117 protein-coding genes and 1 tRNA gene (2 of these 118 cut by a window edge) are annotated in these 111,138 nt (G+C 59.0%); 74 read left to right on the top strand and 44 right to left on the bottom strand.

Annotated elements, in window-relative coordinates; all coding sequences use genetic code 11:
• The 13 genes from AC5I5B_RS12840 to guaA all read left to right on the top strand — a co-directional run.
• Positions 1–534, top strand: partial view of a glutathione S-transferase family protein gene (locus AC5I5B_RS12840; protein WP_003503856.1) — the 3' portion only. 159 nt of this gene lie to the left of the window's left edge; only the last 534 of its 693 coding nucleotides appear in the window; its start codon lies beyond the left edge, outside the window; the stop codon is at positions 532–534.
• Positions 535–614: 80 nt separating this feature from the next.
• The gene (gene queG, locus AC5I5B_RS12835) at positions 615–1,766 is read left to right on the top strand and encodes a tRNA epoxyqueuosine(34) reductase QueG (RefSeq protein ID WP_026363808.1); all 1,152 of its coding nucleotides are present in this window, start codon (positions 615–617) and stop codon (positions 1,764–1,766) included.
• A gap of 3 nt (positions 1,767–1,769) precedes the next feature.
• The gene (locus AC5I5B_RS12830) at positions 1,770–2,642 is read left to right on the top strand and encodes an SDR family oxidoreductase (protein ID WP_111833757.1); all 873 of its coding nucleotides are present in this window, start codon (positions 1,770–1,772) and stop codon (positions 2,640–2,642) included.
• Between the two features lie 427 nt (positions 2,643–3,069).
• On the top strand, positions 3,070–3,438 hold the full coding sequence (locus AC5I5B_RS12825; protein ID WP_003503862.1) for a septal ring lytic transglycosylase RlpA family protein: 369 nt from the start codon (positions 3,070–3,072) through the stop codon (positions 3,436–3,438).
• 61 nt (positions 3,439–3,499) lie between these two features.
• On the top strand, positions 3,500–4,789 hold the full coding sequence (locus tag AC5I5B_RS12820) for an RsmB/NOP family class I SAM-dependent RNA methyltransferase (protein WP_111833758.1): 1,290 nt from the start codon (positions 3,500–3,502) through the stop codon (positions 4,787–4,789).
• A 155-nt stretch (positions 4,790–4,944) separates the two neighbouring features.
• Positions 4,945–6,222 carry an imelysin family protein gene (locus AC5I5B_RS12815; RefSeq protein ID WP_060727075.1) on the top strand — a complete coding sequence of 426 codons (1,278 nt, stop codon included), beginning with the start codon at positions 4,945–4,947 and terminating at the stop codon, positions 6,220–6,222.
• A gap of 126 nt (positions 6,223–6,348) precedes the next feature.
• On the top strand, positions 6,349–7,803 hold the full coding sequence (locus AC5I5B_RS12810; protein ID WP_236775429.1) for a di-heme oxidoreductase family protein: 1,455 nt from the start codon (positions 6,349–6,351) through the stop codon (positions 7,801–7,803).
• Positions 7,803–8,924 carry an imelysin family protein gene (locus AC5I5B_RS12805; RefSeq protein WP_111833760.1) on the top strand — a complete coding sequence of 374 codons (1,122 nt, stop codon included), beginning with the start codon at positions 7,803–7,805 and terminating at the stop codon, positions 8,922–8,924. The genes AC5I5B_RS12810 and AC5I5B_RS12805 overlap by 1 nt, the downstream gene beginning before the upstream one ends.
• Positions 8,925–8,928: 4 nt before the next feature.
• The gene (locus tag AC5I5B_RS12800) at positions 8,929–10,023 is read left to right on the top strand and encodes a DUF1513 domain-containing protein (protein WP_060727077.1); all 1,095 of its coding nucleotides are present in this window, start codon (positions 8,929–8,931) and stop codon (positions 10,021–10,023) included.
• 51 nt (positions 10,024–10,074) lie between these two features.
• Positions 10,075–10,527 (top strand): TspO/MBR family protein, encoded by a 453-nt coding sequence (locus AC5I5B_RS12795; RefSeq protein WP_003503873.1) that lies wholly within the window; start codon positions 10,075–10,077, stop codon positions 10,525–10,527.
• Positions 10,528–10,606: 79 nt separating this feature from the next.
• On the top strand, positions 10,607–11,056 hold the full coding sequence (locus AC5I5B_RS12790; protein ID WP_111833761.1) for a PaaI family thioesterase: 450 nt from the start codon (positions 10,607–10,609) through the stop codon (positions 11,054–11,056).
• Complete coding sequence (locus AC5I5B_RS12785; RefSeq protein WP_080864327.1) at positions 11,053–11,691, top strand: 5'-methylthioadenosine/S-adenosylhomocysteine nucleosidase; 639 nt, start codon at positions 11,053–11,055, stop codon at positions 11,689–11,691. Before AC5I5B_RS12790 ends, AC5I5B_RS12785 begins: the two co-directional genes overlap by 4 nt.
• Positions 11,692–11,774: 83 nt before the next feature.
• Complete coding sequence (gene guaA, locus AC5I5B_RS12780) at positions 11,775–13,352, top strand: glutamine-hydrolyzing GMP synthase (RefSeq protein WP_003503879.1); 1,578 nt, start codon at positions 11,775–11,777, stop codon at positions 13,350–13,352.
• Positions 13,353–13,426: 74 nt separating this feature from the next.
• On the opposite strand, the gene AC5I5B_RS12775 is transcribed toward guaA, so the two are convergent.
• Together AC5I5B_RS12775 and AC5I5B_RS12770 are read right to left on the bottom strand one after the other, a co-directional pair.
• On the bottom strand, positions 13,427–13,915 hold the full coding sequence (locus tag AC5I5B_RS12775) for a hypothetical protein (RefSeq protein WP_111833762.1): 489 nt from the start codon (positions 13,913–13,915) through the stop codon (positions 13,427–13,429).
• Positions 13,916–14,058: 143 nt separating this feature from the next.
• Positions 14,059–14,637 (bottom strand): TetR/AcrR family transcriptional regulator, encoded by a 579-nt coding sequence (locus tag AC5I5B_RS12770; protein WP_111791914.1) that lies wholly within the window; start codon positions 14,635–14,637, stop codon positions 14,059–14,061.
• Positions 14,638–14,999: 362 nt separating this feature from the next.
• On the opposite strand from AC5I5B_RS12770, the gene AC5I5B_RS12765 reads away from it, so the two are divergent.
• Together AC5I5B_RS12765 and AC5I5B_RS12760 are read left to right on the top strand one after the other, a co-directional pair.
• Positions 15,000–15,701: a methyltransferase family protein gene (locus AC5I5B_RS12765; RefSeq protein ID WP_495752738.1), complete on the top strand. Its 702-nt coding sequence runs from the start codon at positions 15,000–15,002 to the stop codon at positions 15,699–15,701.
• Between the two features lie 91 nt (positions 15,702–15,792).
• Positions 15,793–16,509, top strand: a complete 717-nt coding sequence (locus tag AC5I5B_RS12760) for a 2'-5' RNA ligase family protein (protein ID WP_099086164.1) — start codon at positions 15,793–15,795, stop codon at positions 16,507–16,509.
• A gap of 202 nt (positions 16,510–16,711) precedes the next feature.
• Here the strand turns inward: AC5I5B_RS12760 and AC5I5B_RS12755 are convergent, their stop codons facing one another.
• Positions 16,712–16,879 (bottom strand): hypothetical protein, encoded by a 168-nt coding sequence (locus AC5I5B_RS12755; protein ID WP_003503889.1) that lies wholly within the window; start codon positions 16,877–16,879, stop codon positions 16,712–16,714.
• A gap of 234 nt (positions 16,880–17,113) precedes the next feature.
• Here AC5I5B_RS12755 and AC5I5B_RS12750 point away from each other — a divergent pair, with 234 nt between their 5' ends.
• The 3 genes from AC5I5B_RS12750 to AC5I5B_RS12740 all read left to right on the top strand — a co-directional run bounded on the left by AC5I5B_RS12750 (position 17,114) and on the right by AC5I5B_RS12740 (position 19,278).
• A complete protein-coding gene (locus AC5I5B_RS12750; RefSeq protein WP_003503890.1) occupies positions 17,114–17,461 on the top strand; it encodes an ArsC family reductase in 348 nt (115 codons plus the stop codon).
• Positions 17,462–17,473: 12 nt separating this feature from the next.
• Entirely contained in the window at positions 17,474–17,950 is a 477-nt protein-coding gene (gene ybaK, locus AC5I5B_RS12745) for a Cys-tRNA(Pro) deacylase (protein WP_003503892.1), read from the top strand.
• Positions 17,951–18,039: 89 nt separating this feature from the next.
• Positions 18,040–19,278 carry an aminopeptidase gene (locus tag AC5I5B_RS12740; protein ID WP_111833763.1) on the top strand — a complete coding sequence of 413 codons (1,239 nt, stop codon included), beginning with the start codon at positions 18,040–18,042 and terminating at the stop codon, positions 19,276–19,278.
• Positions 19,279–19,284: 6 nt separating this feature from the next.
• Here AC5I5B_RS12740 and pecM read toward each other — a convergent pair whose 3' ends face one another.
• Positions 19,285–20,148: a 4-hydroxybenzaldehyde efflux transporter PecM gene (pecM, locus tag AC5I5B_RS12735; RefSeq protein WP_111833764.1), complete on the bottom strand. Its 864-nt coding sequence runs from the start codon at positions 20,146–20,148 to the stop codon at positions 19,285–19,287.
• An 81-nt stretch (positions 20,149–20,229) separates the two neighbouring features.
• Here pecM and AC5I5B_RS12730 point away from each other — a divergent pair, with 81 nt between their 5' ends.
• The 3 genes from AC5I5B_RS12730 to AC5I5B_RS12720 all read left to right on the top strand — a co-directional run bounded on the left by AC5I5B_RS12730 (position 20,230) and on the right by AC5I5B_RS12720 (position 22,803).
• Positions 20,230–20,730, top strand: a complete 501-nt coding sequence (locus AC5I5B_RS12730; RefSeq protein ID WP_003503904.1) for a MarR family winged helix-turn-helix transcriptional regulator — start codon at positions 20,230–20,232, stop codon at positions 20,728–20,730.
• 108 nt (positions 20,731–20,838) lie between these two features.
• Entirely contained in the window at positions 20,839–21,546 is a 708-nt protein-coding gene (locus AC5I5B_RS12725; RefSeq protein WP_003503906.1) for a FadR/GntR family transcriptional regulator, read from the top strand.
• Positions 21,547–21,600: 54 nt separating this feature from the next.
• Positions 21,601–22,803 carry a mandelate racemase/muconate lactonizing enzyme family protein gene (locus AC5I5B_RS12720; RefSeq protein ID WP_060722801.1) on the top strand — a complete coding sequence of 401 codons (1,203 nt, stop codon included), beginning with the start codon at positions 21,601–21,603 and terminating at the stop codon, positions 22,801–22,803.
• Here the strand turns inward: AC5I5B_RS12720 and xseA are convergent, their stop codons facing one another.
• On the bottom strand, positions 22,804–24,402 hold the full coding sequence (gene xseA / locus AC5I5B_RS12715; protein WP_003507481.1) for an exodeoxyribonuclease VII large subunit: 1,599 nt from the start codon (positions 24,400–24,402) through the stop codon (positions 22,804–22,806).
• Positions 24,403–24,590: 188 nt separating this feature from the next.
• On the opposite strand from xseA, the gene AC5I5B_RS12710 reads away from it, so the two are divergent.
• Positions 24,591–24,833, top strand: coding sequence for a hypothetical protein (locus tag AC5I5B_RS12710; RefSeq protein ID WP_060727088.1), 243 nt, complete (start codon positions 24,591–24,593; stop codon positions 24,831–24,833).
• Positions 24,834–24,845: 12 nt separating this feature from the next.
• Entirely contained in the window at positions 24,846–25,217 is a 372-nt protein-coding gene (locus tag AC5I5B_RS12705; protein ID WP_003507479.1) for a hypothetical protein, read from the top strand.
• Here the strand turns inward: AC5I5B_RS12705 and AC5I5B_RS12700 are convergent.
• A complete protein-coding gene (locus AC5I5B_RS12700; RefSeq protein WP_003507478.1) occupies positions 25,214–26,197 on the bottom strand; it encodes a Gfo/Idh/MocA family protein in 984 nt (327 codons plus the stop codon). The genes AC5I5B_RS12705 and AC5I5B_RS12700 overlap by 4 nt on opposite strands.
• A gap of 180 nt (positions 26,198–26,377) precedes the next feature.
• On the opposite strand from AC5I5B_RS12700, the gene AC5I5B_RS12695 reads away from it, so the two are divergent.
• The 4 genes from AC5I5B_RS12695 to AC5I5B_RS12680 all read left to right on the top strand — a co-directional run bounded on the left by AC5I5B_RS12695 (position 26,378) and on the right by AC5I5B_RS12680 (position 29,425).
• Entirely contained in the window at positions 26,378–26,938 is a 561-nt protein-coding gene (locus AC5I5B_RS12695; protein ID WP_060727090.1) for a cysteine hydrolase family protein, read from the top strand.
• Positions 26,938–27,921, top strand: coding sequence for a GlxA family transcriptional regulator (locus AC5I5B_RS12690; RefSeq protein ID WP_111833824.1), 984 nt, complete (start codon positions 26,938–26,940; stop codon positions 27,919–27,921). The genes AC5I5B_RS12695 and AC5I5B_RS12690 overlap by 1 nt, the downstream gene beginning before the upstream one ends.
• 108 nt (positions 27,922–28,029) lie before the next feature.
• Positions 28,030–28,980, top strand: coding sequence for an aldo/keto reductase (locus AC5I5B_RS12685; protein WP_111794253.1), 951 nt, complete (start codon positions 28,030–28,032; stop codon positions 28,978–28,980).
• 1 nt (position 28,981) lies between these two features.
• The gene (locus AC5I5B_RS12680) at positions 28,982–29,425 is read left to right on the top strand and encodes a GNAT family N-acetyltransferase (protein ID WP_111794254.1); all 444 of its coding nucleotides are present in this window, start codon (positions 28,982–28,984) and stop codon (positions 29,423–29,425) included.
• Here the strand turns inward: AC5I5B_RS12680 and AC5I5B_RS12675 are convergent.
• Positions 29,407–30,315 (bottom strand): LysR family transcriptional regulator, encoded by a 909-nt coding sequence (locus AC5I5B_RS12675; protein WP_111833766.1) that lies wholly within the window; start codon positions 30,313–30,315, stop codon positions 29,407–29,409. The genes AC5I5B_RS12680 and AC5I5B_RS12675 overlap by 19 nt on opposite strands.
• A gap of 175 nt (positions 30,316–30,490) precedes the next feature.
• On the opposite strand from AC5I5B_RS12675, the gene AC5I5B_RS12670 reads away from it, so the two are divergent.
• Positions 30,491–31,489, top strand: coding sequence for an aldo/keto reductase (locus tag AC5I5B_RS12670; RefSeq protein ID WP_111833767.1), 999 nt, complete (start codon positions 30,491–30,493; stop codon positions 31,487–31,489).
• 52 nt (positions 31,490–31,541) lie between these two features.
• Here AC5I5B_RS12670 and pheT read toward each other — a convergent pair whose 3' ends face one another.
• The 6 genes from pheT to infC all read right to left on the bottom strand — a co-directional run bounded on the left by pheT (position 31,542) and on the right by infC (position 37,496).
• Positions 31,542–33,965: a phenylalanine--tRNA ligase subunit beta gene (gene pheT / locus AC5I5B_RS12665; RefSeq protein WP_087743220.1), complete on the bottom strand. Its 2,424-nt coding sequence runs from the start codon at positions 33,963–33,965 to the stop codon at positions 31,542–31,544.
• Between the two features lie 24 nt (positions 33,966–33,989).
• Positions 33,990–35,072 (bottom strand): phenylalanine--tRNA ligase subunit alpha, encoded by a 1,083-nt coding sequence (gene pheS, locus AC5I5B_RS12660; RefSeq protein WP_080833170.1) that lies wholly within the window; start codon positions 35,070–35,072, stop codon positions 33,990–33,992.
• Positions 35,065–35,943 (bottom strand): lipopolysaccharide kinase InaA family protein, encoded by an 879-nt coding sequence (locus AC5I5B_RS12655; RefSeq protein ID WP_107674892.1) that lies wholly within the window; start codon positions 35,941–35,943, stop codon positions 35,065–35,067. Before AC5I5B_RS12655 ends, pheS begins: the two co-directional genes overlap by 8 nt.
• 175 nt (positions 35,944–36,118) lie before the next feature.
• Entirely contained in the window at positions 36,119–36,523 is a 405-nt protein-coding gene (gene rplT, locus AC5I5B_RS12650; RefSeq protein ID WP_003493358.1) for a 50S ribosomal protein L20, read from the bottom strand.
• A gap of 40 nt (positions 36,524–36,563) precedes the next feature.
• Positions 36,564–36,767 (bottom strand): 50S ribosomal protein L35, encoded by a 204-nt coding sequence (rpmI, locus tag AC5I5B_RS12645; RefSeq protein ID WP_003493355.1) that lies wholly within the window; start codon positions 36,765–36,767, stop codon positions 36,564–36,566.
• Between the two features lie 192 nt (positions 36,768–36,959).
• The gene (gene infC, locus AC5I5B_RS12640; protein ID WP_077767695.1) at positions 36,960–37,496 is read right to left on the bottom strand and encodes a translation initiation factor IF-3; all 537 of its coding nucleotides are present in this window, start codon (positions 37,494–37,496) and stop codon (positions 36,960–36,962) included.
• 187 nt (positions 37,497–37,683) lie between these two features.
• Between infC and AC5I5B_RS12635 the strand changes: the two genes are divergently transcribed.
• Both AC5I5B_RS12635 and AC5I5B_RS12630 read left to right on the top strand, forming a co-directional pair.
• On the top strand, positions 37,684–38,472 hold the full coding sequence (locus AC5I5B_RS12635) for an alpha/beta hydrolase (protein WP_003507461.1): 789 nt from the start codon (positions 37,684–37,686) through the stop codon (positions 38,470–38,472).
• A 118-nt stretch (positions 38,473–38,590) separates the two neighbouring features.
• Positions 38,591–39,205: a transglutaminase-like cysteine peptidase gene (locus AC5I5B_RS12630; protein ID WP_111833768.1), complete on the top strand. Its 615-nt coding sequence runs from the start codon at positions 38,591–38,593 to the stop codon at positions 39,203–39,205.
• 54 nt (positions 39,206–39,259) lie between these two features.
• On the opposite strand, the gene mbfA is transcribed toward AC5I5B_RS12630, so the two are convergent.
• Positions 39,260–40,243 carry an iron exporter MbfA gene (gene mbfA, locus AC5I5B_RS12625; protein ID WP_111833769.1) on the bottom strand — a complete coding sequence of 328 codons (984 nt, stop codon included), beginning with the start codon at positions 40,241–40,243 and terminating at the stop codon, positions 39,260–39,262.
• A gap of 139 nt (positions 40,244–40,382) precedes the next feature.
• Between mbfA and AC5I5B_RS12620 the strand changes: the two genes are divergently transcribed.
• A complete protein-coding gene (locus AC5I5B_RS12620; RefSeq protein ID WP_003507455.1) occupies positions 40,383–40,856 on the top strand; it encodes a group III truncated hemoglobin in 474 nt (157 codons plus the stop codon).
• Positions 40,857–41,034: 178 nt separating this feature from the next.
• The gene (locus tag AC5I5B_RS12615; protein WP_003507447.1) at positions 41,035–42,138 is read left to right on the top strand and encodes a TRAP transporter substrate-binding protein; all 1,104 of its coding nucleotides are present in this window, start codon (positions 41,035–41,037) and stop codon (positions 42,136–42,138) included.
• Positions 42,139–42,144: 6 nt separating this feature from the next.
• On the opposite strand, the gene AC5I5B_RS12610 is transcribed toward AC5I5B_RS12615, so the two are convergent.
• Positions 42,145–43,239 carry a helix-turn-helix domain-containing protein gene (locus AC5I5B_RS12610; protein WP_162686220.1) on the bottom strand — a complete coding sequence of 365 codons (1,095 nt, stop codon included), beginning with the start codon at positions 43,237–43,239 and terminating at the stop codon, positions 42,145–42,147.
• Between the two features lie 146 nt (positions 43,240–43,385).
• Here AC5I5B_RS12610 and AC5I5B_RS12605 point away from each other — a divergent pair, with 146 nt between their 5' ends.
• Positions 43,386–44,459 carry an alpha/beta fold hydrolase gene (locus AC5I5B_RS12605; RefSeq protein WP_111833825.1) on the top strand — a complete coding sequence of 358 codons (1,074 nt, stop codon included), beginning with the start codon at positions 43,386–43,388 and terminating at the stop codon, positions 44,457–44,459.
• Between the two features lie 18 nt (positions 44,460–44,477).
• Here the strand turns inward: AC5I5B_RS12605 and AC5I5B_RS12600 are convergent, their stop codons facing one another.
• The 3 genes from AC5I5B_RS12600 to AC5I5B_RS12590 form a co-directional block, all read right to left on the bottom strand.
• Positions 44,478–44,996 (bottom strand): GNAT family N-acetyltransferase, encoded by a 519-nt coding sequence (locus tag AC5I5B_RS12600; protein WP_080865742.1) that lies wholly within the window; start codon positions 44,994–44,996, stop codon positions 44,478–44,480.
• Between the two features lie 19 nt (positions 44,997–45,015).
• Positions 45,016–45,597 carry a helix-turn-helix domain-containing protein gene (locus AC5I5B_RS12595; RefSeq protein WP_003507440.1) on the bottom strand — a complete coding sequence of 194 codons (582 nt, stop codon included), beginning with the start codon at positions 45,595–45,597 and terminating at the stop codon, positions 45,016–45,018.
• 95 nt (positions 45,598–45,692) lie between these two features.
• Positions 45,693–46,094, bottom strand: a complete 402-nt coding sequence (locus tag AC5I5B_RS12590; RefSeq protein WP_060722784.1) for a ketosteroid isomerase-related protein — start codon at positions 46,092–46,094, stop codon at positions 45,693–45,695.
• Positions 46,095–46,166: 72 nt separating this feature from the next.
• Between AC5I5B_RS12590 and AC5I5B_RS12585 the strand changes: the two genes are divergently transcribed.
• The 3 genes from AC5I5B_RS12585 (at position 46,167) to lepA (ending at position 49,541) form a co-directional block, all read left to right on the top strand.
• On the top strand, positions 46,167–46,775 hold the full coding sequence (locus AC5I5B_RS12585; protein ID WP_020812479.1) for a GNAT family N-acetyltransferase: 609 nt from the start codon (positions 46,167–46,169) through the stop codon (positions 46,773–46,775).
• Positions 46,772–47,641 carry a carbon-nitrogen hydrolase family protein gene (locus tag AC5I5B_RS12580; protein WP_020812478.1) on the top strand — a complete coding sequence of 290 codons (870 nt, stop codon included), beginning with the start codon at positions 46,772–46,774 and terminating at the stop codon, positions 47,639–47,641. Before AC5I5B_RS12585 ends, AC5I5B_RS12580 begins: the two co-directional genes overlap by 4 nt.
• A 61-nt stretch (positions 47,642–47,702) precedes the next feature.
• A complete protein-coding gene (gene lepA, locus AC5I5B_RS12575; RefSeq protein WP_035213098.1) occupies positions 47,703–49,541 on the top strand; it encodes a translation elongation factor 4 in 1,839 nt (612 codons plus the stop codon).
• A 67-nt stretch (positions 49,542–49,608) separates the two neighbouring features.
• Here lepA and AC5I5B_RS12570 read toward each other — a convergent pair whose 3' ends face one another.
• Positions 49,609–50,016, bottom strand: a complete 408-nt coding sequence (locus tag AC5I5B_RS12570) for a DUF2000 family protein (RefSeq protein ID WP_003507428.1) — start codon at positions 50,014–50,016, stop codon at positions 49,609–49,611.
• Between the two features lie 94 nt (positions 50,017–50,110).
• Here AC5I5B_RS12570 and AC5I5B_RS12565 point away from each other — a divergent pair, with 94 nt between their 5' ends.
• A complete protein-coding gene (locus AC5I5B_RS12565; protein ID WP_162695467.1) occupies positions 50,111–50,887 on the top strand; it encodes an AraC family ligand binding domain-containing protein in 777 nt (258 codons plus the stop codon).
• Here AC5I5B_RS12565 and AC5I5B_RS12560 read toward each other — a convergent pair.
• Positions 50,884–51,777 carry an NAD(P)/FAD-dependent oxidoreductase gene (locus AC5I5B_RS12560; RefSeq protein WP_111833770.1) on the bottom strand — a complete coding sequence of 298 codons (894 nt, stop codon included), beginning with the start codon at positions 51,775–51,777 and terminating at the stop codon, positions 50,884–50,886. The genes AC5I5B_RS12565 and AC5I5B_RS12560 overlap by 4 nt on opposite strands.
• Positions 51,778–51,930: 153 nt before the next feature.
• On the opposite strand from AC5I5B_RS12560, the gene AC5I5B_RS12555 reads away from it, so the two are divergent.
• Entirely contained in the window at positions 51,931–52,389 is a 459-nt protein-coding gene (locus AC5I5B_RS12555) for an Rrf2 family transcriptional regulator (RefSeq protein ID WP_495752737.1), read from the top strand.
• Between the two features lie 76 nt (positions 52,390–52,465).
• Here AC5I5B_RS12555 and AC5I5B_RS12550 read toward each other — a convergent pair whose 3' ends face one another.
• Both AC5I5B_RS12550 and AC5I5B_RS12545 read right to left on the bottom strand, forming a co-directional pair.
• Complete coding sequence (locus AC5I5B_RS12550) at positions 52,466–52,783, bottom strand: hypothetical protein (RefSeq protein ID WP_003507415.1); 318 nt, start codon at positions 52,781–52,783, stop codon at positions 52,466–52,468.
• Between the two features lie 72 nt (positions 52,784–52,855).
• A complete protein-coding gene (locus AC5I5B_RS12545) occupies positions 52,856–54,268 on the bottom strand; it encodes an aminotransferase-like domain-containing protein (protein ID WP_111833772.1) in 1,413 nt (470 codons plus the stop codon).
• Positions 54,269–54,384: 116 nt separating this feature from the next.
• Between AC5I5B_RS12545 and AC5I5B_RS12540 the strand changes: the two genes are divergently transcribed.
• On the top strand, positions 54,385–55,260 hold the full coding sequence (locus AC5I5B_RS12540; protein WP_111833773.1) for a DMT family transporter: 876 nt from the start codon (positions 54,385–54,387) through the stop codon (positions 55,258–55,260).
• A 3-nt stretch (positions 55,261–55,263) separates the two neighbouring features.
• Here AC5I5B_RS12540 and AC5I5B_RS12535 read toward each other — a convergent pair whose 3' ends face one another.
• The 4 genes from AC5I5B_RS12535 to AC5I5B_RS12520 all read right to left on the bottom strand — a co-directional run bounded on the left by AC5I5B_RS12535 (position 55,264) and on the right by AC5I5B_RS12520 (position 58,114).
• Positions 55,264–56,376 carry a glycoside hydrolase family 25 protein gene (locus tag AC5I5B_RS12535; RefSeq protein WP_111833774.1) on the bottom strand — a complete coding sequence of 371 codons (1,113 nt, stop codon included), beginning with the start codon at positions 56,374–56,376 and terminating at the stop codon, positions 55,264–55,266.
• A gap of 178 nt (positions 56,377–56,554) precedes the next feature.
• Complete coding sequence (locus tag AC5I5B_RS12530) at positions 56,555–56,743, bottom strand: YegP family protein (RefSeq protein ID WP_003507411.1); 189 nt, start codon at positions 56,741–56,743, stop codon at positions 56,555–56,557.
• A 58-nt stretch (positions 56,744–56,801) separates the two neighbouring features.
• Positions 56,802–57,527 (bottom strand): type 1 glutamine amidotransferase, encoded by a 726-nt coding sequence (locus tag AC5I5B_RS12525; RefSeq protein ID WP_162695468.1) that lies wholly within the window; start codon positions 57,525–57,527, stop codon positions 56,802–56,804.
• Between the two features lie 137 nt (positions 57,528–57,664).
• Positions 57,665–58,114: a DoxX family protein gene (locus AC5I5B_RS12520; RefSeq protein ID WP_003524478.1), complete on the bottom strand. Its 450-nt coding sequence runs from the start codon at positions 58,112–58,114 to the stop codon at positions 57,665–57,667.
• Positions 58,115–58,259: 145 nt separating this feature from the next.
• Here AC5I5B_RS12520 and AC5I5B_RS12515 point away from each other — a divergent pair, with 145 nt between their 5' ends.
• Positions 58,260–58,565 carry an Rdx family protein gene (locus tag AC5I5B_RS12515; protein WP_003507408.1) on the top strand — a complete coding sequence of 102 codons (306 nt, stop codon included), beginning with the start codon at positions 58,260–58,262 and terminating at the stop codon, positions 58,563–58,565.
• 119 nt (positions 58,566–58,684) lie between these two features.
• A tRNA-Leu gene (locus tag AC5I5B_RS12510) sits at positions 58,685–58,771 on the top strand.
• A gap of 201 nt (positions 58,772–58,972) precedes the next feature.
• On the opposite strand, the gene AC5I5B_RS12505 is transcribed toward AC5I5B_RS12510, so the two are convergent.
• On the bottom strand, positions 58,973–59,383 hold the full coding sequence (locus tag AC5I5B_RS12505; protein WP_020812471.1) for a pilus assembly protein N-terminal domain-containing protein: 411 nt from the start codon (positions 59,381–59,383) through the stop codon (positions 58,973–58,975).
• Positions 59,384–59,796: 413 nt separating this feature from the next.
• On the opposite strand from AC5I5B_RS12505, the gene AC5I5B_RS12500 reads away from it, so the two are divergent.
• The 9 genes from AC5I5B_RS12500 (at position 59,797) to AC5I5B_RS12460 (ending at position 68,720) form a co-directional block, all read left to right on the top strand.
• Positions 59,797–59,982, top strand: coding sequence for a Flp family type IVb pilin (locus AC5I5B_RS12500; protein WP_003507406.1), 186 nt, complete (start codon positions 59,797–59,799; stop codon positions 59,980–59,982).
• A 123-nt stretch (positions 59,983–60,105) separates the two neighbouring features.
• A complete protein-coding gene (locus tag AC5I5B_RS12495) occupies positions 60,106–60,618 on the top strand; it encodes an A24 family peptidase (protein ID WP_129564650.1) in 513 nt (170 codons plus the stop codon).
• Positions 60,619–60,744: 126 nt separating this feature from the next.
• On the top strand, positions 60,745–61,551 hold the full coding sequence (cpaB, locus tag AC5I5B_RS12490; protein ID WP_003507404.1) for a Flp pilus assembly protein CpaB: 807 nt from the start codon (positions 60,745–60,747) through the stop codon (positions 61,549–61,551).
• Complete coding sequence (locus tag AC5I5B_RS12485) at positions 61,548–63,131, top strand: type II and III secretion system protein family protein (protein WP_131861329.1); 1,584 nt, start codon at positions 61,548–61,550, stop codon at positions 63,129–63,131. Before cpaB ends, AC5I5B_RS12485 begins: the two co-directional genes overlap by 4 nt.
• A gap of 56 nt (positions 63,132–63,187) precedes the next feature.
• A complete protein-coding gene (locus tag AC5I5B_RS12480; protein ID WP_003507402.1) occupies positions 63,188–63,880 on the top strand; it encodes a CpaD family pilus assembly protein in 693 nt (230 codons plus the stop codon).
• 34 nt (positions 63,881–63,914) lie between these two features.
• Entirely contained in the window at positions 63,915–65,198 is a 1,284-nt protein-coding gene (locus AC5I5B_RS12475; protein WP_020812469.1) for a CpaE/TadZ family protein, read from the top strand.
• A gap of 33 nt (positions 65,199–65,231) precedes the next feature.
• Complete coding sequence (locus AC5I5B_RS12470) at positions 65,232–66,704, top strand: TadA family conjugal transfer-associated ATPase (RefSeq protein ID WP_495752736.1); 1,473 nt, start codon at positions 65,232–65,234, stop codon at positions 66,702–66,704.
• A 15-nt stretch (positions 66,705–66,719) separates the two neighbouring features.
• Positions 66,720–67,724, top strand: coding sequence for a type II secretion system F family protein (locus tag AC5I5B_RS12465; RefSeq protein ID WP_003507398.1), 1,005 nt, complete (start codon positions 66,720–66,722; stop codon positions 67,722–67,724).
• Between the two features lie 9 nt (positions 67,725–67,733).
• Positions 67,734–68,720, top strand: coding sequence for a type II secretion system F family protein (locus AC5I5B_RS12460; RefSeq protein ID WP_003507395.1), 987 nt, complete (start codon positions 67,734–67,736; stop codon positions 68,718–68,720).
• Between the two features lie 92 nt (positions 68,721–68,812).
• On the opposite strand, the gene AC5I5B_RS12455 is transcribed toward AC5I5B_RS12460, so the two are convergent.
• Positions 68,813–69,637 (bottom strand): tetratricopeptide repeat protein, encoded by an 825-nt coding sequence (locus tag AC5I5B_RS12455; RefSeq protein WP_087743203.1) that lies wholly within the window; start codon positions 69,635–69,637, stop codon positions 68,813–68,815.
• A gap of 142 nt (positions 69,638–69,779) precedes the next feature.
• Between AC5I5B_RS12455 and AC5I5B_RS12450 the strand changes: the two genes are divergently transcribed.
• Positions 69,780–71,174 carry a leucyl aminopeptidase gene (locus tag AC5I5B_RS12450; protein WP_003507391.1) on the top strand — a complete coding sequence of 465 codons (1,395 nt, stop codon included), beginning with the start codon at positions 69,780–69,782 and terminating at the stop codon, positions 71,172–71,174.
• A 108-nt stretch (positions 71,175–71,282) separates the two neighbouring features.
• Here AC5I5B_RS12450 and pncB read toward each other — a convergent pair whose 3' ends face one another.
• From pncB to AC5I5B_RS12415, 7 genes are all read right to left on the bottom strand, one after another.
• Entirely contained in the window at positions 71,283–72,587 is a 1,305-nt protein-coding gene (pncB, locus tag AC5I5B_RS12445; RefSeq protein WP_003507389.1) for a nicotinate phosphoribosyltransferase, read from the bottom strand.
• A 210-nt stretch (positions 72,588–72,797) separates the two neighbouring features.
• The gene (locus tag AC5I5B_RS12440) at positions 72,798–73,157 is read right to left on the bottom strand and encodes a hypothetical protein (RefSeq protein WP_031233701.1); all 360 of its coding nucleotides are present in this window, start codon (positions 73,155–73,157) and stop codon (positions 72,798–72,800) included.
• 95 nt (positions 73,158–73,252) lie between these two features.
• The gene (locus AC5I5B_RS12435; RefSeq protein WP_495752735.1) at positions 73,253–74,104 is read right to left on the bottom strand and encodes a C40 family peptidase; all 852 of its coding nucleotides are present in this window, start codon (positions 74,102–74,104) and stop codon (positions 73,253–73,255) included.
• An 18-nt stretch (positions 74,105–74,122) separates the two neighbouring features.
• The gene (locus AC5I5B_RS12430) at positions 74,123–74,467 is read right to left on the bottom strand and encodes a MarR family transcriptional regulator (protein WP_003507384.1); all 345 of its coding nucleotides are present in this window, start codon (positions 74,465–74,467) and stop codon (positions 74,123–74,125) included.
• Positions 74,468–74,828: 361 nt separating this feature from the next.
• Positions 74,829–75,935 (bottom strand): DUF475 domain-containing protein, encoded by a 1,107-nt coding sequence (locus AC5I5B_RS12425; protein WP_003507382.1) that lies wholly within the window; start codon positions 75,933–75,935, stop codon positions 74,829–74,831.
• A 280-nt stretch (positions 75,936–76,215) separates the two neighbouring features.
• Positions 76,216–77,142 (bottom strand): DMT family transporter, encoded by a 927-nt coding sequence (locus AC5I5B_RS12420; RefSeq protein WP_174054429.1) that lies wholly within the window; start codon positions 77,140–77,142, stop codon positions 76,216–76,218.
• Positions 77,143–77,255: 113 nt separating this feature from the next.
• Positions 77,256–78,137: a LysR family transcriptional regulator gene (locus tag AC5I5B_RS12415; RefSeq protein ID WP_026363820.1), complete on the bottom strand. Its 882-nt coding sequence runs from the start codon at positions 78,135–78,137 to the stop codon at positions 77,256–77,258.
• Positions 78,138–78,243: 106 nt separating this feature from the next.
• Between AC5I5B_RS12415 and AC5I5B_RS12410 the strand changes: the two genes are divergently transcribed.
• From AC5I5B_RS12410 to AC5I5B_RS12400, 3 genes are all read left to right on the top strand, one after another.
• On the top strand, positions 78,244–79,740 hold the full coding sequence (locus AC5I5B_RS12410) for a CoA-acylating methylmalonate-semialdehyde dehydrogenase (RefSeq protein ID WP_020809675.1): 1,497 nt from the start codon (positions 78,244–78,246) through the stop codon (positions 79,738–79,740).
• A gap of 222 nt (positions 79,741–79,962) precedes the next feature.
• Positions 79,963–81,033, top strand: a complete 1,071-nt coding sequence (locus AC5I5B_RS12405) for a YjgN family protein (RefSeq protein ID WP_003507373.1) — start codon at positions 79,963–79,965, stop codon at positions 81,031–81,033.
• Complete coding sequence (locus AC5I5B_RS12400) at positions 81,023–82,093, top strand: M48 family metallopeptidase (protein ID WP_111833780.1); 1,071 nt, start codon at positions 81,023–81,025, stop codon at positions 82,091–82,093. Before AC5I5B_RS12405 ends, AC5I5B_RS12400 begins: the two co-directional genes overlap by 11 nt.
• Before the next feature lie 24 nt (positions 82,094–82,117).
• Here the strand turns inward: AC5I5B_RS12400 and AC5I5B_RS12395 are convergent, their stop codons facing one another.
• The gene (locus tag AC5I5B_RS12395) at positions 82,118–83,167 is read right to left on the bottom strand and encodes a Fe(3+) ABC transporter substrate-binding protein (protein WP_031233699.1); all 1,050 of its coding nucleotides are present in this window, start codon (positions 83,165–83,167) and stop codon (positions 82,118–82,120) included.
• 173 nt (positions 83,168–83,340) lie between these two features.
• Here AC5I5B_RS12395 and rirA point away from each other — a divergent pair, with 173 nt between their 5' ends.
• From rirA to AC5I5B_RS12360, 7 genes are all read left to right on the top strand, one after another.
• Positions 83,341–83,811: an iron-responsive transcriptional regulator RirA gene (gene rirA, locus AC5I5B_RS12390; RefSeq protein ID WP_003507367.1), complete on the top strand. Its 471-nt coding sequence runs from the start codon at positions 83,341–83,343 to the stop codon at positions 83,809–83,811.
• Between the two features lie 170 nt (positions 83,812–83,981).
• On the top strand, positions 83,982–85,028 hold the full coding sequence (locus AC5I5B_RS12385; RefSeq protein WP_111833828.1) for an AbrB family transcriptional regulator: 1,047 nt from the start codon (positions 83,982–83,984) through the stop codon (positions 85,026–85,028).
• A 149-nt stretch (positions 85,029–85,177) separates the two neighbouring features.
• On the top strand, positions 85,178–86,089 hold the full coding sequence (gene osmF, locus AC5I5B_RS12380; protein ID WP_003507364.1) for a glycine betaine ABC transporter substrate-binding protein OsmF: 912 nt from the start codon (positions 85,178–85,180) through the stop codon (positions 86,087–86,089).
• Between the two features lie 79 nt (positions 86,090–86,168).
• Positions 86,169–87,335 (top strand): ABC transporter permease, encoded by a 1,167-nt coding sequence (locus AC5I5B_RS12375; protein ID WP_162690234.1) that lies wholly within the window; start codon positions 86,169–86,171, stop codon positions 87,333–87,335.
• Complete coding sequence (locus AC5I5B_RS12370) at positions 87,332–88,270, top strand: ABC transporter ATP-binding protein (RefSeq protein WP_111791729.1); 939 nt, start codon at positions 87,332–87,334, stop codon at positions 88,268–88,270. The genes AC5I5B_RS12375 and AC5I5B_RS12370 overlap by 4 nt, the downstream gene beginning before the upstream one ends.
• A complete protein-coding gene (locus tag AC5I5B_RS12365; RefSeq protein ID WP_111833781.1) occupies positions 88,267–89,007 on the top strand; it encodes an ABC transporter permease in 741 nt (246 codons plus the stop codon). The genes AC5I5B_RS12370 and AC5I5B_RS12365 overlap by 4 nt, the downstream gene beginning before the upstream one ends.
• Positions 89,008–89,115: 108 nt before the next feature.
• Entirely contained in the window at positions 89,116–89,604 is a 489-nt protein-coding gene (locus AC5I5B_RS12360; RefSeq protein ID WP_003507357.1) for a gluconokinase, read from the top strand.
• Here the strand turns inward: AC5I5B_RS12360 and AC5I5B_RS12355 are convergent.
• The 7 genes from AC5I5B_RS12355 to AC5I5B_RS12325 all read right to left on the bottom strand — a co-directional run bounded on the left by AC5I5B_RS12355 (position 89,601) and on the right by AC5I5B_RS12325 (position 99,658).
• Positions 89,601–90,902: an NAD(P)/FAD-dependent oxidoreductase gene (locus AC5I5B_RS12355; protein ID WP_003507355.1), complete on the bottom strand. Its 1,302-nt coding sequence runs from the start codon at positions 90,900–90,902 to the stop codon at positions 89,601–89,603. The genes AC5I5B_RS12360 and AC5I5B_RS12355 overlap by 4 nt on opposite strands.
• A gap of 1 nt (position 90,903) precedes the next feature.
• A complete protein-coding gene (locus tag AC5I5B_RS12350) occupies positions 90,904–92,265 on the bottom strand; it encodes a glutamine synthetase family protein (RefSeq protein ID WP_060727103.1) in 1,362 nt (453 codons plus the stop codon).
• A gap of 172 nt (positions 92,266–92,437) precedes the next feature.
• Positions 92,438–93,685: an NAD(P)/FAD-dependent oxidoreductase gene (locus tag AC5I5B_RS12345; RefSeq protein WP_035213090.1), complete on the bottom strand. Its 1,248-nt coding sequence runs from the start codon at positions 93,683–93,685 to the stop codon at positions 92,438–92,440.
• A 101-nt stretch (positions 93,686–93,786) separates the two neighbouring features.
• Positions 93,787–95,427: an ABC transporter ATP-binding protein gene (locus tag AC5I5B_RS12340; protein ID WP_099086170.1), complete on the bottom strand. Its 1,641-nt coding sequence runs from the start codon at positions 95,425–95,427 to the stop codon at positions 93,787–93,789.
• 5 nt (positions 95,428–95,432) lie between these two features.
• The gene (locus tag AC5I5B_RS12335; RefSeq protein ID WP_003507348.1) at positions 95,433–96,578 is read right to left on the bottom strand and encodes an ABC transporter permease; all 1,146 of its coding nucleotides are present in this window, start codon (positions 96,576–96,578) and stop codon (positions 95,433–95,435) included.
• The gene (locus tag AC5I5B_RS12330) at positions 96,578–97,672 is read right to left on the bottom strand and encodes a microcin C ABC transporter permease YejB (protein WP_003507347.1); all 1,095 of its coding nucleotides are present in this window, start codon (positions 97,670–97,672) and stop codon (positions 96,578–96,580) included. Before AC5I5B_RS12330 ends, AC5I5B_RS12335 begins: the two co-directional genes overlap by 1 nt.
• A gap of 141 nt (positions 97,673–97,813) precedes the next feature.
• Positions 97,814–99,658, bottom strand: coding sequence for an extracellular solute-binding protein (locus AC5I5B_RS12325; protein ID WP_060722762.1), 1,845 nt, complete (start codon positions 99,656–99,658; stop codon positions 97,814–97,816).
• Between the two features lie 205 nt (positions 99,659–99,863).
• Here AC5I5B_RS12325 and mepA point away from each other — a divergent pair, with 205 nt between their 5' ends.
• From mepA to dapB, 4 genes are all read left to right on the top strand, one after another.
• On the top strand, positions 99,864–100,925 hold the full coding sequence (mepA, locus tag AC5I5B_RS12320) for a penicillin-insensitive murein endopeptidase (protein WP_060722761.1): 1,062 nt from the start codon (positions 99,864–99,866) through the stop codon (positions 100,923–100,925).
• Positions 100,926–101,024: 99 nt separating this feature from the next.
• On the top strand, positions 101,025–101,408 hold the full coding sequence (locus tag AC5I5B_RS12315) for a methylglyoxal synthase (protein ID WP_003507338.1): 384 nt from the start codon (positions 101,025–101,027) through the stop codon (positions 101,406–101,408).
• Positions 101,409–101,430: 22 nt separating this feature from the next.
• Positions 101,431–102,453, top strand: coding sequence for a glucokinase (locus AC5I5B_RS12310; protein ID WP_003507337.1), 1,023 nt, complete (start codon positions 101,431–101,433; stop codon positions 102,451–102,453).
• Positions 102,454–102,578: 125 nt separating this feature from the next.
• Complete coding sequence (gene dapB, locus AC5I5B_RS12305; RefSeq protein WP_060722760.1) at positions 102,579–103,406, top strand: 4-hydroxy-tetrahydrodipicolinate reductase; 828 nt, start codon at positions 102,579–102,581, stop codon at positions 103,404–103,406.
• A 21-nt stretch (positions 103,407–103,427) separates the two neighbouring features.
• Here the strand turns inward: dapB and phnF are convergent, their stop codons facing one another.
• A complete protein-coding gene (gene phnF, locus AC5I5B_RS12300; protein ID WP_003507334.1) occupies positions 103,428–104,165 on the bottom strand; it encodes a phosphonate metabolism transcriptional regulator PhnF in 738 nt (245 codons plus the stop codon).
• A gap of 82 nt (positions 104,166–104,247) precedes the next feature.
• Between phnF and phnG the strand changes: the two genes are divergently transcribed.
• The 9 genes from phnG to phnD form a co-directional block, all read left to right on the top strand.
• Positions 104,248–104,709 (top strand): phosphonate C-P lyase system protein PhnG, encoded by a 462-nt coding sequence (gene phnG, locus AC5I5B_RS12295; protein WP_035213085.1) that lies wholly within the window; start codon positions 104,248–104,250, stop codon positions 104,707–104,709.
• Complete coding sequence (gene phnH, locus AC5I5B_RS12290; protein ID WP_003507330.1) at positions 104,709–105,317, top strand: phosphonate C-P lyase system protein PhnH; 609 nt, start codon at positions 104,709–104,711, stop codon at positions 105,315–105,317. The genes phnG and phnH overlap by 1 nt, the downstream gene beginning before the upstream one ends.
• A 1-nt stretch (position 105,318) precedes the next feature.
• Positions 105,319–106,428: a carbon-phosphorus lyase complex subunit gene (locus AC5I5B_RS12285; RefSeq protein WP_131861316.1), complete on the top strand. Its 1,110-nt coding sequence runs from the start codon at positions 105,319–105,321 to the stop codon at positions 106,426–106,428.
• Between the two features lie 133 nt (positions 106,429–106,561).
• Positions 106,562–107,464 (top strand): alpha-D-ribose 1-methylphosphonate 5-phosphate C-P-lyase PhnJ, encoded by a 903-nt coding sequence (locus tag AC5I5B_RS12280; protein ID WP_495752734.1) that lies wholly within the window; start codon positions 106,562–106,564, stop codon positions 107,462–107,464.
• A complete protein-coding gene (gene phnK / locus AC5I5B_RS12275) occupies positions 107,461–108,237 on the top strand; it encodes a phosphonate C-P lyase system protein PhnK (RefSeq protein ID WP_003507323.1) in 777 nt (258 codons plus the stop codon). The genes AC5I5B_RS12280 and phnK overlap by 4 nt, the downstream gene beginning before the upstream one ends.
• A 4-nt stretch (positions 108,238–108,241) precedes the next feature.
• Complete coding sequence (gene phnL / locus AC5I5B_RS12270) at positions 108,242–108,949, top strand: phosphonate C-P lyase system protein PhnL (protein ID WP_003507321.1); 708 nt, start codon at positions 108,242–108,244, stop codon at positions 108,947–108,949.
• Positions 108,946–109,563: a transferase hexapeptide repeat family protein gene (locus AC5I5B_RS12265; RefSeq protein WP_003507319.1), complete on the top strand. Its 618-nt coding sequence runs from the start codon at positions 108,946–108,948 to the stop codon at positions 109,561–109,563. Before phnL ends, AC5I5B_RS12265 begins: the two co-directional genes overlap by 4 nt.
• Positions 109,564–109,800: 237 nt before the next feature.
• Positions 109,801–110,661, top strand: coding sequence for a phosphonate ABC transporter ATP-binding protein (gene phnC / locus AC5I5B_RS12260; RefSeq protein ID WP_080865714.1), 861 nt, complete (start codon positions 109,801–109,803; stop codon positions 110,659–110,661).
• Between the two features lie 85 nt (positions 110,662–110,746).
• Positions 110,747–111,138: the start of a phosphonate ABC transporter substrate-binding protein gene (phnD, locus tag AC5I5B_RS12255; RefSeq protein ID WP_003507314.1), read on the top strand. 514 nt of this gene lie beyond the right edge of the window; the window shows 392 of its 906 coding nt (coding positions 1–392); its start codon is at positions 110,747–110,749; its stop codon lies beyond the right edge, outside the window.

The raw sequence follows: 111,138 nt of genomic DNA, 5'->3' as shown, positions 1-111,138 counted from the left end.
CTCGATGACAATATGCGCTCGCTGAGCGGGCCTTATGTGCTTGCCGAATTTCTCGACGAAACGCATGGCGTTCTGAAGCGCGACCGCCGGCTTCTGGCGGAAGACCCGTTTCAGCGCGCGGAAATCCGCCGCCTGACGGAGTGGTTTCTGCAGAAGATGGAAAATGACGTGACCCGGCCGCTGGTGCGGGAACGGGTCTATAAATTGCAGATGACGGCGGCCCAGGGCGGCGGACCGCCGGATTCCAAGCTGCTGCGCACCGCCCGCAACAATATCCGCCAGCATATCAAATATCTGGAATGGCTGGCCGGTTCGCGCACATGGCTCGCCGGCGATCGGTTGAGCTATGCCGACCTTGCCGCAGCCGCCGGCGTTTCGGTGCTGGACTATCTCGGCGAGATCAACTGGCTCGAAGCGCCGATTGCCAAAGAATGGTATCAGCGGCTGAAATCGCGCCCGTCCTTCCGGCCGTTCCTGAGCGAGCGCATTCCGCGCCTTGCCCCCTCCTCCCACTACGCCGATCTGGATTTCTAAGTTCCAGTCCTGCTGGTTGTTTGCTGTGGCCTGCGGCTCAGCCTATATATGCCGCAGAATAGCCCGCAGGAGAAACGACCATCGACGTCGCGAGCGAAAAGCAGCGGATACGCGCGCACAAACTGACGGACTTCGTTCGTCAGGAAGCGCTTTCGCTCGGCTTCGATCTCTGTCGCATCACCGCCCCAGACAGCATTCCGCTCGCGCCGGAACGGCTGAGACAGTTTCTCGACAACGGCTATCACGGCACGATGGCGTGGATGGAGGAAACGGAAGCACGGCGTGCCGAACCGAAAACGCTGTGGGGCGACGTGCGCTCCATCGTCATGTTCGGACTGAACTACGGCCCGGAAGAAGATCCGCGCGACCTGCTTTCCAAACCGGACAAGGCCGCCATTTCGGTCTATGCCCGCAACCGCGATTATCACGACATCATCAAGGGGCGGTTGAAGGAGATCGCAACCCGTTTTGCCGCGCGCGCCGGCGAAGATGTGAAGGTCTTTGTCGATACCGCGCCTGTGATGGAAAAGCCGCTCGCCGCCGCAGCCGGTCTCGGCTGGCAGGGCAAGCACACAAACCTAGTAAGCCGCACCCATGGCTCATGGCTGTTTCTCGGCAGCATGTTCACCACGGCCGAACTCTGTCTCGATGAGGCCGAAAAGGATCATTGCGGTTCCTGCCGCGCCTGTCTCGATGCCTGTCCGACGGCTGCCTTCCCCGCGCCCTATCAATTGGACGCTCGCCGCTGCATCTCCTATCTCACCATCGAGCACAAGGGGCCGATCCCGCACGAGTTCCGCCCGATGATCGGCAACCGCATCTATGGCTGCGACGATTGCCTTGCCGCCTGTCCGTGGAACAAATTCGCGGCCAGCGCCTCCGAGATGAAACTGCAGGCGCGCGAGGATCTGAAGGAACCTTCCATCGCCTTCCTGCTCACGCTCGATGACGCTGCGTTTCGCAGTTTCTTCAGCGGCTCACCGGTCAAGCGCATCGGCCGCAATCGCTTCATCCGCAATGTGCTGATCGCGGCGGGAAACTCCGCAGACCGGCAATTCGTGGAACAATGCAAGGCGCTTGCGGAAACTGACCCTTCGCCCGAGGTGCGCGGCATGGCCGCATGGGCTTTGTCACGGCTTATGGACAGGGACGAATTCCGTACATACTCTGCCGGTCGCGCCCCGGAGCCTGATCCGGAGGCGGAAATGGAATGGCAACTGGCAGAGGCGTGAACCATGCATGTGATGATTTTTGGCGCGGGATATTCGGGCAAGGCCATTGCAAACGCGCTGAAACCCGAGGCCGCAAGCCTTTCCGGCACCACACGCAGCAAAGACAAGTTCGCAAGCCTCGCCACAGCGGGCATGACGCCGTTCCTCTTTGACGGGGTCCATCTCAATGACGAGCTCATCGCCGCCATGGGCAATGTGACGCATCTCGTACAATCCGTCGCGCCGGGCAGGGATGGCGATCCGTTGCTTGCGCTTCTGGGCGGCGATCTGAAAAAGTTCCTGCCCAATCTGACATGGGTCGCTTATCTTTCCACGGTCGGTGTTTATGGCGACCATCACGGCGCCTGGGTGGACGAGACGACACCCTGCCGCCCTGTTTCCGCGCGCTCCGTGGAACGGGTAGCCGCTGAGGCTGCCTGGACTGAAGCAGCCCAAAAGGCGAATGTGCCGCTTTCCATCCTGCGCCTGTCCGGAATTTATGGCCCGGGACGTAATGCCTTCATGAATTTCGAGAAGGGAACTGCGCGGCGGCTTGTGAAGAAGGACCAGGTGTTCAATCGCATCCGCGTCGAGGATATCGGTGCCGCACTTGCCTTTCTGGCACAAAAAAACGAACGCGGTATCTTCAACGTGACAGATGATGAACCCTGCCCGCCGCAGGATGTGGTGAGCTTCGCAGCGACGCTGATGGGCGTGGAACCGCCGCCCGAGCAGGCTTTTGAAACCGCCGATCTGACGCCGATGGCGCGCTCTTTCTATGGCGAGAACAAGCGCGTTTCGAACGCCAGAATACGCGATCTTGGCTTCGATTTCCGCTTTCCGGAGTACAGACTCTCCCTGAAACAATTGTGGGAAAACGGCCTCTGGCGAGGCTGAGAATGGTCCCATCGAAAGCGATGAAAAATCCTTCCAATCCGGCTTTTGCGGATGGTTTTCGTCTTATTTCAGCTAATTAGGACTTTATTAACCATCCAAAAATCACTAAAATCGTAGTCATTAGAAAAATATTTCACTCACATTTCGTGAAGTGGATTCACGAAGCCGTGACTTGCAACAACATTTCCATTGAGCGTTGATTCTGCATTATTTTTTCCGAATTGTGACAGGGATGGCCAGGCGACGCCTTTCCGGCTAACGATCACGAATATTACAGACTGTAACAGTTCGTGATTTGAGATCAGCTTTTTTTCGCCATTTTTCCCTCGCCCTACAATCTCGCATCAAAAGGCGTTCAGGCCAGTTCATGGCCGTTTAGCAAGGGCACAATCAATCGGCGCGGGGCCGATTTTCAGGGAAGCACAGTTTGTTGAATATCCGTCGTATAACTTTCACCGCTGCAACTATCGCCGCCTGTTCCATCATTGCGCCTCTTCAGGCGAATGCGGCAAATGGTTGTGGAGGCGCATCGTGGTATGCGTTGACCTCCAAGACTGCTTCTGGCGAGCGCATGAACGCCGCCAACCTGACCGCCGCCCACCGCTCGCTGCGGTTCGGCACCAAGGTCAAGGTGACCAATGCCCGCAATGGCAAGGCCGTTGTGGTGCGCATCAACGACCGCGGGCCGTTCATCAAGGGTCGCGTTCTCGATCTTTCCAAGGCGGCCGCCAAGAACATCGGCATGATCAACTCCGGCACCGCCAAGGTTTGCTACGAGATCGTCAAGGCCGATTGAGCCTTGCCCTCGCCGCCATTCGCGTCTACCAACCGGGCTTATCAGAAGAACGAGGTAGACAATGCGTTTAGGCGGGCGTTTGGCCGGAGCAATCGAAGTATTGGCGGATATTGAGGGACGCAGGCGTCCCGTCGCCGATGCTCTGAAAGATTGGGGCCTTGCCCATCGTTTCGCCGGTTCCGGCGACAGGGCGGCAATCGGCAACATCGTCTATGACGCGCTGCGCATGAAACTGTCGCACGCCTGGCTGATGGATGACGATAGCGCCACCTCTCTCGGTTATGCGGTTCTGCTGCGCCAATGGGGCAAGAGCTTTTCGGACCTTTCGGCGGAATTCGACGGCGACAAATTCGCCCCCGCCGCACCGGATGAACAAAGGCAGCAGGCCTTTCTCTCCCGTTCTCTCGGTGACGCACCGGCCCATATTCAGGGCGATATTCCAGAATGGGTGCAATCTTCCCTCGAAACGGCCTTCGGAGAGCGCTGGCTCGCCGAGGCGCAGGCGCTGAACGAGCGGCCCACGCTTGATCTGCGCGCCAACACCTTGAAAGCGACACGCGACAAGGTGCTGAAGGCGCTGGAAGAAAGCGGTGCGGAAGCCACACATATCGCCCGCCAGGGCGTGCGCATCCCCGCTGGCGAAGGCCCTTCCCGCCTGCCGAATGTGACGGCCGAACTGTCCTTCCAGAAGGGCTGGTTCGAAGTGCAGGACGAAGGATCGCAGATCGTCGCCGATCTTGCCGGCGCCCATGAGGGCGAACAGATCCTCGATTATTGCGCGGGCGGCGGCGGCAAGACGCTGGCCATGGCTGCCAGCATGAACAATAAGGGCCAGGTCCACGCCTTTGACGCCGACCGCAAGCGCCTTGCGCCCATCATCGAGCGGCTGAAGCGGGCCGGCACGCGCAATGTGCAGGTCCATGACCGCGCATCAGGCCTTACGCCGTTTCAGGGAAAATTTGACCGCGTTCTGGTGGACGCACCCTGCACTGGCACCGGAACCTGGCGCCGACGCCCCGATACCAAATGGCGGCTGACGGCGCGCAATCTGGAAGAGCGCGTGCAGCAGCAGGGCGAGGCGCTTTCGCAGGCCAAGGGTTTCGTTCGCCCGGGCGGAGAGCTGCTTTATGTCACCTGTTCGGTTCTGCCCGAAGAAAACGAGCAGCAGGTCAAGCGCTTCTGCGCGGACAACCCGGAATTTTCCATCGGCTCTGCACTGGAACGCTGGCAGACAACTTTCGGCGGCAATGCGAATAAACCGCATTCTTCCGACGGCAGGACAGTGACGCTGACGCCTGCAACCACAGATACGGATGGCTTCTTCTTCTGCTTGATGAAACGCAAAGCATAGTACCCTCTTTGCAAGCACTGATTTTACTTGAAAAACAGCCCTCGATCTTGTTTCAAAGCATTCTAAACTAGAATGTTTGACACAAGTTTGTGATTGGGTCAGAACTCGCTTGCCGCGGCGCGAAGTCATTTCGCGCCTGCCGAAGGAGAGGGATCATGATCCGCAAAACCATTCTCAGCGCTTCTTTTGCGCTTCTTGCCGCATCTGCGGCTTTTACCGCGCTCCCCGCACAGGCCGCCACTGACGCGGCCGCCGTCGTCAAGCATTATGCTGATGTCGCGCATGCGAAATACGAGGATTCGCTGACCACGGCGAAGGCGCTGGACAAGGCCATCGATGCGCTGATCGCAACGCCGAGCGAAGAAACCCTGAAAGCCGCGCGGGAGGCATGGATCAAGGCCCGTGTTCCCTATCAGCAGTCGGAAGTCTATCGTTTCGGCAACCCGATCGTCGATGATTGGGAAGGCAAGGTGAATGCCTGGCCGCTGGATGAAGGTCTGATCGATTACGTCGACGGTTCCTATGGCACCGAAAGCGACGAGAACGAACTCTACGTTGCCAACATCATCGCCAATCCGAAGATCAAGATCAGCGGTGAAGAGGTCGACGCCTCCAAGATCACCCCCGAGCTGATCGAAAGCCTGCACGAGGCGGGCGACGTCGAAGCCAATGTGACGACCGGTTACCACGCCATCGAGTTCCTGCTCTGGGGTCAGGACCTGAACGGCACCGGACCGGGCGCGGGCAACCGCCCCTATACCGATTATGACAAGGCGAAATGCACGAACGGTAATTGCGACCGCCGGGCCGATTACCTGAAATCCGCCTCGACCCTGCTGATCAAGGATCTTCAGGAGATGGTGGATGCCTGGGCGCCGGAAGGCGAAGCCACGAAGACAGTGGAAGCCGATCCCAAAGCGGGCCTGACCGCCATTCTCACCGGCATGGGCTCACTCTCCTATGGTGAGCTGGCCGGCGAACGCATGAAGCTCGGCCTTTTGCTGCATGATCCGGAAGAGGAGCATGATTGCTTCTCCGACAACACCTATAATTCGCATCTTTACGACGCGATCGGCATCGCGTCGGCCTATACCGGCGACTATACCCGCGTGAACGGGACGAAGATGACGGGCGCCTCGCTGTCTGAACTGGTCGGCGCCAAGGACAAGGCACTGAACGACGAGATGCTGGCGAAGCTGAACAAGACACTCGACGCCATGCACGCGATGGAAAAGCGCGCCCAGACCGTTGAGGCCTATGACCAGATGATCGGCGAAGGCAACAAGGAAGGCAACGCCGTGGTTCAGACGGCCATCGATGGCCTTCTCGACCAGACGAAGACTGTCGAACGCGTCATAGCGGCGCTCGATCTCGGCAAGATCGAGCTTGAAGGCTCCGAGAGCCTCGACAATCCGAACGCCGTCTTCAAATAAGCGGCAAAGCGGGCCGCAGATTGCTGCGGCCCGCTGCTCCCCATCGCCCCTGTTGTCATGCAATTTTTGCTGCCGCTGACCCCTAAGCCGTTCTTCTTAACCGGGGCAGCCTGCCTTGTGGCGTCGATGGCGCTTGCCGAACCGCTGCGTAGCGATCTGACGGAGACAGATCGAGGCCGCGTGCTGGCCGTGACCACCCCAACGACGGATTTTACCAGGCCGGAACCTTTCGAGGCCATGTCCGGCGGAGCAACGACCAGCACCGGCAAACCCGACAGCGGCGCGTTTTCGCATCCTTCCGCCACAATGCCTCTGGCGCGGAAACAGGATTTCAAGCTTGGCAACGCGCTGTTCCAGAAGCTCTGGGTCTCTTCTCCCTCCTCCACACAGGCCTCAGACGGTCTGGGGCCGCTTTTTAATGCCCGTTCCTGCCAGACCTGCCATGTGAAGGACGGCAGGGGTCGACCGCCCCTTGCCGGAGAAGACGCCGTCTCCCTCTTCCTGCGGCTGGCGCGACCGGCCCGCAATGAAGCCGAACGACAGGCCATTGCCAGCCACCAGGTCTTTAATTTTCCCGACGAGACCTATGGCCGGCAGCTTCAGAACCTGGCCATTCCCGGCCTCGCCGCCGAAGGCAAACCGCTCATCACCTATACGGAAAAGCCGGTTCAGCTACCGGGAGGCGAGGTGGTGATGTTGCGCAAGCCCGACTATGCCGTGGCTAATCTGCAATATGGCCCGCTTGGCGCCGACACGACGCTTTCAGCGCGCATTGCCATGCCCACCCTCGGGCTTGGCCTGATCGAGGCCATTGCCGAGGCCGATATTCTGGCCAACGCCGACCCAGACGACAACAATGGCGACGGCATTGCCGGGCGTCCGGCATGGGTCAAGGATCATCGCACTGGCGAGATAAAACTCGGACGGTTTGGCTGGAAAGCGCAGAATGCGAGCGTGCGCGACCAGAGCGCCAGCGCCTTCTCCCATGATATCGGCATTTCCACGCCGGATGCGCCGAACGCCTATGGTGATTGCACTGAAGCCCAGAATGACTGTCTGGCCATGCCGACCGGCGTGCAGCCCAGGCTCGGGCCGGTAGAAACGCCCAACCCGGTTCTCGATCTCGTGACCTTCTACACCGAAAACCTCGCCGTACCGCGCCGCCGCAATGTCGATGATCGGGTGGTTCTGCAGGGGAAGCAGCTTTTCTATGCCTCAGGCTGTACCGCCTGCCATACCCCGAAATTCGTCACCCGACGCGATGCCGCCGACCCCATGCATTCTTTCCAGCTGATCTGGCCCTATTCCGATTTTCTGCTGCATGACATGGGCGAAGAGCTTGCCGACGGCCAGCAGGTGGGTGAAGCAAGCGGGCGGCAGTGGCGTACCCAACCGCTCTGGGGCATCGGCCTGACACAAAAGGTCAATGGCAACGGTTTTTACCTGCACGACGGCCGGGCGCGCAGCCTGTCGGAAGCGATATTGTGGCACGGCGGCGAAGCGCAGAAAGCGCGCGATGCCTTTGCCGCCTTGCAAAAATCCGACCGGCAGGCTTTGCTGGCCTTTCTGGAGTCCCTTTGATGAACAATGCCATGCGAAAAATCTCCGGCCTCTTTTCCGTGCTGCTGCTTCTGGCCAATCAGCCGGCAAAGGCACAGGACGTGGAACTGATGCCGCCACCGCCGCTTGACCCCATGCAGGTGCGGGGTGTCATGGAAAAGGCTGTGAACGGTTTCATCCGTCCCGGCTATGACCACTTCCGGCAATCGGCGGAGACGCTGGAAGGCCGTATGAAAGCGTTTTGCGCCGCTCCGTCCCAAACGACGGAGACGGCAGCGCGGGCGGCTTTTGCCGATACTGTCTCGAGCTGGTCGACCATCGAGATCGTGCGTGTCGGCCCTGTCATCGAGAAGAACCGTTTCGAACGTGTGCTTTATTACCCCGACAAGAAGAGTCTGGGCCTGAAACAGGTGCAGCGTTATCTCGCCGAAAAAGATGAAAGCGTCACCAGTGCCGAAGGCCTGAGCGGCAAGAGCGTTGCGGCGCAGGGGCTCGGCGCTCTCGAATTCGTACTTTACGGAACCGGAGCGGAAGAGCTGCTCGACAGGAAGGGTGATTTCCGCTGCCGTTATGGCGCCGCCATCGCCGGCAATATCGCCAATGTGGCGGCGGAACTTTCCGACAGCTGGAATACGCCTGATGGCGCGCAGAAGAACTGGACTGAGCCCGGTACGGACAACCCCGTCTTTCGTGACGAGCGCGAGGCGCTTGTTGCCCTGCTCGGCATTCTCGTCCACGGCTCCGAGGCTATCCGCGACCAGCGGATCGAAACCTTCTACAAGGGGCCGGACAAGGCAAGATTTCCCCGCACCGCCATTTACTGGCGCTCCGGCCTGACCTGGAAGAGTATTTCAGCCAACATCAAGGCGGTTCAGACCCTGCTGCACACGGCCGATATGGTCGAACTCGTGCCGCCTGACCAACGCTCCATCGTCAACTCCATCGATTTCATCGCCAAATCGATGATCCGCGTTGCCGGAACCATCGATACGGATGTGCAAAAGGCGCTGGATCAGGACGATCAGCGCGCCAAGGTGGATTATCTGCTGCTCAACGGCAAAGACCTGATCTATCGCCTGAACGATCAATATGGCGGCGCGATCGGCCTCAGCTCCGGCTTTTCCTTCGCCGACGGAGACTGAGCCGATGATCTCAGGCAAAAAGCCGATGCTGATGGACCGGCGAAGCTTCATCAAGGCGGCGGGCATTCCCTTCCTCGCCACACTTGCCCCCGGCTCGCTGCATGCGCTGGAACGCGCCGATGCCGTCTTCGCTTCAGCCTTTCGCGCCCGTGACGGCTCCTACGGCATCGCGACCATCAGCGAGCGCGGCGAGATCATCGACCGCGTCGCGCTTCCCGCCCGCGCCCACGGAATGGCGACGAGCCACGCGACCGGCATGACAGTGGCCTTTGCGCGCCGACCCGGCACCTTCTTCATGGCCTTCGACCCCGCGCGGCGTCACGAGCCGATCGTGATGCACACGCCGGAGAACCGCCACTTCTATGGCCACGGGCAATTCTCACCCGATGGCGCAATCCTTTATGCCAGCGAAAACGACTTCGACGGCAATCGTGGCGTCATCGGGCTCTATGACGCCCGCAACGGCTTTGCCCGCATCGGCGAATATGACGCGCATGGCATCGGCACGCATGACATGACAGTGAGCGATGACGGGCGGCTGATGGTGATCGCCAATGGCGGCATCGAGACCCATCCGGATTTCGGCCGAACCAAGCTCAATATCGACAATATGCAGCCCTCTCTTGTGCTTCTCGATACGGCGACCGGCCAGTTGATTCAGAAACACGCAATGCCGGATCGTCTGCGGCAGCTTTCCACCCGCCATGTGGATCTCGGCGATGACGGGCGCATCTGGTTTGCCTGCCAATATGAGGGACCGCGCAACGACCTTCCGCCGCTTGTCGGGCATTTCTCGAAGGGTGAGGATGTGTCCCTCGTGGATTTGCCCCAGGAAACGACGATGCGCCTTGCCAATTACGTCGGGGCCATCGCCGTCAACCGGCGCGATGGGCTGGTGGGCCTGACATCGCCCAACGGCAACGCCGCCGTGACGCTGGATGCAAAAACCGGGCGCGTTTTATCCGAGACGACGGTGCGGGAAGCCGCGGGCGTCGCCCCTGCCGCGAACGGCATTGCTGTTTCTTCCTATGACGGATTTTTCGAGACCGTGCGCAGCGACGTGGCATGGGACCAGCATATCGTGCGTCTCTCCAGCTAAAATACTGAAAAGGCACGGGAACAAAAGCATGGTCGGCGCATTGGATGCGTCATGAAAAACCTTACCGTGTATATTGTTTTCGTAGTTGCAGTTGTTGCCGTTGGAGCGCTGATCGGCGTCAACAATGTGCCGGGCGAATGGTATCAATCGCTGCAGAAACCATTCTTCAATCCACCCAACTGGATTTTCGGGCCGGTCTGGACGGCGCTTTACGTGCTGATCGGCATTGCCGGCGCCCGCACATGGATCAGGAAGCCGATGGGGACGCGTATGCGCCTCTGGTTCACGCAGATGATACTGAATTTCCTGTGGTCGCCGATCTTTTTCGGCATGCAGAGCCCGGCAGGCGCACTCGTCATCATCATCCCCATGCTGATCTGCATCATCGCCTTCATGGCGCTGACCTACCGCCGTGACCGCATATCGATGTGGCTTTTTACGCCCTATGCGCTGTGGGTCGCCTTTGCCACGGTGCTCAACGCAAGCATCAGCATGCTGAACTAATTCGGCTGCAAGCCCTTGCCTTGCCCGCCGCCACGCGCCATGTCAGTCTGCGACAGGGCAGAAGGCAGGCAGGTAAGCCATGGAGATCACGGATCCCGGCGATTTTCGTCAGCGGATAGAAAGCAGCTTTGCGCGCCAGGGCGTGGTGCAGGCGATCGACGCCGAGATCACCCGTATCGAACACCGGCTGGTGGAAATCGAACTGCCTTTTCATGAAAAGCTGACGCAGCAGCACGGCATATTACATGCGGGCGTCATCGCCGCCGGTCTGGATACGGCCTGTACCTATGCGGCCTATACGATCATCGAGCCTGACGCCTCGCTGCTGACCATCGAGTTCAAGGTCAACCTCATGTCGCCCGGACGCGGCGAACGGTTCCTGTTTCGTGGCGAAATCATCAAGCCCGGAAACAACCTGATCGTCGCCGATGGCCGCGCTTATGCGCTTTCGGACGGGCCGGCAAAGCTGATCGCCTCCATGACCGGCACCATGATGGTGGTAAAGGGTCGCGAGGATATTACCGGATGAACTACCGGCTTTTGCATGTTGCGGATAAATCCGTCCTCTTCGTCATGGCGGCTTCCGCCGAATACGGCCCCCATCTACAGGCCCGCATTGCGCCGCTGATGACCGGCGTCGGCCCGGTCGAGGCTGCGATTTCGGTAACGGCCGTTCTTGCCGGTCTCGATGCGGCAGACCATTTGCCCGACCTCGTCGTTTCTCTCGGCTCTGCCGGTTCACGCACTCTGGACCAAACGGGCGTCTATCAGGCGATTTCGGTTTCGTATCGCGATATGGACGCCTCCGCCTTCGGTTTCGAAAAGGGTCGCACGCCCTTTCTTGACCTGCCGGCCGATGTGCCATTGCCTTTCCTCATACCCGGCATTGCCGAGGCACGTCTTTCCACCGGCGCCAACGTGGTTTCCGGTGCGGCCTATGGGGCGATCAACGCCGACATGGTGGAAATGGAAACCTACGCCGTGCTCCGTGCCTGCCAGCGCTTCGGCGTACCGCTCGCCGGTCTGCGTGGTATTTCCGATGGCAAGGCGGATGTGAACCATGTGGATGACTGGACGGAATATCTACACATCATCGACGAAAAGCTGGCGGAGGCCGTCGACGGGCTTTGCCGCGCCATTGAAGACGGTACGATCGCCCTTTGAAACCTTGCGATTTTCGCAAATTTCCGCTGTTTGACACCCGCTTCCGGGTTGCCTAAAGCTGCCATTTTCTTTAAAGGCTCGCCATGACCCAGATAGCCCATCCCGACAGCATTCTCATCATCGATTTCGGCAGCCAGGTGACGCAGCTGATTGCGCGCCGCATCCGCGAAGCCGGGGTCTATTGCGAAATCCATCCGTTTCAGAATGCCGCAGAGGCGTTTGAGAAGCTTCAGCCCAAGGGCGTGATCTTCTCCGGCGGCCCCGCATCCGTGACGGCGGAAGGAAGCCCGCGCGCGCCGCAGGCGGTGTTTGACAGCAAGGTTCCGATCCTCGGCATCTGCTACGGCCAGCAGACGCTCTGCACGCAGCTCGGCGGCGTTGTCGAGGGCGGCCATGCGGCGGAATTCGGCCGGGCCGATATCGACATCAAGAAGGCAAGCCCACTTTTTGAAGGCTTCTGGGAACAGGGCAAGAGCTATCCCGTCTGGATGAGCCATGGCGACCGTGTAACGAAGCTGCCGGAAGGTTTCGAGGTCATCGCGACCTCCGAGAACGCGCCTTTCGCCATCGCCGCGGACGAGACCCGTCACTACTACTCCACCATGTTCCACCCGGAAGTGGTGCATACCCCTGACGGCGGCAAGCTGCTCTCCAACTTCGTGCACAAGATCGTCGGGCTTAAATCCGACTGGACGATGGCGGCTTATCGCGCCGAGATGATCCGCAAGATCCGCGAGCAGGTCGGCACCGGTCGCGTGCTCTGCGCACTCTCTGGCGGCGTCGATTCCTCGGTTGCGGCTATCCTCATCCATGAGGCGATCGGCGACCAGCTCACCTGCGTTTACGTCGACCATGGCCTGATGCGGCTTGGTGAAAGCGAGCAGGTGGTCGGCATGTTCCGCGACCATTACAATATTCCGCTTGTTCATGTTGACGCCGCCGATCTGTTCCTCGGCGAACTCTCGGGCGTTTCCGATCCGGAAGCGAAGCGCAAGACCATCGGCCGCCTGTTTATCGAAGTCTTCGAGGCCGAAGCGGCCAAGATCGCCGCCGACGGCAAGGGTGCTCCGAATTTCCTCGCACAGGGCACGCTTTACCCTGACGTCATCGAGAGCGTCTCCTTTTCCGGCGGCCCCTCTGTCACCATCAAGAGCCACCACAATGTCGGCGGCCTTCCCGAGCGCATGAACATGCAGCTCGTGGAGCCGCTGCGTGAACTTTTCAAGGACGAAGTACGTGCGCTTGGCCGTGAACTCGGCCTGCCGGACAGCTTCATCGGCCGCCACCCCTTCCCAGGTCCTGGTCTGGCGATCCGTTGCCCCGGCGCGATTACCCGCGAGAAGCTCGATATTCTGCGTAAGGCCGATGCGATCTATCTCGATGAAATCCGCAAGGCTGGTCTTTACGACACCATCTGGCAGGCTTTTGCCGTGCTGCTGCCGGTGCAGACCGTCGGCGTCATGGGCGATTACCGCACCTATGACTTCGTCTGCGCGCTGCGCGCCGTGACCTCGGTAGACGGCATGACGGCGGATTTCTATCCCTACGACATGAATTTCCTCGGCCGCGCGGCAACCCGCATCATCAACGAAGTGCGGGGCATCAATCGCGTTGTCTATGACGTGACGAGCAAACCGCCCGGCACGATCGAGTGGGAATAGGACTATAATCGACACAGTGGCGTTGCTACCGCAACGCCGCCATGTCGAAGGCAGTTTAAACGATGACGCCGCGACTAGTTCGCGGCGTTTCTGTTTTGTCGTGTGAGATAGATCATCTGGGCGGCCAGGCCGACCACGAGGATCGCCAGCAACCCTGCCTGAACACCGAGAGGCAGCGGTGATTTCAGGTCCGTAACCAGAGGGTGACCGTCCGGAACACGACGCAGGATTTCGCTGGCCGTCGGGACCATCAAAAGAAACGCAGTGATGCTGAGACAGATGGTTTCAATATATCTGGCCAGGCGCGTTGAACCAAGAACGCGTTCGATGCCGTAACCTGCAAGCAGGAAAAAGATGGTCAGGACGCCAACGCCATAGCTGATCGGCTGATGCGCGACGAGGAAGACCGTCGCAGCTCCAATCAGCATGGAAACAAGATAGAGGGTGCCCGGCGCTGATCGCGGAACGATTCGACCGTAGCGGGCAAACATGTAAATGGCGGCGGGAATGGCCGGCAGGCTTCCAAGTGTATGGATCCAGCCAAGCGGAGAAATTCCGAACATGAGAGATTGCCTTTCTTGTCCAAAAGGACGGGGTGGTCCAGGAAGCAGACTGTCATCGACAAATCTGCCAGCTTAATGCTGTCTGTTGTTTCGGTGGCGTGCCGCCCGGGCCACGCCTTCACGTTCCCCGCGAGGCTCCGATTTTAAGCGGTCATGCGCTCAAGCAGGGGGCGGGTTATTGCACCAAAAGTCGTCGCATCACCGTGAGCACGGGCGGAAAGCATCGCGCCGTGCACGGTGGCCATGAAGATTTCAGCATTGGCTCTGGCAGTTCCGCTCAGCGCGATGCGCCCTTGGGCAACGCCGCGTTCCAGAACTGTGGTGAGCCAGTCCGAGAGACTTCGAAAATGCGCGCGCACTTCAAGAGCGACTGCTTCAGGCAGAACCGGAATTTCACTGGCGAGCAAAGCGCAGACGCAGAAGGGATGAGTGGCCTCGGCGATACAGCCCTCCCAATAGCCGATATAGGCGCGAAGCTGTTCGAGCGGGTCGGAAACGTTTCGTTCCAGTTCGGCGATCCCGGCTTCCGCCTCCTGCCTGTATTGCGCAACCAGTTTTTGGACCAGATCGGTCTTGCTGGGAAAATGGTGGTGAATGCTCGCATTGCGAATACCGACCACAGCGGAAATATCGGCATAGCTGAAACTGTTGTAGCCGCCCTTTATGATCAGGGAGCGTGCGCAACGAAGAATTTCATCCGCTTTGGTTTGTGGATTTTTCATAGTAATTACCTACCAACTAGTAGGTAGAATGTCAACCCGAAGCCGTTTGCCTTATGGCTGCTGACGGAATCCCGCCGGAAACCAGATGTGCGCGGGGCCGATATTACTGGACGTACCGACTGCCGAAAGCGACTAAAAGATGAACCACCAAACAGTGATCGCCCATTCCGGTCCGCAAGCAGCTGTCGCGCGGTCGGCTAGACCCGAGACCGCTTATGCGTTTGACTTTCTGCGCTTTTTTGCCAGTATTCGACCGTCTTTCGCAGAGTACCGCCGGCCCCACACCGCTTTAAGGCGTGTAATCAGTCCACCAGGACAGGCTGCCGTTCGTCCTATCGAGGACAATAGAAGGAAGCCCATCGATGACATCCGATGCCGATCCGAAGCCTATGTCACGCGCCGCCGCGATCCTGTACGCCATCAGTTTGCCGCTGGGCCTGATGGCCTTGGTTTTTCTGCCTGCGGGCAGGATCAACTGGTGCCCGGGCTGGATTTTCGTCGTGGTCGTCGTCGTTTCTTTTGGCCTTTCCGCGCTGGTATTGGCGCGTGTGAACCCGGTCATTTTCCGCGCGCGCAGCCGGTTCCAGCCGGGCAACAAGAAATGGGACCTGATTCTGGTCTCCGTGATCCTTTTGGCTTTTTTTGCTGAAATCCCGGTTGCGGCATTCGATGCCGGCCGGATGGAGTGGTCTGCCGTGCCGTTGTGGGTCGTGCTGCTCGGCTACATCCTGCTTGTCGGCGGTATTGCGGTTACGGCCTGGGCCCAGGCCGTCAATCCGTTCTTCGAGCCCGGGGTCCGCATCCAAAGCGAGCGCGGGCAGCGGGTGGTCACGTCGGGCCCATACCGTATCGTGCGCCACCCCGGTTACACGGCCGCAATCGGCATGTTCACTGGCATACCGCTCGCATTGAGTTCCTGGATAGCCCTGCTCCCCGCGGCTTTGGCCATCGTGCTGCTAATCATCCGTACCGGCTTGGAAGACCGCCTGCTGCAGGCCGAATTGCCCGGTTATTCTGAATATGCCCGTCAAAGGCGCTATCGGCTGTTTCCCGGTATCTGGTAAACGTCACAAAGCTTTTGTTCTCTTTTTGTTCTTTCAATTTTAACCGGTGATGGTAATATCGCGGCCCTGGCAAAGGCCATGGAGCATCGTCATGAGTTTCGAGTTGGCAGAGGAAGGAAGCTCAAAGCAGCTTTGCTTCGAAGGGTGGGAGTCGGAGAAAATACGGCGTTTCAATCCGCGATTAAGCAGCAAGCTCCTGATCATGGTGAAACCGCCGGCAGCCTTGGCGGAACGAATTTTTGCCGATGCGTCGTGCCATGCTGCGGGGCGGACGAAGCGTGAGGCCTATCCGCCGGAGCTTCTGCATATAACCCTGCTCTGTGTCGGATGTTTTGAGACCGTGCCTCACGGGCTGGTACATCGGCTGAAGGCGACGCTCGGGGAAATCAAGGCGCGGCCCGTTCCGATCACATTCTATGGATCGTCGCTCTTCGGCAATCGCAACAGTCTGGTGCTACGCAGTGGCAGCGAGATGCAGGAGCTTAAGGCTCTGGCGAAGATGGTGCAGCGCTCCCTTAGGCGAGCAAACCTGCCCTATGTCGCCGCATCGTCTTTTACACCGCATCTCACCATGATCTACGGCTGCGGGAAAATCGAGCTGATGCAGGTTGAGACACCCTATAGCTGGCTGGCGGGGAACTTCGAACTTGTGTTCAGTCACAATGGCGAAACGCGGCATGAATTGCTCGAGCGCTTCGCACTTTCGCCGAAAGCAGACCGTTATGAGCGGCCTGAAAGCCAGTTACATTTGCCGGGGAAAGTGATCGGACCTTCGAAACGGCCGATGCAAAGGGTGGCGATGCGGTAAGATGCACCCGAAGTGGCATAGCACTTCCCACGCCGATAGTCGTTTCCGCATCCGCTGTTGAAAGCTATACGGAACCTTGTTTTGCGAAGCCGGGGCGCTTTTCGCGCCATCCGCGTATCCACCGCGCCCGTCGAAAACCGATCCGGTTGTCGATCCTGAGCGCAAGCGAGGCGGTATCGCCTCGCAACGGATAATGGCCAGCTTAGAGCTGTACCTTGTCGAAAGCCTTACCGTCGATACCGAGAGCTTCGAGATCGGCACGGGCGGGCTTGCGATGTGCGCGAACAGCGGCCGAAACCGAGAGCGCTGCACCGAGAACGGCGAAAGTTTCACCGAAGAAGTTACGCGATGTCTTTGCAACCTGACGCATTTTTCTCTCCATCTTTGATGCCCAGATAATGGGCATTTCGGCCCCGTTCTACAACTCATGATGTAGCAGGGAAGCCATGCAGCTTTGCTCGCGCTCGTTCGGATATCAGCCATTGCGATTTTGCATGACTTAGCATCAAGACGGGGCAAATGCGCAGGGGCAATTCAGCGGGCGGGTTGAATAAGGCGGATATTTTGTTATGCCGGAGAGCTTGAAGACAAAGAGGCTGGCAGCATGACGATCACCATTTACGGCATCAAGAACTGCGACACGATGAAGAAGGCCAGAAGCTGGCTGGAGACCCATGGCGTCGACTATTCTTTCCATGACTACAAGGCGTCGGGCATCGACCGCGCCCATCTGGAAACATGGTGCGATGCCGCGGGCTGGGAAACGGTTCTCAACCGCGCCGGTACGACCTTCAAAAAACTCGACGACGGCCAGAAGACCGATCTGAACCGTGAGAAGGCTATCGCGCTGATGCTGGAGCAGCCCTCCATGATCAAGCGTCCGGTGCTGGAGGCGAAGGGCAAGATAACTGTCGGTTTCAAGCCTGAAACCTACCAGACCCTTTTTGCGTGACTGCAACCTGTCATGTCCAAAACAACACGCGCCACCCAGATGCTGACCAAGGCAGGCGTTGCCTTCACCACTGTCACCTATGATTACGATCCGAATGCAGACCGCATCGGTCTGCAGGCGGCCGAGGCGATCGGTGAGCCACCGCATCTGGTGCTGAAAACGCTGATGGCGGAACTGGATGGCAAGCCGGTCTGCGTCGTCGTCCCTTCGGATCGTGAGGTCAGCATGAAAAAGCTGGCCGCCGCCTTCGGAGGTAAATCCGCCAGCATGATGAAGCCTGCCGATGCGGAGCGCGCCACCGGTTACCATGTCGGCGGCATCAGCCCTTTCGGGCAGAAAAAACAGGTGCCGACGGCCATCGAGGCCGGGGCGATGACGCATGATTATGTCTACATGAATGGCGGGCAGCGTGGCTTGCAAGTGAGGCTTTCGCCCCGCGATGCCCAAATGGCGCTGGAGGCCATTGCCGCACCGCTGGTCGCCGATTGAAGCGCCGGAGGGCATGCCTGAAAGCATTTGGCTTTCGGGAGGAATGGGCTATGGTCGGCGCCTCCGATTGAAATAGACGAAGGCAGATCATGACAGTTTCTCCCATCGATCCCGTCAAACTCGAAAAACTGGCCGAAGTCGCCATCAAGGTCGGCCTGCAATTGCAGAAGGACCAGGATCTGGTGATTACAGCGCCGCTGGCAGCCCTGCCGCTGGTGCGATTTTTGACCAAACACGCCTATCTGGCGGATGGCGGACTGGTCACCACCTTTTATTCCGATGAAGAAACCACGCTTGCGCGCTATCGCCATGCCAGTGACACCAATTTCGACCGGGCTTCCGGCTGGCTTTATGAGGGCATGGCAAAGGCTTATGCCAATGGCGCAGCGCGGCTGGCGATTGCCGGCGACAACCCCATGCTGCTGGCCGAACAGGACCCGGCCAAGGTTGCCCGCGCCAACAAGGCCAACTCCACGGCATACAAGCCGGCGCTGGAGAAGATTTCCAATTTCGACATCAACTGGAACATCATCTCCTATCCCAACCCGTCTTGGGCAAAGCAGGTCTTTCCTGATGTGACGGAAGACGAAGCGGTCCGCAGGCTTGCCGACGCCATCTTCGCCGCCTCGCGGGTGGATCTGGCCGATCCGGTCGCGGCGTGGGCGCAGCATAATGCCAATCTCGCCAAGCGCTCGGCATGGCTGAACGGCGAACGTTTCGCTTCGCTGCATTTCACCGGCCCCGGCACGGATGTGAAGATAGGCCTCGCGGACGGCCACGAATGGCATGGCGGCGCCTCCACCGCCAAGAATGGTGTGGCCTGCAACCCGAATATCCCGACTGAAGAAGTATTCACCACACCACATGCGCTGCGCGTGGATGGTTACGTCTCCAGCACCAAGCCGCTCTCGCATCAGGGAACGCTGATCGACGATATCCAGGTGAAGTTCGAGGCGGGCCGTATCGTCGAAGCCAAGGCTTCCAAGGGCGAAGCTGTATTGAACAAGGTGCTCGACACCGATGAGGGCGCGCGGCGTCTGGGCGAAGTGGCGCTGGTGCCGCATTCCTCACCGATTTCGGCAAGCGGCATCCTGTTCTACAACACGCTGTTCGATGAAAATGCCTCGTGCCACATCGCGCTCGGCCAGTGCTATTCAAAATGCTTCCTTGACGGCGCCTCGCTGTCGCAGGAGCAGATCACGGCGCAGGGCGGCAATTCCAGCCTGATCCACATCGACTGGATGATCGGCTCCGACAAGGTGGACATTGATGGCGTGAAGCCGGATGGCTCCACGGTTCCGGTGATGCGCAAGGGCGAATGGGCCTGACGGGACCTATCTCGGCAACTGACTGCGCTGACTGAGCCAGATGCTGAAAAGCACCGCGACGAAACCTGCGATCTGTGCTGGCGTGAGGCTTTGGCCAAGCGCCAGCCAGCCGAGCAGGGTTGCAACGACCGGGCTTAGAAAACCGAGCGATGCGGCGGCGGAAGGTTCGATACGGGTCAGCCCGCGGAACCACAGAAAATAGGTCAAGGCGGCGCCGATAATACCCAGATAGGTCATGCCGAGAATATTGGCCGCTGTCGGTGTCGGCAGGGCCGGTTCCAGGAAATAGGCGACCGGCAGCAGCAGGATACCCCCGGCCGTCAGTTGCCAGGCGGTAAATGTGAGGTTCGACACCGGTGGCCGCCATTTGCGGGTCAGCACCGTTCCGAAAGCCATGGATACGGCACCGGCAAGACCTGCTGCCACCCCGATACCATCCAGCGCAGCACCCGGCGCCAGAACCAGAAGAGCGACACCGACAATACCCAGAAAACCGGCCGCGATGGCCAGCGGCCGAAGGGGTGCTGCGAGAAACAGCCGGGAGAGGCCAATCACGATCAGGGGCTGGACTGCGCCCACCGTTGCCGCCACGCCGCCCGGCAGCCGATAGGCTGAAACAAAAAGCATCGCCCAGAAGAACGAGAAATTCAGCGCCCCGAGAATGAAGCTGCGCGCCCACCAGATGCCCTGTGGCAGCTTTCTCACGAAAAGCAGCAGGAGCAGGCCGGCCGGCAATGCGCGCAGCATGGCGACATGCAGGGGATATCCCTGCGGTAAAAATTCCGTCGTGACGAAATAGGTGGTTCCCCAGATGGCCGGGGCAAGGGCGGTCACCAGCACATCGGCGGCATAGGTCGTATTTTTCTTCATTTCAAGAATCTCTATATCAAGATAAGTGCAATCTAGCTGATTTTATCTTGACGTCAAGATACCAGTTGTTATGCCTTGGGAATGAGCAAAGAACCGTTTGACCGCGTCGATCACATTCTGGCGCAATGGCACAGGGAGCGGCCCGATCTCGACGTCGGCCCCATGGGACTCCTCGGGCGCTTGAACCGTCTCACCACCCATCTCGGTCGAGAGGTGGAGGCGGTGCTGCTGAAGCATGGGCTTTCCTCCTCCGCTTTCGATGTTCTGGCGACATTGCGGCGCTCCGGTTCGCCCTACCAGCTCTCCCCCGGCGATCTGCTTGCCATGGCGATGGTAAGCTCCGGCACCATGACCAACCGCATCGACCAGCTTGAAAAAGCGGGGCTGGTGGAGCGCATACACAACCCGAATGACCGGCGCAGCGTCCTGATATCGTTGACGGAGCGGGGGTTTGCCATTGTCGAGGAAGCGGCCGGCGCTCACGTCGAAAACCAGCACCGTCTGGTTGCCGGCCTCAGCGAAGAAGAGCGTGCGACGCTGAACCAACTGCTGAAACGGTTTTTGCGAGATTTCGAAGAATAGGCTTTCCGGGCCGGGCAAACACGCAATGGCCGCGTGATGGCGCTTGTTTCGCCCCAGAAAATCCTGTAAGCAATTTTCCATAAACCTGTACTACAGGTTGGAGGAAAAATGTATAACGCCATTTCCCACGAAACCGGTCTCGTCAGCAGCACGATCGGCGCGATCACCCGCCACATCAGGGAAAACGAACTTGCCCCCGGCGCGAAACTCCCCAGCGAGCTTTCGCTCTCACAGCAGCTCGGCGTCTCCCGTACCGTCGTTCGCGAGGCCTTCAGGTCTCTGTCCGCCATGCGGCTGATCGATGTCAGCGCCGGCAAGCGCGCCACGGTGGCGACACTGGATCATGGTGCAATGTCATTGATGTTTGAACATGGCATTCACACCGAACAGATCAACATCCAGCAGATCTACGATGTGCGCCGTACGATCGAAGTTAGAACCGTAACTTTGGCAGCGCTGCGGCGAACGGATGCGGAAGCGCTCACCATTCTCGACCATGCCAACAATATGGAGCGGGATTTCGGCGACAACGACAAGGTCATGGAACACGATCTTGCCTTCCACCTCGCCGTTGCCAGAGCGTCAAAAAACCCGGTTTTCGAACTTATTCTCGGTGCCTTCCAGAATGTGACGCGCCAGACATGGCCGATCGGCTGGAAAAGCCGCACATCCGATGCGCAGCGCCATGCCGCAGGTGAACTTCACATCGCCATCGGACAGGCCATTGCCGCAGGAGACCCGCAAACGGCCTCAACGCTGATGGCGCGGCATTTCGATGAAAGCGTGCACGCGCTTCTGGCGGCCGGCATCGCCTGATTTTTTCAACACAGTTCCAGACGGAACACGACTTGCCTCTGGAGGAGACACTTCATGAAAATTACGAAACTTGAGACCGTCCGCGTGGCGGAACGGGCAAACCTGCTCTGGGTTCTGGTCCATACGGATGAAGGCATTACCGGGCTTGGCGAAACCTTTTATGGTGCCGAGACGGTGGAAACCTATGTGCACGAATATATCGCACCCCGCGTGATCGGCCGCGATCCGCTGCAGATCGATCTTCTGGCGCAGGACCTCGTCGGTTATCTCGGTTTTCGCTCTTCGGGAGCGGAGGTACGGGGCAATTCCGCTTTCGATATCGCGCTGTGGGATATTTTCGGCAAGGCCACCAACCAGCCGATCGCCCAGCTTCTCGGTGGTTTCAGCCGCAAGGAAATCCGCACCTACAACACTTGTGCGGGCACCGAATATATCAAGAAGGCCACCGGCCAGCAGACGGCCAATTATGGCCTGTCCGGCGGCAAGGATTATGACGATCTGAACGGCTTCCTGCACCGGGCTGACGAGCTGGCCCACTCGTTGCTCGAAGACGGCATCACGGCCATGAAGATCTGGCCCTTCGATGCGGCGGCGGAAAAGACGCGTGGCCAATATATTTCGATGCCGGACCTGAAAAGCGCGCTCGAGCCTTTCGAAAAAATCCGCAAGGCGGTGGGCGACAAGATGGATATCATGGTGGAGTTTCACTCCATGTGGCAGCTTCTGCCCGCGATGCAGATCGCCAAGGCGCTCACCCCCTACCAGACCTTCTGGCATGAAGACCCGATCAAGATGGACAGCCTTTCCAGCCTGACCCGTTATGCCGCCGTTTCGCCAGCACCTATTTCCGCATCCGAGACGCTCGGTTCCCGCTGGGCCTTCCGCGATCTCCTGGAAACCGGTGCGGCCGGTGTGGTGATGCTTGACATCAGCTGGTGCGGCGGGCTTTCCGAGGCGCGCAAGATCGCTTCGATGGCGGAAGCCTGGCATCTGCCGGTCGCGCCGCATGATTGCACCGGCCCGGTGGTGCTCTGCGCCTCAACGCATCTGTCGCTTAATGCGCCGAATGCGCTGGTGCAGGAAAGCGTGCGCGCCTTCTACAAGACCTGGTATCGCGATCTCGTCACCGCATTGCCGGAAGTGAAAAACGGCATGATCACCGTGCCGCCAGGTCCCGGCCTTGGCATGGAGCTGCATCCCGATATCGAAAAGACCTTCACCGTCAGCCGCCGCTTTTCGGATGCGGCGTCGATCTGATCAGAACAGATTGCCTTGATCCGTCGGGCCAGAAGAAGCCGGTTTTGCCGGCTTCTTTTTTGGCGCGGCTGACGTATCCGAGGGCGGCGTCCCCTCTCCGGTTGTGATGGCAGAAACGCGGCCATCGGCAAATTCCATCGATACCGCAGCACCAGACGCGATGGCGGCAGCACGGGTCAGCGGCCGGTTCTCCTCATCGCGGATGACGGCATAACCGCGCTTCAGCACGTTCTTATACGACAGCGATTGCAGAATGCGGTCATGGGAGGCAAGGCCCGCGCGGTTCTGCGTCATGCGGTGCAGCACGGCTGTATCGGCGCGGCGTGCAGCAGTGACAATGCGTTCCTTCTGCCGCTCCAGCTGGCCGAGTAGCCGGGCGGGAAGCGAACGCAGCGAAGAATCAAAGGCATCGACACGGCCTTTTCCCTGCAGCAGGCGGCGCTCAACCAGGGTCTCGGCCCGATGCATGCGCTCGGTAATCCGCTGCCTGTGCTGTTTGAGACCGTTCAGCAGGGTTTCCGGCCTGAGACCCGAGGCTGAACGTTCGAAGGCGCGGCGTTTGTTCAGCGTGGTCAATTCCAGTCCCCGCCCGAGACCGCTCGCGGCCTCATCAAACCGGCGGCGCGGCAAAGCGAGAAGCTGATCGAGCGAGGGCAGCGCCCGCACCAGCGCCCGCACGCCCTGACGGCGATTGTCCATCTGCCGCGATACCGAGCCGGAAAGGCGCGCGGCAAGGCCGGAAAGCTGCGCTTCCAGCTCGGCCCGCACCGGCACAGCCATTTCGGCGGCCCCCGTCGGCGTCGGCGCGCGAACATCGGCGGCATAATCGATCAAGGTCGTATCGGTCTCATGCCCCACGGCGGAAATCAGCGGGATTTTGCTCTCGGCAGCGGCACGCACGACGATTTCGTCGTTGAAACTCCAGAGGTCTTCCAGACTGCCGCCGCCACGGGCGACGATCAGTACATCCGGCCGTGCAATTTCACTACCGGGTTGAAGCGCATTGAAGCCGCGAATGGCGTTCGCCACTTCCTCGCCCGAACCTTCGCCCTGCACCTTGACCGGCCAGACGACGACATGCACGGGAAAGCGATCCGAGATGCGGTGAAGAATATCGCGGATGACTGCGCCCGTCGGCGAGGTCACGACCCCAATGACGCGCGGCATGAACGGCAGGCGACGCTTGCGTTCCGCATCAAACAACCCTTCCGCCGCCAGACGTCGACGGCGATCTTCGAGCAACGCCATCAGCGCGCCGGCACCTGCCGGTTCGAGGCTTTCTATGACGATCTGGTATTTCGAGGAGCCGGGAAAGGTAGTGACCTTGCCGGTGGCAATGACTTCCATGCCCTCTTCCGGGCGGAACTTCAGTCGCGAAAACGTGCCCTTCCAGATCACCGCATCGATGCGGGCACGATCGTCCTTCAGCGAGAAATAGGCATGACCCGAAGAATGCGGACCGCGATAGCCGGAAATCTCGCCGCGCACCCGCACCTGCTCGAAAGCCGTCTCCACCGTGCGCTTGATGGAACCCGACAGTTCGGACACCGAGAACTCGGCAAGATTGCTCAATGCTGCGTGGGAGAAGATATCGCTCATGCCCGTTTGTAACCAAAACCCGTCGATTCGGAAATGCCGGCACCGGCCCGGCCCATTTTAACGGCGATGAAACCATATCCTCAACTAACGAGTTAGGAAAATGGGGATTGGAGGAGAAAACAAGGGTTCGTTAGGGAAGACGGCGTTACGTCTGTCCCAGGCCCGGCAACCAAAGAGGAGGCGGCATCATGATTTTTCTTACCGCCACAGTGCTCGGCGTAACCGCAGTTGCGTTGCGTTCGGTTTTCAGCATCGTTTTCATCTGCATGATGATTATCGGTGCCTATGGCGTGGCGATGGCACTTTCTTCCACGGCCGTGCCCCTGATGTCGCTGCTTCTGGCGCTTGCCGGTTACAATTTCGGTGTCGTGGGTGTCGTTATCAGCCTTCTGGTGCTGCAGCGCCCACGTTCCACCCAGCCAACCCTCTAAAAGTCCACGGCCTTGAGGCTTCCGCACTTTGCGCTGACCGAGATTTGCGGACTGGCCACTGACCTCACCGTTACCTGTGTGCTTATTTTCTATCTCGGCGTCGATCCGCTTGCCGCCCGTTTGCCGGGCGCGGCAGCGGGGCTTGCAACAAGCTGGCGGATGAACCGTTCGAATGGTGAGGCATCAGCCGCACTGAACAGCTTTCTGACAAATGCCGTCACGCTTACCTCGCGTATCGTCAGCGTCGGGCTGTTTGCCCTGCTGCAATGGCGCAACCCGCTGGTGCAGCCGCTCGTCCCGCTTGCCTTTTCAGCACTCGCAGCACTGTTGCTGGCGCTTTACGGCTATTGGCGGCTTCAAAGGCAACGGCAAGAGCCGGATTAAACCGTTTCCCACCCGTCCTTTTCCGCCGCCCGGTAAATGGCGTCGATGAAAAGCTGGTTCTTCCTCGAGTTTTCCAGCGTAACGACTTCGCCCTCACCCTTCGCAGCACGGGCAAAGGCCTCCGCCTCCAGCTTATATTGGCGGCTATCCTGAAACCGGAAGATTTGCGACTGGTTATGGGCCTGATTGGTCAGCTCGATCTCTTCCGCACCCCAGCGATTGGCGTTGAAGGGAGATTTGACCTCGATATAACCGTCAGTGCCATGGAAAACCATCAGCTGGCGGGCGGCAAGCTGTGTGGCCAGATAAAAACTCAGTTCGAAACCGCCGAAATCGGCCCTGACGCTGGAATAGATATCGGTGCCAAATTCCTTGTCGCGCTCGACGGTGGCCTGCACGCGCCTCGGCTCCACACCGGTGACGAAGCGGGTCACGATGGTGGGGTAGACGCCGATATCGGGCAAGGCCCCGCCACCCAGTTCGGGAATATTGCGCATATTGCCGGGATCGCGGTTGAAATAGCTGAAAGCGCCCTGCACTTGCTTCAGTGTTCCGATCGCGCCCGAGGCCAGCAACTCCTTCACCTTTGCCCAGACCGGCGCATAAGTAACCATGAAGGCTTCCGAGACGATGACGCGGTTGCGGTCACGCGCGGCGATGAGGGTGTCGATCTCCTCTGCCTTCAGTGCAATCGGCTTTTCGCACAGAACGTGTTTGCCGGCATCGGCGGCCTTGATGGTCCACTCCACGTGCTGCGATGTCGGAAGCGGAATGTAAACCGCGTCGATGACATCGGAAGCCAGCATTTCCTCATAGGAACCGAAGGCGTGGGGCACGGAAAAACGATCCGCCACCGCGCGCGCCCTGGTGAGATCCCGGCTGGCTATGGCGCTGACCACGCAGTTCTGCGCATCCTGTATCGCCGGAATGACGTGATCCTGAGCGATTTTCGCCGTTGAGATTATTCCGAAGCGCAGCATACCGTTCTCCTGCTCTGCCATTCAACGGAAACTTACCATCGTCACACGTCATGGCAAGCCGCAGGTGCATGACAGAATACGATATGGCTGAATTTGTCCTCTCTTTGTCAGAATGCCCGCTTTTCTTCGAGCTGGATAAGAAGAATTATGCTATGCATGAACCCAATGGAGATACATGAAATGTCCTCTTCTCATACAGCACTGCTGGTCATCGACGTTCAGGAATCCTTTCGGCATGCCCCCTATTTCGAGGAAAGCGGTTTGGCCGCCTATCTGGAGAAACAGCAGGCGCTGATCGATGGCGCCAAAGCCGCGGGCATTCCAGTCGTTCAAATCTTCCATGTCGATGGCGACAAGGCCTTCTCAAAGGACAGTGGCTATATCCGGGCGCTGGAGGGTGTGCGGATCACGCCTGATGTCACCTTTCACAAGAACCGCCATTCGGCTTTTGCCGGCACCGGCCTCGAAATCTGGCTGACACAGAAGGGCATCAACCGGCTGATCGTCTCCGGCATCCGCACCGAACAATGCTGCGAAACCACCACGCGGCACGCTTCTGATCTTGGTTACAGTGTCGATTACGTCACCGAAGCGACCCTTACTTTCCCGATGACACATGCTTCCGGCACCGTCTTCAGCCCGGACGATATCCGCAAACGGACCGAACTGGTGCTGGCTGGCCGCTTCGCACGCATCCTAACCGTCAACGACGTGCTTGCCACCGTCAAAGAGGCCGCATGATGGATAGAGGCGGCACGCGCATCATTCCCTTTTATACGCTTGTGCCGCCTCACGCGCTGTTGCTGGACATTGCCGGTCCGCTCGAAGTGATCCGTTATGCCAACACGGAACAGCGGGACATCCATTTCGACTGCCGATACATTGCTGCGAGTGGCGAACAACAATCCTCCATCGGCCTTGGGCTTTCCGGACTGGAGAGTTTGCCCTCGACCCTGCCGGAAAGTGCTTTCCTGCTGATCTCGGGCAGCACGTCACGCTTCGACAATGATCCGCAGACACAGCGAGAGCGGCAGGCGCTGGCGGCATGGCTGCGCCGCGCGGTGCGTGCCGATACGACAGTCATTTCCATCTGCTCCGGCGCGCTGCTGGCGGGCGAAGCGGGACTTTTCGACGGGCGAAACTGCACGACTCATGCCGATTGCGTTGAAGGGCTGCGCCGCATCGCGCCGCTGTCGCAGGTGGCCGAAAACCGCCTTTTCGTCGAGGATGGCAACCGCTTCTCGAGTGCCGGTATTTCCACCGGCATCGACCTGATGCTGCATGTGGTTTCCCGGCTGACATCCCCGGCCGTTGCGGCCCGCATTGCCAAAACCATGGTGGTCTATCTCAGGCGCAGCGGCAGCGATCCGCAAATCTCCCCCTGGATGACCGGCCGCAACCACATCCACCCCGCCATTCACCGGGTTCAGGACCGTGTGATGGCCGAGCCGGCGCAGGACTGGTCGCTGGAGCGGCTGGCCGATATTGCCGCGCTCAGCGAAAGGCATCTGTCGCGCCTGTTTCGCGAGCATACCGGCATCAGCGTCATCGACTATGTCAACCTGATGCGGGTCAATCTCGCCCGCGACATTCTCGCAAACAGCCGCCTGGATATGGAAGCCATCGCGGAAAGGGCGGGTTTTGCCTCCGCCCGGCATTTGCGGCGTGTCTGGCAACAGCACAATCGCCATCCGCCCAGCCATTATCGCGGTTTTCAGGCCTGATTTTCGCAGACCCTGCCGCTGCCTGATGAATGCCATCAAAGGAATTGAATGGTTATGCCGGCAGGCAGTTGCTACCTTGCCATAAAGACAGCAACAGGAGCATTTTCCGTGGAAAAACGAAGTCTCGGCCGCACCGGCCTCTCCATCGCCCCGATCGTCTTCGGCGGCAACGTGTTTGGCTGGACAGCGGATGAGAAGACTTCCTTTGCCCTGCTCGACGCCTTTTTCGATGCCGGGTTCAATGCCATCGACACGGCGGATGTCTATTCCGCCTGGGTGGATGGCCATGTGGGCGGAGAGTCCGAGGCCATCATCGGCAAATGGCTGAAGCAGTCCAGCGTCAGGCGTGAGGATGCGGTGATCGTCACCAAGGTCGGTTTTGACAATCGCGGCCAGAAGACCGGTCTCAGCGCCAGGTGGATCGCCGAAGCCGTCGAGGCTTCCCTGAAGCGGCTGCAGACCGACTATATCGACCTTTACCTCGCCCACAAGCCGGATGCGGATGTGCCGCTGGAGGAAACACTCGCCGCCTTCGCAAAGCTGAAGGAACAGGGGAAAATCCGCGCCATCGGCTGCTCAAATTATTCCGCAAGCCAGCTTCAGGACGCGCTGGACACGGCTGCAAAGAACAAGCTGCCGCGCTACGACGTGCTGCAGCCGGAATATAATCTCTACAACCGCACGGATTTTGAAGGTCCGCTTGCCGATCTCTGCGTCAGGCAAGAGATCGGGGTGATCAACTATTACAGCCTTGCGGCCGGTTTCCTCACCGGCAAATATCGCGCCAAAGCCGACACCGAAGGCGTTGCCCGCAGCTACCGGGTAGGCGACTACGTCAACACACGCGGCCTTGCCATTCTGGGGGCCATGGATGCGGTTGCCGTGGAAACCGGTGCCAAGCTCGCCGATATCGCACTGGCCTGGCTGCTGCGGAAGAGTGCCGTGACGGCTCCAATTGCCAGCGCCACCAGCCTGTCGCAGCTCGAGAGCTTCAAACGCGCCGTCGATCTGAAGCTGACAGACGAGATGATGGTTCTTCTCGATAAAGCGGGTGCGTGACATGGACCTTACAATTCGTGACGCACAGCCGAGTGACCGGGCGGAATGGCTGCGCCTGTGGAACGATTATCTCGCCTTCTACGATGTCCACCTTGCCGACGACGTGACCGAGCATACTTGGGCGCGTATTCTCGACCCAGCGTCGCGTGTTTCCATGCGTGTGGCCTTGCTCGGCGACAAGATGGCCGGTTTCGCCATCCATCACTTCCATGATTCCACCTGGGTCAAAACACCCGATTGCTATCTGGAAGACCTGTTCGTCGACGGCGCGATCCGCGGCAAGGGAACAGGTCGGGCGCTGATGGATGATCTCATCGCCATCTGCGCCGAAAAAGGCTGGGCACGGCTTTACTGGAACACGGACGAGCACAATCACCGGGCCCAGAATCTCTATAACAGCTACGTGAAAAGCGATGGCCATATCCGCTATCGCATCAAGTTCTGATCACCCCTGAAGCGGAAGAAATCTACGAAAGCCCTCAGCGCCGGGCGCATCTGCCGGCGCGAGGGATAATAGATATAAAAACCGTCAAAGGGCGCGCACCAATCCTCCAGCACGCGGATTAACCTGCCCTCTTTGATATCGTCCTCTACGCGCTGTTCGAAAACGAATGCAAGGCCTGCCCCATCTATTGCCGCCCGGCGAATGAGGCTCTGGTCCGACAGGATCAGCGGTCCCTGTACATCCACCACCAGCGGCTTGCCATTCTTCTCCAGTTCCCAGCGATAGATAAGGCCGCTCGCGAAACGCCGGCGGATGCAGCGGTGACGGATGAGATCCCTCGGATCGGATGGCGGCGGGTTTTCTGCGAAATAGGAGGGCGCGCCAACAATCGCGCCGCGCCATGCACCACTCGCTTTCACCGCAATCATATCCGCATCGAGGTGCTCTCCGAGCCGCAGACCGGCATCGAAGCCTTTCGCGACGATATCTTCGAAGCGATCATCCGTTGAGATTTCGAGTGATATGTCGGGATAGAGCCGCAAGAACTCACCCAGCCGGGGCACGATAAGGTCCTCGGCCGCAAGCCGAGGCAGGGTGATACGCAGAGGACCCGCCGGCCTTCCGCCGTGCTCGGCAAGTGTCTGGATGACCGTATCGATATCGGCAAGAGCCGGTCCCAACGTTTCGAGCAGCAGTTTACCCTCCTCCGTCGGAGAAACGCTGCGGGTGGTGCGGTGAAGCAGCCGCAGGCCAAGGCTTTCCTCCAGCGCAGAGACCGCATGGCTGACGGCGGAAGGCGCGATGGCCAATTCGGCCGCGGCCTTGCGGAAGCTGCGGCCTTCGGCAACGGCGGCGAGAACGGCCAGCTGGGAGAGTTGCACACGGTTCATTGTTCTAAATGATAGAACAACCCAAGCGGATTTGCAGCGGTTATTTTTACCACCGATGGGCAGTATGTTTTGCCCGTACCCACTCCCAAAGGTATATTAAACCGTCTTGGACACACATGCTCCGCCGCAAACCGCGGGATAGCTTTCAAGGCGTGCTCTGACAAAGGACAGGCAGATGAAACACAGAATCCTCGGAAAAGACCTCTCCGTTTCCGCACTCGGGCTTGGCTGCATGGGCATGAGCCATGCTTATGGACCTTCGGATGAAAGCGGTTCTATCGCGACGTTGCATCGCGCCGTCGAGCTTGGCGTCACATTGTTCGATACGGCGGAAGTTTATGGGCCGTTCAAAAACGAAATCCTCCTTGGCAAGGCTTTGAAGCCCTATCGCGATCAGGTGGTCATCGCCACCAAATTCGGCTTCCGCATCGACGGCAGCAAACCTTCGGCGGAAATGATCCAGGGTGTTGACGGTTCGCCGGCAAATGTTCGTGCCGTCGCCGAAGCCTCACTGAAAAGGCTGGGTGTCGATGTCATCGACCTCTATTACCAACACCGCGTCGATCCGGACGTGGCAATTGAAGAGACGGTCGGCGCAATGGCCGATCTGGTGCGGGAAGGCAAGGTGAAGGCGCTCGGCCTTTCGGAGGCGAGTGCGGCGACCCTTCGCAAGGCGCATGCCGTTCACCCGATTGCAGCCATTCAGAGCGAATATTCGCTGTGGACCCGCGATCCCGAAGAAAATGGCGTGCTGGAAACCTGCCGTGAACTCGGCATCGGCTTCGTACCCTTCAGCCCGCTCGGACGCGGCGCTTTGACAGGTGCGCTGAAGTCGCTCGACGGGCTTGCCTCCGACGATTTCCGCCGCAGCCTGCCGCGCTTCCAAAGCGAAAACTTCGATGCCAATCTGGCCCTCATCCAGCTGCTGGAAGATATGGCGGCCGCGAAAGGCGTTACCGCAGGGCAACTGGCGCTCGCCTGGGTCATGGCGCAGGGCGATTTCATCGTGCCGATCCCCGGCACCACGAAAATTGCCAATCTGGAGAAAAACGTGGCGGCAGCGGATGTCGCGCTGACAGCCGACGAAGTTGCCAGCCTCGGCGCATTGCTCTCTCCGACAAAGGTTGCGGGGGAACGTTATCCGGAACGAATGACGCGATTGGCCAATCGCTAAAAACAAAAAGCCGCGGCAACCGCCGCGGCTTTTATCATTTCGTCAGCTGCTTTCAGGCGCGCAGAACGCCGCCCGTCGATTTTTCGACATTGCCGACGATCTTGGCCGTCAGCGCCTCAAAATCCTCATCGGTCAGCGTCTTGTCGACCGGCTGGATCTGGACTTCGATGGCCACCGACTTGCGGTCTTCGCCGAGCGATGCGCCTTCGAAAATATCGAAGACATTAACGCCGGTGATCAGCTTGCGGTCAGCGCTCGTTGCGGCCTTGATGATCGCTCCCGCCTCGACAGACTTGTCGACCACGAAGGCGAAGTCGCGCTTGACCGCCTGGAACGGCGAAAGCTCGAGCGCAGGCTTGGTGCGGGTCGCCTTCTTCTTCGGCTCCTGCATGGCGTCGAGATAGACTTCAAAACCGCAATAGGCGCCGGAAACATCCAGCTCGGACAGTGTCTTCGGGTGGAATTCGCCGAAATAACCGAGCACGACCTTCGGACCCATCTTGATGGTACCGGAGCGGCCGGGATGATACCAGCCGGGGCCGCCGGCCTCGATCTGGACATTGGCCATGGGCAGGCCGCAGGCTTCGAGCACCGCCAGCGCATCGGCCTTGGCGTCGTAGACATCCACGGGCTTGCCGCCGCCCTTCACAGCATTGGACCACATGCGGCCGCTGCCTGCGAGCGAGGCCGTGCCACGGCGAACACCGCCAGCCACGCGACGCTGGGTTTCCGGCGTATCACCCTCATAGGTGCCGGAGACCTCGAAGATCGCGACGTCACCATAGCCCTTGTCGGCATTGCGCTGTGCTGCGGTCAGAAGGCCCGGCAGCAGCGAAGGACGCATGTCCGACATATCGGCCGCGATGGGGTTGGCCAATTTCAGGGCGGGGGAACCGCCGCCGAAAAGCTTCGCCTGCGCTTCCGGAATGAAGGACCAGGTGACGGCTTCCAGCATGCCACGGCTTGCCAAGGCACGGCGCGCAGTGCGGGTGCGGGTCTGCAGCGTCGTCAGGATGCGGCCGTTGACCGCGCCGAAGCTTTCCAGCGGTTCCGGCTTGATATTGTCGACGCCATGGATGCGCATGACTTCTTCGACCAGATCGGCCTTGCCATCAACATCCGGGCGCCAGGACGGCACGGTGACGGATACGCGTTCGCCCGTTCCCTCGACACCAAAACCGAGGCCTTTGAGAATGGTGAGGCTCTCTTCCACCGAGACTTCAAGACCCGTCAGGCGCTTCACTTCCGCCAGCGGAAAATCCACGACCTTGGCCTGATGGCCCTTGTAACCGACAACCTTGACTTCGCCGGCAACGCCGCCGCACAGTTCCAGAACCAGTTCGGTGGTGCGTTCCAGACCCGGGACCATATATTCCGGATCGACGCCTCGCTCGAAACGATAACGCGCATCGGTGATGATGCCGAGCGAACGGCCGGTCTTGGCAATATTGATCGGATCCCAGAGAGCGGATTCGATCAGCACATCGACGGTGTTTTCGTCGCAGCCGGAATGCTCACCGCCCATAATGCCGCCGATCGACTCGAGGCCCTTTTCGTCGGCGATGACGACATTGTTCGTGCCGAGCTTGTATTCGCGCTGGTCGAGCGCGAGGATCGTCTCACCCTCTTTCGCACGGCGAACCGTGAGATCGCCCTTGACCTTGGCGGCGTCGAAGACGTGCATCGGCCGGCCCTGATCGAAGGTCATGTAGTTGGTGATATCAACGAGAGCATTGATAGGACGCAGGCCGATCGCCATCAGGCGCTGCTGCATCCATTTCGGGCTGGGGCCATTCTTCACGCCGCGCACGATGCGCAGCGAAAAGCCGGGGCAAAGCGCCGCATCATCCAGTTCCAGCTTCACATCGACGGGGGTTGCGCCTTCAACCTTGAAGGACGGCGCAGGCTTCGTCTTCAGCTTACCCAGACCGGAGGCGGCGAGATCGCGGGCGATGCCGTAGATCGAAGTGCAGTCCGGACGGTTGGGCGTGAGGTTGATCTCGATGATCGGATCATCGAGGCCAGCATAGGATGCGAAGGAAGTGCCGACAGGCGCATCTTCAGGCAGATCGATGATGCCGTCGTGATCGTCGGAAATGTTGAGCTCCTTTTCGGAGCACATCATGCCGTGGCTTTCGACGCCGCGAATCTTGCCGACGGCCAACGTCACATCGATGCCCGGAACATACATGCCGGGACGAGCGAGCGCACCAACGAGGCCGGCGCGTGCATTCGGCGCGCCGCAGACGATCTGCACCGGCTTGCCGTCACCAGCATCCACCATCAGCACCTTGAGGCGGTCGGCCTCGGGATGTTTTTCAGCGGAAACGACCTTGGCGATGACGAAAGGCTTGTAGGCCGCCTTGTCATCGACGTCCTCGACCTCGAGGCCAATCGCCGTCAGCCGCTCGCAAATCTCGTCCAGCGTCGCATCCGTTTCGAGATGCTCTTTCAGCCAGGAAAGAGTGAATTTCATGTCTTTGCTCCTTGGCTAACCGGATTAAACGCTCAAACCGCCGAACAGCGTCGGCATGTCGAGCGGGCGGAAGCCGTAATGGTTCATCCAGCGGACATCGGCGTTGAAGAAATCGCGCAGATCAGGCATGCCGTATTTCAGCATGGCGATGCGGTCGAGGCCCATGCCCCAGGCAAAGCCCTGATATTCATCCGGGTCCAGCCCACCGGCGCGCAGCACGTTCGGGTGCACCATGCCGCAGCCGAGGATTTCCATCCAGTCCTTGCCTTCGCCGAACTTGACGATGGGGCCGGAACGGTCGCACTGAATATCCACCTCGAAGCTCGGCTCCGTGAAGGGGAAGAACGACGGGCGAAAGCGCATGACGACACTGTCGACCTCGAAGAAGGTCTTGCAGAATTCTTCGAGAATCCAGCGCAGATTGCCGACATGCGCCTTCTTGTCGATGACAAGGCCTTCGACCTGATGGAACATCGGCGAATGGGTCGCGTCGGAGTCCTGACGATAGGTCTTCCCGGGAATGACGATGCGGATCGGCGGCTTCTGACTTTCCATGGTGCGGATCTGCACTGGCGAAGTATGGGTGCGCAGCACCTTGCGCTCGCCCTTTTCATCCGGCTGGAAGAAGAAGGTGTCGTGCATTTCGCGGGCCGGATGGCCTTCGGGGAAATTCAGTGCCGTGAAGTTGTAATAGTCGGTCTCGATGTCCGGACCTTCGGCGATCGAGAACCCCATATCCGCGAAGATGGCAGTAATTTCATCGACGATCTGGCTGATGGGATGAATGCGCCCGCGCTCGGCCGGAGACTGACGAACCGGCAGGCTGACATCCACCGTTTCCGCTTTCAGTCGGGCGGTAATGGCGGCGTCCTTCAGCGCGTTCTTGCGCTCGCCGATGAGGTCGGTGATTTCGGTCTTGAGCTGGTTGATGGCCGCGCCCCGGGTCTGGCGCTCTTCCGGCGTCATGCTGCCAAGCGTCTTCAGAAGCTCCGAAACCGAGCCTTTCTTGCCAAGTGCGGAAACACGCACGGCCTCGATGGCCGGCTCATCGGCAGCCGTGGCAATCTCCGACATCAATTGCGATTTCAAGGTATCAAGTTCAGTCATCTTTTCCTGCCTTGCCGGTATTTTTAACAGCGGCTTCGGGGTTCACAGCATTCATCAAATAGTCGGTCGCCATGATAAAGCGTCGCAGATCACTACCCATCCGCACGCGCCCGATCAACCGGGCAACCGGTAAAAAACGCCCCAGAATGCCGGTCAGACGGCACAATTCTTCCAGCGCCCGGGGCGGGGCGTTTTCGCGCCAGCGGGCAAAGGCGGCATCACAGGTTTTCGGCGCATCGCAGGCGCGGGTCGCGACCTGCAGAAACAGCAGCCAGATATCGCGGGCCTGCGCCGTCTCAAGCGGCATGACGTCCTGCGGGCGTTCCTCGAAATCCATGAAACCGACACGGCCGTCTGCGAGAAAAAAGTCACGCACATGCGGACGTCCATGGCAAAGACCTGCTGCATGCAGTTCGCCGAGCGCCTCGGCGGATTTTACCAGCAGGGCGTCATGCTCCACCGGCATCGCGGTCTTTATCGCGTCCATGCGTTCCATGATGGTGGGACCGACATCCCCCAGGACAACGGCCGTCAGCGAAGAATAGATGATGGGCGGAACAGGAAAACCACGGGCCTTGAAAGCCTGCAGCGTTTCGAGTTCACGGCGCATCAGGCCGGCGCCATCGAGCGGAGGCGACGGGCGCATAAAAGTGTAGGGGAGCAGCTTTGCGAGAAAGGTCTGCAGCTTTATCCACCAAGACGGCGTTTCCGTGCCCTGGCGCTTGATCCAGACGGTCGTCGAAGAAAGTTCGAGTTTCTGCACACGGCGCTCGCTTTTAAGCAAAGCCCGCATCAAGGCTGCGATATCGCTATCTTCCAGATGGACGTGGAAACCCTTCGCCTTTTCCGCGTCGCTTGCGGCAACCAGCATTTTCTGCCCCCAATGGAGCCTGCCGGCCAAAAGCCGGATGCCCCACCCTTTTGGCAACCTCGGCGTAAAAGCGTTACGCACTTCTGCCGAAACTGCCGTGAATTCCAAAAAACGAAAACCCGCGCCGGAGGACCGGCGCGGGTTTCAAATGAACAACAGATTGTCCGCGCCGTAATTACTTTACAGCGGTTTCAAACTCGTTGGCCGTACCAGCGTCCTTGAGGTACTCAAGCGCCTTCTTCGCTGCTTCGACGAGCGCGCCGAATGCTGCCGGCTCATGGATAGCCATGTCGGACAGAACCTTGCGGTCGACTTCGATGCCAGCCTTGTTCAGGCCGTCGATGAAGCGGCCGTAGGTCAGGCCGAATTCGCGAACAGCAGCGTTGATACGCTGGATCCACAGAGCGCGGAAGTTGCGCTTGTTGACCTTACGGTCGCGGTAAGCGTACTGCTTGGAACGATCCACGGCAGCCTTTGCTGCGCGGATGGTGTTCTTGCGGCGGCCGTAGAAGCCCTTGGCTGCCTTGAGTGTCTTGGTGTGCTTGGCGCGGGAAGTTACGCCACGTTTTACGCGTGCCATGTCATGATCTCCTTAAAGTGTCCAAAAGTGCGGAAAAGTCTCAGAGACCGTTCGGCAGGTAGTTCTTGACGACCTTCTTGCCGTCAGCTTCGGCGAGAACCATGGTTCCACGCGCGTCGCGAATGAACTTGTTGGTACGCTTGATCATGCCGTGGCGCTTACCGGCGGCGGCTGCAACAACCTTGCCGGTAGCAGTGATCTTGAACCGCTTCTTTGCAGCGGACTTCGTCTTCATCTTGGGCATTTTGCTACTCCGTTTTTTGTATCGAAACAGGCAGACGAGGCCTATTTCAAGCTATTCAGGAACGGCCTCGGCATGCCCTGCCGGACCGTTCGGACGCGCGCTTATAACCGCAGTCGGCTAAAAGCGCAACGGGGAATGATAATTTCCCCTTGGCGTTGGGATACGCGCCAGGTCTGTGAACGCGTAAAAAGATTATTTCGGGGCGAGAACCATCATCATCTGACGGCCTTCCAGCTTCGGCTCGGCTTCCACCTTGGCAATCGCCTGAGTGTCTTCCTTCACCTGAAGGAGAAGCTTCATGCCGAGTTCCTGGTGGGCCATTTCGCGGCCACGGAACTTCAGCGTCACCTTCACCTTATCGCCATCGTCAAAGAAGCGGCCCATCGCCTTCATCTTCACGTCATAATCATGCGTGTCGATGTTGGGGCGCATCTTGATTTCTTTAACTTCGACGATCTTCTGTTTCTTGCGCGCTTCGGCGGCCTTCTTCTGGGTCGAATACTTCAGCTTGCCGAGATCGAGGATCTTGCATACCGGCGGTTCAGCGTTCGGCGAAATCTCGACGAGATCGAGACCGGCCTCTTCCGCCATTTTCAAAGCCTGATCCGTCGGCATGCTACCGAGGTTCTGGCCCTCTTCATCAATAAGCTGAACTCTGGGAACCCGAATTTCCCGGTTGGAGCGCGGGCCCTCCTTGACGGGGGCATCGGCTTTGAAAGGTCTGCGAATGGTCGTATTCTCCTGATCTGTTTCTGGATCACGTCAGCAAAAAACAGCTTGTTTGGTACAAGCGGCGGAAATGTCGTTATTGCCGTGGCGAAGTCAATAGCATATCTGCCCGAAAAGATCACCTGTTGCCACGGTTTTTGCAAATACGCCGCCGATATTGCACGAAAATCAGGAGAATTGCATATACATGACCGAACAAGCTGCTGAATTCCTGCATATAGGAGCGGGTGACGACGCCCGCAACATCGCTTTCCTCCATCGCTCCCCAACATCCCAGCCGAACGCACCAACGCTCGTCTGGCTCGGCGGCTATCGCTCCGACATGACGGGAACCAAGGCGGTTGAGCTCGATCGTTTTGCAGCGGAAAACGGCCTTGCCTGCCTGCGGCTCGATTATTCCGGGCACGGGGCTTCCGGCGGTGATTTCAACAAAGGCACGATCTCGAGATGGCTCGAAGAGGCACTTGCGGTGGTGCGTGCAAAGGCGCCGTCGCGTGTCGTTCTCGTCGGCTCGTCGATGGGCGGGTGGATTGCGTTGCGTATGGTCGAGGAGCTGCGCAAGGCGGGTGGAGCGCCCTCCGTCGCCGGTCTGGTTCTCATTGCGCCTGCGCCGGATTTCACGCAGGAACTGATAGAGCCCAGCCTGTCGGATGCGGAAAGGACCTCTCTCGCAGAACGGGGTTACTTCGAGGAACATTCGGAGTATAGCCCCGAGCCCAACATCTTCACCCGCGCGCTGATGGAAGACGGAAAGCAGAACCGGGTGCTCACCGGCATCATCACGACCGGCTGTCCGGTTCATGTTCTGCAGGGCATGCGCGACCCCGATGTTCCCTATCAGCATGCGCTGAAGCTCATCGAACATCTTCCCGCCGACGATGTGGTGCTGACGCTGATCCGTGACGGAGACCACCGGCTTTCCCGGCCACAGGATATCGAGCGGATGCTCGCGGCGGTCAAAGCCCTTGCAATATAGGCATTTGCGCAACGCTCTTAACCATATTCAACGAGTCTTGCGCATCGCCGATTGCTAGAGATTGACTCAAACCCCCTATCCCTCTTAACTTTTCGTTAAGAATTAAGGGACGGGTTTCATGATGAACGCACCGCTGGCGCGTGCTCTGCTGTTTGCAGTTGCTGCCGGGCTAATGACTGCTGCCTCCGCCATGGCGGAAATCAATGGAAGCCCTTCCATGGTGACGGGCGGGATCACGTCCCAGCCGATCGGACATTACGAGTTCTGTCAGAAATACGCCGACGAATGCAATATTCGCAGCAAGGCGACACCGCCCCCGCGCGTCACAGATTATGGCTGGGATGTCATTCGCGAGGTCAATACGTCCGTCAACACCACGATCGTGGCGATGACCGACCAGGAAATCTACGGCAAGGACGAAGTCTGGGAATATCCGACGACCGCCGGTGACTGCGAAGATTTTGTGCTGCTGAAGCGCAAGAAACTGGTCGAGCGCGGTTTTTCCGTTGCCGATCTGCTGATCACCGTCGTGCGTAAACCGGATGGTGAAGGCCATGCGGTGCTGACGCTTCGCACCACTGATGGCGACTATATTCTCGACAACCTCACCGACGATGTGAAGCTCTGGACCGATACTAACTATACCTATCTGAAGCGGCAGGCGTCCTTCAATACGGGCCGTTGGGTCTCCATCGAAGATGGTCGCGACGTTCTGGTTGGCGCATTGCGCTGACGCTTGGCCCACGTTTGACAGATTGAGAGCCCGCCATCGCGGGCTCTTTCTTTTTCATCCGTTGCCGATGATAATGCCGGCCGCCAGCACCAATGAGCCGCCGAGGACCACCTGAAACACCGCGCGCAGGAACGGCGTTTCCATGAAGCGGTTTTGAATGAAGGCGATGGCCCAGAGTTCCACGAAAACGACGACGGCCGCAATCGCCGTTGCTGTCCAGAAATGCGGGATGAGATAGGGCAAGGCATGTCCGAGACCGCCGATGGCCGTCATGATGCCCGATGCCAGACCCCGCTTCACCGGAGAACCGCGACCCGAAAGCTTGCCGTCATCATGGGCCGCCTCGGTGAAGCCCATGGAGATACCAGCGCCGACGGAGGCTGAAAGGCCGATCAGGAAAGTCTGCCAGGTATCCTGCGTGGCGAAGGCGGCCGCAAAGATCGGTGCGAGCGTCGAGACGGAGCCATCCATCAGACCGGCGAGACCGGGCTGCACATAGGTCAGAAGAAACTGCCGCTTTGCGGTTTCCTCCTCTTCCGTCCGACCATTTTCATCAAGATGTTTTTCTTCCAGCATCTGCGCAATGTCTTCGTGGCCCCGTTCCGCCTCGGCCAGATCGCCGAGCAACTTGCGCGTAGAGGCATCGCTGGTGCGCTTGACGGCCTCATCGTAAAAACGGATCGCCTGCGCTTCCATCAATTCGGCCTGCGCACGGATTTTCTCGAGCGACAGGTTCTTCACGAGCCAGTCCGGGGTGCGCTCGTAAAAACCGCGTACATGTTCTCGGCGGATCAGCGGGATCGTCTCTCCGAAACGGCGACGATGCATGTCGATCAGGACATTTCGATGCTGCTGCTCGACCTCCGCCATATCGTCGAAGACTTTGGCCGATTGCGGATATTGCGCGCGCAGGTGATCGGCATAGGAACGATAGATGCGGGAATCGTCTTCTTCGGACGAAATGGCGAGTGCGAGGATTTCCTGTTCGCCGAGAGAGGAAAAGGGGCGTTTGGACAGGGAAAAAAGACTGCGAAACATGGCTGAAACCTTTTTAGAATAATTCTAAATACATCCGCCCTGCGCCGAGATCAAGTCATCTTAGAATAATTCTAATAAGGCAAAGGGTCGCATTGCAGGCCGCCTCGCAGCGGGGTAAATTCGCGGAAAAGGAAGCACCATGCAGGAAGACGTTGCGGCGAGAGCCGCCCACAGCGCGGAAATTCAGGACAGGGCGGAAAAGGCCATGGCGGAAATCGGCGTGGATGCCGGTTTCATCGACCTGCTGGTGGAAACATTCTACGGCCGCGTTCTTGAACACTCCACGCTTGGCCCGGTTTTTGATGCGCGACTCGCCGGGCGCTGGCCGGAGCATATGGCCAGGATGAAACAGTTCTGGACGGCCGTCGCCTTCAAGAATGGCGGTTATGGCGGCAAGCCCGTGCAGGCCCATCTCGGGGTAAAAGGCATGTCGGCGGAGCTTTTTCCGCAGTGGCTCACGCTGTTTTCCGCCACGCTTGATGATATTGCGCCGAGCAAAGAGGCACATGACTGGTTCATGGAAACGGCGCAACGCATCGCCAGAAGCCTGACGCTTTCGCTGTTTTACAATCCCGCAATGGATGACCCGGCCTTAAAGCGCAGCATGCCTTAGCCGCAGCCGCGCCGAACAGCGAAAGACCGGTACAAGCAACAATTGCCAAGCCGTGCGTAAGATCACGCAAGTTTCAAACATTCCCTCTTGATGGCCGCAGGGATAAATGTTTAGTAGCCGACGGGAGGCGTACCGTGCGGTTCGCCTGTAATATGCAGACATATCAGGGCTTATCGACATGGATCGCAGATCATTTATCCGCAAGGCGGGCGCCGTTGGCGCCGGTGTTACCGCAACGGCGCTGGCCGCTCCGGCCATTGCACAGGAAAACCCCAAGATCACCTGGCGCATGACGTCGTCCTTCACCAAGGGCCTCGACATTCTTTTCGGCGCGGGCCAGATCGTCGCAGATCATGTCAAGGAAGCCTCCGGCGGCAACTTCGTCATTCAGCATTTCGCCGGCGGTGAAATCGTGCCGGCGCTGCAGGCAGCGGATGCGGTGACGGCCGGAACCGTCGAAATGGCGCATACCTGCTCCTATTATTACGTCGGCAAGGACCCGACCTTTGCACTCGGAACGTCGGTTCCCTTCGGCCTTAACGCACGCCAGACGAATGCCTGGTTCAACCAGGCCGGTGGCAACGAGCTGCTCAATGAATTCCTTGCCCAGCACAATATCTACTCGATCCTGCTCGGCAATACCGGCGCCCAGATGGGCGGCTGGTTCCGTAAGGAAATCAACACCATCGACGACCTCAAAGGCCTGAAGATGCGTATCGCCGGCCTCACCGGCCAGGTCATGCAGAAGGTTGGCGTGACACCGCAGCAGATCGCCGGCGGCGATGTCTATGCCGCGCTGGAAAAGGGCACGATCGACGCCACCGAATTTGTCGGCCCCTATGACGACCAGAAGCTTGGTTTCTACAAGGTCGCAAAATATTACTACTACCCCGCATGGTGGGAAGGCGGCCCGGCCGTTCATGCCTTCGTGAATCTGCAGAAGTTCAATGAGCTGCCCGAGAATTACAAGCGCATCCTGAAAGACGCCTGCGCCGCCGGCAGCGCCAGCATGCTGGAACGCTACGATGCGCGCAATCCGAAGGCGCTGAAGGAACTCGTGGCGCAGGGCGCTATCCTGCGCCCCTTCAGCCAGGAAATCCTCGACGTCTGCCACAAGGCCGCGCAGGACACCTATGCGGAGATTTCGGCCAAGAACGAGAGCTTCAAGAAGATCTACGAAAGCCAGCAGGCCTTCAAGAAGGACGCTTATCTCTGGGCGCAGATCGCGGAATATACTTATGACACCTACATGATGATCCAGCAGCGCAACGGCACGCTCTGATCCCCATCATTTCCCGACGATCTTCAAACGGTCATCCGGCATCTGCCGGGTGGCCGTTTTGTTTGGTGAGACCAGTTTCCACACTTCACGCTCCCGCCAGTCGACAGGGCTCATGCCGGTGACGCGGCGAAATTCGCGGTTGAAGTTGGACTTGGTCTGAAAGCCCGAGGACAACATGATCGCGGTTACCGATTGCTCCGTTTCCTCAAGCAGCCGGCAGGCTTCGCGGATGCGCAACTGGTTGACATATTGCGAGACATTGACGCCGAGCGAGCGATTGATCGCGCCTGATATCTGCCGGCTCGGCAGCCCGAGGCGTCTTGCAAGCCGCGACAGGTTGAGGTTCTCATCACGGTAAAGCGCCTGCGCCGCCATCAGCCGATCGACCCTTGCAATGATGTCCCGGTCCTGCTCGGATGGCTCCGGCGGCGGCGGCAATTCCGCGACCGGATCCATGGCCGTTTGTGGTGCTTTGCTTTCACCGGCCAACGCAGCCATGAGGCCAATCAACAACAGTCCGAAAAGATTGGCATTGCTGACGAGCGCTGCAACATTTTGCCCGTGCGCCCATTCGAAATCGAAAAACACCAGAAGATCGAACAGGGCGGAAACGCACAGGGCTAATGCGGCGATAATCAGCGCCCGGTGCGCGGAGGCGACGCTGGCGAATTGCGCCTCATCCAGCCCATCCGGCCCTTTTCTGCCAAGAAGAAGCAGGGCGACGGCGTGGCCGACGAAGATGACGATCAGTGCAAGATCGATCGCCATCGGCAAGGTGACTTCCATGATGACGATGAGCAAAGGCGACAGGACGAGATTGGCGAGCATCGCTCTCCTGCTTTCCGCCCCCACTCCCATCAGTCCGCGAAAGGCAATGTAGACAAGCGGCGGCAGGCAGGCTGCGAGGATCGGCAGAACATAACGCGTTTCGATGACGCCATACCCCCAGCGCAGGCCGACAAGGACGGATTGCACGGCACAAAGCACGATCAGCGCCAGAAAGGCCCGGTTGGTCCGCACATCGTCTCCACCTCGAAGGAAAACAATGAACATGACGACCAGCAGAAGCGCCACGACGAAAGGCAGCGGAATGAACAGCACGAATGATATCCCCGGAACACAACGACTTATATTGCGAGTTCATGGACCAGATCGCGTTTCGGGACGACCTTTAACGTGATCAAGGACGCGAAAAATATGTGGCGGCGCAGATTGAACCCCGTTCTTCCCAACCGCACGAGGTTTTCATGCGCCCTATTAGCACCATCACGACCATACTGTTTTCCGCTCTCGTCACCCAGCCTGTTTTTGCAGGCGAGGTGGTTGGCGCCAGCGAAACCACCATCCATTCGCCGGCACGCGGCAAGGACCTTGCCGTCACTGTCTGGTATCCATCCGACGGAAAGGGCACACAGACGCTTTCCGGCGAGGACCGGATTTTTCAAGGCACGCCCGTGTTCAAGGATGGCGCGGTGAACCCGGGTCGCCTGCCGCTTGTACTTCTGTCCCACGGCTCGGGTTCAAGAGTGTCCGGTATGGCATGGATCGCCGCAAAGCTTGCGAGCGAAGGTTTCATTGTCGCCGGAACCAACCATCCCGGCACCACCAGCGGCGATTCCACGCCCGCCGATACGCCGAAAATCTGGGAGCGAACGGACGATCTCTCCACGATCGTTACGGCCCTGGCGGCAGAGGGCAAATGGTCGAATGCGATCGACACGAAGAGGATCGGCGTTCTCGGCTTTTCGCTGGGCGGCAGCGCGGCGATGGAGATTGCGAGTGCGCGCGCCGATCTCGATGCCTATGCGCGCTATTGCGAAGACCATGCCACGATGATGGATTGCCAATGGTTTGCTGGCGGCCGGGGTTATCTCGATAATGAGCCGGTCAACGTGCCGAAGCTTGATCTCAGAACCCTCGACAAGGCCCGTTTCGAGCAGCAGAACCGTGATCCCCGCATCCGTTCCGCCGTACTGATCGATCCGGGCCTGGCGCTGGCCTTCAAACCGGACAGTCTGAAAGAGATCGATATTCCGCTGACCTTCATCAATCTCGGCAGCAAGGGCAAAATTCCCGCGGCTGTGCTTGCGGATAAACTCGCGGACGAAGTACCCGGCGCGACCTACCAGCAGGTGGATGACGCCAATCATTTCAGCTTCCTGCCGCTGTGCAAGCCGGATGCCGATGCGTTCCTCAAATCCATCGGCGAGCGCGACCCGATCTGCGAGCCGGCCGGACCACGGGACCGCGCCGATATTCACGCACAATTGGAGACGATGATTGTTACCGCCTTCAACCGTACGCTGAAGCCGGGCCAGTGAAACGGAAGTCTGAAAAGACTAGCCGATCCGCTTGTAGAACAGGGTGGTGCCGCAAAAGCGTCCATCCGGGAACAGGGCGTAATCGGGAATGACGCCGACCCGCTCCCAGCCAAGACGAGGATAAATCGCCTCGGCATCGCTACCCGTGGCCGTATCCAGAACCAGAAGGGTACGGCCACGTTTTACCGCCTCCTCCTCCACCTTTTGCATGAGCATACGGGCAAGTCCGAGGCCGCGTGCGGATGGGTGCACGAGAAGCTTCATCAGATCACCGCGATGCGGCTGATTGGGCTTCGAGGCAAGACCGACCTGCACGGTGCCCACCACCTTGCCATCCACCTCCGCCGCCACATGAATGGTCGCACCCTCGCCTGTCGTTTCCGCCACGGATCGCCAGAAGGGTTCAGCATCCTGTGGGGAAAAGGGCAACATGAAGCCGACGGATGCACCGCCATTCACGCAGGCGGCGAGGACTTCGCAGAGTTCAGGCAGGGCATCGATCGTCTCTTCCCGGTTCAACACGCGGATAGTGGCCATAAGAACTCCTGTAGGGAAATCAGCGCTGTCTTTGATCCAGCACGACGGCGTAACGGGCAGGTTTTTCGGAAGGATTGTGGAAGACGTGCCCTTCTCCCACCGGCATGAAAAGGCAATCGCCGGGCTCCAGCCGGTGAACGTCTCCGCCGCTTGTCATTTCCAGCACACCTTCGAAAAGCCAGACATATTGCGTCATCCCCCGGCTTGCCGCATGCGGCGGGAAACCGACGCGCGCACCGGCCGGAAATTCGACTTCGACGATATCGACATCGGAACCCACACGCGGCGGGGAAATGGCGCGGCGGACATAGCCTGTCTCGGGGTCTTTCCAGACCTGCTGGTCACGCTTTCTCACCAGCGGGGAAACAGCCTCTTCGTTTTCGGCGAAAAAGCCGGAGAGCGACAGACCAAGGGCTGCGCAGATGCGGGCAAGCAGCGACGCGGTTGGGCTCGCCTCCCCGCGCTCGATACGGGAAATCATGGCGCGGCTGACGCCGGATTCAGACGCAAGCCTGTCCAGCGTCAGGCCGTTTTCAGCCCGCAATGTTTTGATCCGCTCACCGATCGAGCGCTCAAGAATATGATCTTCGTTTTCCATCATACGAGAATTGCATTCTCATATGATGGAGTCAATATCCATGATAATGGAAACAAGGATTATCTCTTGCCCGCCGATTGCGGGCGAGAAATCACGCCTTAAGCGCCGACCTGGGCAATCCAGTCGTTCAGATTATAGTAGTTCGTTACTCGGCTAACTTTTCCATCCTTCAGGTCGAAGAAGGCGCCGGCCGGCAGTACATATTTCTGGCTACTCGCCTCGGGCAATCCCTCATCGGTCTTGAGATATTCACCATTAACGATGAATTCGGCGGAAACACGCTTGCCGTCATCGCTCGCCATGATGACCATATCGGTGAGGTTTTCCTTATAGCAGCGGTTCATGTGGTCCATGAAGGAGGCGAAGGCGGCCTTGCCGGTCTGGCGCTCGCCCTGATTGATGTCATGCACCACCTCGTCATGAAGGAGCGCCAGAAAGGCATCCATGTCCTGACGGTTGAAGGCTTCGTAATAGGCGCGGATGGTCTCGGCAGCGGTCATCGTCTTCTCCGTTCAATGCTTGCGCGGGTTTTCCATGACGGTATAACCAGTGCAACCGAAAGTGAAATGCCCATGACCGTCGAAATCAAGTCTCTTTCCGGCATTGACGCCACACCCTATTTCGATGATCTCGCGCGCCTGCGGATCGAGGTGTTTCGCGCTTTTCCCTATCTCTACGACGGTTCGCTGGATTATGAACGCAAATATCTCGCGACCTATGCCGATACGGACGGCGCGGTCTTCGTGCTGGCGCTCGATGACGCCAGAGTGGTCGGCATGTCCACCGGCATGCCGATGGCGGCAGAGACCGATGAGGTGAAAGCACCGTTTGCCGAAGCGGGCTACGATCCGGACCGGATATTTTATTTCGGTGAAAGCGTGCTGCTGCCCGGCTATCGCGGTCACGGGATAGGCGTGCGCTTCTTCGAGGAGCGGGAGGCGCATGCAAAGAGGCTCGGCTTTAACCGTTGCACCTTCTGCGCGGTCGAGCGGCCTGCCGACCATCCCCGCCGGCCGGCGGATTACGTGCCGCTCAATGCCTTCTGGGAAAAGCGCGGTTATCACCATCACCCTGAACTGCGCACCAACTTCACATGGCAGGACCTCGACGAAAACACCGAGAGCCCGAAACCCCTGTCCTTCTGGATGAAGACCATTCTTGCCGGAGACGGAGATAAATGACACGCCTCGCCGCCAGCCAATATGCCATCGAACTGATCGAGACATGGGAGGCTTATGCCGCGCATCTTTCCGCCATCGTCCGCGAGGCTAAGGAAAAAGGCGCCGAACTGCTGCTGTTGCCGGAATATTCGGCTATGGCGCTGACCGGGCAATTGCCACCCGACGCGCGTTCCGATCTGCATCGTTCCATCGAAGAGATACAGCCGTTGATCCCTTCCTGGGTGGAGCTTTGCGAGGAACTGGCGCGGCAACATCAAATCCTCTTCCAGCCGGGCAGCGCGCCAGTAAAGGACCCGGACGACAAGTTCCGCAACCGCGCATGGCTGTTCGGCCCGGATGGGCTGATCGGTTATCAGGACAAGCAGATCATGACCCGTTTCGAGCGGGAGCAGTGGAACATTCATGCGGGCGTCGAGGGACTGAAAGCCTTCGAGACGCCGATCGGCAAGCTCGGCATTCTCATCTGTTACGACAACGAGTTCCCGATGCTGGGCCGCAGGCTGGCGGAGCTTGGCGTCGAACTCGTTCTCGCCCCCAGCTGCACCGACACGCTGGCGGGTGCTTACCGGGTGCGGATTGGCGCGCAGGCGCGGGCGCTGGAAAACCAATATGCCATCCTCTCCTCCCCCACCGCGGGCGAGGCCCCGTGGTCTCCTGCGGTTGATGAAAATCGCGGCCGCGCCGCACTTTATGTGCCTTCGGATTACGGCATGCCGGCATCCGGCATCATCGCGGAAAGCGAGAGTGATGCGGTGACGCAAAGCAGCCTTCTCATCGCCGATATCGATCTTGCCGCCGTTGCAAGGCTCCGCACCGAAGGGCAGGTTGCCACCCGCCGCGACTGGCCAGAGCAATTTGCGATCTAAAAAGCCCATTTTAAAAGGCTTTTAACCAAATTCCCGCTTTGCGGCATGAGAAGCCCCTGCTATAGCGCGGGACATGAGCACAAATTCGACCCGCACGCCCCTGGACCATATCCGCAACTTCTCGATCGTTGCCCACATCGATCACGGCAAATCGACGCTGGCCGACCGGTTGATCCAGTCGACGGGCGGCCTTGCCGAACGCGACATGTCGGAACAGGTTCTCGATTCGATGGATATCGAGCGCGAGCGTGGCATCACCATCAAGGCTCAGACCGTGCGCCTGCACTACAAGGCGAATAACGGTGAGACCTATGTGCTGAACCTCATTGACACGCCCGGCCACGTCGACTTCGCCTACGAAGTGTCCCGCTCGCTTTCGGCCTGTGAAGGTTCGCTGCTGGTGGTCGACGCATCGCAGGGCGTCGAAGCCCAGACGCTGGCGAACGTCTATCAGGCGATCGACAATAATCACGAGCTGGTCACCGTGCTCAACAAGATCGACCTGCCGGCGGCCGAACCCGACCGCATCAAGGAGCAGATCGAGGAGGTGATCGGCATCGATGCGTCCGACGCCGTGATGATTTCGGCGAAGACCGGGCTTGGCATTCCCGATGTTCTGGAAGCCATCGTCAATCGCCTGCCGCCGCCGAAAAGTGAAGTCGGTGAAAACGGGCCGCTGAAGGCGCTGCTGGTTGATAGCTGGTACGACACCTATCTCGGCGTCATGGTTCTCGTGCGCGTCATCGACGGCGTGCTGAGCAAGGGTCAGCAGATCCGCATGATGGGTTCGGGCGCGAAATACGGCATCGAGCGCGTCGGTGTGCTCACCCCGAAGATGGTCAATGTCGACAGCCTCGGCCCCGGCGAGATCGGCTTCATCACCGCCTCGATCAAGGAAGTCGCCGATACGCGCGTTGGCGATACCATCACCGACGACAAGCGCCCGACGGCGCAGGCCCTGCCCGGCTTCAAGCCAGCACAGCCCGTGGTGTTCTGCGGTCTCTTCCCGGTCGATGCGGCCGACTTCGAAGACCTGCGCGCAGCGGTCGGTAAACTTCGCCTCAACGATGCTTCCTTCTCCTTCGAAATGGAATCGTCCGCCGCCCTCGGCTTCGGTTTCCGCTGCGGCTTCCTCGGCCTGCTGCATCTCGAAATCATTCAGGAACGCCTCGAGCGCGAGTTCAATCTCGATCTCGTCGCCACTGCCCCGTCGGTCGTCTATGAAATGACGCTGACCGATGGCACGGAAAAAGAGCTGCATAACCCGGCCGACATGCCCGACGTTGTGAAGATCAAGGAAATCCGCGAGCCGTGGATCAAGGCGACGATCCTGACGCCCGACGAATATCTCGGCGGCATCCTGAAACTCTGTCAGGACCGGCGCGGCCTGCAGACGGAGCTGACCTATGTCGGCAACCGCGCGATGATCACCTATGAACTCCCGCTCAACGAAGTGGTGTTCGATTTCTACGACCGGCTGAAGTCCATCTCCAAGGGTTACGCCTCGTTCGATTACAACATCATCGACTACCGCGAAGGCGACCTCGTGAAGATGTCGATCCTCGTCAATGGCGATCCCGTGGATGCGCTGTCCATGCTGGTTCACCGCTCGGCGGCAGACCGGCGCGGACGCGGCATGTGCGAAAAGCTGAAGGAACTCATTCCGCCGCACATGTTCCAGATCCCGATCCAGGCGGCCATCGGCGGCAAGGTCATCGCCCGCGAAACCGTGCGCGCGCTGCGCAAGGACGTGACGGCGAAGTGCTACGGCGGCGACGCAACGCGCAAACGCAAGCTTCTGGACAAGCAGAAGGAAGGCAAGAAGCGCATGCGCCAGTTCGGCAAGGTGGAAATTCCGCAGGAAGCCTTCATCGCCGCTCTGAAGATGAACGACGAATAAGCGGCAATCACTTGCCATCGTTCTTGAAGGGAGGCCCACAGCCTCCCTTTTGCGTTTTAGGGTCCGATCACCCGTGCAGCTTCGCGCCCTTGGTGATCTTGTCGACGATCTTCTTGTCGGCCCTCAGCGCCATGCCGACCACCTTGGCGTTGTCAGGAGAAAACTCCGAAAATACCTGGCGATTGGCGACGTCGTGCCCGGTAGCGAACATTTCCTCGATATAAAGCGATGTCGTGACGTCGCGCTCGAGGGATCGCTGGTGGATTTTGCGCAGCGCCTCCTGATCCGTGGCCATGACGACGACAGGCTGGATGGACAGGGGATTATAGACGTTGCCTGCCCCGTCGCGGTATGGTTCTCCAATGATCTCCTTGGTCTGGGCGACGATCCCGGACATGAGGAATGCGGTAACGTTCAGTTTTTGCCACACGGCAAGGTCATCGCGAAGGATGACGGCGATCTTGGTATCAAACATGCGAACTCAATCTGGCTGTGGTTACGAAAGAGAAGCGACCCTAGCGCCTCGGGGCGGCGGCGATCTTGAACGTTCGTGCAAATTCGAAGGGATCGTGCAGGCGCCCTCCAGCGAGGGCATCGAACGCATAGACGCGCGTTTTCACGGCAATGCCTATGCCCCGCATCGCCATGATACTTATGCGATTGGCGTCACGCTTTCCGGCGTCCAGACCTTTTCCTATCGTGGCACATCGCATTTCAGCATGCCGGGAAATGTCATCGTCCTGCATCCCGACGAGGTTCACGATGGCGGCGCGGGCACTGACGAGGGCCTGCACTATCGAATGCTCTACCTCCCACCGGAAAAAACGACGGAGGCGGGATATAACGCGCTGCCCTTTGCCCGAAATGCCATCATCGAGGACGAAGAATTCCGGCAATGCCTCATCGAGGCACTCGGTAATCTCGAAGACGAACCGGACAATCTACTTCTCACCGACTGGCAATCGAGACTGGCGGATCTGCTCTGGAAACATTCAAACGGAAGCACCAGAACCATCAAGCGGATTGACCGCATCGCCGTTTTGCGATGCCGGGACTATCTGCTGGAGAATAGCGCCGACACCGTTGGTTCTGAAGAACTGGAACGGATAAGCGGGCTCGACCGCTTCACGCTTTTCCGGCACTTTCGTTGCCTGTTCGGCACGAGCCCGCACCGTTATCTCATCATGCGGCGGCTGCAGAAATGCAAGGACATGATGCGCGCAGGTACGGGTCTTGCCGAAACGGCCTTCGCCTGCGGTTTTGCGGACCAGGCGCATTTCACCCGGCATTTCAAAAATGCCTTCGGCATGCCTCCGGGCCGCTGGCTGAACCTCGTCTCACCCTAGAGCATTTCCGGAAACAGGATCGACCGGTGAGCCGCAGCGCCCGCCATCGCGCCGTCGCCCACCGCAAGGGCGACCGAGCCGGCGGGTCTTGCCACATCGCCGCAGGCGAAGATACCTCGGGTGGTGGTCTGCTTCATCGGGTCTGTGACGATGGTTGATCCCATCGGCCCCTCCTCCACCGCGCAGCCGAGTTTTTCGATCCAGTCGGCGGTGATCCGCAATATCGGCTGGGTGAAAAGACCGGCCAAGGGAATGCTGCGTCCATCTGTCAGGACGACATCCGCATGCCCCGCAATTTCCCTGATGCCGGTTGTTTCCATCCGGACACCGCGCGCTGTCAGCATCGAATACTGGTCCTCGTCCGGCTCGAATACGCCGTTGGTGAAAAAGGTCGTCTCACCCCAGTCCGGAAGCATCAATGCGTGGTGAATGGCCAAAGGTGAAGCGGCGATAACGCCAATCTTTTCCTGATTGAGCTCGTAACCATGGCAATAGGGGCAATGGAAGACTGAAGAGCCCCAACGCTCCTTCAGCCCGGCGATACCAGGCAATTCATCGGTGACACCAATGGCGAGGATCAGCCGATCCGCAGTCTCACGGCGGTTGCCATCGATCTCGATTGCAAAATCACCAAAGGAGCCTTCGGCATCGGTCACCCTGCCTTCGGCCCATTTTATGGTCGGATAACGTTCGATCTGGCGGCGCGCCTCGGCGATAATCTCGCTTGGCGCCTTGCCGTCCTGGCCGAGAAAACCGTGGGAATGGTTGGCGAAACGGTTTCTCCGTTCACCGGCATCCACCATCAGAATGTTTTTTCTGGCGCGTCCAAGCTGCAGGGCGGCTGAGAGACCGGCATAGCTGCCGCCGATTATGATGACGTCGAATTTCATGATGCACCCATCGTTTCAGGAGGAGGCGGAAGTGCCCGTTAATTTCACGATACTTATATTGTTACATGATTTTGAGAGTCAATGGTCACGCAACTTATATTGTTACGTCATCTTGAAGGTGATAGCGTCGATGCAAACAGACGGGTTTGGGCAATGAGACACGACACGCGCCTTTCACGGGTGCTGCATATTCTGATCCATATGGAAAAACATGAGGGCGCCGCGACCTCCGAGAGCATTGCGGCGATGATTCAGACCAATCCGGTGGTGGTGCGCAGAACCATGGCCGGCTTGCGCGAGCATGGTTATGTATCGTCGGAAAAAGGCCATGGCGGCGGGTGGGTGCTGGCGCGGCCGCTCAGCGAAATCACGCTGCTCGATATTTACCGGGCGCTTGGCGCACCGGAACTGTTTTCAATCGGGCTGGCAGGCGACAATCCGAACTGCGTCATCGAACAGGCCGTCAACACGGCGCTTTTTGACGCCATGAAAGAGGCGGAAAACATTCTGCTGTCCCGTTTCGGAAGCATTGCCCTCTCGCAACTGGCACAGGAGTCCCTTAGCCGCTGGTCCCGTCTTTCCAACGACCCTTCCGCGATGGAAAGGCTCTAACGGCGGGTGACGGTCACTCTTGCAAGGAAAAACCGCCCGCGCGGAGGCAGGCGGTTTTATCCTATCAATAAGCCTATTACGGCTGGGTCTGCGTGCCGCCGGTAGTCGGGCTTGCCGGTGCGGTATTGTTCGCAGGCGGTGTTGCCGGAGTGGTCGGAGCCATCGGCGCCGGTGCCTGATCCGTTGCTGCAGGCGGCGTGGTGGAGGATGTTGTTGCCGGATCGGTGGTCGGGCCGCTCATCTGCGACCAGGCGAAAACGCCTACCAGAACGACAACGATGATCGCCAACCACGGCACCCAGGACGACGACGTGCGGGCACGCGGTTCATTGCTGATATTCACTTCCGGACGAAGATCGCGGTCCGGACGCGGGTTGTTGGGATCGAATGTCATGGTATTTCCTCCTCTTCATTCTGCGAAGAAAACGACGTTCACGGGATTTTGTTCCGATTCCTTCCAGAACGCTTACAACCGACGAAGTTCGGGCCCTTGCTGAAGTGCCTCCGCCAGCACCGTCATGACCTGCGGATCTGCCATTTGCGACACATTGAAACGCATGAAACCGGAGGCACTTTGCGACGAGCTGAACACATTGCCGGGGGCTAGCACCACCTGCCGCGAAAGCGCCCGGCGCGCAACATCGGCGGCATCGCTCCCCTCTGGCAGGTGACACCACAAAAACATGCCCGCCTGCGGCTCGATCCACGGCACACATCCGATCGATTTCAAACGCGCCGCCACCTCCGGCATCGCTGCCGCAAGACGCTGCCTGAGTGCCTCGACATGCTTGCGGTAACTGCCATCGGTCAAAAGCGAGAGGATCAGCGCCGCCGAAAAATGAGTTCCGCCAAAAGCGGTGGCGATCTTGAGATCGGTCAAGGCTTCCACCCACGCGACAGGTGCTGCAATGAAACCGCACCGTATGGAGGCCGACAGTGTTTTTGAAAAACTGCCTATCTGGACGACACGGTTCAGACCATCGAAGGTCGCCAGCCGGGGCGCAGCCTGGGTTTCGAAATCGGCAAAAATATCATCCTCTATGATGGTTAGCCCCGCCTGTTCAGCCAGCATCAGCAGCCGATGGGCGGAAACGGCGGAAAGCCTTGCACCTGTCGGATTATGGATTGCGGAATTAGTGATATAAAGCCGGGGCTGATGGTCTTTCAGCGCCTGTTCGAAAAGCGCCAGGTCCGGTCCGGTTGGCGTATAGGGTACGCCGATGATCTTCACCCGATGCGCCCGCAGGAGGGCGTGGAAATTGAAATAACAGGGGTCATCGACAACAACCGTATCCCCCGGCTGCAGCAGGAAACGGCACAGAAGATCGATCGCCTGCGTGCCGGAGTCGGTGAGCATGATCTGGCTGGCGCCCGCCTGCACCCCGTGTTCGGCCAGCCGGCGCGACAGAAGCTGGCGCAGCGGCAACAGCCCCATCGGGCTGCCATAATCCGTCAGCAGGGCGGCGTCGGCGCGGGCAAGCCCGCGCATGGCTCGCCTCAATGCCTCTTGCGGCATCCACGATACGGGAAGCCAGCCGCAACCGGGTTTGGCGAGAACGGAACTTTCATCCAGCGCCTGCCGCGAAACCCATAAGGGATCCACCGCCCTGTCGAGCTGTGGTTCGATATCGGCGAGCGAGAGGGGTGCAAGCGGACCTGAAACGAAAAAACCGGAGCCGGGGCGCGAGCTTATCGTACCCTCCGCCACAAGCCGGTCGTAGGCCTCGACGATGGTGGAGGTGGACACCTGCATGGTCTTCGCCAGAGCCCGCACCGATGGAAGACGCGCGCCCGGCACGAGGCTGCGCGAGGCGATGCGTTGCCGAACACTTGCCATCACCTTTTCTATGCGCGTGCCAACAGCGACCTGTCCATCCATGATTCTCTCCAACCGTACCGCTCATGAAACCATAACAGTTTGTTGAAATTGTATATGATTGTCGCTGTTCCCGCCAGCCATTCGGGATCAAGAAAGGCAAAACGCAGGAGTTGACGATGGACAAGACGACGAGCGGCTGGCTGAGCGGCCTGACAGGCGTGGTGATATTCAGCGGTTCGCTGCCCGCCACGCGCATCGCGGTAACGGGTTTCGATCCCGTGTTCCTCACCGTCGCCCGCGCCAGCATTGCCGGCCTGCTGGCGCTGGCGCTGCTGTTTCTGTTCAGGCAAAGACGCCCGGCGCGCTATGACCTGACATCGCTTTTCATCGTCTCGCTAGGTGTCGTGGTGGGTTTCCCGCTATTGACCGCGCTTGCTCTGCGGCACGTCACCTCGGCGCATTCTATCGTTTTCGTGGGACTGCTGCCGCTCGCAACCGCGATCTTTGCGGTGCTGCGCGGCGGAGAACGCCCACGCCCGGTCTTCTGGCTCTTTTCCTGTCTCGGCAGTGCGCTTGTTGCGGGTTTTTCGCTCTCGAATTCGTTTGCCGCCGGGATCGAAGCATCGCTTGCCGGCGATCTTCTGATGCTCGGCGCAATCATCGTCTGCGGGCTCGGCTATGCGGAGGGCGCTGCCCTTTCCCGCAAGCTGGGCGGCTGGCAGGTCATTTCCTGGGCGCTGGTTCTTTCCCTGCCGGTGATGCTGCCGCTTGCCTTTTTCAGCGGACCGGAAACGCTTGCCGGCATAGACCCGCAGGCCTGGGCTGGCCTTGCCTATGTTTCCCTGTTCAGCATGCTGATTGGCTTCATCTTCTGGTATCGCGGACTGGCGCTTGGCGGCATCGCCGCCGTGGGGCAGCTGCAATTGCTTCAGCCCTTCTTCGGGCTCGCGCTTGCCGCCACCCTGCTGCACGAAGAGGTGAGCCCGGCCATGATCGGCGTGACGCTGGTTGTGGTGCTGTGTGTTGCGGGCGCGCGAAAATTCGCGCGCTGACCATCAGCTCGAGCGGCGATCCACCCAGCGATGCCATGCGTCTTCGCTGCCATTGAAGACATTGAGATCGATACGGCCATCGACGCCATGCGACAGGCCGGAACCGGAATATTGCCAGAACAGCCACTTGCGACCGGGATAAACCACCGACGGATGCTGGGCGACGGCGCGCAGCCAGAAGGGATAATCCTGGAATTCGCCCTGGAGGTTATCCTTGTAAAAATCGGGCGCCGTATAAATGATCGGCCGCTGGCCGTAATGGCGCTCAAGCTTGTCCATGAAGACGCGCATCTTTTCCAGCACGCGTTCGCGGGAATGGCGCATCTTGCAGCTCGATTCGCCGTTATATTCCACGTCGATGACGGGCGGCAGCGCGTCCGGATCACGCGGTACATTACGAATGAACCAGTCCGCCTGTTCGCTGGCGTTGCGGCACCAGTAGAAGAAATGGTAGGCGCCGCGGCGAATGCCCGCTTCCTTTGCGCGCTGCCAATTGGTGCGGAACATCGGATCAAGATGATCACCACCATCCGTCGCCTTGATGAAGGCGAAATTCGCGCCGCGCGTGCGCAGCTGCGGCCAGTTTATATTGGCCTGCCAGCGGGATACATCCACCCCGTGGACCTGGAAATGACGGGGCTGAACCCTGCCGAAATTGATGGGCTTGGCATCACTGAAGCTGGAGCGGAAAATGCGCGAACGGATCTGAGCACCGGCGCTTGCCGCCGGGGCCGCCGCCATGGCCAATTGTACCGGACGCTCCATCTGGTTCATCGTGGGGCGCTCCGCCGGCCGCACCATTCCGGCCGCCTGTGGCGGAACCGGCAAACGGATTTCAGGCGCATCCTGCGTTAAGGACGCCTTGGGGGTGACGGCGGAAAAGGCCTTGGGCTCGTCAGGCACCGGCCCGCCCCATGCCAGAACTTGCTGCCGCGGCTGGGCGGCGATGGCCTGGGTGCCGACGCCTGCCTGCGGCACCGGTGCGGATGGCGTGACGGAACTCGTCGTTTCCTTCGAAGGCAAGCCGGCCATCAGGCTTTCCGGCCCGGAACTGGACGTGCAGCCTCCAAGCAGGAGGCAACCGAAGAGAAGTGCTGGCATAGCCGATGAACGCATGAGAACCCGTACGCAAAACAAATCGGGGGCACTCTGATGCCGCCCGGAGACCTCGAAATACAAATGCTAACGGAAGATTATCAAAAAAGACTGAATCTTATCTTTACGTCGGCACCTGCCGATGCGCCCGTCATTTCTGGCAGGCGAAACGCTTCGAGTTCTCGCGCGGCGGCGCGGCTCAGGCCGTCATGGCGGTCAGATCGACAGTGTCCGCACCGGGAGAATTTCTCTTTATCGATTCGATCGCGTGAATAGCCGATGCCTTCGCCTGGTATCCTTCCGAGGAGAACATCGTTTCGCCGTTGGAAGCCTTAAAGCGGAAACGATATTCGCCGGCCTTGTCCTGATAGATTTCGAATTTGTACATGATCTCTGCGCCTCCTTGCGCACGATAGCCCGTCTGTCGCAACTTTGTTTGGCCTCGATCACTTTCGCAACGGAAAATCGCCGCTCTGGATGAGGCGTACCCAGGCTCGGGCAATTTCCAGCCCGGCTGCATCGGCCATTTCTGCGCGCAAGCTGCGATGGTCGTGATAATTCTCCAGCCATCCCGGCGACATTCTTTCGACGGAAGTGGGGAACGTCTGACACCAGCCGTCAACCACGGCAGCGGAGGCTTCGAAATGGAATTGTGTGCCATAAACCGCCCGGCCGATGCGAAAGGCCTGGTTTCGCGTCGCGCCATTGGTCGCAAGTCGCGTGGCGTCCGGCGGAAGCGTAAATGTATCGCAATGCCACTGAAAAATGGGGAATGTCTTTTCGAGCCCAGCCAATAGCGGATCGGACACGCCCTCTTCCGTCAGGGACACCTCTTCCCAGCCGAACTCCGGCGGGCCGGAGAGAATGTTCTCTCCGCCATAGGCGCGCGCCAGCAACTGGCTGCCAAGGCAGACGCCCATGACTGCCTTGCCCGCATCGCCAAAGGCTTTCATGAGAAGGGCAAGATCGGGAAGATAGGGATAAAGCGCATCATCGAGCGCGGTCTGTTCGCCGCCCAGAACGACAAGCGCATCATGATCGGCCGCATCCTTGGGGAGAGGCTCACCCGCATAGGCGCGGATGATATGGACTTCCGCCGCCGCTTCTTTCAGCGCGACGCCGAGCTGCCCATGCGGCGTACCCGCCATGTTTTCTATGATTGCAACGCGCATAAAACCTCGTGGCGACGACAAAGGATTCAATCGGCAAGAAATGCCGATCGAATCCAGCTTCACCACGAGAAAAATCGATTCTCAAGAGCCGCTACATCATCATTGTGACAATAGCGGATAATCTGACGCGATACGCCCTAGAATTCACGCGCAAGCTTGGCGTCTGCCGAATGCCGGTTGCCGCCGCGAACGGCGAAGAACAGGAAAATCGCCGCCCAAAGGATCGACTTTTCCGCCCCGCCCAGACCTTCCGCCTTTACGATGCCGTGAAAATAAACCGTTACCAGAAGGACGATCATGGCCGCGAAGGATGCCGGCCGCGTGAACAGGCCGATAGCGACCAGAATTCCGCCGAAAAATTCCGTGGCGGCAAGCAGCGGTGACCAGAAGACGCCGGGGTAAAAGCCGAGGCTTTCCACCATGCCGACAGCACCAAAAGGATTGACGATCTTTCCGAACCCATGGGTGACGAGAAGAAGCCCGGCCGTGACGCGCAGAATGGTCTCTACCAGATCATGCGTCGCATTATAAAGCGGTGCGACCGCCGGAACGAAAAGACGCTGACGATTATTCTCGAACTGGGCCATAGGATCTCCACGTTTCAGCCTTCGACAGCTTCTCTGTTCGCAAAGCCGCATGATAAGAACAAGCATGCGCCCGGTAAAAACATGAGTATTATAGTTGACATTATCGTGAACATTATTGTCGCCGGGCGATGAAAGAGACCTGAGGATGACCAAGACCAAACCCCGCATAACCATCCGCTATTGCACGCAGTGCAACTGGCTGCTTCGGGCCGGCTGGATGGCGCAGGAAATCCTGCAGACCTTCGCTTCCGATATCGGCGAAGTCAGCCTCATCCCCTCGACCGGCGGTCTGTTCGAGATCTCCGTGGACGGCACGATCATATGGGAACGCAAACGCGATGGTGGTTTTCCCGGCCCAAAAGAACTCAAACAGAGAATCCGTGACATCATCGACCCGGAGCGTGACCTCGGTCATGTGGACAGAACGAAGCATGAAGGGCTCGACACCTGACCCGGCGACATGTTTCAACAGCCATAACCAAGTTTTTTCCCTTTAAAATCAATGATCGTCATAAAAGTTCAAAAAGTCTGTTGACACCGGGCGGCTGCCCTCGTACATCGCTCTCCGTCGCCCAGATGGCGGAATTGGTAGACGCGCCAGCTTCAGGTGCTGGTACTCGCAAGGGTGTGGAGGTTCGAGTCCTCTTCTGGGCACCATTCCATTTTTGATCTTAGCCAGATCAAGAACTTAGCCGAAAAAACAGCAACATATAGCCGACCGGCAAACGCCGGGAAGCGTGTTGCTTTTTTCGCTTTTAGCTACTCCCAGAAAAGCTGCAGGCACTCAGGGACAAGCGGCCTTCGTCCTCTTCGGAAGACCTCTCTCTACAGCACAGAACTCTGATGTGACATGCTTCGTTACGGCTGAGCGTCTTTGTCGCCACTATTTTGCGAATGCTGCTCGCAGTTCGGCGTACAGGACAGAACGGTCCGCTCCGTCTGGCGGAAAACTCGCACCGTATTACCCTCGTCGATAGAGACGAGAATGCGTTCATCCACGATTGGATTGCCGTCGGCATCCAGAAGCACGAGATTGGTCGTGCCGAAACTGCGACCCGTCAGAACAATCGTGGTGGCATCGGCAACCGTGGCATCGGCGACCTTGGAGTTGCCGACAATAACCTTGCTGACGGCGCGGTCGAGACGAAGGACACGGGCGTGATTCATCGAAACACGCAATATGTCATCCTCAGCAAAAGCCGGCTGCAGCGAACCTGATAGAAAGACGGACAAGCCGACCACAATTTTCGCCAGTTTTCCGGATGACACGCGTTTGGTCCTTGCTCACTACCCGCACTTATTGCTCCGCAGAATGCGCGGTTTTAGTGAATGAAGCGTTAAATGGCAGAAATCCGCGAGGCGGATGGTAACCATGCGTAATGTATTGATATTGCCGCGTCTCCCCGCCCCGCCTCAAAACTGAACATCTGCACCTCTTCCCAAGGAAACTTGGTCGGAAAAGACAAACTGCCAGCAGTTGAATATATTTGTTTATCGGCAAATGTAAAAATGCAGGCAATACTTTTTTGTTTTATTTACCAAAAGAAACTCATCCTGCCGTTTACTTTGAGTTAATCGTTTTTTTTAAGCGCTTGGAAATCGCTCGGCTGTAGTTTGAACGCAACCGAACAACGGAGAACAGTTGTCGGCGTGCTGAACCAACACAAGTTAGGAGAGACCCTATGACCAAGATTTTCGCTCGTTTCCTCAAGGATGAATCCGGTGCTACTGCAATCGAATACGGCCTGATCGCTGCTCTGCTTTCAGTGGCAATCGTAGGCGGTGCAAGCATGGTCGGTACGCAGCTCGACGCACTCTTTGATGGCATCGGTACGACGATGCAGACGGCCCGAAACACGACGTTCTAATAGTTTTCGACCGCTGAATTGGGAATGCCGCTCAACCGTGAGCGGCATTTTCGTATTATACTGAATACCCGGATTCGTCTTCAATCCGCCTGGAATTGGCCGAGTAAAAAGGGAGTCTCCCTCGTGGTTATAGCCGCCATTTTTCTGACGCTTCCGCTCTGCCTTGCCTTCGCGGCATTCACAGACCTCTTGAGCATGACGATACCCAACCGGATATCGCTCATTTTGCTGCTGTCATTCATTTTGATCGCGCCTTTTTCCGGTATGGACTGGCAGACTTTTGCAATGAGCCTTGCAGCTGCCGCCGCCGTGTTTTTTGCCTGCTTCGCACTCTTTGCAGCCAATGTTATGGGTGGAGGAGATGCCAAGCTATTGACTGCCGCAGCAGTATGGTATGGCTTCAACCCGTCCCTCATAGAATTTTTACTTTCGGTGACCTTCGTTGGCGGCCTGTTGACTCTCGGCATTCTGCTCTTGCGGTCGCGCTCGCAGGAAATCATGGCCAGCGGCATTCCCCTCCCCGATTCCTTGCTCGCAGCAAAAAAAATTCCCTACGGGATCGGCATCGCCATCGCCGGTTTTTTGACCTATGGCAACGCACCGATCGTAGAAGCTGCCATCGCCAGTCTTTCCTGAGCGAATACTGTAATTGCCGAAATTAAAGGCCTGTTAACCACAAATCCACGCATAATATTAACCATAATTATACCAATAGCGCGTCATCCTGAGGGGAGAAGAATCTGATTCCTTCAAGGATCGAGCATGAAACCGTCGCGTATCGTCATTCTATCCGTTGCTTTGGTAGCCGCCGGTCTTGCCGGTCTTGTCGCCATGAAAATTTCCGGCACAAAGCAGGTTATCGAAAAAGCAGAAACGATCATCCAGAAAGAACCGACGGTCAACGTTCTCGTTTCCTCGGTCAACCTGCCGGTCGGCAGTCGCCTGAATGATAGTTCAGTGCGCTGGACTCCCTGGCCACAGGGCAACGTCGTCGATAGTTTCATAACGGAAACGAAAAGCCCGAACGCAATCATCGAACTTTCCGGTGCCGTCGTACGGCTCCCGTTATTCGAGGGTGAGCCGATCCGACCGGAAAAAGTCGTCGATTCCAGCGCTCGCATCATGTCCTCGCTTTTACCCGCCGGCAAACGCGCTGTTTCGACAGAGATTTCGGTTTCAACCGGGGCAGGCGGTTTCGTGCTGCCGAATGACCGTGTTGACGTGATCATGGTCCGCAAAGGCGACAACGGTAACTTTTTGACCGAGAATGTTTTGAATAACGTTCGTGTTCTGGCCATCGACCAGCAGATCAAGGAAGGCGAAGACGGTACGTCGGCAGTGGTTGGCGCAACCGCGACACTGGAACTGACGCCGGACCAAGCCAAGATTATGACCGTGGCGCAACAGATGGCGGATCGTCTCACGCTGGCTCTGCGCTCGGTTGCCGACGCGCAGGAAAACGACACGCTTTCGGCTGATTATCTTCTCAATGGCGGCGCCGGGCAGCCCGAAATTCAGGTGATCAAATCCGGCTCGATCGTCAAGGGCGGTCAAGGAGCATCACAATGATCAAGGGGTTCATGGCAAGGCGTTTCAAACAACACCTGCGTTCGTCGATGCTCGGCGGGCTTGCGTTCTGCGTGGCTTTTTCCGGCATTCCCGGCCAGCGTTCATCCGAATTTTTGGGTATCGGCGAAGCCGAGGCGCAAAGCGCGAGCATTGTGCGCATTACTGAGAGCGGATCAGGCATTCGCAAGCGCCTGAAGCTTGGTCTCAACAAGGCGCTGGTCATCGACCTGCCCGAGGACGCGCACGACATTCTTGTCGCCGATCCCAGCCTTGCCGATGCGGTAACGCGCACGTCCAGACGGATCTATCTCTTCGGAAAAACGGTAGGACAGACAAATATCTTTATTTTCGGCGATGGTGGGCGTGAAATCGTCAGCCTCGATCTGGAAGTAGAGCGGGATATCGTTGGTCTTGAAGCCAATATTCGTCGCTTCATTCCTGAATCCGACATCAAAGTCGAGATCGTCTCCGACAACATCGTTCTCACCGGATCTGTGCGCACGCCGCAGGATTCCGCGCGCGCAGTGCAGCTTGCCGAAGCCTTTTTGAAAGGTGGTGAAGCCACCACCCGCAATATCTCGCTGACGGGCGGCGACAACGGGGGTGACGCCGCGATTTTTGCCGAAAACCGCCAAGTATCGCAGATCGTCAACATGCTGACGATCGAGGGCGAGGATCAGGTGACACTGAAGGTGACCGTCGCCGAAGTCAGCAGGCAGGTGCTGAAGCAGCTGGGCTTCAACGGTTCCATCAGCAGTTCGACAAGCAACAACGGTTTCGAGTTCTCAAATCCTTCCAATCTCGGAAACGCAATCGACGGCGCGACGCGCATAGCCAGCGGAGCTATAGGCTCCGGCTCACTGAGATTTGCCTCTTACCTCAACGCCATGGAACAGGCAGGGGTGATGCGGACATTGGCGGAACCGAGCCTGACGGCGATCTCCGGCGAGCAGGCTAAATTTTATGTCGGCGGAGATTTTCGAATTGCTGCCGAACAGGATGTTTCGCTCGACAAGGAAACAGGCGTCGCGACCGTCAAACGCGAAACGGAAACAGTCGACTACGGTATCACGTTGAACTTCAGGCCAGTGGTGCTTTCACCCGGCAGGATAAGTCTCAAGATCGAGACGAATGTGTCCGAGCCGACCTATGAAGGCAATGTCGTAACCGGAAATTACGGTCGGGGCATTCCGGGCTCAACCTACATGTCTGTCCGCAAGCGGGAAACATCCACAACGGTCGAGCTTCCTTCTGGTGGCTCGATCGTGATCGCAGGGCTCGTTCAGGACAATATCCGTCAGGCCATGTCCGGGCTTCCGGGTATGTCAAAAATCCCGATTTTCGGCACGCTTTTCCGCAGCAAGGACTTCCTGCGCAACGAAACGGAGCTGGTCATCATCGCAACGCCTTATCTGGTTCGGCCCGTGGCCCGCAACCAGATCGCCCGGCCGGATGACAACTTCAACCCGGAAAACGATGCCGCCATGTATTTCATGAACCGCGTCAACAAGGTCTATGGCCGCAAGGACCGGGTTCAGGCGGCGCCCTATCAGGGGTCAGTGGGGTTCATCTACAAATGACGACACGCACACAAAATCCCCTCTTCACAGTAAGCCCGGTCAGGGCAGGAAACGTCATGAAGGAAACCTATTCCTCCTTTTTCCCCTGCCAGTCCGGAAGAAGGACCGGCCTCGTCATCATTGCCGCGCTTGCCGCCGGCCTGTTACAGGGCTGCGCACGCGATCCGATGACCACCAACGCCATTCCCGACGATTATCGCACACGCCACCCGATCACCCTGTCGGAGGCGGAGCATTCGCTGGACATTCCGGTCTCGGCCAGCGACAGCCGGCTGACCACGGCGATGGCGGATAACGTCCGCGGCTTTGCTCAGAATTATGCGTCGATGTCGACTGGTATCGTTAATATTCAGACCCCGTCGGGATCGGCCAATTCAGCGGCCGCATCACGTATGGCGAAACAGATTCGCTCGACGCTTTCCGGTGCGGGTGTGGCACCGGGCAAGATCATGGAAACGCGCTATGCCGCTTCCCCGAATGGCGACGCCGCCCCTATCCGCCTGAGCTATGTCGCCGTTACGGCCATGACCGGCCAGTGCGGTCAATGGCCAGAGGACCTGTCAGACAATACCTTCGCAAACAAGAACTGGTACAATTTCGGGTGCGCTTCCCAAAGTAATCTCGCGGCGCAGATCGCCAATCCAATGGATCTGGTCGGTCCGCGCGGTATGAGCGCAATCGATGCGGAACGTCGCGCGGTAGTCATCGACAACTATCGACAAGGCAAGACAACGGCGACGCCGAATTGATGCGGCTCCAACAATTGTTACGGCAGGAAAGACCATGAGCGCTGTAGAATACGATATCAAGCCAAGTGGCGGCGGCGAAGCCGAGCCGCCATTGCGCGCTGCCGATATGGACCACCTCCGGCCCCTGCCCCGCATTTCCGTTCACGCTTTCTGCGTCAGCGACAATATGCAGGCCGTCATGGATGCACTGTCCAGCGACCGGCGCATGAGCAAGGTTACCCTGCGGGTGACGAAGGGCGATATCAATGCGGCCGCCACGATGTTTTCCGCGTCGCCCACGCCCAATCTCATCATTCTTGAAACGGCAAGCTCAACCGCCTCGTTGCTGAACGATCTCGCGCCCCTGGCGGAGGTTTGCGATCCCTCCACGCGTGTCATCATCGTCGGCCGACACAACGACATAACACTTTATCGCGATCTCATCCGCAACGGCATTTCCGAATATCTCGTCGCGCCGATCAATATGGCCGATCTCCTGGCTTCGATCGCCGCGATCTTCGTCGATCCCGAAGCGGAGCCGCTGGGCCGCAACATCGCTTTCATTGGCGCCAAGGGCGGCGTGGGTTCGTCGACCATTGCGCATAATTGCGCTTTCGGTATTTCGAGCCTCTTCTCCACCGAAACCATTCTGGCGGATATGGATCTTGCCTATGGCACTGCCAATATCGATTTCGATCAGGATCCGGCCCAGGGCATGGCTGAAGCGGTCTTCTCGCCGGAGCGGCTGGACGAGGTGTTTCTCGACCGCCTGCTAACCAAATGTTCCGATCATCTGTCGCTGCTCGCGGCACCGTCGCTTCTCGACAGGACCTATGATCTCGATCGTCAGGCATTTCTGCCGATCCTCGAGGTTTTGCAGCGCAGTGCGCCCGTTGCGGTTCTCGATCTTCCACACCAATGGTGCGACTGGACCCGGGCAGTCCTTGCGGAAGCCGACGAGGTGATCATTACGGCGGTTCCCGATCTCGCAAATCTGCGCAATACGAAGAATCTCTTCGACGCGCTGATCAAACTGAGACCCAACGACAAATTGCCGCATCTCGTTCTCAATCAGGTCGGCATGCCCAAACGTCCGGAAATCGCGCCGGCGGACTTCCTCGAGCCGCTGGAAATCGAGCCGATCGCGATCATTCCATTCGACGCACAATTGTTCGGAAATGCCGCCAATAGCGGCCGCATGATCAGCGAGATGGATGAAAAATCCCAGACGGCGGAAACCTTCTCGCAGATCGCCCATACCATCACAGGCCGCTCCGTTCTGCGCAAAAGCAAACGCGGCGGCCTGGAAAAACTGAAGAATATTCTCAAGCGCAAGTAGGTCTTCTGCCTGCGTCCTTAGACGGAAACGCCGATGTTCGGAAAACGCGGGCCTGAAGGCCCAGCCAGAAGCACGAAGCCGGAACCTGTTGCACCTGTGCCCATGCAGGTGGCGACGGTGTCTGAGCCTCGCTCTCTTGCAATTGACACTCTTGAGCCCGGCCAATCACCCATCACTCGTCAGGCTGCGGCGAGCCCACCGCCAGCGCAGAGAAAACGCACCCGCAAGGAAGACTACTATAATACCAAGAGCCAGGTATTTTCCGCCCTTATCGATACGATCGATCTCTCGCAGCTCGCCAAGCTCGACGCGGAAAGCGCGCGCGAGGAAATTCGTGATATCGTCAACGATATCATCACGATCAAGAACTTCGCCATGTCGATTGCCGAGCAGGAAGAATTGCTCGAAGACATCTGCAATGACGTTCTGGGCTACGGGCCGCTGGAGCCGCTTCTCGCACGCGACGACATCGCCGATATCATGGTCAACGGCTCTGGCCAGACCTTCATCGAAGTCGGCGGCAAGACGATCGAGTCCGATATCCGCTTTCGGGACAATGCACAGTTGCTCTCCATCTGCCAGCGCATCGTCAGCCAGGTCGGCCGCCGCGTGGATGAGTCGAGCCCGATATGCGACGCGCGCCTGCCGGACGGATCGCGCGTCAACGTCATCGCGCCACCGCTTGCCATCGATGGCCCGGCGCTGACGATCCGAAAATTCAAGAGGGACAAGCTGACGCTCGACCAGCTCGTGCGTTTCGGAGCGATCACGCCCGAAGGCGCGACATTGCTCAAGATCATCGGTCGCGTCCGCTGCAACGTCGTCATCTCGGGCGGCACCGGCTCAGGCAAGACAACACTTCTTAACTGCCTGACGAGCTTCATCGACAAGGATGAACGTGTCATCACCTGCGAAGACACCGCTGAACTGCAGCTGCAGCAACCGCATGTGGTGAGGCTCGAAACGCGTCCGCCGAATATCGAAGGGGAAGGTGAGATCACCATGCGCGATCTCGTCAAGAACTGCCTTCGCATGCGACCTGAGCGCATCATCGTCGGTGAAGTGCGCGGGCCGGAAGTTTTTGACCTGCTCCAGGCCATGAACACCGGCCATGACGGTTCGATGGGAACGCTGCATGCCAATACGCCGCGCGAATGCCTCAGCCGTATCGAATCGATGATCGCCATGGGCGGCTTCACCCTGTCGGCCAAGACCGTGCGCGAAATCATCTCAGGCTCAATCGATGTCGTCATTCAGGCCGCGCGTCTTCGCGACGGCTCGCGCCGGATAACGCAGATCACGGAAGTGATCGGCATGGAAGGCGACGTCATCGTTACCCAGGATCTGATGCGGTACGAGATCGAAGGCGAGGATGCCCAGGGTAAGCTGATCGGCAGACACGTATCAACCGGTATCAGCAAGCCGCATTTCTGGGATCGTGCACGCTATTACGGCGAAGAGAAACGCCTGGCGACCGCGCTCGATGAGATGGAAAAGACATCCTAAGGGAAAGTGACTGCCATGGACCCGACAATAATATTACTGGCCGTACTCGTCGCCATCTCGGCAGGAGCGCTCGCCTATGCCTTTCTTTTCCAGCAGATAGAGGTCGAAAAAAAGACCAACAACCGCTTCAAGCGAGTGCAGGCCGCCGAGACGGATCATACAAACATCAAAGCTGCACGAGACCGGGTCCAGGAACTTAGCAAACGCCGCAAATCCATGCAGGACAACCTGCGGGAAATGGAAAAGAAACAGAATGAAAAGGCGAAAAAAGCGAAGAATATCGGCCTGCGCGACAAACTAGTTCAGGCGGGGCTGGTGCTTTCCGCTCGGCAATTCCATCTGTTGAGCGCCGGCGCGGCTGTTTTCTTCGCTCTCATGGCCCTTCTTTACGGCCTGTCGTTGCTTCTCGCTCTGCTCATAGGAATTGTCGTGGCGCTGGGGGTACCACGGTGGGCGTTGGCGTTTATTCTCAAGCGCAGGCAGAAAAAATTTCTTGAAGAGTTTCCAAATGCGCTTGACGTCATGTGCAGGTCGATCAAATCCGGCTTACCGCTGAACGACGCGGTACGACTGATCGCATCGGACGGCCAGGAACCGGTGAAAACGGAGTTTCAGCGCGTCGTCGATGCGCAACAGGTCGGCATCGGGATCCCGCAGGGGATCGAGCGTATGATGCTGACCATGCCGCTTTTTGAGGTAAGCTTTTTCGGCACGGTCATCAATATTCAAGCACAAGCCGGCGGCAACCTCTCGGAAGCGCTGTCCAATCTTTCAAAGGTCTTGCGTGACCGCAAGAAGATGCGCGCGAAGGTAAATGCCCTTTCGATGGAGGCGAAGGCTTCCGCAGTTATCATCGGCTCGCTGCCCTTCGTCGTCATGCTGCTGGTGCATTTCACATCGCCCGACTATCTGTCGGTACTTTTCACCGACTTGCGCGGCCACATTATTCTCGGAGCATCCGCGATCTGGATGCTGATCGGAATATTCATCATGCGCCAAATGATCAATTTCGATATCTAGGGGCGTGGTATGACAGGAAATCTTCTTTCTCGCCTGACTGACCCACAAACGATCATCGCTATTCTTGTGACGCTCGCTGTTTTTGCGACCTTCTATACCCTCATTATGCCGGTTTTTGAGCGGAAAGATTTCGCCAAGCGCATGAAAGCGGTATCATCGGAACGCGACCTCATCCGTAGTCGCGAGCGCGACCGCATGGCGACCGTCACCAGAGACGGCAAAACCTCCCTGCGAGGCAACAATAACAAATCCGCCCGCCGCATCGTCGAGAAATTCAACCTGCAAGAAGCGCTGGCCGATAAGAACACAATGAACCGGCTCCGGGCAGCCGGACTTCGTTCACAAAACGCGTTCAACACGTTCCTTGCCGCACGGTTCGTCTTGCCGTTTATTTTTCTGGCCATCGCCTTCACTTGGATCTTCATTCTCGGAAACCTCGCCGACAAAGCGTTTATCATCCGGCTAATGGCTGTGCTTCTTTTCGGTTACATCGGTTTTTACGCTCCCAATATTTACGTATCAAATCGCATGACCAAGCGTCAGGCATCAATCAAGCGGGCCTGGCCGGACGCGCTCGACCTCATGCTGATCTGCATCGAATCCGGGGTATCCATGGAAGCTGCCATGCGCCGCGTGGCGGAAGAGATGGGCGAGCAGTCACCCGAACTGGCGGAAGAAATGATGTTGACGACGGCGGAATTATCTTTCCTTCAGGACAGACGTGTCGCTCTTGAGAATTTCGGCACGCGTACCCAACTCGAAACCGTCAAAAGCGTGGTACAGGCGCTTATTCAGGCGGAGCGATACGGCACGCCGCTCGCCCAGGCGCTCCGCGTTCTCGCACAGGAAGGCCGCGATGAGCGCATGAATGAAGCCGAAAAAAAAGCTGCCGCGCTACCACCGAAACTGACTGTGCCGATGATCGTCTTTTTTCTGCCGGTACTGATCGCAGTCATTCTTGGACCGGCTATTATCCGCGTTCTGGACACATTCTGATAGAAAAATACCGCAAGGCGATTTGGGGCGATATTTGCGCCCCGGAGGCGACTGCTTGTCAGCCAGCCGCTGCACGCGGATGCTCGAACGCATCAACCAGCCGGTTTGCCGTCTTTTTTCGCCAGCTGCTGCCAGGAGTTCTGCTGCGAAAGCATCGCACGCAGATAGGTGAGGTTCGCCTGTGCCTGCTGCGCAGAGAGTTCCTGAACCGCGATGCGTTCGGCCTCGGCAAAGCGGCCCTGAAGACCGACCACGAGCGCGAGGTTCTGGCGGACACGGCTATCGGCGCCCGGCTGGGCGATGGCCGATTGCAGATATGTTTCGGCAGTGCGCGGATCGCTCGACAGGACATAGGACATGCCGAGGTTGGACAATACGCTCGGATCGTTCGGCTTCAGGTCAAGCGCCTGCCTGTATCGGGAACGTGCCTCGTTCGAGCGTCCAAGCTGATCAAGCACGGCACCCTCGGCGGAATATAGCCGCCAATCCGGCCGGTCCGGCGTCTGTGCCCGCTGGATGGTCGAAAGCGCCTGCTCCAGCTGGCCGGCGGCGGCCTGCGACTTGCCATAGGCGGCAAGGACATCACGGTCCGCCGGATTGGCGATGGCGATCTGCTGCATGACGGCGAGAGCCTGTGTGTTCTTGCCGGTCATCATTAGCACGCTGGCATAATTCATGCCCACCGATTTATCCTTGGGGCTGCGTTCATAGGCTTTGCCGGCGCTCTCTTCCGCCTGGCGAAGCTGCTCCATGTTCATGTGATCATAGGAGCGTGTGGCGGCGGGAATGGAGCCGGTGGACATGCGATCCGGCTTGTTGGTGCTCGCGCATCCTGAAACCGCAAGAACCAATGCGGCAAGACATGCTCCCCGCAGCAACCCTGTCCGGCCCGTCTTGCCTAAAGAAAATGCAGTCATGGCAGCGCCCCCGCCCAAGAATGATCAATCTTGCGCCCGACACACGACAGACTCACACGACGCAACTTTCGCTTAAGCAATAATCTGTTAACCCTAACAGAGCGTTAATCGCATCGATTCTCGACATTTACGGAAGCATACAATGGCGCCCTATCAGTTCATCGAACGCCCGACCCCCTTCAGCTCCAAGGCCGGCAGCACATTGCCGGTTTTCGCCGTCACGCCGGCCCATATCGAACAGGGTGCTATCGACCCAGTCGCGCTGGACTGGGCAAAGAAGGCGGGTTTCAAGGCAGAGGCAGGCGCCATCCTGCTCGTTCCTTCCGCCGATGGTTCGCTGGGCGGCGTGCTTCTCGGTCTCGGCAGCAATCCGTCCGAAATTCCCTTCATCACCGGGAAACTCGCCCGTGAGCTGCCGGAAGGCGAGTGGCACATCGAGACCGCACCGCTGACGGCAAATCGCCTCGCTCTCGGCTTCGGTCTCGGCAGCTATCGCTTCGACAAATACAAGACCACGAAGACCAGCGGGGCAAAGCTTCTCATTCCGCAGGATGCGGAAGACGGCGAGATCAAGCGCGTTCTGGCCGGCGTTTTCCTCGCGCGCGACCTCATCAATGTCCCGGCCAACGATATGGGGCCGGACGAGCTTGAAATCGCCTTCCGTGCGCTTGCCGCCCATTACAAGGCGAAGGTGAAGGTCACCACCGGCGACGATCTGCTCAAGGAAAACTTCCCACTGATCCATGCCGTCGGCCGGGCCAGCGAAAGCGCGCCGCGGCTTCTGGAGATGAACTGGGGCAAGAAGGGCAATCCTCGCCTCACCCTCGTCGGCAAGGGCGTCTGCTTCGATACAGGCGGCCTCGACATCAAACCCGCCGCTTCCATGGCGCTGATGAAGAAGGATATGGGAGGTGCGGCCAATGTCCTCGGTCTTGCGCTGATGATAATGGATGCGAAGCTGCCGGTCGATCTTCGCGTTCTCGTGCCCGCTGTCGAAAACTCCATCTCCGCCAATGCCTTCCGTCCCGGCGACATCTACCGCAGCCGTAAAGGGCTCACCGTGCAGATCGACAATACCGACGCCGAAGGCCGTCTTGTTCTGGCGGATACACTAGCCTATGCGGACGAAGATGCGCCGGACCTGATGATCGATATGGCGACGCTGACCGGTGCTGCCCGCGTCGCGCTCGGCCCGGATCTGCCGCCCTTCTACACCGATGACGAGGATCTGGCGCATGACATCGCCGAAGCCAGCATCGATACGGACGATCCGCTGTGGCGCATGCCGCTTTATATGGGCTACGACAAGGATATCCGCTCACGCGCGGCCGATATCACCAACGCGCCTTCGGGCGGCATGGGCGGATCAATCACCGCCGCCCTGTTCCTGAAGCGTTTTGTCACCAATACCAGACGCTGGGCGCATTTCGATATTTACGGCTGGTCTCTGAGCGAGAGGCATCATTCATCGATCGGTGGGGAGGCGCAGGGTATCCGCGCACTCTTCCATTACATCGCACACCAGTTCGCGAAGTAATCTGCTGATAGGTCAGGCTTCCACGGGCGCTTCCTCAACAGAAGCGCCCGTTCTCAATTCAGAGCTTTTCCGGACGGAAAACCGGGCTCCACTTTTCCTGGAAAAGCTTTAAACCAGAACCTTCTGTTCCTTGTGGTCCTCTTCACCAAAGAACTTCAGGTAACGCTCCACTTCGGCCGGGTCGCCGGTTGCCTTTTGCGGATTGTCCGAGAGCTTCACGGCCGGACGGCCATTGGCGTCGCTGACCTTGCAGACGATGGAGATCGGCTTGAGGCTGGCGATGGTCTTCGGCGCGCAGCCGGCAAAATCATTCGTCAGATTGGTGCCCCAGCCGAAGCTCATGCGCACGCGGCCTTCGAAGTGCCTGTAGGTGTCGATAATGGCGTCGACATCGAGACCGTCGGAGAAGATCAGCATCTTCTTGCGCGGGTCGCGGCCCATCTTCTGCCACCACTCGATAATCTTTTCCCCGCCTTCGATCGGCGGCGCGCTGTCGGGGCGGAAACCCGTCCAGTCTGCCACCCATTCCGGCGCATTGCGCAAGAATGCGGCGGTTCCGAAGGCGTCCGGCAGCACGATCAGCAGGTTGCCGCCGTACAGCCGGTTCCAGTCCTTCAGGACCTGATAGGGTGCTGCGGCCAGCTCCTCATTCGTTTGCGCCAGCGCCGCGACCACCATCGGCAGTTCATGCGCGTTCGTGCCCACGGCTTCGAGATCGGAATCCATGGCGAGCAGAACATTGCTCGTACCGGTAAAAGCAGGCCCGATGCCTTCCTTCAGCGCCTCGACGCACCAGCGCTGCCAAAGGAAGCTGTGGCGGCGGCGGGTGCCGAAATCGGAAATGCGCAAGCCAGGCAGCTCCCGCAGCCGCTCGACCTTCTCCCACATCTTGGCCTTTGCGCGGGCATAAAGCACATCAAGCGTGAAATAACCGAGCGAGCGCATGGCGCTGCGCGAGCGCAGTTCGTTGATGATCGCGAGCGCCGGGATTTCCCAGAGCGTCGTATCCATCCAGCGGCCATGAAAATTCAGCTCATATTGCCCGTCGCGCTTGAAAAGTTCGTATTCCGGCAATTGATAGCTCGAAAGCCAGGAGAGGAATTCCGGCTCGAAAATCTGCGAGCGGCCGTAAAACGTGTTACCCGCAAGCCAGATATTTTCCTTCTTGGAAAGACGCAGGGTGCGCGCATGATCCAGCTGTTCGCGCAACTCCATCTCGTCGATCTCTTCCGCCAGCCGCACTGTCTTCGTGCGGTTGATCAGCGAAAACGTCGCGTCGACTTCCGGATAGAGCTTCCAGATCATCTGCAACATCAAGAGCTTGTAGAAATCCGTATCAATCAGGCTGCGGACGATCGGGTCGAGTTTCCAGGTATGATTATGGACACGGGTGGCTATATCGGTCTTCGTCATACTCGCATTCCCCAATATCGGCCAAAGGTCAGAACAGCCGATGTCACTCCGCACCCCGGCAGGTATCAACCTGTCATGCGGAAAGATTTATCTGAAAAAGCGACAACAAGTCCAGAGCACTGGCCCGGCAAATGCCCGCCGCGACCGCCCGCGCATCGATTTTCCGAAGACCACAATGGGGTTTTCGGTCCGGTGTTCAAACATGCTGCTTCAAAAGGTCGGGTCTACGGGGTTTATGCCGGGATACCAGTCCTTGGAGACGGGATTTCTGCCGCCGAAACTGGAAATGCCGTTTTCGTCGGTGCAGCGATACCCCTGAACAGGAAGCCCACGGCTGCCGAAAACATCCCTGTAGGGACCTCGGGAATATCCGGTCACGCCGAGTGCGCTATGGCAGTTGTAGCGGACCTTTGGCTGCAGCGTGCGCGGATCCTTGACGCCGGGCAGGTTTGCATAGGCATCCGGAGCGGGGGCAAAACCGTTCTGGAAAACAGTCTGTGCCTGCGCCGACGCGCTCAGCAAAGCCGCCGTGAGGATCGCTGCCAATCGTGTCGCCGTTCTTGTCTTCATCGATGCCGGTCCCGTACCATCATTCAACCGATGTAGGCTGTCGGCGACCTCCACACAAAGGGCGTGGCAGGCACAATTTCGTGAAAGCCGCCGTCTCAGTCCTCCAACCGGCGGTAAGCAGTTGGCTTTTCATAAAGCCAGCCAATGCGCTCGATGGCCGCATCGAGATTTTCGCGTGCGACATTCATCGTATGGCCATTGGCATGGAGCAGCGTTTCCTCGTTTTCCATAAGGCCGACATGACCCTTCCAGAAGACGAGATCGCCGCGCCGCAATTCATCCCGCTCTATTTCCACGCCGAGCGACTTCACCTGCATGTCGGTATCGCGCAGGACCCGCCGGCCCGTCATGGCCATGGAAAGCTGCACGAGGCCGGAACAATCGATACCAAAACCGGAGCGGCCGCCCCAGAGATAGGGCGTTTCGATAAAGCGCAGCGCCACCGCCACATAATCTTCCTCAAGCGCCGCGTCGACGACCTGGCAATGGGCAGCGATGATGCCTTCGCCCTTTTCGGTCAGCAGGTAACGGGTGCCGCGCGTCTCCGCTTCGCCGACGATGCGGATCAGGCTACCCATGGACAGCGCTGCGACCGGCGGTTTGCGCAATTCAGCGGCTGGGTAGAGAAAAGTGCGCGGTGCAATCACCCTATGGGTGGCGACAACGACATCGCCGATCGCCGTTTCCGGCACGTAACCGGCATACCCGTCCGCATCCGCCTGCACCCATGCCCAGCCGCTGGCCCTGTCGAAAACACGGATGGTTTCGCCAAACAGCAACTCGGTATCGATGCCGGCGGCAAGATCGGGCGTCGGCCGCAGGCCAGTAACCGGCAACACGATCTGGGCGGCCGTGCCCCTGACAAAACGTTCGGCCTGCACCACGCCCTGCAGTTTTTCATCGGCGAGGTCGGAGCGGAAGACATTCAGGCGGCGGTCGAGCATCATGGGTTTCACATCCAGAGGTTAGATCTTGCGCGCCTGATCAATAATCAGATCGCCGATTTTTTCCAGATAAAGCGCACCGGCCACCGTGCGTTTTATCACAACATTGCGCCTGTCCCGCTCATCCCGAACCCGATCGACCAGCCCGAGCGCGCCGAGACTGTCGAGCGCGCGGGTAATGACCGGCTTGGTGACCCCCAGCATGGCGGCAAGACCCCGGACAGTGTGCGGCGGCGGCACGAGATAAATCTGCAGCAGGATGGCGGTTTGACGCAAGGTCAAATCCGGCTGATCGTCAACGACCTGCGCCGTGGATACACGATGCCAGAGCCCCAAGGCCTCCGTGGGCGACAATTGTGCAGGCAAGCCGTGACCCTTCCAGTCGTTGTCCTACCGTTTTCATTCAACAGAGCGAAAAACTCAAGAACCATCCCGCACAAACAAAACCGCCGCACGGCGCAGATCCGAAAGATCGCGCGGCGCGGCGGCGTTTGTTGACCCGTTTTCGAGCCATAATGTCCCCTCTGGACTTGCAGAATGAGATGCAGGAAGCGTGCCAGTTTGCTGCGGCGCACAAATATTCGTAAAAACAGCGACTTAAGGAGCAGCTTCTGATTATGGCGAAATTTTCCGCAAAGAATGAATCGCAAGAAAAACAGGCAAAAAAGAATTTAATGCTTAAAAACTGCCTTCCGCCACGACGGCGGAAGGCAAGGGCAATCGCGGATCAGATTTCCGCGCCGCGTGCGGCATCGACCGCATCGGCATTTTGCTGCCGGTTATAGCGGATCGACGACCAGAGCGAGATACCGATCAGGCCCGCACCGCCAAGGCCCGTGATGACCTCGGGTATATGCACCATGGTCTGCACGTACATGATGACGGACAGGATAAGGATCGCGTAGAAAGCGCCGTGTTCCAGGTAGCGATATTCGGCCAGTGTTCCCTTCTCGACCAGCATGATGGTCATCGAACGGACGTACATGGCGCCGATGCCGAGACCGATGGCGATGATGAAGAGGTTTTGCGTCAGCGCGAAAGCGCCGATCACGCCATCGAAGGAGAAGCTGGCATCCAGCACTTCGAGATAAAGAAACGCGCCGAAGCCGCCCTTTGCTGCACCTTCCAGCATTTCCTGGCTGCGGTCGAGAATGCCGCCAACGACTTCCACCAGCAGGAAGGTCAAAAGACCCCAGATCGCCGAATGGAAGAAGGTGTTGGCCGCGACCGGACCAAGCGCCGGATCATCGCTTGCGCCGATGATGCGGGAAAAGACCAGCATGACGACAAGCACGAAGGCGATCTCGATGCCCTTGACAGAGGAATAGATCGCCGCCTTTTCTTCGATCCAGCGCACCCAGTGCACGTCCTTTTCATGGTCGAAGAAGAAGTTGAGGCCGACCATCATCAGGAAGGTGCCGCCGAATGCCGCAATCGGCAAATGGGCGTCCTGCATGATTTCCGCGTAACGTTCCGGCTGCGTGGCCGCCATCACGATTGCCGTCCACGGGCCGACATTCGCGGCAACGACGACGATGAGCAGCGGGAAGACGATACGCATGCCGAAAACGGCAATCAGGATACCCCAGGTCAGGAAGCGGTGCTGCCAGACCGGCGTCATATCCTTGAGCTTGTTGGCGTTGACGATGGCGTTGTCGAAGGAGAGCGAAATTTCCAGCACCGCCAGAACGACGCAGATGAAGAAGATCGTCGCCGTGCCGCCTACCGTTCCGGTCATTTCCCAACCGAGATAACCGCCGAGGATCAGACCGACCACGGTGACGATAAAAGCCCATTTGAAGTAGGAAAGCGTTTTTTTCTGGGTGGCGCTCATGTCCGGTCACCTCCCAAAACGAGGGCGTTTGCGGACCGACGCGGGGCGTCAGGCCGCACGCAGAAAGCACGCGCGCGAAGCACATTCAGGTTTTTCATAGTTTTTAATCCGCCGGCCAATTTTTGCAGGCGGTACCGACATCGCGAGAGCGCCGTAAAACTCTCGCCAGAGGGGCCCGGCACCTTTGTTTCCTCTGCCCTTGCGAGACAAATCATCGCAGGGCCCCTTCTTACTCCCTGAAGATCACGCCCTCGTCAAGTCCCGTGATTGTGACCAAAGATCAAACCTGCTCCGCAGCCAGTCTTTCGGCGGTGTCAAGACGACGCTTGAGCGTATTTTCGCGAAAGAAGATGTAAAGACCCGAAAGAACAATCAGGCCCGCGCCGACGACGATACTCGTCTGCGGCACATCACCGAAGAACAGCCAGCCGAAAATCACCGCCCAGAGCAGCAGCGTATATTGCAGCGGCGCGACGGTGGCGGCATCGGCGAGTTTAAGCGCCCGGTTGACCAGCACATGCGCCGCCATGGCGACGACACCGAGCAGGCCGAGGAAGGCCAGATCGAAACTGGACTGAACCGGCAGCCAGCCCGATGGCGTGAGGAACACCGCGACAATGCCCGCAAGTGCCGCACCAATGATCTGCCAGAAGGCGAGCACCGTATCGGGCGTATTGCGCAGCTGGCGGCCGGACAACATCATGAAGGCGAAGGCGGCGCTGCCGAAGATGGAAAAGAGCGCGGCGGAGGTGAGGCTTGCCGAGCTGGGTTTGAGCGCGATGAGAACACCGACAAAACCGATGGCGATGGCCGTCCAGCGACGCCAGCCGACCTTTTCTCCGAGCAGAAACGGCGAGAGCGCCGCCACGTAAATCGGAGCCGCGAGCCAATAGGTCATGACGTCGGCCAGCGGAAGAGACGCGACCGCGAAATAGAAACAGAAAAGCTCTGCGGTGGAGAAGAAGACACGCGCCACCTGAAGGCCGGGCCGCTCGATTTTCACGAGGCCGGAAAGGCCGGCTCTCCAGACGATCGGAACAAGGATGACAAGCGCTGCGGCGCTGCGGATGAGGATCACCTGACCCTGACTATAGGTAGAGACGAGCCATTTTCCCATGGCGTCGTTCAACGCGAAAAGCAGCATTCCAAGCAGCATGACGGCCACGCCGAGGCCCGTCGGCGAAAGCTTTCGTATCATAGTCGACATGTCAGTTCCGATCTCCCAATGGTTGCATTGGTCGTCCAACCAGCCGTCCTTTGTCAAGCCCCGAACGGCCGGGTCGGTACAATTAATAGTACTAATATATCGGCATGCAGATATCAGGTGAAGATGCGCCGCTCTTCGGCCACGAGTTCCTGGAGAAAATCGACCACCGTTCGGACCCGGACCAATTGACGGGCGGATTCGTGATAGGCCGTCCAGTAGGATCGGCTGATGGTGAGATGGGGCATGATCCGCAGAAGCTCGGGATATTGCCCGGCAATGTAATTATGCAGGATGCCGATACCCGCACCTGAACGTACTGCCTCGGTCTGACCGGTAGCGCTCGAGATTTCAAAGGCGGCGTCCCAGTCACGCATGATCTCGCCGGTAAAATTCAGCGAGGGCGAGAAGATCAGGTCTTCCACATAACCGATCCGCCGGTGGCGCTTCAGCGCTTCAATATCCGCCGGCGTTCCATATTCAGCCAGATAATCCGCCGAGGCGTAGAGACCCAGCGAATAATCGGTGAGCTTTGAAAACATCAGCCTGCCCTGCTCCGGCCTTTCGATGGTGATGGCGATATCGGCCTCACGCTGTGACAGGGAGAAAGAGCGCGGCACCGGAACGAGCTGGATTTTCAGATCGGGATAACGCGCCGTCAGCCGGCCAAGTCGCGGCGCGAGGAAGGAAACACCGAGGCCATCTGGCGCGCCGATGCGCACCGTTCCCGCCACTGCCGTGTCAACGCGGCCGAGATTGGCCTGGGCGTTCAGCATTTCAGTTTCCATGCGCTCCGCCCCGGCAAGCAGACGCTGGCCTTCCTCCGTCAGCTCGCAGCCATTGGTGCTTCGCAGGAAGAGTTGCGTGCCGATCGCCGCTTCAAGTGCTGAAATCCGCCGGCTGAGGGTGGCGTGGTTGACGCCGAGCTTTCTGGCGGCGGAAAGAAACTGCCCGCTTCGCGCCACGCTTAGAAACAAACGCACATCATCCCAGTTCACGGCACTCTCCTTATGTGCATTTTTGCACAATGGATGCTTATTTCAGGCGATTGATTTGTGCAAATCGAAAGGTAATGCTGCGCCATCACATTCTGGAGGAAAACCCATGAAGGAAATCGGTCATTTCATTAACGGCAAGCATGTGCCCGGCACCAGCGGCCGCACATCCAATGTCTACAACCCGGCCACGGGGGAAGTGCAGGCGACTGTCGCACTTGCGAGCGAAGCCGAGCTGCGCGCCGCCGTGGAAAGCGCCAAGGCTGCGCAACCCAAGTGGGCCGCCACCAACCCGCAGCGCCGCGCCCGCGTTTTCTTCAAGTTCGTCGAACTTCTGAACCGCGACATGAACGAGCTGGCGGTGCTCCTCTCCAGTGAGCACGGCAAGACCGTCGAGGATTCCAAGGGCGATATCGTCCGCGGCCTCGAAGTCTGCGAATTTGTTTGCGGCATTCCGCATCTGCAGAAGGGTGAGTTCACCGAGGGCGCAGGCCCGGCCATCGACATGTATTCGATCCGCCAGCCGGTCGGCATCGGCGCGGGCATCACGCCCTTCAACTTCCCCGGCATGATCCCGATGTGGATGTTCGCCCCGGCGATTGCCTGCGGCAACGCCTTCATCCTGAAGCCATCTGAACGCGATCCGTCGCTGCCGATCCGCCTTGCCGAACTGATGATCGAAGCCGGTCTTCCGGCCGGTATCCTCAACGTCGTCAACGGTGACAAGGGTGCCGTCGACGCCATCCTGACCGATCCTGACATCGGCGCGGTCTCCTTCGTTGGCTCGACGCCGATCGCCCGTTACGTCTACGGCACCGCCGCCATGAACGGCAAGCGCGCGCAGTGCTTCGGCGGCGCGAAGAACCACATGATCATCATGCCGGATGCCGATCTCGATCAGGCCGTGAACGCATTGATGGGCGCCGGTTACGGTTCGGCCGGCGAGCGCTGCATGGCTGTTTCCGTTGCGGTTCCGGTTGGCGAGGAGACGGCAAACCGCCTCGTTGAAAAGCTCATCCCGCAGATCGAAAGCCTGAGGATCGGCCCCTATACCGACGACAAGGCCGATATGGGCCCGCTCGTTACCAAGGAAGCGCAGACGCGCGTCAGAGGCCTGATTGACAGCGGCGTTGAACAGGGCGCGAAGCTGCTGGTCGATGGCCGCGACTTCAAGCTGCAGGGTTATGAAGACGGTTATTTCGTCGGCGGTTGCCTGTTTGACCACGTCACCCCTGACATGGACATCTACAAGACCGAAATCTTCGGACCGGTTCTGTCCGTCGTTCGCGCCAAGAATTACGAAGACGCGCTCGAACTGCCGATGAAGCATGAGTACGGCAACGGCGTTGCGATCTACACCCGTGACGGCGACGCTGCCCGCGACTTCGCAAGCCGCGTCAACATCGGCATGATCGGCATCAACGTTCCGATCCCGGTTCCGCTCGCCTATCACTCCTTCGGTGGCTGGAAGGCTTCGAGCTTCGGCGATCTCAACCAGCACGGCACGGATTCGATCAAGTTCTGGACGAAGACCAAGACGATCACCTCACGCTGGCCGTCGGGCATCAAGTCGGGTGCCGAATTCGTCATGCCGACGATGAAATAAGCCGAAAAGCCGGCAATCAGAAAAAGCCCCGCTGTTTGCGCAGCGGGGCTTTTTTGATTAAAAGAAAACAAAAATCATCAAGTTTTTCCTTCAAAATATTTCCACTTAAAGATGTTATGGCGTAAGACAGCCGTTGCGGCGTGGGGACGCCGCCAAACCGACGATAGCGGGGAAGCCTGCAACTCAATCTGCCCGGAGAGGGGCATGCCATGAGGGACCATTATGAGTGACATCTCTGTCAGCGTGGATCAGCGCGCAATCGAACGCGGCTCGTTCAGCGGAAATGCCAAGGAATATTTTGGAATCTGGATCGTCAATATTCTCCTGACGATCATCACCATCGGCATTTATTCCGCCTGGGCGAAGGTGCGCCGCAAGCGTTATTTCAACGGCAACACCGTGCTGGCCGGCCGCGCTTTCGGCTACCACGCCACTGGCGGGCAAATCTTCAAGGGCCGCCTGATCGCCTTTGCCTTCATCGTCATCTCGCAGCTCATCGGTCTTATCCATCCGTTTCTGGTCTTCGTGCCGGCAATCCTGCTGATGATCTTCTTTCCATGGCTGATCACGCGCAGCATTCGTTTCAATGCGCGGGTGACGAGCTATCGCAATGTGCGTTTTGATTTTGTCGGCACGGCGTGGGGCGCTTTTGTCTCCATCCTGCTTGGCAGCCTCGTTGCGTTCTTCTCCTTCGGCATTCTGGCACCACTGTCCAGCCGCTGGGCAAACCGCTATATTTTCGGCAACCTGCGTTATGGCGACCGCCCCTTCAGCGCCGACCCCAAGATTGGCAAGCTCTATCGCGCCTGGATCATTCCCGCGATCATGGTGGTGATCGGCGGCATCGTGGTCGGCTTCTTCGGCCTTGCAGCCTTTGCGGCAAACAGTGCGATGCTCGAGGACGAGACTACCGCCATGGCCACGGCGCTCGCATCGCTCTATGTGGGCGTTTTCGGCGCATTTCTGGTCTATGGCCTTGCCGGCGTCGTTTATCGCACCGGCGTTCGCAATGTCGTCATTTCCTCCATGCTGCTGGATGGAAAGCATGACCTGCACAGCGACCTGCATCGCGGCCGCTATCTCTGGATCGTCATCTCCAACCTGATCGTCACCGTTTTCACCCTTGGTCTGATGCGGCCGTGGGCGGCGGTCCGCGAAGCGCGTTATACCGTGGAGCGTACGGCAATCCGTTTCAACGGCGATGTGGGCGAGGTCCTCTCCTCGATGGAAGCAACGGGGGCCGCCGTCAGTGCCGAATATATGGATATGGAAGGTTTCGAATTTGGTTTCTGACACCGGAGAAACCGTTTCGGGCGAGTGGCATGCCGCTCGCTCCAACCTTTCCAGTGCCGCCAGGCTGAAGCTTGGCGGCACGGTCCTTCTCGTGCTCGATGCGAAGGACAACCACGTCAGAACCCAGGCCGAGATAAAAACGGTCGAGATCAGCCACCGGGTCGGCACCATCCCCCGGGAGTTGCATTTTCCCGACGGGTCGCTGTTCGAAACCCGCGACAATGACGGCGTGGACCGGCTGCTTGGCCAGCACATTGCCAAGCGATCCGGTTTCGTGCACTGGCTGGAACAGTTTCGCCCGCGGCTGATCGGCATCACCGCCGCAGCCGTTCTTCTGGCTTACGGCACCTACAAGCTGGCGCTTCCGGCGCTCGTGGAACTGGCGGTCGCGGTAACCCCGCCGATCGTTCCGCAGGTCATGTCGGCCAGTACCATGCAGGCCCTCGACCAGGCAGTCTTCTCTCCAAGCGAACTTCCGCAGGAAGAGCAGGACGCCATCCGCTCTGAATTTTCCCGGATCGCCGCCCATGCGGAAGGTTCGCCTGACGACTACAAGCTGAATTTCCGCAAGGGCGGTTACATCGGCCCCAATGCCTTTGCACTGCCGGATGGCACGCTGGTATTGACGGACGAGCTGGTGGAGCTGGCCGGCAACGACAGGCAGATGATCGCCGGCGTTCTCGCCCATGAAATCGGCCATGTCGAATATGAGCACAGCCTGCGGCAGCTATACCGCGCCGCCGGGGTTGCCGGTCTTGTCATGCTGATTGCCGGCGATGTCGGCTCGGCCATGGAAGATATTCTTACCCAGGGCGGCGGACTTCTGGCGCTATCGCACTCGCGCGATGCCGAGCGGCAGGCGGATCAGCGCTCCGTGGAACTGATGCGCAAGGCCGGGCTTGACCCCACTGCCATCGAACGCTTCTTCGCGCTGCTGGAAGAAAAACTGGGCGACAAGGGCGGCACCAGCATTGTCTCCACCCATCCCGGAACGCCGGAAAGGCGCAAGGCTATCCTCGACTACAACGCTTCACTGGACAACAAGCCGGCGGGTAACTGACCCGCCGGTATACGGAAAACGGCTTCAGTTGGTCGGGCCGTCGTTGAAACCCACTTCATCCACCAGTTCGGATGCCTGCTTGCGATGGGCGGCGATGTCCGTCAGCGGCAGCTTGTCCGGATGGATGGGACCGAAACCCTTCACCACGTCGGAAGGCTCGGCACCGGGCAGCACCGGATATTCGAAGACTTGTTTTGCGTAGATTTCCTGCGCCTCGCGCGATGCCAGGAACTCCATGAGCTTCAGCGCATTGTCCTTGTTCGGTGCGTATTTCGTAAGCGCCATGCCGGAAATATTCACATGTGTGCCGCGATCGCCCGCATTGGGGAAGATCACCCGCACCGATCCCGCCCATTCCTTTTCTTCCGGCTCGCGATCATTGGTCAACATCAGGCCGACATAATAGGTATTGCCAAGCGCGATATCGCACTCGCCGGAAAAGATCGATTTCGCCTGGCTGCGGTCTGTTCCGTCAGGCTTGCGGGCGAGATTGTTCTTCAGACCCGTCAGCCACGTGCGGGTATAATCGACGCCGTGATGGGCGATCATCGAGGCGATCAACGCGATATTGTAGGAATGCTGGCCGTCGCGAATGCAGATCTTGCCCTTCCACTTGGGATCGGCAAGTTCCTCATAGGTAATGTCCTTCTGTGTCACCCGCTCCTTCGAAGCATAGACAACCCGACCGCGCGTCGTCAGACCAAACCATTCGCCCTCGGGATCACGCAGATTGGCGGGGATATCCTTTTCGATGACGGGATCGCCCAGAACCGGCTGGGTAACCTTGCCTTCCTTCGCCTCGACGAGGCGGGCAATATCCACCGTCAGCAGCACATCCGCAGGTGAATTGACACCCTCGGCCTGGATGCGTTCGACCAGTCCCTTGTCGAGGAAAAGTACATTCGCCTCTATGCCGGTCTCTTTGGTGAAGGCATCGAGCAGCGGCTGGATCAATTCAGGCTGGCGATAGGAATAGACGTTAACCTCCCCCTCTGCCAGAGCGGCGGGCGCGAAGGAAAGGATCGTCAGCCCTGAAAAAACGGCAGCGGAAAAGTATGATTTCAAGCTTGCCATTATGAATGCCTCCATTACATTCCGATTCTTGACTTGTTTGTTCATGAATCATCAGGACGGTCAACAAGGCTGTTTAAGAAATATCTGATGGGTGCCAGTTTTTTCAGTTTCTGGAATTGTTCTAAACTGAAAAAGAGACTATATAACTCCACATTGAGAGTTAGGAGACCAGCATGCGCTTGACCAAACAGACCAACTATGCCGTTCGCATGTTGATGTATTGCGCCGCCAATGAAGGCCATCTGAGCCGCATTCCTGAGATCGCCAGAGCCTATGGCGTTTCGGAGCTGTTCCTGTTCAAAATCCTGCAGCCGCTCAACAAGGCGGGCCTGGTGGAAACCGTGCGCGGCCGTAACGGCGGCGTGCGCCTTGGCAAACCCGCTGAAAAAATCAGCCTGTTCGACGTGGTGAGAGTGACTGAAGACAGCTTCGCCATGGCCGAATGCTTCGAGGATGGCGCTGTGGAATGTCCGCTTGTGGACAGCTGCGGCCTCAACTCGGCGCTTCGCAAGGCGCTCAATGCGTTTTTTGACGTTCTGGCGGAATACTCGATCGACGATCTCGTCAAGGCCCGGCCGCAGATCAACTTCCTGCTTGGCCTGGACACGGAAATGCCGAAGGTCGCTGCCCTTCCGGCTGCCTGATCATCGCATTTCCTCCTCGGCAATTGTCACAGCCCGTGTCCTTCAGGTCACGGGCTTTTCTTTTGAAGAAGACGCGTGAAATATAATATTTTTGATCCCGCGTGTTGACGTCGCGAACGGAAGCGGCGCATTTGGTCGCGAGCTTTTTCAAGCAAACAATCAGCGTCGCAATGATCATCAAGCCTGAATTCCATACATTTGCGCTTACTGCGCTCATCGGCAGCATAGGTGCGCTGCTCGCAAGCCTCATCGATATTCCGGCACCTTTTCTGTCCGGCCCGGCGCTTGCGGTGACGATCACGGGGCTCGCCGGCATAAGGCTTGGCGTTCCCGCTTTCATCCGCAATGCCTGTTTCGTCGTCGTCGGCATTTCGATGGGAACGAGCGTGACGCCGTCCGTGATTGACGCCGCAAAAACCTGGCCCGTGAGCTTCATCGTCGTGCTCGTCGCTGTCGTCATCATGCTCTATGTCGCTTACTGGATCCTGCATTACGGCTTCGGTTACGACCGGACAACGGCGATGCTGGGCGCCTCTCCCGGTCATCTCAGCTATATCATCAGCCTTGGCGCCGAGACGAAAAGCGACCTTGCAACCGTCAGCATCGTGCAAAGTGTGCGGGTGCTGGCGCTAACACTTTCCGTGCCGCTGATCGTGGAATATTTCGATCTCGTCAGCACGGAACCGCTTGTCACCAACCCGCCAATGGGCCTGTTCACGCTGGCGCTGACCACCGGCGCCTCGCTTCTGACCGGCTGGCTTTTCCTGCGCTGGAAGTTTCCGGCCGCACTGCTGCTGGGCGGCGTCGCCATTTCCATCAGCACCCACATTACCGGCCTTACCGAGGGTGGTGTTCCCACCTGGCTCAGCCTGCCGGTTTACGTGCTGATCGGTTGCCTTATCGGCACACGCTTTTCGAATGTCTCGCTGATGGACGTGCGGAAAGGCTTTCTGGCGGGTTTCGTCGTCACAATCGCCGTGATGCTGATTGCCGGCAGCATTGCCTGGATGATTTCCGGTGTGACCGGCGTCCCGCTCAATGCCGTCATGATCGCCTATTCACCGGGTGGCCTGGAAACCATGGCGGCGATGGCAGTGATGATGCATGCCGATACCGCCTATGTCGGCTCCCACCACGTCATCAGGCTTCTCTTCCTCTCCGTTCTCATGCCGCTCGTCATGGGCAAGGATGCGCGCAAGCGGGACGACGAAGCCTGACGAAAGCGGCCATCGGCACCGACGGGAGCCATCGACGCGAAAATGCGGATGGCGTGCAACCTTTTTTCTTTCCGGTCGTTGATACTCCGCCGCAATTGCGGCGGCGATCTTTCGCCTGTTCGGCAGGCTGACCCACCGGAGGAACATTCATGAACCGCTTGATGACGTTGACGGGCGCCGGACTTGCGCTTGCCTTTTCTGTTTCCATCGCTCAGGCGCAGGTGGTGGTGTCGTCGAAGATCGACACGGAGGGCGGCGTTCTTGGCAACATCATTCTCGCTATCCTGAACCAGAACAAGATCGAAACGACAGATCGCATCCAGCTTGGCGCCACACCGGTTGTGCGAAAAGCGATCACCGCGGGCGAAATCGACATTTATCCTGAATATACCGGCAACGCCGCCTTCTTTTTCTCCAAGGCGGACGATCCACTCTGGAAAGATGCCGCCAAGGGTTATGAAGAGGCCAAAACACTCGATTACGATGCCAACAAGATCGTCTGGTTGACACCATCGCCGGCCAACAACACCTGGGCAATTGCGCTACGCAAGGATGTCGCGGACAAGAACAATCTGAAGACGCTTTCCGACTTCGGCAAATATGTTGCCGATGGCGGCGAGGTGGTCCTTGCCGCTTCCTCCGAATTCGTCAATTCCGCCGCAGCGCTGCCTGCATTTCAGACCACCTATGGCTTCACCATGAAGCCTGACCAGCTGATCACGCTTTCCGGCGGCGACACCGCGGCCACGATCGCCGCCGCCGCCAACCAGACGAACAACGCCAATGCAGCCATGGTCTATGGCACGGATGGCGGCATCGCCCCCTCCGGCCTTGTGGTGCTGGAGGACGACAAACATGTGCAGCCGGTCTATCAACCAGCACCGATCATTCGCGAAGAGGTTCTCAAAAAGCACCCGAATATTGAGGAACTGCTGAAACCGGTGTTCGAAAAGCTCGATCTGGCAACGCTGCAGGATTTGAACGCCCGCGTGCAGGTGGGTGGCGAACAAGCCAAGACCGTGGCGCTCGACTTTCTGACCAAGAACGGTTTCGTCAAGTAACACTCGCGGCGCTGGAGCGGACTTCGGGAACGGAAGCGTTCTCCTGGTCCCGCCCTAACCCAAGGGAGGGAAGCTGGATTTGACGAAATGGCCTGACAAGGTGGGCGTACTGATTTCGTGCCTGCTTCTTTATGCGCTTTTTATATCGCCCTTCATGACATTCCGCGCAAACCGGATCGTTCAGGGCGAAACAAGAACGGTCTTCGAAGCCCTTCCGGCTGCGGCTGCCGCCGTTCTCACCACCATCATTCTCCTTGCGGCTTTCATCGCATTTTTCCACTTTCCCGCGCGACTGAAGCTCACAGTCGCGCTGGCCGGCCTTGCTGCACTGGCGGTTTTTGTCGGCCAAGCGGCGTCTTTCCTCACGCCGCAGGGTAATGGTTTTGCCCGGGTTTCACCCGCCAGCGGTTTCTGGCTGATATTTGCCGGACTGGCTCTGCTCGCGACTGATTGTATTGCCCGTCTCCAGCCGAAGCCCGCCGTTCGGATTTTGCTGTTGCTGGTGGCGGTGGCTGCGCTTGCGGCGGTACTGACAAGCGGCCTCTGGAACGATCTCTCCATCATCAAGGAATATACCGGCCGGGCCGATATATTCTGGACCGAGGCCCTGCGGCACGTGGAGCTTGCCATCGGCTCGCTGATCGCGGCGACCATCGCGGGTATTCCGCTCGGCATCCTCTGTTACAAGGTCGAACGGCTGCGGGCGGGGGTGCTGAACACCCTCAATATCGTCCAGACCATCCCCTCCATCGCCCTTTTCGGTTTGCTGATCGCGCCGCTCGGATGGATCGCGGCCACGGTCCCGGGTGCAGCGAAGATCGGCATTGCCGGCATCGGCATGGCGCCCGCCTTCGTGGCGCTGTTTCTCTATTCGCTGCTGCCGGTGGTTTCCAACACGGTGGTCGGCCTTGCCGGGGTTTCGCAGGCGGTGCGGGAAGCGGCGCGCGGCCTTGGCATGACACCGGTGCAACGGCTGCTGCGGGTGGAATTTCCGCTGGCCATGCCGGTCATCCTCACCGGTATTCGCATCGTGCTGGTGCAGAATATCGGGCTGGCGACGATCGCGGCCCTGATCGGCGGCGGTGGTTTTGGCGTTTTCGTGTTTCAGGGCATCGGGCAGACGGCCATGGACCTCGTGCTGCTTGGCACCGTGCCCACCGTTCTTCTCGGCTTTGCCGCCGCGATCACCCTCGATGCCCTCATCGACAGCAATCTCTTCAGCGCAGGCGGAAGGCAAAAGGCATGATCGAGATCGACACCATCACGAAACGATATGGCGATACGACCGTCGTGGATCAGGTATCGCTAACGGTAGCGCCGCGCACCGTCACCGTCATCGTCGGCACCTCGGGGTCGGGAAAAACCACCCTGCTGCGCATGATAAACCGGCTGGTGGAGCCAACCTCCGGCATGATCCGGATCGACGGAGAGGATGTCAGCGCGATACCCGGCTTCAAACTGCGCCGCCAGATAGGCTATGCCATTCAGGGCCATGGCCTGTTTCCGCACCGGACGGTCGCCGAAAATATCGCGACCGTGCCGCAGCTAATCGGCTGGGACCGCAAGCGTATCGCGGCCAAGATCGATGCGCTGATGCACCTCTTCCAGCTTGACCCCGCGCTCTATGCCGACCGTTTCCCACATGAACTCTCAGGCGGCCAGCAGCAGCGCGTCGGCGTGGCGCGTGCACTGGCCGCAGAACCCAACATTCTTCTGATGGACGAGCCCTTCGGCGCCTTGGACCCGGTGATCCGCGCCAAGGCCCAGAACGATCTTCTCGATATCCAGAAGAAGCTCGGTGTGACGGTCGTTCTCGTCACGCATGATATGGACGAGGCTTTTTATCTGGCGGATCGTATCGCCGTGATGGACAAGGGCCGCATCGTGCAGGACTGCCCGCCAGCCGAGCTCGTGCTGAAACCGGCGACGGATTTTGTCCGCACCATGATCGGCGAAAACGAACGGGCGCTGAAACTGCTTTCGGTTCTCTCCGTTGCAGACATCGTGGAGCCGGGCAGCGCCGAGGGCGAACCGCTCACCGAACATACGAGCCAGCGCGACGCCCTGTCGGCAATGTTATGGGCGGGCTGCGATGCCTTGCCGGTAATCAAGGCTAACGGGCAACCCGCTGGCCGGGTGCGGCGTGACGTTCTCCTCCAGCGTGCCGCCGGAGCCCCATGAAAAACGCCTTATCCTTGTTTACCCTCGGTTTCCTGACGCTGGCGCTGATAATCTTCCTTGCCGTGCCGCAGGTCTTCGCACCACTGTTCCGCCCTCTCGTGCAGGCCAATGCGCCGGCGATCTACACTCAGGCAAATCTGTTTTCCCTGACGCTGTCACATCTAACCACAGTCGCGATTGCGACCGGGCTCGCCACATTGACGGCGGGCGCGCTTGCGGTTCTCGTCACCCGGCCATTCGGGACGGATTTCCTGCCGCTCTCGCGCAGCATCGTCAATATCGGCCAGACTTTTCCGCCCGTGGCGGTGCTGGCGCTTGCCGTACCGATAATCGGTTTTGGCGAAAAACCAACGCTTATAGCGCTGTTTCTCTACGCGCTGCTGCCGGTTTTCGAAAATACGCTGACAGGGCTGACCACCCTGCCCGCCACCGTGATGGATGCCGCGAGAGGCAGCGGCATGACCGGCTGGCAACGGCTTCTCAAAGCGGAATTGCCGCTCGCCCTTCCGGCCATTCTGGCGGGCATCAGGCTTTCGGCGGTCATCAGCCTTTCCACCGCTACCATCGGCTCGACAGTCGCGGCGCATACGCTCGGTGAAGTGATCATTGCCGGTCTGCAATCCAACAACCTCGCCTTCATTCTGCAGGGCGGGCTTATCGTTGCGGCGCTGGCGATCCTGATTCACACCGGCTTTTCCGCGCTGGAAAAAGCCGCGGCCCGCAAAACCGGGCACTGACATGGGCAAGCCCCGCATTTTTATATTCCCGATATCTGCCGCACATGTTAGGGGCTGACCGTCGAAACAGAAATATCAGAGGTTCGGGTGACACAGGCAATTGTCGTGATGGGAGTGAGCGGCTCTGGCAAGTCCACGGTCGCAGAGGAACTGGCGGAAAAACTGGGTATTGCCTTCATCGAGGGCGACAAGCTTCACCCTAAATCCAATGTCGATAAAATGTCCGAGGGTATTCCCCTGACTGACGAAGATCGCTGGCCCTGGCTCGATCTGATCGGCGCGGAACTGCGCAAGGGCAGCGAAAATAACGGTGTCGTCGTTTCCTGCTCGGCGCTCAAGAAAATCTATCGCGACCGGCTTCGCAAGGCTACCGGCGGCCCGCTTGCCTTCGTTTATCTGGATGGCAGCCTGGAACTTCTCAGCCGGCGCATGGGTGAACGCAAGGGCCATTTCATGCCGCTTTCGCTGCTGCAGACCCAGCTTGCCACGCTGGAAGTGCCGACTGGCGAACCGGGCGTCGTAACCGTCAGCATCGACACCACACCCGAGGATATTGCGAAGAACGCACTTTCCGGTTTGAAGGCGGTAACGTTCTAAAATCCGAGCCTGTCGCGCATGCCGTACCACCATGCACCAAGCACGGTCAGCGGCACGCGGAACGTCTTGCCGCCCGGGAACGGATAGTTCGGCAGCGAACTCCAGATATCGAAACGTTCAGCGTGACCGGCAACGGCCTCGCCCAATATCTTGCCAAGCAGATGCGTGGTCGTGACGCCATGGCCGCTGTCGCCATGCGAAAAATAGATATTGTCCGAGAGCCTGCCCATATGCGGGATGCGCGTCAGGGTCAGCGCGAAATTGCCGCTCCAGGCGAAGTCGATCTTCGTCTTTTCCAGTTGCGGGAAGGTCTTCAGCATGTTCGGCCGGATCACGCCCGTCAGATCGGCAGGGTCGCTGCCGCCATAACCGATGCCGCCGCCATAGAGCAGGCGATTATCCGAGGTGCGGCGGTAATAATCGAGAATGTAATTGGCATCCTCGACGCAATAATCGGCGGGCAGAAGCTCCTCAATCAGGTCGGCATCGAGCGGCTCCGTCGCCATGACCTGGCTTGAGACGGGCATCATCCGCTCGCCGATTTCCGGTAGCAATGTGCCGAGATAGGCATTGCCGCAGACGAGAACATATTTCGTCCTCACACTGCCCGTCGCGGTCCGCACGACGGGGTTCTCCCCCTGCTCTACCGCAATGACCCGCGAATTTTCGAATATCCGAGCACCGAGGCTTTCAGCCGCCGCCGCTTCCCCCTGCACCAGATTGAGCGGGTGGATGTGGCCACCGAGGCGGTCGATCATACCGCCGGCATAACGGTCCGTCTTCACATACTGGCCGACATCCGCCTTGGAGACCATTTCGAGCCCGCCATGGCCGTGTTTTTCCCAATGGGCCTTGTGAGCTTCCATTTCGCGGATCTGTTTCGGCGTAAAGGCGGCAAAGAAACCGCCATCGACGAGATCGCAGTCGATGGCGTATTTCGCGATGCGGCTGCGGATGATCGCGCCGCCTTCAAGCGACATTTCTCCGAGCTTCACCGCCTTTTCGTGCCCGTAACGGCCGGCGATGGTCTCGAGATCACGGCTATAGCCGTTGACGATCTGGCCGCCATTGCGACCCGAAGCGCCGAAGCCGACCCGCACACCTTCAAGAACGATGACGGAATAGCCGCGCTCACTGAGTTCAAGCGCTGCGGAAATGCCGGTGAAACCGCCGCCGATGACGCAGACATCCGCTTCCAGCGCGCCTTCAAGTGTCGGCCGCACGGATTTGACATTGGCGGAGGCCGCGTACCAGGAGGATGTGTGGCCGGGATTGGGAATGTTCGTTACCTCAGCCATCTCACACCGTCCTGATATAGGCGTCATATTCGACGTCGGTTACACGCAGGGAAAATTCGGAAAGCTCCTGCTGTTTGCAGGCGGAAAATAGCGTCCGGTACTTCTGGCCGAGCGTCGCATAGGCAAAGCTCGATCGCGTGAAGCGCTGCAATGCATAGTCCCAGTTGGTGGGCAGCGGCTCGTGGTTGATCGCGTGGCTGTCGCCGGCAATCGCGCCGCCGGGTTGGCGTTTCTCCTTCATGCCGGCAAGCGCGGCGCTCAGGATCATCGCGACAACGAGATAGGGATTGGTATCGGCACCGGCGACGCGATGTTCGATACGCGTCGCCGCCTTGCTGGCAACGATGACACGCACCGCCGCCGAGCGGTTGTCGATGCCCCAGGAGGCATAGGTTGGCGCATGTTCGCTGGGGGTCAGCCGGCGATAGGAATTGGCATGGGGCGCGAAGATCGCCATGCTTTCCCCCATGTTTTCCAAGAGGCCGCCAACCGAATGCATCAGCGCATCCGACGGGCCATTTTCCCCGGCGTAGATGTTCCTGCCGTCCCTATCGAGAACGGAAAAATGCACATGCATGCCGTTGCCGGCCTGCAAACCGTAAGGCTTGGCCATGAAGGTCGCGTCGAGATCGTGCCGGCGCGCCACGCCCTTGACGATGCGCTTCAGGAAAACGGCAAAATCGGCGGCCTGCAAGGCATCCGGCACATGGTTGAGATTGATTTCATATTGTCCGGGGCCGTTTTCGCGCAGCGTCGTATCGGCAAGAACGCCCTGCGCCCGGCAGGCTGTGGCAATGTCATGGAAGACATCCTCGAAATCCTGCAATTCGGAAATCGACAGAACCTGTGTCTGGCCCGTATGCCACCGGCCCTCGCGGCTATGCGGCGGACGGACCGGGTCAAGTGCAGAGCGGACGGGATCGATCAGGTAAAATTCGAGTTCGGTCGCCACGACCGGCGTGAGGCCGGCCTTTTTATAAGCGCTCAGAACCTGCGCCAGAACGTGCCGGGGATCGCCATAAAAACCGGTTCCATCCGGATTTTTCATCGCCAGCAGAACCTGTGCTGTCGGCCTGCCAAGCCATGTGACCCGCGACAGCGTGCCGGGAACGGGAAAGCAAAAACCATCGGGATCGCCCGTGCCCTCCGCAAGACCTGCGGCATGCACATCCCGCCCCCATATATCCAACGCATAAACGGAACGGGGGATAGCCATTCCCTTTTCAAGAACGTCGATTGCCCGTTCGCGCGGAATCCACTTGCCGCGCGGCACACCATTCGCGTCTATGACGAAAGCTTCAAGTATTTCGATATCGGGGTTATCGGCGAAAAATTTCTTTGCGTTTTCAATATCATCCATCATGCACCAGCAAGCCGTTTCCATCTCGTTTCATGCGCAGCGAAGGTCGCTAACGAAAATCGTCCTGCTGCTGATAGATGAGAAACCTCGCCACCATGATGACGTTTGCCCCTTTTCCCCTTTGCACTTGACCATGTTACGTGGCCTGTCCCCGGAAGGCCAGCGGATTTAGCTATCAGGGATTGAACCTTTCCGGGCGATAGGCGTCGATGGCGATAACAGGCGTTTCGCCCAGCATGGTTTCCGCCAGCACACGGCCGGTGATCGGCCCAAGCGTGAGGCCGTGATGGGCATGTCCGAAAGCAAACCACAATGTTTTATGACGCGGTGCCTTGCCGATGATCGGCATCATATCCGGCGTGCAGGGCCGCGCGCCCATCCACGGTTCCGCATCCAGCCTGCCGCCAAGAGGAAAGACGGTGCGCGCCACCCGTTCCGCCCGCTCGATCTGCACGGGAGATTTCGGTGCATCGCGCTCGGCAAATTCCGCACCCGTCGTCAGGCGGATACCCTTGCGCATCGGCGCAAGGAAATACCCACGCTCGGCATCGATCAGCCAGTTATTGAGCTTCGTGCCCTCCTGGGGCGCATAATGCATGTGATAGCCGCGCTTCACGCCAAGCGGGAAACGGTAACCCAGCCGTTCCGTGACGGTATCCGCCCAGGGACCGAGCGCCACGACGGCATGTTCGGCCTCGATTGCGCCGGTCTCGGTGCGCACCGTCCAGCCGCTTGTCGTTTGGCTGAGGGTGAAGGCATCGCCCCGGACAAAAGTTCCGCCGAGGCTTTCAAACAGTTTGACATAGGCAAGCGTCAGCGCGTGCGGATCAAGCACCGACCACGGGTCATCCCATTTCAGCCCGCCGACGAAATCCCGGCTGAGATGCGGTTCGGCCGCGGCCAGCTTTTCGGCATCGAGTTTGGTGTGGGATATGCCGTGCTCGCGCGAAAGACGCTCGGCAAAGGCATAATCAGCGTCCCGCCTTGCGGCGGTCCTATAGGCCTGCATCCAGCCATTTTTCACGATCAGATCGCCGGCCTTAGCCTCGTCGATCAGGATGCTGTGCTCGGAAACTGAATGTTCGATCAGCGGCGTATAGGCGCGAGCGATCGTGGCATGCCGCATGGCTGCGGAATTATACCAGTAACGGCCGAGGAAAGGCGCCATTCTTGGCAGGGCAGAGGGCCTATAACGGACATCGATCCTGTTGTTCAGCGAATAGCGCAGCAGCAGCGCAAGGTCGTGCGTGAAGCCATAAGGTACCACGCCCTCTCTCTGGATCAGCCCCGCATTACCGAAAGAGGTCTCTTCGCCCGGTCCGCGCCGGTCCACCAGCACTACCGATTTGCCCCTCCGGGCCAGTTGCAAAGCGACAGAGACCCCGATGATCCCCGCTCCCAAAACGACCACATCCGCTGCCATCGCAATCAATCCGTTTCCATGTCACGTTCATCGCAACATGGGTCGGCATTTTCCGCGAAGCAACAGAAAAATCATTGCCTTAATGGAAAATTCGACGCGCCTTACTGGCTGACCGCTTTCGTTTTCACCGCCTCGATATTGAAGGCCGCCGCCAGCAGCGCCTTGGTATAGTCCTGCTGCGGGTTGGCGAAAATATCCGCCGCCGGACCGCTCTCCACCACCTTGCCGTGGCGCATGACAATCAGGTCGTTGGCAAGCGCCTTCACCACCTTCAGATCGTGGCTGATGAAGAGATAAGCCAGCTCGTGCTTTGCCTGGAGATCGCGCAAGAGATCGACCACCTGCGCCTGCACACTCATGTCGAGCGCGGATGTCGGCTCATCCAGCATGACGAAACGGGGTTTAAGCACCATGGCGCGGGCAATGGCGATGCGCTGGCGCTGGCCTCCGGAAAACTCATGCGGATACCGCCAGCGGGTGGCCGGATCGAGGCCGACCTCTTCCAGCGCAGTGGCCACACGGGTATCGCGCTCGTCGGCCGAAAGAGATCGCTCATGCACTTTCAGGCCCTCGGCGACGATCTCGCCTACGGACATGCGCGGGCTGAGCGAACCGTAAGGGTCCTGAAACACCACCTGCAGCCGGTTTCTGAGCGGCTTCATCATTTCATAGGAATAGTGGTCGATCGACTGGCCGATGAAGCTGATACGTCCCTCAGACGCGATCAGCCGCGAGAGAGCCAAACCGAGCGTCGTCTTGCCCGAGCCGGATTCGCCCACCACGCCCACCGTCTGGCCTGCACGCAGGGTGATATCGATACCGTCGACCGCTTTCACATGGTCGACCACCCGACGCATCAGCCCCGCCTTGATCGGGAACCAGACCTTGATATCGTCGCCCTGCATGACCACGGGTTTGCTGGCGTCGGAAAGCGGCGGCTCACCCTTCGGTTCGGCAGCCAGAAGATGGCGGGTATAGGCGTGTTGCGGATCGGTAAACACCTGCTCCACCGTGCCGGTCTCGACGATCTTTCCCTTGGTCATGACGCAGACGCGGTCGGCAAATTTGCGGACGATACCGAGATCGTGGGTGATGAACAGCATGGACATGCCGTGATGCGTTTTCAGATCACCGAGCAGCTCGAGAATCTGGGCCTGAACCGTCACGTCAAGCGCCGTCGTGGGTTCATCGGCGATGAGCAGTTTCGGCCGGTTGGCAAGCGCCATGGCGATCATCACACGCTGCCGCTGGCCGCCGGACAATTCATGCGGATAGGCCTTCAGGCGCTTTTCCGGTTCGCGAATGCCCACTTGAAGCAACAGTTCCAGCGTACGCGCCCGCGCCTCCGCGCCCGTAATCGCCTGATGCAGCTCCAGAATCTCACCGATCTGCCGCTCGATGGTGTGGAGCGGGTTGAGCGAGGTCATCGGTTCCTGAAAGATCATGGTGATGTCGTTGCCGCGCACGGCGCGAAGCGCACGTTCCGGCAGGGTCAGCACATCCTTGCCGTCGAACAGGATTTTCCCCGAAGGATGGCTCGCTGCCGGATAGGGCAGCAATTTGAGGATGGAATTCGCCGTGACCGACTTACCGGAACCGGATTCGCCAACGAGGGCGACGACTTCGCCCGGCATCAGGTCGAAGGAGACCTGATCGACGGCGATGCTGGTCGCGCCGCCCTGATGGAAGGCGACGGAGAGATCACGGACAGAGAGAAGCGGCTGAATATTTGTTTCCGTCATGGCGATCACCGGAACGTCTTGCGTGGGTCGAAGGCGTCTCTAACCGCCTCGCCGACGAAGATAAGGAGGGAGAGCATGATGGACATGGTGAAGAAGGCGGTGAGACCAAGCCAGGGCGCCTGAAGATTGTTCTTGCCCTGCGCGATCATCTCGCCCAGCGACGGCGATCCCGGCGGCATGCCGAAGCCGAGGAAATCGAGTGAGGTCAATGTGGTGATCGAACCGGACAGGATGAAGGGCAGGAAGGTCAGCGTTGCCACCATGGCGTTGGGCAGAAGATGCCGGAACATGATCGTCCAGTTGCCGACGCCAAGGGCGCGGGCGGCGCGGACATATTCGAAGTTTCTGGCACGCAGGAATTCGGCCCGGACGATGCCGACGAAGCCAACCCATGAAAAGAGCAGCATGATGCCGAGCAGCACGAAGAAGCCCGGCGGCAGGATGGCCGCGATGATGAGCAGGATGTAAAGCACCGGCATTGACGACCAGATTTCGATGAAACGCTGCAGAAGCAGATCCGTCCAGCCGCCGAAGTAACCCTGAATGGCGCCGGCCGTGACCCCCACGAGGGCGGACGCGATGGTGAGCGTCAGGCCGAAAAGAACGGAAATACGGAAGCCATAGATCATCCGCGCCGTGACGTCGCGCGCCTGATTGTCCGTTCCAAGCCAGTTGAGATTGCCGAGCGTGCAGCCGGGATCGGCATTGCCCTGCGGATAGGCCGAGCACCGTTCCTTTTCATCCATCAGCCAGAAGGGCGCGGTGGGAGCGGAATGCGGAATATTGGAATTGACCGTCTGATAGGAATAACGGATCGGCGGCCAGATCATCCAGCCATTGGCGTTGATCTCATCCTGAATGAAGGAGGATTTGTAGTCGGTCTGGGCCAGGAACCCACCGAATTTTTCCTCCGGATAATCAACCATGACCGGCACCAGAATCTCACCCTTGTAGGAGGCGAGGACGGGTTTGTCATTGGCGATGAATTCCGCGATCAGGCTCAGGAAAAACAGGATCAGGAACAGCCAGAAGGACCAGTAACCGCGCCGGTTTGCCTTGAAATTCTGCCAACGGCGCTTGGTGGTTGGCGAAAACCACGGACGCTTCGGTTTCACCAGCGTTTCCGTTTCTGCGGTATGGGCAAGTGTCATCACACGTCCCTCCGCTCGAAGTCGATACGTGGATCGATCCATGTATAGATCAGGTCGGAAATCAGGCCGACCACGAGGCCCATCAGCGAGAAGATGAAGAGTGTGCCGAACACGATCGGGTAATCACGGTTGACCACCGAGAGATAACCGAGGCGGCCGAGGCCATCGAGCGAGAAGATGTTTTCGATCAGCAGCGAACCGGTGAAGAAGGCCGAGATGAAGGCGCCCGGGAAACCGGCGATCACGATCAGCATCGCGTTGCGGAAGACGTGGCCATAAAGAACCCTGCGTTCGCTAAGACCCTTGGCGCGGGCGGTGATGACATATTGCTTCTTGATCTCGTCAATGAAGGAATTCTTGGTCAGAAGCGTCGTCGTCGCAAAAGCCGAGAGCGACAGCGCGATCAGCGGCAGGGTCAGGTGCCAGAAATAGTCTATGATCTTCTGCCACCAGTTCAGCTGCGCGAAATTATCCGACACCAGACCACGCAGCGGGAACCAGTCGAAGAACGAGCCGCCGGCGAAGAGAACGATGAGAAGAATGCCGAACAGGAAGCTCGGCACCGCATAACCGATGATGATGATGCCTGATGTCCAGACATCGAAAGTCGAGCCATCGGAAACGGCCTTCTTGATGCCGAGCGGAATGGAGATGATGTAGGAAATGATCAGGATCCAGAAACCGAGCGACATCGACACCGGCAGCTTGTCGATGATGAGATCGATGACAGAGGAATTTCGGAAGAAGCTGTCGCCGAAATCGAAGCGGATGTAATTCCACATCATCTCAAGAAAGCGGGTGAGCGGCGGCTTGTCGAAACCGAACTGTTTCTCAAGCTTGGCGATCAGCTCCGGATCGAGCCCCTGCGCGCCGCGATATTTCGAGCCGCTTTCATCGAAACCGCCGGATTGGCCGAGAAGATCGCCGCCGCCGGAGAGACGGTCGGAAGCGCTGTCGCCCTGCCCCGTCAGCTGCGCGACGACCTGTTCCACCGGCCCGCCGGGCGCGAACTGGATGACGAGAAACGAAATGCCCATAATGCCGATAATGGTCGGGATCATCAGCGCCAGACGTCTGAGGATATAGGCGCCCATCAGCCCTTGCTCCCGGCCGATACGTCAGCGGTTTTCGTTTCTGTCAAACCCGGTCCTTTCCTGAAAGCGCTGCCTGCGCGCTTTAAGCGATTCGTCTCGCCCTATGTGAATCAAGCCTTTGCCGCGAAAGCAAGGCCGGCGTCAGTTTCCGGCCTGGCTGGACCACCATGCATCAGGAAAACCGACACCATATTCGGGCAGGTTTTCCGGGCGAATGAGCGTATTCCAGTAAGCGATGAACATCTCGCCGCGGTAGAATTGCGGTATGACGTAGCTGTTTGCCAGAAGCACCCGGTCGAGCGCCCGTGCCGCAGCCACCTGCTCATCCCGGTTGGGCGCGAATATGACCTTCCTGACCAACGCATCAACGGCCGGGTTCTTGATTCCGGCAATATTATTGGATCCCTGCCGATCGGCGGCGGCCGAGCCCCAGAAATCCGCCTGTTCGTTACCCGGGTTCGCCGAGGTCGCCCAGAGCTTGACGATCACGTCATAATCGAAACTGCGGGTGCGGTTGGTATATTGCGAGGCGTCGACCGTGCGGATCGTCGCGTTGATGCCGATCTTCTTCAGGTTCTGGACATAGGGCAGGATGGTTCTTTCCATGCCGGCGGAATCTATCAGAAACTCCATATCAAGCGGCTGTCCGCTCGCCGCATTGACCATGCGGTTGCCGCGCAGTTCGTAACCGGCCTCCTTCATCAGCTTGACCGCCTCGCGCAGATTGTCGCGCTGCTTGGCCGGATCACCGGCGACCGGGTTGCGATATTCTGTCGTGAAGACTTCCGGCGGAACCTGATCCTTCAGCTCCTGCAGAATTTCCAGCTCGCGACCGGTCGGCAGTCCGGAAGAGGCCAGTTCACTGCCCATGAAGAAGCTGTTGATGCGCTGGAATTGACCATAGGCCAGCGTCCGGTTCAGCTCCTCGAAATCGAAGGCGTAATTGAGCGCCTTGCGCAGTTTCGGGTTCTGGAACTTCTCCCTGCGCATGTTCGGCACGAAGGCCTGCATGATGCCGACGGAACGATAGATGTTCGGCAGCTCTTCCTTCTTGACGCGGCCCTCCTTGACGGCCGGAAAATCATAACCGGTGACCCAGCGGCTGGAGGAGGCTTCCTGCCGGAAATCGACGGTGCCGGACTTGAAGGCCTGAAAGTCCACATCCTGATCGGCAAAGAAGGTGTAGGCGATGGTTTTGAAATTATTCATCCCCACATTCACATTGACGTCCTTGCCCCAGTAGTCGTCGCGGCGTTCATAGGTGATTGTGGAGCCGGGAGAGACTGACGCAATCTTGTAGGGCCCCGAGCCCATGACCGGCTCGAGCGTGCCGCGCGAGATGTCGCGCGGCTTGCCGTCCGGACCGGCGGCCTCCCACCAGTGTTTGGGAACGATCAGCAATTGGCCGACGATCTGCGGCAATTCGCGATTGTTCTTTTCATCGAAAGTGAAGGTGATGTCCCTTTCGCCGCTCACCTCTGCCTTGGTGACATGGATGTAATAGGTCGCGAGCTGCGGGCTGAGGTCCTTCGCTTTTTCGAAGCTGAAGACGACATCCTCTGGCGTCACCGGCTTGCCATCAGCCCATTTGGCGTCCGCACGCAGCCGGAAGGTGGCCTTCGAAATATCGTCGGGATAGCTCACCCCCTCGGCCAGCAGGCCGTAGGAGGCAGACAGCTCCTCTTCCGTCGACTTCATCAATGTATCGAAAACCAGCGAAAGGCCCGTCGCCGCCTCACCCTTGGCGAGCAGCGGATTGAGCGTGTCGAAGGTGCCCGTCGTCGACAGACGAAGCGTGCCGCCTTTGGGTGCCTTGGTGTTCACATAGTCAAAATGATCGAAGCCATCGGGATGTTTCAGTTCCCCGACCGTCGAAATCCCCTTTCGCCATACATCGGCCGATTGTGCGGAGGCCGTCGCCGGTATCAGCAAGGCGGATGCCGCAAGGGCAATGAGGAGACGGGATTTCAGTGGTGCCAATATCATTGGGGGAATGTCCCTGTTTTCGTGTTTGTTGGAGAGAGCATAAAACAAAGATTGGCAAAAAACAGATGCACCGGCTCACAAGCTCTTTATCGGCGCCTTTATCTTCCCGGTTTGCGAGATGCGGGGCGAAACATGGTTTCAACAAAATCCCGTTCCAGTTTATCCTGAGGGGAAGAGAATCATCTGATCGGACGGGCACGACTATATGACGGCGGGATCATCGAGAGTTTTCAAGGCGGCCATGCTGGCGATTTCGGTCGTCTCCGCACTGCAGTTGCAGATGGAAACCGCATCGGCCGAGGACAGGCCCGCAAAAGAAGTGTTCGGCCATATGGCGCTGCCTTCCGCCACGGGCTCGCAGCCGATCGGCTCCTATGCCAAGGGCTGCCAGTCCGGCGCCATCGCCATGCCGACTGATGGTCCCGGCTGGCAGGCCATGCGCCTTTCCCGCAACCGGCGCTGGGGCCAACCACAGCTTATTTCTTTCCTCGAGCAATTTTCGCAGGACGCACAGAAGATCGGCTGGCCGGGATTGCTGCTCGGCGACATTTCCCAGCCGCGTGGCGGCCCGATGCTGACAGGCCATGCGTCGCACCAGATCGGCCTCGATGTCGATGTGTGGTGGCGACCCATGCCCACCCCCCGGCTGACCGTGGAGCAGCGCGAAACGGTGCCTTTCGTTTCCATGCTGGACAAGAGCAAGTTCCTGACGGTCGATGACCGCAAATGGTCGCCGCTCAATGCCCGGCTGGTGATGATGGCGGCAAGCTATCCGCAGGTGGAGCGCGTCTTCGTCAACCCGGCCATCAAGCAGAAACTCTGCCAGACCTGGACCGGCGACCGCACCTTCATGGGCAAGATCAGGCCGATCTATGGTCATGACGAGCATTTCCACATCCGCCTCGAATGCCCGCCCGGCGCGCCCAATTGCAAACCGCAGGCGGCCGTGGGCAAAGGTGACGGCTGCGACAAGTCGCTTGCCTGGTGGTTCAGCAAGGAACCATGGGCGCCGCCGAAAAAGGACCCCAATGCCAAGCCGGTGAAACCGCGTCCGGTCATGGTCTCCGACCTGCCTTCCGCCTGCGCTGCCGTGGCTGCGGCCCCTTCCGCCAACCGCCAGGGCATTGCCGCCCAGGCCTATTCTCCAGCGCCGGTTCAGGCCCCGGCCGCGCGCCAGCAAAGCGTGGAACAGGTCATTCAGGCCGCCCCCGCCCTGCAGCCGCCTTCGGATATTCCGCTTCCGACCCAGCGTCCGACATTGAACTGAAACAGAAATGAGGCATTCAACAGCTTCCCTTTTCAAATGGCGGCAAGCTGTTATAGAAGGCTTCAAATCGATTTAATTCTTTGAGGACAGGCTGGGACCATGGAAGGACAACGCTGTATCGCGCTCATCGCTCACGACGAGAAAAAGGACGATATGGCGGATTTCGCCCGTCATCACCAGAAGGCGCTTGCCGGTTTCAGGATCGTCGCCACCGGCACAACCGGCGGGCGGGTACAGGAAGCCTGTCCCGGACTTGAAGTCACTCGCCTCAAAAGCGGCCCCCTCGGCGGTGACCAGCAGATCGGCGCGATGATCGCGACAGGCGAAGTCGACATGCTGATCTTCTTCACCGATCCGCTGACAGCCATGCCGCACGATGTTGACGTGAAGGCGCTGACCCGGCTTGCCACGGTCTATGACATTCCCATGGCGCTCAACCGCGCCACCGCAGAAAACCTCATCGACTTCCACGTCGCCAATTGACACTCCGACAATGGAACAGGCAATGCCGAAGACGTCCGATACCGAATATCTGTCCTTTCCGATCCTTCTTGGCGACATCGGCGGTACCAACGCCCGCTTTTCCATTCTGATCGATTCCTTTGCGGAACCGGTGCACCTCACCACCGTGAAGACGGCGGAATATCCGACGATCGACGACGCCATCCAGCAGGCGGTTCTGGACAAGACCTCGCTTCAGCCGGTCTCGACCATTCTTGCGATTGCCGGCCCGATCGAAGGTGACGAGATTCCGCTCACCAACTGCCATTGGGTTGTCAAACCGAAGGACATGCTGGCCAATCTCGGCCTGAAGGACGTCATCGTCATCAATGACTTTGAAGCGCAGGCTCTCGCGATTGCAGCACTGGACGACGATAACCGCGACGCCATCGGCTCCGGCAAAAAAGATGTGCTGGCTTCGCGCGTCGTTCTTGGGCCAGGCACAGGGCTTGGTGTTGCCGGACTGGTTTATGCCCGCCATATGTGGTTTCCGGTGCCTGGCGAAGGCGGGCATATCGATATCGGCCCGAGAAGCGCGCGCGACTATGCGGTTTTCCCGCATATCGAAACCATCGAAGGCCGCGTCGCCGGCGAACAGATCCTCTGCGGGCGTGGGCTGGTCAATCTTTACCGTGCCGTCTGCAAAGCCGATGGCATCGAACCCGTCTTTTCCGATCCGGCCGACATCACCTCGCACGGGCTTTCGGGCAAGAACCCGCAGGCTAAAGAAACACTTTCGCTGTTCAGCACCTATCTCGGCCGGGTGGCAGGCGATCTCGCGCTGATCTTCATGGCCAAGGGCGGCGTCTATCTGGCCGGCGGCATTTCGCAGAAGATCGTTCCGGCGCTGAAAAGCCCGGAGTTCCGGGCCGCCTTCGAGGACAAGGCGCCGCACAGCGCGCTGATGCGGACCATCCCGACCTTCGTCGTCACCCATCCGCAGGCCGCCCTTTCCGGTCTCGCCACCTATTCAAGAACGCCATCCGATTTCGGCCTGTCGCTGGACGGGCGACGCTGGAGAGCCTGATCGCTCGGGCTGTTCTTATGTGATGCTTGCGAAGCGGGCGGACGGTCTTTAACGTCGCTGCGTAAACATCCAACATCCGATACCGGCGGGTTCCGATCCGCCCGACATGAAAAGTGAGTGACAGCATGGGCAGCAGCGGCATGAAACTTGTGGTGGTCGGCGCGGCGGGCCGCATGGGACAGGCGCTCATCCGCCTCATTCACCAGACCCCTGGCGTTCAGCTGCATGCCGCCGTCGCACGCGAAGGCTCCGCTTTTGTCGGCCGCGACGCCGGTGAGATCGCCGGTCTTGGCCCGATCGGCGTCGAGATCACCAGCGATCCTTTGCAAGCCTTCCTGCATGCGGAAGGGGTGATTGATTTCACCTCTCCGGCAACCAGCGTCACCTTTGCGGGCCTCGCCGCGCAGGCTCGCATCGTGCACGTCATCGGAACCACGGGCTGTTCATCGGAAGATGAGGAAAAATTCAAGGCGGCGTCGCGCCATGCCCGCATCGTCAAGTCGGGCAATATGAGCCTCGGCGTCAACCTGCTCAGCGTTTTGACGCAGCAGGCGGCGCAGGCGCTGGATGCGCAGAACTGGGATATCGAAATCCTTGAAATGCACCACAAGCACAAGGTGGATGCGCCTTCGGGTACTGCATTGCTGCTCGGCGAAGCAGCAGCGGCCGGTCGCAAGGTTGATCTCGCGGCCTCTTCCGTTCGCGTGCGCGACGGGCATACAGGCGCGCGTGAGACCGGCACCATCGGTTTCGCCACGCTGCGCGGCGGTTCCGTAATTGGCGAACATTCGGTGATCTTCGCCGGAGAGGGAGAGCGCGTGGAGCTTTCCCATTATGCCGGCGACCGCTCCATCTTCGCACGCGGGGCAATTGTGGCAGCGCTCTGGGCCTTCGACAAGAAGCCGGGCTTCTATTCGATGCTCGATGTGCTGGGCCTATCGCAGACGGAATAAGCTTCCGCCGCGGCTTTCACCTCAATTTTCCACCGTGAATTCGACCGTATCGGCCGAAAAACGGCTGATGGCGTATTGCACCGGCACGCCATCCATATCGGCGTTCAGCGCCTGGGTGACGAGCAGGATCGCGCCCGGCGACAATTCGAGATCGGCCAGATCCTGCGTATCCGCATGGCTGGCGGAGATGACGGTGGAAATGCGCACGTAATCCGCCACGCCGAGCATCTGGAAAGCGGCCGTGATCGAGCCGCTTTTCTGATAGGCCTCGCCTATTCCGGCAAAACGGTCGGCCGGGAACCATGTGGTCGAGCGGGATACAGGGCGGTTATCCGCCTTGCGCAGCGTTTCGAGGCGCACGAGAGGCGCGCCTGATGGCACTTGCAGTCGCGCCGCCAGATCGGCATTGGCCGGCTCGGTGGTATGGGACAGAAGCAGCGCCTCCATTTCCTTCACCTGATCGCCAATGCCCTCCGTAAATCGCGTGCGCCGTGAAATCGGAAAACTCAGGCGCTCCTTGCGGGCGATCATCGTGCCACGCCCCTGCATTGGCTCGAGAATGCCTTCACTGGCCAATGCGGCAATGGCGCTTCTCACAGTATGGCGGTTGACGCCGAATTTTTCAGCCAGCGCCATTTCCGGCGGCAACATGCCGGTTTCGTCGTGATCGCCTGCCGCGATCTCGCCTCTGATCCGGTCGGCGATCTGCCGCCAGAGCGCCACGCCGTTCTTTCTTTTCATCGCTGCCGCAGGGCTCATGTCACACGCTTGTCATTCATCGACGTTAATTGTAGCTTATATTGTATAGTTGTCTATATCAATAGACATTAGAGGTCAAGCGATGAATAACGAAGCTGCGAATATACATGCGGAGAGAAAGCGAGTGGCGGCCCTTCTTGCCCGCGCCACCGTTCAGGAACTCGAAACGGTGTGGAGCCGGCAGGACGCCAGCCCCCAGACGGAAAATGTGCGCGGACCGGAAACCGGCCTCGTCATGGTCAAGGGCCGTATCGGCGGCGGCGGGGCACCTTTTAATCTCGGCGAAACCACCGTTACCCGGGCAACGATCAAGCTCGCATCCGGCACCGTCGGCCATGCCCATGTTCTCGGCACCGGCCGCAAGAAGGCCTGGTATGCCGCCGTTTTCGACGCCCTCTGGCAGGAAAGCCCGACGCGGGACTTTATCGAGACCGAGCTTCTTTCCCCGGTCGAAAAAAGGCTGACCGCGGAAAAACAGCGCACGACCAAGGAAACTGCCGCCACCCGGGTCGATTTCTTCACCATGGTTCGAGGAGAGGATTGATGAGCGTCAAGGCCGAAGCACTGACCGGCGGTTTTTCTGACACCGTCTTCGATTCCCAACGGATTTTCAAAAAGCTGATGGACGGCATGGCCCGTCCGGGCACACCGCAGACCATCGAAACGGCGGTCGCCCCGCCGCTACCGCTTGGCGTTGCAACAGGCGCGGTTCTGCTGGCGCTTTGCGACCATGATACGCCGGTCTGGCTGAGCGGCCCGCTGCGCAAAACCGCGGTGCCGGGCTGGATCGGATTTCACACCGGGGCAGTGGCAACGGAAGAAAAAAGCGCGGCACATTTCGCCGTCATCGAGGCGGGAAGCGCCATTGCCTCCTTCGGCCTCTTCGCCCAGGGCAGCCAGGAATATCCCGACCGCTCCACAACGCTTATCGTCGAGTTGCCTGATCTGGACGGTGGACGGGAACTGCTGCTCTCTGGCCCCGGCATTCGCCACGTCAACATCATCAGCCCCACCGGCCTGCCGGACATATTCCCGAGGCTGTGGGCGGAAAACAATGCCGCTTTCCCGCGCGGCGTCGACGTCATCCTGACATCCGCCGACCGATTTGTCTGCCTGCCGCGCACGACGCGCATCAAACCCGTGGAGGCATAAGATGTATGTTGCTGTCAAAGGCGGAGAGACCGCCATCGCCAACGCCCACCGGCTTCTGGCCGACAAGCGGCGCGGAGACCGCGACCTGCCCGCGATGACCGTTACGCAGATCGTTTCGCAGCTTTCGCTCGCCGTCGACCGTGTAATGGCGGAAGCGTCCCTTTATGATCAGTCGCTTGCGGCGCTTGCCGTCAAGCAGGCCCGCGGCGACATGATCGAAGCCATCTTCCTGCTGCGCGCCTACCGCACCACGCTGCCGCGTTTCGGTTATTCGGTTCCGGTGGACACCGCCGGCATGACGGTCCAGCGCCGCGTTTCCGCAACCTACAAGGATTTGCCCGGCGGACAATTGCTGGGGCCGACCTTCGATTATACCCATCGCCTGCTTGACCCCACTCTTTTGGAAGACGAAGCCGTCAAGACCGCCACCCAGCGGGAAGGCGAGCCTGATTATGTCATGCGCGTTTCCGACATTCTGGCCGAGGAGGGGCTGATCGAAAGCGACGGCGATATGCCTGATGATCATATTGCCGGCGACCTGACGCGGGAGCCGATGGAATTTCCGATGGCGCGTGACCTGCGTCTGCAGTCGCTGGCGCGCGGTGATGAGGGCTTCCTTCTCGCACTCGCCTATTCGACGCAACGCGGTTACGGCCGCACGCATCCCTTCGTCGGCGAAATCCGCATCGGCGAGGTGGAGATCGAACTGGACGTGCCGGAACTCGGCTTCTCCGTTTCGCTCGGCGACATCCAGGTCACCGAATGCCAGATGGTGAACCAGTTCAAGGGCTCGGCTAAGGCGCCGCCGCAATTCACCCGCGGTTACGGTCTGGTGTTTGGCCAGAGCGAGCGCAAGGCAATGGCCATGTCGCTGGTCGACCGGGCGCTGCGTGCGGGCGAATTCGGCGAGGATGTTGTCGCCCCCGCGCAGGACGAGGAATTTGTCATCTCACATGCCGACAACGTGCAGGCGACAGGCTTCGTCGAACATCTGAAATTGCCGCACTACGTGGATTTTCAGGCCGAACTCGGTCTGGTCAGGAAAATGCGTGCCGATTTCGAGGCGATCAACGCCGATGGCGCGGAGTGGATGGGCGATGCGGCCGAATAGCTCAGCGGCTGCCCTGCTCACCAAACCAAAGGGCGCAAAAGACGGTCGATGCTGCAAAGACAGCAAAGAACACGGCTGCAAGAATTCCAATCTCCATGAGCTTGTACTCCTTTTTTCACAAGGCTAACGCGCAATGCTTAAAGAAGTTTCATTTGACGACGGGCTGGCCGCCTACAACTTCGCCTATCTGGACGAACAGACCAAGCGGATGATCCGCCGGGCGATCCTGAAAGCCATCGCCATTCCCGGTTATCAGGTCCCCTTCGCTTCCCGCGAAATGCCCATGCCCTATGGCTGGGGCACCGGCGGCGTGCAGCTGACAGCCTCCATCCTCGGTCCCGACGATGTACTCAAGGTCATCGACCAGGGCGCCGACGACACCACCAACGCCGTCTCCATTCGCGCCTTCTTCCAGAAGGTGGCGAATGTTGCCGTCACCACCCGCACGAAGGATGCGACCATCATCCAGACGCGGCACCGTATTCCGGAAGAGGAGCTGCATTCGGGCCAGGTCCTGGTCTATCAGGTTCCGATCCCCGAGCCCTTGCGCTTCCTGGAGCCACGCGAGACCGAAACCCGCGTCATGCACGCGCTGGAAGAATATGGCCTGATGCATGTCAAGCTTTACGAGGACATCGCCCGCAACGGTCGCATCTCCACCACCTACGCCTATCCGGTGAAGGTTGCCGGGCGTTATGTTATGGATCCATCCCCGACCCCGAAATTCGATAATCCGAAAATGCATCTCTCGGACGCATTGCAGCTGTTCGGCGCCGGGCGCGAAAAACGCATCTATGCCGTGCCGCCCTATACGGACGTCGTCAGCCTCGATTTCGAGGACCATCCGTTCGAGATCCAGCGCTTTGACAAGCCCTGTGCGCTGTGCGGTGGCGAGAATGTCTATCTGGACGAGGTAGTGCTGGACGACAAGGGCGGGCGGATGTTCGTCTGCTCCGATACCGACCATTGCGAGGACCGCCGCGCCCATGGCCACAAGGGCCATCTGCTGGCGGATGTGAGGGAGGCTGCAGAATGACCGACGCACCGCTTTTGAAAGTCAGGGACGTCTCCAAATATTATGGCGACCGCGCCGGTTGCCGCAACGTCTCCTTCGAGCTTTACCCGGGTGAGGTTCTGGCCATTGTCGGCGAATCCGGTTCCGGCAAGACGACACTGCTCAACTGCATTTCCACCCGGCTCATGCCAACGGCCGGCAGCGTGGAATATCGCATGCGCGACGGCTCGGTGCGTGATCTCTACCATATGGGCGAGGCCGAACGGCGTTTCCTGATGCGGACCGACTGGGGTTTCGTGCACCAGAACCCGGCGGATGGACTGCGCATGGCGGTTTCGGCCGGCGCCAATGTCGGCGAGCGGCTGATGGCTGTCGGCAACAGGCATTACGGCAATATCAGGCAATCGGCCAGCGAATGGCTGGAGCGGGTGGAAATCGGCACCGACCGTATCGACGACCAGCCCCGCGCCTTCTCGGGTGGGATGCGCCAGCGCCTGCAGATTGCCCGCAACCTCGTCACCTCGCCGCGCCTCGTCTTCATGGATGAGCCGACCGGTGGCCTCGATGTCTCCGTGCAGGCGCGTCTGCTCGATCTGGTCCGCGGCCTCGTCAATGATCTCGGTCTCGCCGTTGTCGTCGTCACCCATGATCTCGCAGTCGCACGGCTGCTGTCTCACCGCATGATGGTGATGAAGGGCGGCGATGTCATCGAGCACGGCCTGACCGACCGGGTGCTGGACGATCCACGCGAGCCCTACACGCAACTGCTTGTTTCCTCCATTTTGCAGGTTTGACGCCATGACGACGCCTCTCATCGTTTCGGAAGTCTTCAAAAGCTTCACCATGCATCTTCGCGACGGCATCGAGCTGCCTGTCGTCCGCGACGTCAATTTCTCAGTCTGCAGCGGCGAATGTGTCGTGCTCGGCGGTCCTTCGGGCATCGGCAAAAGCTCGATCCTGAAAATGCTCTATGGCAATTACGCCATCGACAGCGGGCAGATTCTCATCCGCCATGAGGGTGAGGTCGTCGATATCGGCAATGCCTCGCCGCGCAAGATTCTCGATATCCGCCACCGCACCATCGGTTATGTCAGCCAGTTCCTGCGTACCGTGCCGCGTGTCGCGGCCATCGACGTCGTTGCCGAGCCGCTTCTGGCGCGCAAGGTTGCCACTGAGGTTGCGCGCGAACAGGCGGCAGCATTGCTTTCGAAGCTCAACCTGCCGCGGGAACTATGGTCACTGCCGCCGGCAACCTTTTCGGGCGGTGAGCAGCAGCGCGTCAACATCGCGCGCGGTTTCATCACCGATCATGCAATCCTGCTTCTCGATGAGCCGACGGCTTCGCTCGACGCCACCAACCGGCGCGTTGTGGTGGACATGATCCGGGAGAAAAAAGAAAAGGGCACGGCGCTGCTCGGCATCTTCCACGACGAAGAGGTGCGCGAAGCCGTGGCCGACCGAATTCTCGACGTTTCGCAATTCTCCCCCCGGAAGGCCGCAGCATGAGCGTGAAAGTCGGTCTCGAACCCGTCATCCACGAAAGCGCACGCGTCACCAATTCCTCGATCGGCCGCTACACCGAAATCTCGGAACGCTGCCGCATCGAGGAAGTCGAGATGGGCGATTACTCCTATGTCATGCAGGATGGTGCGATATGGTGCGCCACCATCGGCAAATTCGTCAATATCGCCGCTTCCGTCCGGATCAACGCTACCAATCACCCGATGCAGCGGGCGACGCTGCATCATTTCACCTATCGCGCTCACAGCTATTGGGACGACGCCGAGGATGAAACGGACTTCTTTGCCGCCCGCCGCGCCAAACGCGTGGTGATCGGCCACGATGTCTGGATCGGCCATGGCGCAACGATCCTGCCCGGCGTCACAGTTGGGAACGGCGCGGTGATCGGGGCGGGTGCGGTCGTCTCGAAAGACGTTGCGCCCTATACCATTGTCGGCGGCGTACCCGCACGGCTGATCCGGGAACGCTTCCCGACGGAGCTGGGCCGGCAAATGGATGATCTGAAGTGGTGGGATTGGGATCACGGAACATTGCGCGTCGCTCTCGACGATTTCCGCAACCTGGATGCCAAGGATTTCGTTGCAAAATATGGTGGGTGAAATCTCACCTCTGGCAAGGCAAGTGCAAATCCCGGGGCGAAACCCCGGGATTTTTGTCGATACACTCTAAAATGCCGGCGAATTTCAACGCCCTGACATGCCTCTCGAGAGCTTCGTCGGCGAACAGGTGGACGCCAAGCCCGGGGAAATCTGTAATATTTTATTCATCAAACTGACATCCCCACTTCACGCGCCGCTGTTACGTCGAACCCCGTCAAAAGAAGATTGGACGGGGAAATGAGCTTTCACCTGAAGCAAGTCACGCGCCGTTTCGGCAAGCACACTGCGGTCGATTCCGTTGATGTCGAGATACCGCAAGGTCAGATGGTCGGCGTGATCGGACGCTCGGGTGCGGGAAAATCGACGCTGCTGCGCATGATCAACCGCCTCGTTGACCCCTCCTCGGGTTCCATTCATTTCAACGACACGGAAGTTTCGGCGTTGAGGGGCGCGGCGCTCCGCAACTGGCAGCGCGACTGCGCCATGATCTTCCAGCAGTTCAATCTGGTGCCGCGCCTTGACGTGCTGACCAATGTCATGCTCGGCCGCCTCAATCACCGTTCGACGGCGCTCAGCCTTTTCAACATCTTCACCCATGAAGAGCGGCTGATGGCGATCGCCGCGCTGGAGCGACTGGGCATCGAACATGTGGCCATGCAGGCGGCGGGCACGCTTTCCGGCGGCCAGCAGCAGCGTGTCGCCATTGCGCGTGCGCTGATGCAGTCTCCGAAGATGGTGCTGGCCGATGAGCCGATTGCTTCGCTCGATCCGCTGAACGCCAAGATCGTCATGGACGCGCTGCGCGACATCAATGAGCGCGAAGGCATCACCGTCATCACCAACCTGCATACGCTGGATACGGCGCGCAATTATTGCGAACGTATCATCGGCATGTCGCAGGGCCGCGTCGTCTTTGATGGCACGCCGGCTGACCTGACGGCTGCGGCGGTCGCGGAAATCTACGGCACCGATTCACACGGAGCCGGCATCGACGAGACCATGACCTCAACCAGCATCAATATTCCCGGCGCGCAGCTTCCCGCCCGTCCGGTACAGCAATCTGCCGGTCCCGAACCGCTGGCTCTCGCCGGGCTCTGAGGAACCGCTCAGCATCGTTTGCGCCCGCGTCAAGGGCCGGTATTTCAAAACAAACTCCGGCTCGCCGGGAAACAGGAGAAAGTCCATGTTGAAGAAAGTCCTTCTTTCGGCAGTCGCCCTTGGCGTTCTGGCCGGTTCCGCCATGGCTCAGGACGTCAAGGTTCTGCGCATCGGTCTCGACGGTTCCGAAAACGAAGCCGACATGATCCGCAGCACGAAATGCGTTGCCGATGGCCTGAAGGCCGCGACCGGCGTTTCCGAAGTTCAGGTTTTCCCGTCGCCGGACTATAACGGCGTCATTCAGGGCCTGCTCGGCGGCACCATCGACATCGCCTCCATGGGCGCTTCCTCCTACGCCAAGATCGCGCTCGCAGACCCCAAGGCCGTCGATCCGATCCTGACCTATACGGGTTCTGACGGTTCCAGCGGTTATTACACCATCATGGTTGCCCGCAAGGACAGCGGCATCAAGAAGCT

This window comes from Agrobacterium sp., from assembly GCF_059499945.1.
This window is presented reverse-complemented; position numbering and strand designations above follow the sequence as displayed.

Excerpts from the sequence above, each read along its gene's own strand:
- AC5I5B_RS12830 (WP_111833757.1), top strand. The coding sequence starts at position 1,770 with ATGCATGTGATGATTTTTGGCGCGGGATATTCGGGCAAGGCCATTGCA.
- AC5I5B_RS12820 (WP_111833758.1), top strand. The coding sequence starts at position 3,500 with ATGCGTTTAGGCGGGCGTTTGGCCGGAGCAATCGAAGTATTGGCGGAT.
- AC5I5B_RS12815 (WP_060727075.1), top strand. The coding sequence starts at position 4,945 with ATGATCCGCAAAACCATTCTCAGCGCTTCTTTTGCGCTTCTTGCCGCA.
- AC5I5B_RS12810 (WP_236775429.1), top strand. The coding sequence starts at position 6,349 with ATGGCGCTTGCCGAACCGCTGCGTAGCGATCTGACGGAGACAGATCGA.
- AC5I5B_RS12805 (WP_111833760.1), top strand. The coding sequence starts at position 7,803 with ATGAACAATGCCATGCGAAAAATCTCCGGCCTCTTTTCCGTGCTGCTG.
- AC5I5B_RS12800 (WP_060727077.1), top strand. The coding sequence starts at position 8,929 with ATGATCTCAGGCAAAAAGCCGATGCTGATGGACCGGCGAAGCTTCATC.
- AC5I5B_RS12795 (WP_003503873.1), top strand. The coding sequence starts at position 10,075 with ATGAAAAACCTTACCGTGTATATTGTTTTCGTAGTTGCAGTTGTTGCC.
- AC5I5B_RS12790 (WP_111833761.1), top strand. The coding sequence starts at position 10,607 with ATGGAGATCACGGATCCCGGCGATTTTCGTCAGCGGATAGAAAGCAGC.
- AC5I5B_RS12785 (WP_080864327.1), top strand. The coding sequence starts at position 11,053 with ATGAACTACCGGCTTTTGCATGTTGCGGATAAATCCGTCCTCTTCGTC.
- guaA (WP_003503879.1), top strand. The coding sequence starts at position 11,775 with ATGACCCAGATAGCCCATCCCGACAGCATTCTCATCATCGATTTCGGC.
- AC5I5B_RS12775 (WP_111833762.1), bottom strand. The coding sequence starts at position 13,915 with ATGTTCGGAATTTCTCCGCTTGGCTGGATCCATACACTTGGAAGCCTG.
- AC5I5B_RS12770 (WP_111791914.1), bottom strand. The coding sequence starts at position 14,637 with ATGAAAAATCCACAAACCAAAGCGGATGAAATTCTTCGTTGCGCACGC.
- AC5I5B_RS12765 (WP_495752738.1), top strand. The coding sequence starts at position 15,000 with ATGACATCCGATGCCGATCCGAAGCCTATGTCACGCGCCGCCGCGATC.
- AC5I5B_RS12760 (WP_099086164.1), top strand. The coding sequence starts at position 15,793 with ATGAGTTTCGAGTTGGCAGAGGAAGGAAGCTCAAAGCAGCTTTGCTTC.
- AC5I5B_RS12755 (WP_003503889.1), bottom strand. The coding sequence starts at position 16,879 with ATGCGTCAGGTTGCAAAGACATCGCGTAACTTCTTCGGTGAAACTTTC.
- AC5I5B_RS12750 (WP_003503890.1), top strand. The coding sequence starts at position 17,114 with ATGACGATCACCATTTACGGCATCAAGAACTGCGACACGATGAAGAAG.
- ybaK (WP_003503892.1), top strand. The coding sequence starts at position 17,474 with ATGTCCAAAACAACACGCGCCACCCAGATGCTGACCAAGGCAGGCGTT.
- AC5I5B_RS12740 (WP_111833763.1), top strand. The coding sequence starts at position 18,040 with ATGACAGTTTCTCCCATCGATCCCGTCAAACTCGAAAAACTGGCCGAA.
- pecM (WP_111833764.1), bottom strand. The coding sequence starts at position 20,148 with ATGAAGAAAAATACGACCTATGCCGCCGATGTGCTGGTGACCGCCCTT.
- AC5I5B_RS12730 (WP_003503904.1), top strand. The coding sequence starts at position 20,230 with ATGAGCAAAGAACCGTTTGACCGCGTCGATCACATTCTGGCGCAATGG.
- AC5I5B_RS12725 (WP_003503906.1), top strand. The coding sequence starts at position 20,839 with ATGTATAACGCCATTTCCCACGAAACCGGTCTCGTCAGCAGCACGATC.
- AC5I5B_RS12720 (WP_060722801.1), top strand. The coding sequence starts at position 21,601 with ATGAAAATTACGAAACTTGAGACCGTCCGCGTGGCGGAACGGGCAAAC.
- xseA (WP_003507481.1), bottom strand. The coding sequence starts at position 24,402 with ATGAGCGATATCTTCTCCCACGCAGCATTGAGCAATCTTGCCGAGTTC.
- AC5I5B_RS12710 (WP_060727088.1), top strand. The coding sequence starts at position 24,591 with ATGATTTTTCTTACCGCCACAGTGCTCGGCGTAACCGCAGTTGCGTTG.
- AC5I5B_RS12700 (WP_003507478.1), bottom strand. The coding sequence starts at position 26,197 with ATGCTGCGCTTCGGAATAATCTCAACGGCGAAAATCGCTCAGGATCAC.
- AC5I5B_RS12695 (WP_060727090.1), top strand. The coding sequence starts at position 26,378 with ATGTCCTCTTCTCATACAGCACTGCTGGTCATCGACGTTCAGGAATCC.
- AC5I5B_RS12690 (WP_111833824.1), top strand. The coding sequence starts at position 26,938 with ATGGATAGAGGCGGCACGCGCATCATTCCCTTTTATACGCTTGTGCCG.
- AC5I5B_RS12680 (WP_111794254.1), top strand. The coding sequence starts at position 28,982 with ATGGACCTTACAATTCGTGACGCACAGCCGAGTGACCGGGCGGAATGG.
- AC5I5B_RS12675 (WP_111833766.1), bottom strand. The coding sequence starts at position 30,315 with ATGAACCGTGTGCAACTCTCCCAGCTGGCCGTTCTCGCCGCCGTTGCC.
- AC5I5B_RS12670 (WP_111833767.1), top strand. The coding sequence starts at position 30,491 with ATGAAACACAGAATCCTCGGAAAAGACCTCTCCGTTTCCGCACTCGGG.
- pheT (WP_087743220.1), bottom strand. The coding sequence starts at position 33,965 with ATGAAATTCACTCTTTCCTGGCTGAAAGAGCATCTCGAAACGGATGCG.
- pheS (WP_080833170.1), bottom strand. The coding sequence starts at position 35,072 with ATGACTGAACTTGATACCTTGAAATCGCAATTGATGTCGGAGATTGCC.
- AC5I5B_RS12655 (WP_107674892.1), bottom strand. The coding sequence starts at position 35,943 with ATGCTGGTTGCCGCAAGCGACGCGGAAAAGGCGAAGGGTTTCCACGTC.
- rplT (WP_003493358.1), bottom strand. The coding sequence starts at position 36,523 with ATGGCACGCGTAAAACGTGGCGTAACTTCCCGCGCCAAGCACACCAAG.
- rpmI (WP_003493355.1), bottom strand. The coding sequence starts at position 36,767 with ATGCCCAAGATGAAGACGAAGTCCGCTGCAAAGAAGCGGTTCAAGATC.
- AC5I5B_RS12635 (WP_003507461.1), top strand. The coding sequence starts at position 37,684 with ATGACCGAACAAGCTGCTGAATTCCTGCATATAGGAGCGGGTGACGAC.
- AC5I5B_RS12630 (WP_111833768.1), top strand. The coding sequence starts at position 38,591 with ATGATGAACGCACCGCTGGCGCGTGCTCTGCTGTTTGCAGTTGCTGCC.
- mbfA (WP_111833769.1), bottom strand. The coding sequence starts at position 40,243 with ATGTTTCGCAGTCTTTTTTCCCTGTCCAAACGCCCCTTTTCCTCTCTC.
- AC5I5B_RS12620 (WP_003507455.1), top strand. The coding sequence starts at position 40,383 with ATGCAGGAAGACGTTGCGGCGAGAGCCGCCCACAGCGCGGAAATTCAG.
- AC5I5B_RS12615 (WP_003507447.1), top strand. The coding sequence starts at position 41,035 with ATGGATCGCAGATCATTTATCCGCAAGGCGGGCGCCGTTGGCGCCGGT.
- AC5I5B_RS12605 (WP_111833825.1), top strand. The coding sequence starts at position 43,386 with ATGCGCCCTATTAGCACCATCACGACCATACTGTTTTCCGCTCTCGTC.
- AC5I5B_RS12600 (WP_080865742.1), bottom strand. The coding sequence starts at position 44,996 with ATGGCCACTATCCGCGTGTTGAACCGGGAAGAGACGATCGATGCCCTG.
- AC5I5B_RS12595 (WP_003507440.1), bottom strand. The coding sequence starts at position 45,597 with ATGATGGAAAACGAAGATCATATTCTTGAGCGCTCGATCGGTGAGCGG.
- AC5I5B_RS12590 (WP_060722784.1), bottom strand. The coding sequence starts at position 46,094 with ATGACCGCTGCCGAGACCATCCGCGCCTATTACGAAGCCTTCAACCGT.
- AC5I5B_RS12585 (WP_020812479.1), top strand. The coding sequence starts at position 46,167 with ATGACCGTCGAAATCAAGTCTCTTTCCGGCATTGACGCCACACCCTAT.
- AC5I5B_RS12580 (WP_020812478.1), top strand. The coding sequence starts at position 46,772 with ATGACACGCCTCGCCGCCAGCCAATATGCCATCGAACTGATCGAGACA.
- AC5I5B_RS12570 (WP_003507428.1), bottom strand. The coding sequence starts at position 50,016 with ATGTTTGATACCAAGATCGCCGTCATCCTTCGCGATGACCTTGCCGTG.
- AC5I5B_RS12560 (WP_111833770.1), bottom strand. The coding sequence starts at position 51,777 with ATGAAATTCGACGTCATCATAATCGGCGGCAGCTATGCCGGTCTCTCA.
- AC5I5B_RS12555 (WP_495752737.1), top strand. The coding sequence starts at position 51,931 with ATGAGACACGACACGCGCCTTTCACGGGTGCTGCATATTCTGATCCAT.
- AC5I5B_RS12550 (WP_003507415.1), bottom strand. The coding sequence starts at position 52,783 with ATGACATTCGATCCCAACAACCCGCGTCCGGACCGCGATCTTCGTCCG.
- AC5I5B_RS12545 (WP_111833772.1), bottom strand. The coding sequence starts at position 54,268 with ATGGATGGACAGGTCGCTGTTGGCACGCGCATAGAAAAGGTGATGGCA.
- AC5I5B_RS12540 (WP_111833773.1), top strand. The coding sequence starts at position 54,385 with ATGGACAAGACGACGAGCGGCTGGCTGAGCGGCCTGACAGGCGTGGTG.
- AC5I5B_RS12535 (WP_111833774.1), bottom strand. The coding sequence starts at position 56,376 with ATGCGTTCATCGGCTATGCCAGCACTTCTCTTCGGTTGCCTCCTGCTT.
- AC5I5B_RS12530 (WP_003507411.1), bottom strand. The coding sequence starts at position 56,743 with ATGTACAAATTCGAAATCTATCAGGACAAGGCCGGCGAATATCGTTTC.
- AC5I5B_RS12525 (WP_162695468.1), bottom strand. The coding sequence starts at position 57,527 with ATGCGCGTTGCAATCATAGAAAACATGGCGGGTACGCCGCATGGGCAG.
- AC5I5B_RS12520 (WP_003524478.1), bottom strand. The coding sequence starts at position 58,114 with ATGGCCCAGTTCGAGAATAATCGTCAGCGTCTTTTCGTTCCGGCGGTC.
- AC5I5B_RS12515 (WP_003507408.1), top strand. The coding sequence starts at position 58,260 with ATGACCAAGACCAAACCCCGCATAACCATCCGCTATTGCACGCAGTGC.
- AC5I5B_RS12500 (WP_003507406.1), top strand. The coding sequence starts at position 59,797 with ATGACCAAGATTTTCGCTCGTTTCCTCAAGGATGAATCCGGTGCTACT.
- cpaB (WP_003507404.1), top strand. The coding sequence starts at position 60,745 with ATGAAACCGTCGCGTATCGTCATTCTATCCGTTGCTTTGGTAGCCGCC.
- AC5I5B_RS12485 (WP_131861329.1), top strand. The coding sequence starts at position 61,548 with ATGATCAAGGGGTTCATGGCAAGGCGTTTCAAACAACACCTGCGTTCG.
- AC5I5B_RS12480 (WP_003507402.1), top strand. The coding sequence starts at position 63,188 with ATGAAGGAAACCTATTCCTCCTTTTTCCCCTGCCAGTCCGGAAGAAGG.
- AC5I5B_RS12475 (WP_020812469.1), top strand. The coding sequence starts at position 63,915 with ATGAGCGCTGTAGAATACGATATCAAGCCAAGTGGCGGCGGCGAAGCC.
- AC5I5B_RS12470 (WP_495752736.1), top strand. The coding sequence starts at position 65,232 with ATGTTCGGAAAACGCGGGCCTGAAGGCCCAGCCAGAAGCACGAAGCCG.
- AC5I5B_RS12465 (WP_003507398.1), top strand. The coding sequence starts at position 66,720 with ATGGACCCGACAATAATATTACTGGCCGTACTCGTCGCCATCTCGGCA.
- AC5I5B_RS12460 (WP_003507395.1), top strand. The coding sequence starts at position 67,734 with ATGACAGGAAATCTTCTTTCTCGCCTGACTGACCCACAAACGATCATC.
- AC5I5B_RS12455 (WP_087743203.1), bottom strand. The coding sequence starts at position 69,637 with ATGACTGCATTTTCTTTAGGCAAGACGGGCCGGACAGGGTTGCTGCGG.
- AC5I5B_RS12450 (WP_003507391.1), top strand. The coding sequence starts at position 69,780 with ATGGCGCCCTATCAGTTCATCGAACGCCCGACCCCCTTCAGCTCCAAG.
- pncB (WP_003507389.1), bottom strand. The coding sequence starts at position 72,587 with ATGACGAAGACCGATATAGCCACCCGTGTCCATAATCATACCTGGAAA.
- AC5I5B_RS12440 (WP_031233701.1), bottom strand. The coding sequence starts at position 73,157 with ATGAAGACAAGAACGGCGACACGATTGGCAGCGATCCTCACGGCGGCT.
- AC5I5B_RS12435 (WP_495752735.1), bottom strand. The coding sequence starts at position 74,104 with ATGATGCTCGACCGCCGCCTGAATGTCTTCCGCTCCGACCTCGCCGAT.
- AC5I5B_RS12425 (WP_003507382.1), bottom strand. The coding sequence starts at position 75,935 with ATGAGCGCCACCCAGAAAAAAACGCTTTCCTACTTCAAATGGGCTTTT.
- AC5I5B_RS12420 (WP_174054429.1), bottom strand. The coding sequence starts at position 77,142 with ATGTCGACTATGATACGAAAGCTTTCGCCGACGGGCCTCGGCGTGGCC.
- AC5I5B_RS12410 (WP_020809675.1), top strand. The coding sequence starts at position 78,244 with ATGAAGGAAATCGGTCATTTCATTAACGGCAAGCATGTGCCCGGCACC.
- AC5I5B_RS12405 (WP_003507373.1), top strand. The coding sequence starts at position 79,963 with ATGAGTGACATCTCTGTCAGCGTGGATCAGCGCGCAATCGAACGCGGC.
- AC5I5B_RS12395 (WP_031233699.1), bottom strand. The coding sequence starts at position 83,167 with ATGGCAAGCTTGAAATCATACTTTTCCGCTGCCGTTTTTTCAGGGCTG.
- rirA (WP_003507367.1), top strand. The coding sequence starts at position 83,341 with ATGCGCTTGACCAAACAGACCAACTATGCCGTTCGCATGTTGATGTAT.
- AC5I5B_RS12385 (WP_111833828.1), top strand. The coding sequence starts at position 83,982 with ATGATCATCAAGCCTGAATTCCATACATTTGCGCTTACTGCGCTCATC.
- osmF (WP_003507364.1), top strand. The coding sequence starts at position 85,178 with ATGAACCGCTTGATGACGTTGACGGGCGCCGGACTTGCGCTTGCCTTT.
- AC5I5B_RS12370 (WP_111791729.1), top strand. The coding sequence starts at position 87,332 with ATGATCGAGATCGACACCATCACGAAACGATATGGCGATACGACCGTC.
- AC5I5B_RS12365 (WP_111833781.1), top strand. The coding sequence starts at position 88,267 with ATGAAAAACGCCTTATCCTTGTTTACCCTCGGTTTCCTGACGCTGGCG.
- AC5I5B_RS12360 (WP_003507357.1), top strand. The coding sequence starts at position 89,116 with ATGGGAGTGAGCGGCTCTGGCAAGTCCACGGTCGCAGAGGAACTGGCG.
- AC5I5B_RS12355 (WP_003507355.1), bottom strand. The coding sequence starts at position 90,902 with ATGGCTGAGGTAACGAACATTCCCAATCCCGGCCACACATCCTCCTGG.
- AC5I5B_RS12350 (WP_060727103.1), bottom strand. The coding sequence starts at position 92,265 with ATGATGGATGATATTGAAAACGCAAAGAAATTTTTCGCCGATAACCCC.
- AC5I5B_RS12345 (WP_035213090.1), bottom strand. The coding sequence starts at position 93,685 with ATGGCAGCGGATGTGGTCGTTTTGGGAGCGGGGATCATCGGGGTCTCT.
- AC5I5B_RS12340 (WP_099086170.1), bottom strand. The coding sequence starts at position 95,427 with ATGACGGAAACAAATATTCAGCCGCTTCTCTCTGTCCGTGATCTCTCC.
- AC5I5B_RS12335 (WP_003507348.1), bottom strand. The coding sequence starts at position 96,578 with ATGACACTTGCCCATACCGCAGAAACGGAAACGCTGGTGAAACCGAAG.
- AC5I5B_RS12330 (WP_003507347.1), bottom strand. The coding sequence starts at position 97,672 with ATGGGCGCCTATATCCTCAGACGTCTGGCGCTGATGATCCCGACCATT.
- AC5I5B_RS12325 (WP_060722762.1), bottom strand. The coding sequence starts at position 99,658 with ATGATATTGGCACCACTGAAATCCCGTCTCCTCATTGCCCTTGCGGCA.
- mepA (WP_060722761.1), top strand. The coding sequence starts at position 99,864 with ATGACGGCGGGATCATCGAGAGTTTTCAAGGCGGCCATGCTGGCGATT.
- AC5I5B_RS12315 (WP_003507338.1), top strand. The coding sequence starts at position 101,025 with ATGGAAGGACAACGCTGTATCGCGCTCATCGCTCACGACGAGAAAAAG.
- AC5I5B_RS12310 (WP_003507337.1), top strand. The coding sequence starts at position 101,431 with ATGCCGAAGACGTCCGATACCGAATATCTGTCCTTTCCGATCCTTCTT.
- dapB (WP_060722760.1), top strand. The coding sequence starts at position 102,579 with ATGGGCAGCAGCGGCATGAAACTTGTGGTGGTCGGCGCGGCGGGCCGC.
- phnF (WP_003507334.1), bottom strand. The coding sequence starts at position 104,165 with ATGAGCCCTGCGGCAGCGATGAAAAGAAAGAACGGCGTGGCGCTCTGG.
- phnG (WP_035213085.1), top strand. The coding sequence starts at position 104,248 with ATGAATAACGAAGCTGCGAATATACATGCGGAGAGAAAGCGAGTGGCG.
- phnH (WP_003507330.1), top strand. The coding sequence starts at position 104,709 with ATGAGCGTCAAGGCCGAAGCACTGACCGGCGGTTTTTCTGACACCGTC.
- AC5I5B_RS12285 (WP_131861316.1), top strand. The coding sequence starts at position 105,319 with ATGTATGTTGCTGTCAAAGGCGGAGAGACCGCCATCGCCAACGCCCAC.
- AC5I5B_RS12280 (WP_495752734.1), top strand. The coding sequence starts at position 106,562 with ATGCTTAAAGAAGTTTCATTTGACGACGGGCTGGCCGCCTACAACTTC.
- phnK (WP_003507323.1), top strand. The coding sequence starts at position 107,461 with ATGACCGACGCACCGCTTTTGAAAGTCAGGGACGTCTCCAAATATTAT.
- phnL (WP_003507321.1), top strand. The coding sequence starts at position 108,242 with ATGACGACGCCTCTCATCGTTTCGGAAGTCTTCAAAAGCTTCACCATG.
- AC5I5B_RS12265 (WP_003507319.1), top strand. The coding sequence starts at position 108,946 with ATGAGCGTGAAAGTCGGTCTCGAACCCGTCATCCACGAAAGCGCACGC.
- phnC (WP_080865714.1), top strand. The coding sequence starts at position 109,801 with ATGAGCTTTCACCTGAAGCAAGTCACGCGCCGTTTCGGCAAGCACACT.